Genomic DNA, 114779 nt, shown 5'->3' with positions numbered 1-114779 from the left:
TCGACCACCCAGTCGATCTGCGCGTCGTCGAGCTCGCCCCGGTCGCGCTTGGCCATGATGATCTCGACGGCGTCGTGTGCCCCGCTCATCGGTCTCCTGTCAGGTCGTCGGGCCCGAACGCGTCGGGGAGGACGTCGCTCATCCGCTTCACGCCGGAGGGCGTGAGCAGCTCGAGGTCGTTGCCGCCGTTCTCGAAGAGCAGCTGCCGGCAGCGGCCGCACGGCATGATCACCTCGCCGCGACCGTCGACGCACACGAAGTGGGTCAGCCGGCCACCGCCGGTCGCGTGGAGCGAGGACACGACGCCACACTCGGCGCAGAGCACGACGCCGTAGGCCGCGTTCTCGACGTTGCAGCCCACGAGCTCGCGCCCGTCGTCGGCCAGGGCCGCCGCGCCCACGTGGTAGTTGCTGTAGGGCGCGTAGGCGCGTGCCGAGACCGCCACGGCGCTGGCGCGCAGCGCGTCCCAGTCGACCGCCATCAGCTCTTCACGTAGGGCTCGCCGTCCGCGGCGGGCGGACGGACCCGACCGACCAGGCCCGCGACCGCGATGATCGTGGCGAGGTAGGGCAGGGCGGTGAGGAACGAGGACGGGACCTTGCCGAGGAACTCCAGCTGGCTCGAGAGCGTGGTCATCAGCCCGAAGAACAGCGCGGCGAGGCTGGCGTAGACGGGGTGCCAGCGACCCATGATCACCGCGGCGAGGGCGATGAAGCCGTTGCCGGCCGACATGTCGTTGGTGAACGCGCCGTTGGAGCCGACGGTGAAGTAGGCGCCGCCCAGGCCGGCGAAGACACCACCGAGGAGCACCGCCTGCCACCGGAGCCGGTTGACCTTGAGGCCGACCGTGTCGGCGGCCTTGGGGTGCTCGCCGACCGACCTGACCCGCAGCCCCCACCGGGTCTGGAAGATCAGGAACGCGACGAAGATCACCGAGACGTACATCAGGTAGGCCAGCAGCGTCTGGTCGAACAGCGTCGGCCCGATCACCGGGATGCCCGAGAGCGCACCCGCCAGCGGGGAGAGCAGCGGGATGTCGGCGTCGGGCACCGGGCCCAGCGTCATCGGGTTGTTGAGGCGTGCCCGGATCTCGGGGTCGCCCGGGATCTGGCTGAGCAGGAACGCCGTCAGGCCCGTGGCCAGGGCGATGAGCACGACGCCGAGCACCACCTGGTTGACCAGGTAGCGCATCGCGAAGACGGCGAGCAGCGCGCCCATGCCGACCCCGGCGAGCATGCCGCCGAACAGGCCGAGCTCGGCGCTGCTCAGGAGGCTGGCGACCACGGCCGCCCAGAAGGCGCCCATGAGGAACTGGCCCTCGATGGCGATGTTGATGACGCCTGCGCGCTCACACAAGCAGCCGGCCAGCGCCCCGAACACCAGGGGTACGGCGAACTTCACCGTGCCGGGCAGCGGGTTGACCATCGCGAAGCCGGTGCCGGACTGGTCGGCGTAGTTCCAGACCAGGAAGCCCAGCAGGAAGGCCAGTCCGACGGCCAGCGAGGCCACCACGGTGGGCCACCCGCTGGGGATCCGGTTGACGGCAGCCAGGGCCAGCGCGATCACGGTGACGACGAGGGAGCCGACGACCACGACGTGGGCGTTGATCTCTCGCGGGTCCTCGCCGCGGGCGTTGTCGAGCAGGTAGCCGACGGTGGGGTCGTCGATGTCGATCCAGAACCACACCAGCGCCAGCGCCACGACGGCGAACAGGCCCACCAGCTTCCACTGCCGCTGCACGTCGGCGGGCGAGCGGACCTCCGGCCCCGTGCCGGTCCCCGTGTCGATCATGGTGCTCACGAACCCCACCCCTTCGCCATGACGGTCGCGCCGCCGCCCTGGGCGCGCAGCCGGATGATGCCGCGGACCAGCGCCGGTGCCGCGACGAAGAGCACGATCAGCGCCTGCAGCACGTCACCGAGCTCCTTGGGCGTGCCTGCCGAGGCCTGCATCGCTGTGCCGCCGACGCTCAGCGCCCCGAAGAGCAGGCCCGCGAGGACCGTGCCGAGCGGCGTCGCCCGGCCCAGCAGCGCGACGGTGATCGCGTCGAAGCCGATGCTGCCGGCGACACCCGGGCTCAGCGAGTCGCCCTTGCCGAGCACGTTCATCGTGGCGGCCAGGCCGGCCAGCAGGCCCGCGAGGAGCATCGCCATGGTGTAGACCCGGGCCGGGCTCATGCCGGCGGTGCGGGCGGCGTCCGCGTTGGCGCCCACGGCGCGCAGCTCGAAGCCGAAGGTGCTGCGCTCGATCAGCCACCACACGACGATCGCCGCGGCGATCGCGACCAGGACACCGAGGTGGACGTTGCCGATCTCGGGGAACCGGGCCGAGTCGGCGGGACGCGGGGACTGCGCGTTGTCGCTGCCGGGACGCTGGAACGCGTCCTTGCTGAGGAGGTAGATCAGCAGGAACCGGGTCGCGAGGTAGTTGAGCATGATCGTGGTGATCACCTCGTGGGCGCCGGTCCTCGCCTTCAGGAAGCCCGCCGTCGCGCCCCACAGCGCGCCGCCGATCATGCCGGCGAGGATGGCGGCCACCAGGTGCAGGCCCGGCGGCAGGTCCCAGGTGAAGCCGACGTAGCCGGCGAACAGCGCGCCGACGACGAGCTGGCCCTGCGCGCCGATGTTGAACAGGCCGGCGCGGAAGGCGAGCGTGACACCGAGGCCGGCGCAGATCAGCGGCGCTGCGCGCACCAGCGTGATGCCGATGGCGTCGATGCTCCCGACCGAGCCGCTGACCAGCGAGGAGTAGGAGTCCCAGATCGCCTGCCCGGCGAAGTAGAAGAAGTCCTGCGGGTAGCTGAAGACGTAGCCGAGGGACTCGACCGCGGCCTCGTCGCTGAGCGCGATGAGGACCGCTCCCACGAGCAGCGCCAGCACGATGGAGGCGAAGGTGGTGATCGCGTCAGGCAGCCACGTGGCGGCCGGTGGCTCCGGCTTCTGGTCGGGCTCGGGACGGTCGACCACCCCCTTGTCCACCGACCCGGGTGCGGCCTCGTGGACGTCGGTGGCGTGCTCGTCGCTGTCCGACCTCTTCGCGGACGTCGACTCGTCGGTCATGCCGACGCCTCCTCGGGCTCGTGGGCGCCGGCCATCATCAGGCCGATGTCCTCGCGGGCGATGTCAGGGGTCACCGTGCCGACGATCCGGCCGTCGTACATCACGGCGATGCGGTCGGAGAGCGCATAGATCTCCTCGAGCTCCGTCGACACGATGATGACGGCGGTGCCGCGGTCGCGCTCCTCGATGATCCGTTGGTGGATGAACTCGATGGAGCCCACGTCGACGCCGCGGGTCGGCTGCGAGGCGATCAGCACCTTGAGCGGTCGGGAGAACTCGCGCGCGACCACGACCTTCTGCTGGTTGCCACCGGACAGCGCGTTGACCGGCGAGTCCATGCTCTCCGTCCGGATGTCGAACTCCTCGATCCGGCGCTCGGCGTTGTCGGCGATCGCCTTGCGGTTGAGGGCCAGACCGCTGGAGTAGTCGTCGTGCCGGAACAGGTCGAGCACCAGGTTCTCGCGGACGGTGAACGCCCCGACGTAGCCGTCGTGCGAGCGGTCCTCGGGGATGTAGCCGATGCCGTCCTCGAGGCTCTGCCGCGGGCCGTGCTTGCTGATGTTCTGACCGTCGAGCCAGATCTCGCCCGCCGAGGGCTTGATCAGCCCCATCAGCGCCTTGATCAGCTCGGTCTGGCCGTTGCCCTGCACGCCGGCGATGCCGAGGACCTCGCCGGCCCGCGCCTCGAAGCTGACGTCCTTGACCACCGAGACGCCGCGGGCGTCGACGACGGTGACGTTGCGGGCCTCGAGGACGGTGTCACCCACGTCGGGCGTGGGCTTGTCGACGGTCAGCTTGACCGACCGGCCCACCATCATCTCCGCGAGCTCCCCCTCGCTCGCGCTCGGAGGTGCGGTGCCGACGACCTTCCCGCGCCGGATCACGCTGATGCGGTCCCCGATCGCCTTGACCTCGCGGAGCTTGTGGGTGATGAAGATGATCGAGGTGCCCCGCGCCTTGAGCTCCCGCATGATGTCCATCAGCTCGTCGATCTCCTGCGGCGTCAGGACCGCGGTGGGCTCGTCGAGGATGAGGATCTGGGCGTCGTTGGCGAGGGCCTTGATGATCTCGACCCGCTGCTGCACGCCGACCGGGATGTCCTCCACCATCGCCTCGGGGTCGACGGCCAGCTTGAACCGGTCGGACAGCTCGCGCACCAGCGCCGAGGCGCCGGCGCGGTCGAGGACGCCGAGGCCGCGGGTCTGCTCGCGGCCGAGCATGACGTTCTCGGCGACCGAGAAGACCGGGATCAGCATGAAGTGCTGGTGGACCATCCCGATCCCGGCGGCCATCGCGTCGCCCGGTGAGCGGAACGTCACCGGCTTGCCGTCGATGTGGATCTCGCCCTCGGTCGGGTCGAGCAGGCCGTAGAGCATGTTCATCAGCGTCGACTTGCCGGCGCCGTTCTCCCCGAGCAGGCAGTGGATCTCACCGGGCTCGATGGTGAGGTCGATGCGGTCGTTCGCGGTGAAGGATCCGAACCGCTTCGTGAGGCCCTTGATCTCGAGCTTCAAACCCTGCTTCCTCCTCGTCACGGCCGAAGGGCCGACGACTCAATATGCCAGACATGGCGCGGGCCGGAGCGGGGAGGCTCCCCCACTCCGGCCCGCGGCCTCGTCGTCCTGTGGTCAGCCGACGGTGATCTCACCGTCGATGATCATCTGGCGCAGCTCCTCGACCTTGTCGGCCACCTCGGCCGGGACCTGGTCACCGAGGTCGGCCAGGCCGACGCCGTCGTTCTCCAGCGTGCCCTGGTAGACCTCGTTGGTGAACTCGTCGTTGACGGAGTCCTCGATGGCCGAGGCCACCGCGACGTCCATGGCCTTCAGGACCGAGGTCAGCAGCACGTCGCAGTACTCCGAGGCCGACACGCAGCCGTCGGTGTCGACCCAGATGCCGAAGGCGTCGTTGTCCTGGGCGGCCTTGAGGCCACCGAGGCCCGCGGGGCCGGCGACCGGGAAGATCACGTCAGCGCCCTGCTGGATCATCTGCTCGGCGACCTGCTGGCCCTTTGCCTGGTCCTCGAAGTCCTCGGTGAAGGAACCGCTCTTGCCGTTCCAGCCGATGACCTGGACGTCCTCGCCGGTCTCCTCGTTGTAGTACTCGACGCCCTGCAGGAACCCGGTCATGAAGATGGTCACGGTCGGGATGTTGAGGCCGCCGAAGGTGCCGACCTTGCCGGACTCGGAGGTCGCGGCGGCAACGTAGCCGGCGAGGAACGACGGCTGGCCGGTGTCGAAGGTCAGGCCCTTGGCGTTGTCGGGCGCGTTCGGCTCGAAGGTCTCCGGGTCGGTGAACGCGAAGTCCACGATCGCGAAGTCGGTGTCCGGGTTGGCCTCCGCAGCGGCGCGGGTGGCGTCACCGAGCAGGAAGCCGACCGTGGTGATCTGGTCGCAGCCCTCGTCGACGAGGCTCTGGATGTTGTCCTCGTACTCGGCGTCGCTCGCGGACTCGATGGTCGCGGTCTGGACCCCCAGCTCGTCCTCGGCCTTGGAGAGGCCGGCACGCGAGGTCTGGTTGAACGACTTGTCGTCGAAGCCACCCGAGTCGGAGACCATGCAGGCCTTGAAGTCGATCTCCTCGGCAGCGCCGGGGCTCTCCTCCGACCGCTCGCCGCACGCAGCCAGGGTCAGGGTCAGCGCGGCCACCGCGGCCGTCCCAACAATTTTCTTCACGGTGCTCTCCTGCACGTTCGCTCGGTGGCCCGTGGTCGGGCTCACGTCCGCGCACACCTTAGTCCCGGAGAACCGCCGACCACGGGATCACGGGCCGACGATATGAGGTTGTTACCTCTCCGTGGTCGTCTCGTGGGACAACGCACCGTGAGCGGCCTCGGCGAGCACCTTCGCGGCCAGCGGCGTCGCCCGCTCGTCGACCACCAGGTTGCCCTGGTGGAGGTCGTAGCGGGGCCCGCCGGGCGTGCGGGTGCCGAGCCGGGCCATGGCGCCCGGGACCCGCTCGAGGTACCAGCCGAAGTCCTCCCCGCCGAGGCTCTGCGTGGTCGAGACGTGGCCGGCGGCACCGACCACGCGACGTACGGCGGCCGTGAGCACCTCGGTCGAGTCGTGGTCGTTGACCACCGGCGGGACCCCGCGTCGGTAGTCGACCTCGGCGGTGACGCCGTACGGCGCCACGATCTCGTCGATGAGCACCCGGATCAGCGCCTCCGCGTCGGCCCAGGCGACCGCGTCGAGCATCCGGACGGTGCCGGCGGCGTAGCCACCGCCGGGGACCACGTTGTGGGCCGAGCCCGCCCGGAGCATGCCCCAGACGATCGAGACCCCCGCCCGCGGGTCCATCCGGCGCGACACGATCGCCGGCAGCTCGGTGACGAGCTTGCCGAGGGCGAAGGTGAGGTCCTCGGTCAGGTGGGGCCGGGAGGTGTGCCCGCCGCGACCGCTCAGGCGCACCGACATCGCGTCGGCCGCACCGGTGAGGGCTCCGTCGCGCAGCCCGAGCTCGCCGACGTCGAGGGAGGGGTCGCAGTGGAGCATGAAGATCCGCTCGACGCCGTCGAGGACGCCGGTGCCCATCATCTGCAGCGCGCCGCCGGGCATGACCTCCTCGGCGGGCTGGAAGACCAGCCGCACCCGCCCGCGGAGCTGCCCGCGGTGGTGCAGCTCGTGGAGGGCCAGCGCCGAGCCGAGCAGGCCGGCGGTGTGGACGTCGTGGCCGCACGCGTGCGCGACGCCCGGGGTGGTGCTCGCCCACGGCACGTCGCTGGTGTCGTCGACGGGCAGGGCGTCGAGGTCGGCCCGGAGGGCGACCAGCCGGTCACCCGCCCCGACCTCGGCGACCAGGCCGGTGTCGGTCGGCCGCGTGACCGCGATCCCGGCCTCGGTCAGCCGCCGCGCGATCACCTCGGTGGTGCGGTGCTCCGCCCACGACAGCTCGGGGTGGGTGTGGAGGTCGCGTCGCAGCTCGACGAGGTCATCGGCGTACTTGTCGACGACCGCGTCGATCGTGGCCGAGGCGTCGGTGGGGGTGGGCATCGCAGTCCGAGGTTAGTTGACGGCGAGGCCCACCCCCGAATCCAGCGGTCTCAGCCGGCCCGCGGGAACCGGACGATCTGCCCCGTGGGCTTCTCGCCCGGGGAGAACCCGGTCAGGACCCGGCGGCTGCCCCAGACCCGTCCGTTGCGGAACTCGACGTCGCCGGGGAGCATCGACGGCGCCCACTTGCGGGCGACCGCCTCACCCGCGGCCACCCGCGAGAACCGGTTGCGGAAGAGCTCGGCGACGTACATGTCCCCGTTGGGCGCGACGGCCAGCCCGGTCGGGCTGAGCAGGTCGGTGACCAGCGTCTCGAGGTAGCCGGTCCGCGGGTTGATCCGGTGAATCGCACCGCGGCGACCCAGGCTCGGGTCCTCCGGGCCGCCGGGCAGCGTGGTGACGTAGAGCCACCCGTCGTGCATCTCCACGTCCGTCGGCACCGGCTCGAAGTGGTAGTCGAGTCCGACCACGCAGTCGGGCAGGCCGTTGGCCTCCGCCGCCTCGGCGGTGATCGTGGCCGGCATCGGCGGCAGCACCGCAACGGTGCTGATCACGCCGCGGCGCACGGCGTTGATGACGTTGCCGCCGGCGTCCGCGACGTAGGTGGTGCCCTGCGACTGCAGCGAGGCGTAGGGGTGTGCGTAGACCTCACCGGTGTAGCTGGGCGGGCCGTAGCGCTTCGGCCACTGACAGCCGTCGGGGAGGTTCTCGATCCCGTAGGTGTTGACCTGGTCGGGGTTCTGCCGCTTCTCGTAGCGCGACAGGTTGGCCACGTTGGACACCCGACCGGAGCGGCCGAGCTTCTTCAGCATCGCCTTGCCCGTCCTGTCGTTGGAGGTGGCGAACATGACCACGCCCTGCTTGAACGAGACGGCGCCGACCTCGTCGCCGCGCGGGTGCTGGTACTTCACGACCGGACCCTTGTTGGGGCGCGACCGCATCAGCTGGCCGGCGAAGTTGTTGGAGAACCAGACCCCTCCACTCGGGGTCACGGCGAGGCTGAGCGGGGTGAACTGGCCGCCGGCGAGCACGGTGGGCTTGCCGGCCGTCGGTGGCGGTGCAATCTCCCCCGCGACAGCCGGAGTGGCCGCGACGGACGCGGCCGCGAGCGCGAGGCTCGTGACAGTGATGGCAAGACGGCGCATCAGGGTTCCTCCAGGTGTCGACAGAATGCAATCGGACGAACTCTGTCGGTTGCGGCGTCCCGGGGACATGGTGCAGTTGTCCTATTTCCTCGCCGTCGCGGGCGCCCGTCCGGGTAGTGCGCCATGACCCGTCCGGGTGGTGGGGACCCCCGGATCGCCTAGTCCCTGTCGTAGGCCTCGAGGATCAGGTCGGCCGCCACGGGGGCGTTGATCTCGCCCTCCAGCACCCGCCGGCGTACGTCGTCACGGATCGCGGCCACACCGGGTGAGCGGCGCAGGCGGTCGGCGAGCTCGTCGCGGACCAGCGACCAGGTGAAGTCGAGCTGCTGGCCGGCCCTCTTGGCCGCCAGCCCCTCCTCGCCGAGGTGCCCGCGGTGGTCGAGCACCCGCTGCCACACCTCGTCGACGCCCTCCCCGGTGAGGCCGGAGCAGGTGACCACCGACGGCGCCCACTCGCCCTTGCCGTGCACCAGACGGAGGGCACCGGCGAGCTCCCGGGCCGCCACCCGCGCCTCACCCTCGTGCTCCTGGTCGGCCTTGTTGACCGCGATCACGTCGGCGATCTCGAGGATGCCCTTCTTGATCCCCTGCAGCTGGTCGCCCGTGCGGGCGAGGGTGAGGAACAGGAACGTGTCCACCATGCCGGCGACCGTGATCTCCGACTGGCCGACACCCACGGTCTCGACCAGCACCACGTCGTGGCCCGCGGCCTCGAGCACGGCCATCGCCTGCGTGGTGGCCCGGGCGACGCCGCCCAGCGTGCCCGCCGCGGGCGAGGGCCGGATGTAGGCCTGCGGGTCGGTGGCCAGGCGCGCCATCCGGGTCTTGTCGCCCAGCACCGAGCCGCCGGTCCGCACGCTGGAGGGGTCGACGGTGAGCACCCCCACCCGGTGGCCCGCCGCCGTGAGGCGGGTCCCGAGCTGTTCGATGAACGTGGACTTCCCGACGCCCGGCACGCCCGAGATCCCCACCCGGACGGCGTCGCCGGCGGTCAGCCGGGAGAGCAGGTCGCGAGCCGCGGCGCGGTGGGCCGGCTTGGTGGACTCCACCAGCGTGATCGCCCGCGAGACGTCCGCGCGGCGACCGTCGCGGACCCCGTCGGCGAGCCGCGCCAGCTCCTCCTCGTCCAGCGCTCGTGCCGTCACCGGTGTCCCAGCTGCTCGGCCAGCCTGGTGAGCAGGTCGAGCGCCGACTCCGCGATGACGGTGCCGGGGAGGAAGACCGCCGCCGCGCCCATCTCGAGGAGGGTGGGGACGTCGTCGGGCGGGATGACCCCCCCGATCACCACCATGACGTCCTCCCGATCGAGGTCGGAGAGCGCCCGCCGCAGCTGGGGCAACAGGGCGAGGTGGCCCGCGGCCAGCGAGGACACCCCCACGATGTGGACGTCGGCGTCGACGGCCTGCTGGGCCACCTCCTCCGGTGTGGAGAAGAGCGGGCCGACGTCGACGTCGAAGCCCATGTCGGCGAAGGCGCTGACGACGACCTTCTGGCCGCGGTCGTGACCGTCCTGGCCCATCTTGGCGACCAGGATCCGGGGTCGACGTCCCTCGTGCTCCTCGAACTCGTCGGCGGCCTCGACGACGCGCTGCACCAGGCTGCGGCCCTCGCCCTCCGACTCCTCGCGGTACACGCCCGAGATGGTACGGATCACCGCCTGGTGCCGGCCGTAGACCTTCTCGAGGGCCTCGGAGATCTCCCCCACGGTCGCCTTGGCCCGGGCGGCGTCGACGGCCAGCGCGAGCAGGTTGCCGTCCAGGCCGCCTCCGCCGCCGGACTCGGCGCTGCGGGTGAGCGCCTCCAGCGTGCGGCGTACGTCGTCCTCGTCGCGCTCCGCGCGGAGCCGCTCGAGCTTGGCGAGCTGCTGGCGGTGGACGTCGTCGTTGTCGACGCGCAGCACCTCGAGCCGGTCCTCCTCGGCCGGCCGGAACGCGTTGACCCCGATCACCTGCTGGGTCCCGGCGTCGATCCGCGCCTGCGTGCGTGCCGCGGCCTCCTCGATCCGCATCTTCGGGATCCCCTGCTCGATGGCCTGCGCCATGCCGCCGGCCTGCTCGGCCTCCTGGATGTGGCCCCACGCCCGCTCGGCGAGGTCGTGGGTCAGCCGCTCCACGTAGTAGGAGCCCGCCCACGGGTCGATGGTCGCGGTGGTGCCGCTCTCCTGCTGCAGCAGCAGCTGGGTGTTGCGCGCGATCCGTGCCGAGAAGTCGGTGGGCAGCGCGATCGCCTCGTCGAGGGCATTGGTGTGCAGCGACTGCGTGTGCCCCTGCGTGGCGGCCATCGCCTCGATGCACGTCCGGCCCACGTTGTTAAAGACGTCCTGGGCGGTCAGCGACCACCCGGAGGTCTGGCAGTGGGTGCGCAGGCTCAGCGACTTGGGGTTGGTCGGCCCGAACTCCCGGACCAGCCGTGCCCACAGCGCCCGGGCCGCGCGCATCTTGGCGACCTCCATGAAGAAGTTCATGCCGATCGCCCAGAAGAAGCTGAGCCGCGGGGCGAACCGGTCGATGTCGAGGCCGGCGTCGAGCCCGGCGCGGATGTACTCCACGCCGTCAGCGAGGGTGTAGGCCAGCTCGAGGTCGGCCGTCGCCCCGGCCTCCTGCATGTGGTAGCCGGAGATCGAGATCGAGTTGAAGCGCGGCATCCGCTCGGCGGTGAAGGCGAAGATGTCGGAGATGATCCGCATGCTCGGCGCCGGCGGGTAGATGTAGGTGTTGCGGACCATGAACTCCTTGAGGATGTCGTTCTGGATGGTCCCCGCGAGCTGCTCCGGCTTGACCCCCTGCTCCTCCGCGGCCGCGATGTAGAGCGCCATCACCGGGAGAACGGCGCCGTTCATGGTCATCGACACCGACATCTGGTCCAGCGGGATGCCGTCGAAGAGGGTGCGGGTGTCGTAGATGGAGTCGATCGCCACCCCCGCCATGCCGACGTCGCCGCGCACCCGGGGGTGGTCGGAGTCGTAGCCCCGGTGGGTGGCGAGGTCGAACGCCACCGACAGGCCCTTCTGGCCGGCCGCCAGGTTGCGCCGGTAGAAGGCGTTGGACTCCTCGGCCGTCGAGAAGCCGGCGTACTGGCGGATCGTCCAGGGCTGGGTCGTGTACATCGTGGGGTAGGGACCCCGCAGGTAGGGGGTGAGACCGGGCCAGGTGTCGAGCGCGTCGAGACCCTCGAGGTGCTCAGGGCCGTAGACCGGCAGGATCTCGATGCCCTCCGGGGACGTCCACGACTCCCCCGGGTCCGTGCTCGCGGCGCCGGCTGGCGGTGCCTCCCGGGTGAGCGGCAGACCCGCGAAGCTGTCCGGGACGCTCATGCGAGCACCTCCCTCGTCCGGTGCAGGAACTCGAGGGCGTCCATGCCCGCGAAGCAGCGGTCGTCGGCGCCGATGTCGACCTTGCCCGCGACGACGACATGACGGGCACCCGCCTCGCGCAGCGCCTCGACCAGCTCGGCGCCCCACTCGGCGTAGGCCGCGTCGGTGCCGCACAGGCACGCCACCGGCTGCCCGTCGTACGCCGCGACCACCTCCGCCACCCCGGCGGTGGGTCCCGCCTGCTCGACGGCGATCCCGCCCGCGGCAAGGAGGTTGGCGGCGAACGTCGCGCGCGCGGTGTGTGCGGCGACGGTGCCCAGCGTGGCGAGGAAGACCGGCGTCGCCGCCGGCTCGTCACGCAGCGCCTCGAATGCGGCACCGTATCGCCGCACGTCGTCTCCGTCCCCCGCCCGCTCGGGCAACGTCTCGGCGAGGTCGGGGAACTCGGTGAGACCGGTGAGGGGTCGCTGCCGGCTGGCGACCTCGGCGTCACGGCGCGTGACCACCTCGGCGATGCGCTCCTTGAACGCCTCGACCCCGTCGGCCTCGATCCGGCCCAGCTCCTCCCACGCGGCCGCGGCCAGGTCGTCGGTCAGCTTCTCCACGGCGTAGGCGCCGCCCGCGGGGTCGCTCACCGCGCCCACGTGGGCCTCGGCGAGCAGCAGCAGGGAGGTGTTGCGGGCGATGCGCCGCCCGAAGGCGTCGGGAGTGCCCAGCGGACTGTCGAACTCGATGACCGTCACTGCGTCGGCACCGCCCACGCCGGCGGCGAAGGCCGCGACGGTGCCGCGCAGCATGTTGACCCAGGGGTCGTACTTGCTCAGCATGACGCGGCTGGTGACGGCGTGGATGCGCATCGCCACCGGCTCGGCGCCAGACAGCTCCTGCATGCGCGCCCAGAGCCGACGGGCGGCGCGCAGCTTGGCGATCGTCGCGAACTGCTCGTCGGTCGCGGCCAGCCGGAACTCGACGAGACCTGCGGCCTGCTCGACCGTGAGCCCGGCGGCCGTCGCCGCGCGGAGGTACGCCGCCGCGACCGCGAGCGCGTGACCGAGCTCCTGCACGTCGGAGGCGCCCTGCTCGTGCACGGGGGTGGCGTCGACGACCACCCCGAGCACTCCGGCCTCCCGGGCCAGCTCGGCGACCTCGACCGCGTGGTCGCCCGCGGCGTCGGCCCCGAGGTTCGTGCCGGCGGCCGGGGTGGTGTCGCCGAGCAGGTCGAGGAACGCCCGCGCCCGGTCGGGGGTCGTCGCCGTGAGGACGACGGGGGCGAGGTCGAGCATCACCCCGTCCAGCAGAGCCAGGTCGGCGTCGGGTGCGAGCCAGACCGAGGTGGCCCCCGCGTCGAGGTCACCCAGGACCTGCTCGTTGTCGGCCGGCCGGGTGCGCACGTCCCAGTCCCCGCGTCGTCCGGGGCGACCCTCGGTGGCCAGTCCGTCGAGCAGGTCCGGCGTGCCCAGCGGGGTCACCCGGATGCCGTCGAGCGTCTCGTGGGCCAGCTCCGACCACACGGCGTCGTCCGGGTCGTCGTCGGAGAGCCGGCGGGCCTTGCGGAGCACCCCCGCGGCCGCGGCCTCCCAGTCGGCGCGGGTGTGGCGGTCCTCCGGGTCGGCCAGCGCGAGCGAGCCCTGCTCCGGCTCGAGCTCCGTGGGCTCCTCCAGACCGCCCTCGACCTGCTGCTCGCGTGTCATGCGGTGAACGATAGGAGGGGCCGATGCCGCCGGGCCACCGGGTGTGACCTATCCGGCCGTCCGCTCCCCGGTGAAATGACTGTCCGACGGGAAGGGAGAGGCTTCACACTCGTGCCATGCCCAGCAGCACCCAGTGGGCGGCGTTCGTCGTCGCCTCGATCCTCTTCATCCAGCTCCCGGGTCCGAGCCTGCTCTTCACGCTCGGTCGGGCGCTGACGGTGGGGCTGCGCGACGCACTGCTCTCGGTGGTGGGCAACGCGCTCGGCATCACCGTGCAGGTGCTGCTCGTCGCCGCCGGCCTCGGCGCCGTCGTCGCGACCAGCGCGTCGGCGTACACCGCCCTCAAGCTGGTGGGCGCGGTCTACGTCGCCTTCCTCGGCGTCCAGGCGATCCGCCACCGCGGCGACGCGCGCCGGGCGCTCCTGCGCGGAGTGCCGGCGCCGGAGCGGGCGCGCCGGTCGCTGCTGACGGGCTTCACCGTGGGGGTGAGCAACCCGAAGACGATCGTGTTCTTCGTGGCGTTCCTGCCGCAGTTCACCGACCGGGGCGCCCCGGCCGGTCCGCAGCTGGCGGTGCTGGGGCTGGTCTTCGGCCTGCTGTGCGTGTGCTCCGACAGCATCTGGGCCACGGCCGCCGGCCGCGCCCGTCGGTGGTTCGCGCGCGAGCCCCGCCGGCTGGACGCCATGGGCGCCGCCGGCGGGGCGATGATGATCGGCCTCGGGGCGACCATGGCCGCCACCGAGTAGCCGGTCGTCAGCGGCGTCGTGAGACCGCTGCGGCGGCGATGTCCGGGTGGTCGCTGAAGGCGCCGTCGAGCCCGGCCCGCGCGAACCTCCGCAGCTCACCCGCCATGTCACCGAGCTCGTTGGGGTCGTCCGAGGAGCGGTACTCGGCGGGGAGGTAGCGGTTCTCGGCGCGGAACGTGTAGGCGTGGACCAGCAGGCCCTCCCGGTGCGCATCCCTCACGAGCGAGGTCGGCTCCCCGAGGGTGCCGTCGGGCTCGCGCGGGATCACCAGGTCCTTGCAGGGACCGATGCCGTCGGCGTACGTCGCGACCTCCGCGAGACCCTGGGGGCTGAGGATGACCGCGTAGGGGCGCGGGTCGTCCCAGGGCTTGCCGGCGCACCCGGCGAGCTGCGCCAGGCGCACGTCGGTCATCTCGTCGAGGTCCTTCAGGTTGCCGACCTCGAAGCTCTGCACGACGACGGGGTCGCGCCGGCGGTCCAGGCCGTAGGCGTCCAGCACCTCCACGAGCGGCTCCTCCATCGAGAGGCCGAGGGAGTCGAAGTAGCTCGGGTGCTTGGTCTCCGGGTAGATCCCGACGTCCTCGCCGTCACAGGTCTCCGTGGACCGGGCGAGCCGGACGACCTGCTCCAGGGTGGGGATCCGGTAGCGGCCGTCGTACCGGGTGTTCTGCGGCCGCACGTCCGGGATGCGCTCCTCGGCGCGCAGGGTCCGCAGCTCGCGCAGGGTGAAGTCCTCGGTGAACCATCCCGTCATCGGGACCCCGTCGACGGTCTTGGTCGTGCGGCGGTCCGCGAACTCCGGGTGGTCCTCGACGTCGGTGGTGCCGCCGATCTCGTTCTCGTGACGCGCTACCAGGACCCCGTCCTTGGTGGAGACCAGGTCGGGCTCGATGTAGTCGGCGCACTGGCGGATGGCGAGCCGGTAGGCCGCCAGCGTGTGCTCGGGCCGGTAGCCGCTGGCGCCGCGGTGGCCGATGACGGTGACGGAGGGTCCGCGCCGGTCGGGGTGGTCGTCGCGACGGTCGGCGGCGGAGGCCGGCGGGGTCAGGGCGACCAGCGAGGCCAGCAAGGAGGAGGTCAGCGTCAGGGTGAGGAGTGAGGGCTTCCGAGATCTCATGGGAACCACCTGACGGTGCGCCGTCGACGCGGGAGCGTCGGGGAGGTGACGCGGGACCGAACGGCCGGCGACGCTCCGTCGGCGTGGCCGCTGTGGGCGCGTTCGGTGCGGGTGTCGACCTGCTCCGCCGGGCGCTCGCGCGTCTTCCCCGGGGGGTCCGGGTCGACCCCGCATCCTCAGGGGACGTCCAGGGCGACGTGGTCTGGCGGCGTCTGCAGCTGTGAACAACCCGTCCGAGATGTCGGCGGGTCCGCCTAGGATCGAACACATGATCGAACGCACGGCCTCCGCTCGGCCCGGCGCAGCCACGCCGCTGGCCGACGACGTGCTGGCGTTCGCGAGGTCGCTCGCGGGCGAGGTCGACGGTCTCGACGATGCCGCCCGGGTCGACCTGCTCCGCGCCCTCGAGGTCCTCAAGAGCGCCGCGGAGGGCATCCAGGCGGTCGTGGCCGCCGACCTCGACGCGTCCCGGAGGGCGTCCGCCGCGGCACGCGGGGTCCCCGGCGACCGGCAGGGTCGAGGCGTCGCTCACGAGGTCGCGCTGGCCCGACGGGTCTCCCCGCACCGGGGCCAGCGACTCCTCGCGCTCGCCACGGTCCTGACCCGCGAGATGCCGTGCACGCTCGCTGCGCTCCGCACCGGCCGGATCACCGAGTGGTCGGCGACGCTGCTGGCCCGAGAGACCGCGTGCCTCAGCCTCCACGACCGGCAACAGATCGACCGGAGCTTGTGCGGCGACCCCGTCGCGGCCGAGCAGATGGGACCACGTGAGCTCGGCGACCGGGCCCGCGCGCTGGCGTCCGAGCTCGACCCCGCGTCGGTGGTCGCCCGTCGCAGCAAGGCTGAGGGCGACCGTCACGTCACGATCCGACCCGCCCCCGACACGATGACCTGGCTCACCGGACACCTGCCGGTCAAGGCCGGCGTCGCGGTCTACGCCGCCCTCCGGGCCGAGGCCGACCGACTCGTGGCCGCAGGCGACGGCCGCGGGCGGGGACAGATCATGGCGGACACCCTCGTCGACCGGGTCCTGGGTGGCACCGTGGATGCGAGCAGCACGGTCCGGGTCAACGTGGTCATCGGCGTCGACGCACTCCTCGCCGAGACCGACGAGGCGGCCGACATCCCCGGACACGGCGCGGTCCCCGCAAGCACGGTCCGTGACTGGATCCGGCAGGCCCTGGCATCGGGCGGTGGGCTCGAGCTCCGCCGCCTGTTCGCCGACCCGGTCACCGGTCAGCTGGTGGCCATGGAGTCCCGCTCACGTACCTTCCCGCGCGCACTGTCCGAGCTCATCGCCCTGCGTGACCGACGCTGTCGCACCCCTTGGTGCGGCGCCCCGGTTCGCCACGTCGACCACGTCGTGTCTCATGCCGACGGCGGCCCCACGAGCGCCGACAACGGCCAGGGACTGTGCCAAGCGTGCAACCACGCCAAGCAGGCCCACGGGTGGTCAGCCCGACCACGACCCGGCCCCGGCCACGGCGTCACGACCACGACCCCGACCGGACACACCTACGCCTCCACCGCCGCGGCACTCATCCGAGGTCGGACCGGGGCCGGGGGGCCGCGGGTCGACTGGGCCTGGGCCGCCTGAGGCTCAGCGGTTCACCGCCACTTGATCGAGCACCCCATGGCGGGGCGGTGCGGCTCGGGCACCGTCTCGCCGTTCCCGACGGCGACGATCGCCCCCTCCAGCAGCTCCCCGGTCACCGGTCGACCGTTGCCCGGGCTGGAGTCGTCCATCGCCCCGCGGTAGGCCAACCGGCCCTCGGCGTCGAAGAGGAAGAAGTCGGGCGTGCAGGCGGCGCCGAAGGCACGGCCCACCTCCTGCGACTCGTCGACCAGGTAGGGGAACCCCCACCCCGCCCGCTCGGCCTGCTCGGCCAGGCGGTCAGGGGTGTCGTCGGGTGAGATGCCGGTGTCGTTGCTGCACACGCCGACCACGGCGAGCTCGGGGTGACGGGCGAGCAGCTCGCCGAGGCCCTGCTCGACGTGCTGGACGTAGGGGCAGTGCTGGCTGAGGAACGCCACCAGGAGCATCCGGCCGTCGTAGTCCTCGGCGGCGACCTCCTCCCCCGTCGCGGAGGGGAGCCGGAAGGCGGGCAGCGGTGTCCCGAGCGGGACCATCGTCGATTCGGCAGCCATGTGTCGAGCCTACGCAGCGGCCGATGACCCCCGGGGGCCTCACACCTCGGTGCGGCCCTCGTTGTCCTTGTTGCGGATGCCGATCTTGTTGCCCAGCCACACCAGCGGGTCGTACTTCCGGTCCACCACGCGCTCCTTCATTGGGATGATCGCGTTGTCGGTGATCCGGATCCCCTCGGGGCACACCTCGGTGCAGCACTTGGTGATGTTGCACATCCCGAGCCCGGCGGCCTCCTGCGCCAGCTGCCGACGGTCGTGGGTGTCGAGCGGGTGCATGTCGAGCTCGGCGTACCGCAGGAAGAACCGTGGGCCGGCGAAGGCCTCCTTGTTGTCCTCGTGGTCGCGGACGACGTGGCACACGTCCTGGCACAGGAAGCACTCGATGCACTTGCGGTACTCCTGGCCGCGCTCGACGTCGACCTGCATCATCCGCCGCTTGCCGTCCGGGTCGCGGGGGCCCAGCTCGGCGCCGGGGAGCTGCCGGGCCTTGCGGTAGTTGAAGGAGACGTCGGTGACCAGGTCGCGGATCACGGGGAAGGTACGCATCGGGGTGACCGTGATGACCTCGTCCTCGGCGAAGTCCGACAGCCGCGTCATGCACATCAGCCGGGGCCGGCCGTTGATCTCCGCGCTGCAGGAGCCGCACTTGCCGGCCTTGCAGTTCCACCTGATCGCGAGGTCGCCGGTCTGGGTGGCCTGCAGCCGGTGCAGGGCGTCGAGGACGACCTCGCCCTCCGAGACCTCCACGGAGTAGTCGCGCAGCTCGCCGCCGTCCACGTCGCCCCGCCAGATGCGGAGCTTCAGGTCGTATCCCATGGTCAGCTCCCCTGTCCGGCGGTGTCGAAGTAGGACTTCAGCTCGTCGGGCATGGCCGGCAGCGGCTGCTCGGTGACCGTGACGCCCGTGCCGGCGTCGTCGAGCCGCACCACCAGGTTCTTGGTGCCCCACGAGTCGTCGGTCTGCGGGTAGTCGTCGCGGGTGTGTCCGCCGCGCGACTCGGTGCGCAGCAGCGCGGCACGGGCGATGGCCTCGGAGACGACGAGCATGTTGCGCAGGTCGAGCGCGAGGTGCCAGCCCGGGTTGTACTGACGGTGCCCGTCCACGCTCATCGTCGTGGCGCGCTTCTTCAGCTCCTCGATCGCGGCGAGCGCCTCCTCCAGCTCGCCACCGGTGCGGATGATGCCGACCAGGTCGTTCATCGCCTGCTGCAGCTCGTGCTGGATCGTGTAGGGGTTGTCGCCCACCTCGGCGTTGAACGGCGTGAGCGCGCTCCACTCGCCAGCCCGGACGTCGCGGTCGCTGACGGTGGGTCGCGACGCCAGGCCCGCGACGTACGCCGCCGCGGCCTCGCCCGCCCGGCGGCCGAACACCAGCAGGTCGGACAGGCTGTTGCCGCCCAACCGGTTGGAGCCGTGCATCCCTCCGGACACCTCGCCGGCCGCGTAGAGACCGGTGACCGCGCTCTGCTGCGTGTCGGGGTCGACCTCGACACCGCCCATCACGTAGTGGCAGGTCGGCCCGATCTCCATCGGCTCGGCGGTGATGTCGACGTCGGCCAGCTCCTTGAACTGGTGGTACATCGACGGCAGCCGCTTGCGGATGTAGTCGGGGTCCCGGCGCGAGGCGATGTCGAGGTAGATGCCGCCGTGCGGTGAGCCGCGTCCGGCCTTGATCTCCGCGTTGATGGCACGCGCGACCTCGTCACGCGGCAGCAGCTCGGGTGGTCGGCGGTTGTTCTTCTTGTCGTCATACCACCGGTCCGCCTCCTCCTCGGTGTCGGCGGTCTCGGCCTTGAAGAACTCCGGGATGTAGTCGAACATGAACCGCTTGCCCTCGGAGTTCTTGAGGACGCCGCCGTCGCCGCGCACCGACTCCGTGACCAGCAGTCCCTTCACCGAGGGCGGCCAGACCATGCCGGTCGGGTGGAACTGCACGAACTCCATGTTGATGAGCGAGGCGCCGGCGCGCAGCGCCAGCGCGTGGCCGTCGCCGGTGTACTCCCACGAGTTCGAGGTCACCTTGAACGACTTGCCGATGCCACCCGTCGCGAGGATGACCGCGGGCGCCTCGATGGCGACGAAGCGACCGGTCTCGCGCCAGTAGCCGAAGACGCCGGAGATCCGTCGCTCCCCGCCGTCGTCGTCCTGGAGCAGCTCGGTGACGGTGCACTCCATGAAGACGTCGATGCCGACCTGGACGGCCCGCTGCTGCAGGGTGCGGATCATCTCCAGGCCGGTACGGTCGCCGACGTGGGCCAGCCGCGCGTAGCGGTGGCCACCGAAGTCGCGCTGGCTGATCAGCCCGTCCTCGGTGCGGTCGAACAGGGCGCCCCAGTCCTCGAGCTCCATGACCCGCTCCGGCGCCTCCTGGGCGTGGAGCTGGGCCATCCGCCAGTTGTTGAGCATCTTGCCGCCGCGCATGGTGTCGCGGAAGTGGACCTCCCAGTTGTCCTCCGGCCACCGGTTGCCCATCGCCGCGGCGATCCCGCCCTCGGCCATCACCGTGTGGGCCTTGCCGAGGAGCGACTTGCAGACGATGGCGGTGTTGGCGCCCGCCTCGTGGGCCGCGATCGCGGCCCGCAGTCCCGCCCCGCCCGCACCCACGACGACCACGTCGTAGGCGTGGCGCTCGATCCCGCCCTCGGAGTAGTAGTCCATCTCGTTGCCGGTCATCTCGTGGCGCATCAGAAAAACCTCGGGTCCTCGATCCGTCCGGTGGCGAGCAGGTAGATGTAGAGGTCGACGATCGCCACCGAGAACAGCGACACCCACGCGTAGCGGGCGTGGTGGACGTTGAGCCGCGACACCCAGGTCCACAGCCGGTAGCGCACCGGGTGCTTGCTGAAGTGGCGGAGGCGGCCGCCGACGACGTGCCGGCAGGAGTGGCACGACAGCGTGTAGAGCCAGATGTAGATCACGTTGACCAGCATCAGCAGTGTGCCGAGGCCGGCGTGACCCCATTCCTTGTCGGCGTCGCGGAACGCGAGGACGACGTCGAAGGTCAGCACACCGGCGACCAGCACCGCGGTGTACCAGAAGTAGCGGTGGACGTTGTTGACCACCAGCGGCAGGGTGCTCTCGCCGGTGTAGGCCCAGTGGGGCTCGGCCACCGCACAGGCGGGCGGGCTGAGCCAGAACGCCCGGTAGTAGGCCTTCCGGTAGTAGTAGCAGGTCATCCGGAACCCGAGCGGGAAGACCAGGATGATCAGGGCCGCCGAGAACGGCCACCACTGGAAGGGCTGCCCGAAGTCGGAGGCGCCGGACACGCAGTCGCCCAGGCACGGCGAGTAGAACGGCGAGAGGTACGGGGAGGCGTAGTAGTTGGTCCCCGAGAAGGCGCGGACGGTGGCATAGACGACGAAGGCCGAGAAGACGACGAACGTCGTGGCCGGCGCCAGCCACCAGCGATCTCTCCGGAGCGTCCCGTGGTCGATGCTGGCCCTGCTCGGGCCGGTCACCCCAGTCGTCATACGTGCCTCTCGGTCAGTCCGATCGCTGCAACGGGGTGCAGTCTTACCGCTCGTCGTGGTCGAGGGAAGGGGCCACACCGCAGGCACCGGACCAGACCGCGGGGAGAGCGACACGAATTTCCCCGGTCGTGGCTCTACCGACAACGGCGCTGTGTGACCTACGGTGACCGCATCAGGGTGCGCATCATGAAACGGAATGCGCCATGCGCAACAATTTTGGCTCGGCCGCCGGGGGCCCCCTCGCAGCGCTGCTGGAGCAGCCGCGCTTCGAGGTGCTGCCCACGCCCGGCACCGCCGACCTCGTGGCCGCCCACCTCCCGACGGGGCGGATGGTGGCCGTCACCGCCTCGCCGCGCCGCGGCCTGGAACCCACCCTCGAGCTCGCCGTCGACCTGGCACGCCTCGGGTACGACGCCGTCCCTCACCTCGCGGCCCGGCTGGTGGCGGACGCCGCCCACCTCGCGGACGTCGTGTCCCGCCTGAGGGAGGCCGGCGTGACCCGGGTCTTCGTGCCCAGCGGCGACGGGGAGCCCGTCGGCGACTTCGCGGACGCGGTCTCGCTGCTGCAGGCGCTGGCCGCGCTCGGGCCACCGTTCCCCCACATCGGGATCACGGGCTACCCGGAGTCGCACCCGACGATCCCCGACGACCTGACCGTGCAGGCGATGTGGGACAAGCGCCGGTACGCGACCGAGATGGTCAGCAACCTCGCCTTCGACCACCGCGTCGTGGAGGTGTGGCTCGGCCGGGTCCGCGGGCGGGGGGTCACGCTCCCGCTCTGGCTCGGAGTCCCGGGCCCGCTCGACCCGACCCGGCTGCTGGCCGTGGCGACCCGGATCGGCGTCGGGGAGTCGAGCCGGTTCCTGCTGCGGCACAAGCGCACCGTCGCGCGGTTGCTGGCACCCCGCGGGTTCAGCACCGAGGCGTTCCTGCGCCGGCTCGCGCCCGCCCTGGCTCGCGACGACGCGGTGGTCGCCGGCCTGCACGTCTTCACGTTCAACCAGGTGGCGGAGGCCGAGGCCTGGCGCTCGGACCTGCTGGCCCGCCTGCAGGAAGGGGGTCCACCCGCCCGTCGTCCCGCCTGAACCCATCCCCGGCAACCCGGCAACCGATCCCTGCGACCCCAAGCCACGACCTGACACCGCACCACCCGTCACGAGCTCCGGAGGAGGCCCCATGAGCCACCACAACGTCCCCTCGGTCGACCAGTCCGACCGGCTGGTCCCCATCAACCTGCGGCAGTCGGGGTGGACCCCGGTGCAGATGCTGGTGGACACCCGCGTCCGCAAGTCGCCGTACTGGCACCTCTCGGCCGAGGCCGGCTGCTGGCGCGCTTCGGTCTACAACCGCATGTACCACCCGCGGGGGTACGTCCGCCCCGAGGACGGCGGCGCCATGGTCGAGTACGACTCCCTGGTCAACCACGTCACGATGTGGAACGTCGCCGTGGAGCGGCAGATCCAGGTCAAGGGGCCGGCCGCCAGCGACTTCGTCAACTACGTCATCACCCGTGACGCGACCAAGATCCCGCCGATGCGGGCGCGCTACGTGATCCTGTGCAACGAGGCGGGCGGGATCCTCAACGACCCGGTGCTGCTGCGCATCGCCGAGGACGAGTACTGGTTCAGCCTGTCCGACTCCGACCTCATGTTCTGGCTGCAGGGCGTCAACGTCGGTCGCCGCTTCGACGTCGACATCAACGAGATCGACGTCTCGCCGCTGCAGATCCAGGGCCCGAAGTCCGTCGACCTGATGACGGACCTGTTCGGTCCGGAGGTGGCGGCCCTGCCGCCCTACGGGCTGCTGGCCGGATCGGTCGAGGGCTGTGAGGTGATCGTGTCGCAGACCGGCTTCTCCGGGGAGAAGGGCTACGAGATCTACCTCCGCGACGCGAGCCTGCACGCCGAGGTGCTCTGGAACGCGGTCCTGCGCGCCGGTGAGCGCCACCAGCTGGCCGTGATCGCCCCCGCCCACCACCGGAGGATCGCTGCCGGGATCCTCTCGTGGGGGCAGGACATGGACGCCGAGACGCTGCCGTTCCAGGTCAACCTCGGCTACCAGGTCCCGCGGACCAAGGAGGCCGACTACGTCGGCAAGGCGGCGCTGGAGGAGGTTCGTGCGGCGATCGAGGCGGGCAACCCCCCGTTCACCCACACGCTGGTCGGGATGCGGCTGGGCGGCAAGCCCATCGACGACTACGCGCCCGACTTCTGGCTGGTCAGCGACCGCGAGGGCGGTGACGCGGTGGGCTACGTGACCTCCCCGTGGTACTCGCCGGAGCTGGAGGGCAACATCGCCATGGGTCACGTCCCGGTCGACTCCAGCGCGCTGGGGACCGAGCTCTGGGTCCACCTCCCCGACGAGTACGCCGACGAGCCCGGCGTACCGGTGCGCGCGGAGGTCTGCGAGATGCCGTTCCGGCCCTCGGTCAACCCGAACCAGCGGGAGCTGCTCCGGGCTCGCGGGCTCGACGCCGCCGTCTGAGGGCTCCAGGGATGAGGATGATGCTGTCCGACGCCGAGATCGCCGGCGCCGCCGAGCTCTGGCCGATCGCACGGGTCGCGGCCGAGCAGCTCGGCGTGCCGGAGGAGGCGCTGCTCCCCCACGGCCGCCACATCGCCAAGCTCGACCGCGCGTGGCTGGCGACCCTGGCGGACCGGCCGCTGGGGAAGCTGGTGCTGGTCACCGGCATCTCGCCCACGCCACCCGGCGAGGGGAAGACCACGACGGTGGTCGGTCTCACCGACGGGTTGCGGCGGCTCGGCGTCCGGGCGACGGCGGCACTGCGCGAACCCAGCATGGGCCCGGTCTTCGGGATGAAGGGCGGCGCCGCCGGCGGCGGCTACGCCCAGGTCGTCCCGATGACCGACATCAACCTCCACTTCACCGGCGACTTCGCCGCCGTCGCCGCCGCCAACAACCTGCTGGCCGCCCTGCTCGACAACCACCTCCACCACGGCAACGCGCTCGGCATCGAGCACCGCACGATCACGTGGAAGCGCGTCATCGACCTCAACGACCGGGCCCTGCGCGACGTCGTCGTGGGCCTCGGCGGGGTCGCGCACGGGGTGCCGCGCGAGGACGGCTGGGACATCGTGGTGGCCAGCGAGCTGATGGCGATCTTCTGCCTGGCCACCTCGCTCGCGGACCTCCGTGAGCGGATCGGACGGATCGTGGTCGCCCACGACCGGGAGGGGTCACCGGTCACGGCGAGGGACCTGCAGGCCCAGGACGCGCTCACCATCCTGCTCGCAAGCGCCCTGCAGCCGAACCTCGTGCAGACGCTGGAGCACTCTCCCGTCTTCGTGCACGGCGGCCCCTTCGCCAACATCGCGCACGGGTGCAACTCGGTGCTGGCCACCCGGACCGCGCTGCAGCTCAGTGACGTGGTGGTCACCGAGGCGGGCTTCGGGGCCGACCTCGGGGCGGAGAAGTTCTTCGACCTCAAGTGCCGCCTCTCCGGCCTCCGTCCCGACGCCGCGGTCGTCGTCGTCACGGCGCGGGCGCTGAAGTGGCACGGCGGGGTCGCCCAGGCCGACCTGGAACGGGAGGACCTGGGCGCTGTCCGGGCGGGGGCGGCCAACCTGCGCCGCCACCTGAGGAACCTGCGCGACGTCTTCGGCGTCCCGGCGGTCGTCGCCGTCAACAGGTTCCCGGGAGACACCGACGCCGAGCTGTCGCTGGTGCATGAGCTGGCCGACGCCGAGGACTGCGCGGCCTTCACCGCGACGCATGCCACCGACGGCGGCGAGGGCGCCCTCGACCTGGCCCAGGGGGTGCGGACCCAGCTCGACAAGGACGAGGTCGACTTCGCGTTCTGCTACCCCGAGGAGGGTGACGTGGAGTCCAAGGCGCTGGCCGTGGCGCAGCGGGTCTACCACGCCGACGCGGTCACCTTCTCCCCGCGGGCCCGACGCCAGCTCGACCGGGTGGTCGCCGACGGCTACGGCCACCTGCCGGTGTGCTTCGCCAAGACGCAGTACTCCTTCAGCACCGACCCCGCCGCCCTCGGGGCACCGTCGGGTCACACCGTCGAGGTGCGGGAGGTGCGGCTCAGCGCCGGGGCCGGGTTCGTGGTGCTGGTCACCGGGGAGGTGCTCACCATGCCGGGGCTGCCGAAGGTGCCCGCCAGCGCGCGGATGAGCATCGACGACGACGGCCACGTCCTCGGGCTCTCATGAGGTGCGTCATGCGCAACAGGTTCCACGATGCGCAACGCTGATACGGTGACGCCATGACGCTCGCAGCGGAACGGCCCAACGGCGGCGTCCAGTCGGTCGACCGGGCGATCACGATACTCGAGATCCTGGCCCGCCTCGGTGAGGCCGGAGTGACCGAGGTGGCGGGTGAGCTCGGTGTCCACAAGAGCACCGCCTTCCGGCTCATCGGCACCATGGAAGCCCGCGGCCTCGTCGAGCAGGCCGACGACCGGGGCAAGTACCGCATCGGGCTGGGTTTGGTGAAGATGGCCGGCGCGTCCGCCGCCCGTACCGACCTCGTGCAGGTCGCGCGTCCGTCCTGCAAGGCCCTGGCCGCAGAGACGCACGAGACCGTCAACCTCGCCGTGCTCGCCGACGGGACCGCGCTCTACCTCGACCAGATCGCCGGTGCCGCCGCCCTCCAGCCCCACAACTGGATCGGGCAGCGGATCCCGCTGCACGCCACCAGCAACGGCAAGGTCCTCATCGCGGACCTCGAGCCGGACCTGGTCGACGAGCTGGTGCCTCGGCTGACCCGCCACGCGGAAGCCACGATCACCGACCGCGCGTCGCTCCACCGGGAGCTGGCGCGGGTCCGCGAGCAGGGGTATGCCGTCGCGGTCGACGAGCTCGAAGAGGGGTTGACGGCGCTCGCGGCCGCGATCCGCGACGCGCACGGCGACGTGGTCGCCTCGCTCAGCGTCAGCGGCACCACGTTCCGGCTCGACGAGGCCACCCGGACCGAGCTGGTCCCACCCCTGCTCCGTGCGGCCGAGGAGGTCTCGCTCGCGCTGGGGTGGGTCCCGCCACGCGAGCCGGCTGCCACGGACGGTTGACAGCCGTGGGACCGCAAACGAGAGTTGCCTTGTCTCGCATGACGCGTCGCGATGCGCATGACGCAACACCTGCACCGCTCCGGAGGTCCCCATGACAGTGCCCGCGTCCGCCAGGGCGGTCGTCATCGGCGCCGGCATCGTCGGCAACAGCCTGGTCCACCACCTCGCGCTGCTGGGCTGGCGGGAGATCGTCCAGATCGACAAGGGACCGCTGCCCAACCCCGGCGGCTCGACCGGGCACGCCTCCAACTTCATCTTCCCCGTCGACCACTCCCGGGAGATCACCGACCTCACGCTCGACTCGGTCCGCCAGTACAAGGAGCTGGGCGTCTTCACCGAGTCCGGCGGCTACGAGCTCGCCCGCACCGAGGAGCGGATGGAGGAGCTGCGGCGACGGATGTCCAGCGCGCGGGCGTGGGGCATCGAGGCCGCGCTGGTGGGGCCCGACCACGTCCGCGAGCGGGTGCCGTTCGTCGAGACCGACGACGTGATCGGCGCCTTCTGGACGCCGTCGGTGGGCGTGGTGGACTCCCTGCGCGCCGGCACGCTGATGCGGGAGAGCGCCATGGACGCGGGAGCGCTCACGGTGGCACCCAACACCGAGGTCACGGGCATCGACGTGGTGGACGGGGCCGTGACCCGGGTCCGCACCGACCGCGGCGACATCGACTGCGACACCGTGGTGGTCGCCTGTGGGGTGTGGAGCCCCCGGATCGCCGCCATGGCCGGCGCCTCGATCCCGCTGACGCCGGCCGTGCACCAGATGATCAGCGTGGGACCCATCCCCCAGCTCGCCGAGCGGGAGGGGGAGATCTCCTTCCCCATCGTCCGCGACATGGACTCGCTCTGCTACGAGCGGCAGCACGGCGCCGACATGGAGGTCGGCTCCTACGCCCACCGGCCGATCCTCCACGATCCCGACGAGATCCCGTCGCTGGACCGGGCGAAGCTCAGCCCGACCGAGATGCCGTTCACGGCCGACGACTTCGACCCCCAGCTCGAGACCGCGCTGGAGCTGATGCCGCAGGCGCTCGGGGCCGACGGTGCCGAGATCCGCTACGCCATCAACGGGCTGCTCTCGCTGACCCCCGACGGCGCCCCGGTCCTGGGTGAGTCGCCGGAGGTGCGCGGCCTGTGGTCGGCCGCCGCGGTCTGGATCAAGGAGGGTCCGGGCGTGGGACGGGCCGTCGCGGAGTGGATGACCCAGGGCTGGTCGGAGATCGACCTGCACCACAGCGACATCGCGCGGTTCCACCCCCACCAGCGCACCCGCGAGCACGTGCGCCGTCGCACGTCCGAGGGCTTCAACAAGACCTACGGCATCGTCCACCCGGGCGAGCAGTGGGCCTCCGACCGCGACAAGAGGCTCCCGCCCATGCACGCCGACCAGGTGCGACGCGGGGCGGAGTTCTTCGAGGCCGCCGGCTGGGAACGGCCCCACTGGTACGCCGAGAACGAGGCGCTGCTCGCCGAGTACGGCGACGCCGTGATGCCCCGCGAGCACGAGTGGGACAGCCGCTGGTGGAGCCCCGTCATCAACGCCGAGCACCTCGCGATGCGGGAGCGGGCGGGGATCGTCGACCTGTCGGCGTTCACGATCTTCGACGTGGTCGGGCCCCAGGCGCTCGACGCGGTGCAGCGCACCGTCGTCGCCCAGGCGGACGTCGCGCCGGGCAAGGTCGTCTACACCCCGGTGCTGGACGCCCGCGGCGGCTTCCGCGCCGACCTGACCGTGATGCGCCTGGGCGACACCCACTTCCGTGTCGTCACCGGCGGCGCCCACGGCATGGCGGACAAGGCCTGGTTCGCGGCGCACACGCGTGGCCTCGCCGCGGCCGTCACCGACCTCACGACGGCGTACACCACCATCGGCCTGTGGGGCCCGCGGGCCCGCGACGTGCTCGGGGCACTCACCGACGACGACATCAGCCACGAGGGCTTCGGGTTCGGCACCTGTCGCGACGTCGAGATCGAGAGCCTCGCCGTGCTGGCCTCCCGGATCTCCTACGTCGGCGAGCTCGGGTGGGAGCTCTACGTGCCGGCGGAGCAGGGTGCCCGGCTGTGGAACCTGCTCCACGAGGCCGGGCGCGGCCACGGAGCCGTGCCGGTCGGCATCGGGGTCTACGGCACGACCGGCCGCCTCGAGAAGGGCTACCGCGCCTTCGGCTTCGAGCTCGACGCGGAGCGGACCATCGTCGAGGCCGGGATGCAGCGTCCCCGGGTCAAGACCGCCGAGTTCACCGGCCGTGAGGCCTACCTCGCCCAGCGGGAGGAGGAGCCGCTCGCCGTGCTCTGCACCCTGGCCGTCGAGGACCACACCTCCGCCTCGGGCGTGCCGCGCTACATGCTCGGCGGGGAACCGGTCCTCGCCGCCGACGGCGGCCCGCTCACCGACGGGCACGGCCACCACCCCTACGTGACCACCGCCGGCTCCGCCCCCAGCCTGGGGCAGCACCTGCTGATGGCCTACCTGCCGCCGGGCCAGGCCACCGTCGGCAACCAGCTGGCCGTCTCCTACATGGAGGAGCTCTACCCGGTGCGGGTCGTCAGCGCCGACGCCACGCCCGCGTTCGACCCCGACAACCTGCGGATCCGGACGTGACACGCGTCCTCGTCGCCGTCAAGCGCGTGGCCGACTCCTCCGGGGAAGCGGTGCTGACCGACGACGGCCAGGGCCTCGACGGGCGGTACGCCGGCTGGACGATCGGCAACCACGACGCCTGTGCCGTGGAGCTGGGGGTCCGGGTCGCCGAGGCCACCGGCGGCACCGTGACGGTGCTGTCCGTCGGCCCGACGGAGGCGGAGGAGCAGATCCGCAGCGCCCTCGCGCTGGGCGCCACGGCGGGTGTGCTGGTCGAGGCGGACCCCCGCACCCTCGGCCCGGCGGACGTCGCCGCCGAGATCGCCGGGGTCGTCCGGGAGGCGACGGAGGGCTACGACCTCGTGCTGCTCGGCAACGACGCCGCCGACACCGGCGACTTCCAGGTCCCGGTCCGGCTCGCCTACGCGCTGGACCGGCCGGTGGTGACCGGCGCCGGGATGGTCACCGTCGACGACGGCGTGGTCGTCGCGACCGTCAACAGCCCCTACGGCGACGAGACCTACGAGGTGCCGCTCCCCGTGGTCGTCTCCGTGCTCGAGGGCGGCGTCGAGCCGCGCTACCCGAGCCTCAAGGGTCGGATGGCGGCCAAGAAGGTCGCGGTCGAGACCCGCCAGGCCGGCTCCGACCCCGCCGGCCCGGGGCGCGTGCGCTGGCACCTGCCGCCGCCTGCCCCCAGCAGCACCGAGGTGCTCGGCGAGGGTCCGGCGGCCGCGCCTGCCGTGGTCGACGCCCTGGGCCGGCTCGGGGTGCTGCCGTGATCCTGGTCCTGTGCGAGGTCGCTCCGGGCTCCAGCGAGCCCGACGAGGTCAGCCTCGAGGCGTTGGCGTTCGCCCGCGCGTTGTCCGAGGCCGGCGGCGGCGTCGCCGTCCGGGCCGTCGTGGTCGGACCCGTGCCCGACGGTGACCACCTGGCCGCGGTGCTCGGCGACCACGGGGCCGGGGAGGTCCGGCACGCCGACGGCGAGGGGCTGGCGGCGTACGGCGGCGCCGCGTGGGCCGCGGCCGTCCAGGCGGTGCGGGAGGAGACCGGGTCGGTCGCCGTCCTGGCCGGAGGCACGCCGCGCGGCATGGAGGTGATGGCCCACCTCGCGGCTCGCCTGCAGGTCCCGATGGCGGCGAACGTGGTCTCCTTCGACGGCCTCTCCCCTCTCACCGTGCGCCGCCAGGTGGCCGGCGGTGCCGCACTCGAGGAGATGCGGCTCCCGGAGCGGCCGGCGGTGCTCACGGTGGCCGGCCACGCGTGGTCGGCCCACGGCGTGGGTGGGCCGGCGGCGACCTGGGTGGCGTGCCACCCGGAGGTGCCTGCCGCGGACCGGCGCGCCACGGTCGTGCGCACCGCCGAGCCGGAGCCCGACGAGTCGGGGTCGCTGCGCTCGGCCTCGGTGGTCGTGGGCGCGGGTCGGGGCGCCGGCGGACCGGGCGGCTTCGGCCCGGTCACCGAGCTCGCCGAGCTGCTCGGCGGCGTCGTGGGCGTGACCCGCGTGGTCACCAGCCTGGGGTGGCGCCCCCACCACGAGCAGATCGGTCAGACCGGGAGCCGGATCGCGCCCGACCTCTACATCGCCTGCGGCATCAGCGGCGCGATCCAGCACTGGGCCGGTTGCGCGTCCTCCAAGGCGATCCTGGCGGTCAACACCGATCCCGAGGCCCCGATGATGACCCGGGCGACCTATGCCGTCGTCGGCGACATGCACGAGGTGGTCCCGGCGATCGTCGAGGAGATCCGCAACCGCGCCTGAGGCACGGCGCGGCCCTCGCCGCACCACGATGAGGGGCCCCGGTCGCCGACCGATGTCACACTCCCCGCGCGTGGTCGCCTTCCGGGTGGACGGTAAGTTGCGGGTGTGGCAACTCCGACCCTGGTCAAGGGAGCGCGCTCGACCCGCTCGACCATCGCGCTGAAGCTGCTGATGGCCGTCAGCGGCCTCATCTTCATCGGCTTCGTGCTGCTCCACATGTACGGCAACCTCAAGGCCTTCGCCGGTCATGACGCCTTCAACGAGTACGCCGAGCACCTGCGCGAGCTGGGTGAGCCGATGCTCCCCCACGCCGGGGCGCTCTGGATCATCCGCGTGGTGCTGCTGCTCTCGCTGGTGGCCCACGTCTACGCGGCGTTCACGCTCTGGTCACGGGCCAGGCAGGCGCGAACCACGCCGTACGTGATGAAGAAGCGGACCGGCGCCACGTTCGCGAGCCTGATGATGCGCTGGGGTGGGGTCACGCTGCTGCTCTTCATCGTCTGGCACCTGCTCAACTTCACCGTCGGCAAGGTCAACGTCACCGGCGGACCGACCGACGACCCCTACAACCTGCTGGTTGACAGCTTCACCACCTGGTGGCTCACGCTGATCTACCTGGCGGCGATGCTCATGCTCGGCGCCCACCTCCACCACGGCATCTGGAGTGCCGCGCAGACCCTCGGACTCACCGGCACGGCCAACGCGCGTCAGCGCGCGCGGGTGGTGGCGTTCGTGACGGCCCTGGTCATCACGATCGGGTTCTCCCTCGTCCCGCTCGCCGTGATGTTCGGCGTCATCACGAAGTAACGGAGCAGCCATGAGCAACAACGACTTCCGCGACATGCCCGACACCACCTCGGCCGCCGACGCGTCCCGCAACGCCGAGCTCGACGGCGAGTACGACGACGCCGCGGGCTACTACACCCCCGGTGAGCCGATCCGTGACACGAAGGCACCGGACGGACCGGTCGACCAGCGCTGGAGCACCCGCAAGTTCGAGGCGCGCCTGGTCAACCCCGCCAACCGGCGCAAGCTGTCGGTGATCATCGTCGGCACGGGCCTGGCCGGCGCCTCGGCCGCAGCCACGCTGGGCGAGGCCGGCTACCGGGTGAAGTCGTTCTGCTACCAGGACTCCCCGCGCCGGGCGCACTCGATCGCCGCCCAGGGTGGCATCAACGCGGCCAAGAACTACAAGGAGGACGGCGACTCCACCCACCGTCTCTTCTACGACACGGTCAAGGGCGGCGACTACCGCTCGCGCGAGTCCAACGTCTACCGGCTGGCCGAGGTCAGCGTGAACATCATCGACCAGTGCGTCGCGCAGGGCGTGCCGTTCGCCCGCGAGTACGGCGGCCTGCTCGACAACCGGTCCTTCGGCGGCGTCCAGGTCTCCCGGACCTTCTACGCCCGCGGCCAGACCGGCCAGCAGCTGCTGATCGGCGCCTACCAGGCGCTCGAGCGGCAGGTCGCAGCCGGCACCGTGGAGACCTTCACCCGCCACGAGATGCTCGAGCTGATCGTGGTCGACGGCAAGGCCCGCGGCATCGTCGCCCGCGACATGGTCACCGGCGCCATCGAGACCCACACCGCCGACGTGGTCGTGCTGGCCTCGGGTGGCTACGGCAACGTCTTCTACCTGTCGACCAACGCGATGGGCTGCAACGTCACGGCGAGCTGGCGGGCCTACCGCAAGGGCGCCTACATGGGGAACCCCTGCTACACGCAGATCCACCCCACCTGCATCCCGGTCTCGGGGGCCCACCAGTCCAAGCTCACGCTGATGAGCGAGTCGCTGCGCAACGACGGCCGGATCTGGGTCCCCAAGAACAAGGCCGACTGCGACAAGGACCCGCGGGACATCCCGGAGGAGGACCGCGACTACTACCTGGAGCGGATCTACCCCTCCTTCGGCAACCTGGTCCCCCGCGACATCGCCTCCCGCGCGGCGAAGAACGTCTGCGACGAGGGTCGCGGGGTCGGGCCGGAGGTCGACGGCGTACGCCGTGGCGTCTACCTCGACTTCTCCGCCGCGATCGAGCGGATGGGCCGCGACGGCATCCAGGAGAAGTACGACAACCTCTTCGACATGTACGAGCGGATCACCGGCGAGAACCCCTACGAGGTCCCGATGCGGATCTACCCGGCGGTCCACTACGTCATGGGTGGCCTGTGGGTCGACTACGACCTGCAGTCCACGATCCCCGGGCTCTTCGTCACCGGCGAGGCCAACTTCTCCGACCACGGCGCCAACCGGCTCGGTGCGTCGGCGCTGATGCAGGGGCTGGCCGACGGCTACTTCGTGCTCCCCCACACCATCCGCGACTACCTCGCCGACGGTCCCTTCGAGCACGTGGGCGACGACCACCCGGCCGTCGTCGAGGCCCGCGAGTCCGTGCAGTCGCGCATCGACCACTTCCTGGGCAACAACGGCACCCGCAGCGTCGACTCCTACCACCGCGAGCTCGGCAACATCATGTGGGAGTTCTGCGGGATGGAGCGGACCGAGGACGGCCTGAAGAAGGCGATCGACCTGATCCGGACGCTCAAGGACGACTTCTGGCGCAACGTGAAGGTGCTGGGCGAGGCCGAGACCATCAACCAGAGCCTCGAGAAGGCCGGCCGGGTGGCCGACTTCATGGAGCTCGGCGAGCTGATGTGCATCGACGCCCTCAACCGGCGCGAGTCCTGCGGCGGCCACTTCCGCGGCGAGTCGCAGACCGAGGACGGCGAGGCGCTGCGCCACGACGACCAGTACGCCTACGTGGCCGCCTGGGAGTTCACCGGTGACGACCAGCCGCCGGTGCTCCACAAGGAGGACCTCGTCTACACGGCCATCGAGATGAAGCAGAGGTCCTACAAGTGAAGCTGACCCTGAAGATCTGGCGCCAGGCCGGCCCCGACGCCGAGGGTGCCATGCACACCTACGACCTCGACGACGTGTCGGAGGACATGTCGTTCCTCGAGATGCTCGACGTGCTCAACGAGAAGCTGATCGAGCGCGACGAGGAGCCCATCGCCTTCGACTCCGACTGCCGCGAGGGCATCTGTGGCATGTGCGGTCTGATGATCAACGGCGATGCGCACGGCCCCGAGGTGACGACCACCTGCCAGCTCCACATGCGCTCCTTCAGCGACGGGGAGACGATCACGATCGAGCCCTGGCGGGCCGACGCGTTCCCGGTGCTCAAGGACCTGTGCGTCGACCGCTCGGCCTTCGACCGGCTGATCGCGTCCGGCGGCTACATCTCGGTCAACACCGGTTCGGCCCCCGAGGCGCACTCGGTCCTGGTGCCGCGTGACGACGCGTTGCGGGCCTTCAACGTGGCCACCTGCATCGGCTGCGGCGCCTGCGTAGCAGCCTGCCCGAACGGCTCGGCCTCGCTCTTCATGGGAGCCAAGATCACCCACCTCGGTGAGCTGCCCCAGGGTCAGCCCGAGCGCGACAACCGGGTGGTCAACATGGTCGCCCAGCACGACCACGAGGGCTTCGGTGGCTGCACCAACATCGGGCAGTGCACCGCCGCGTGCCCGAAGGAGATCCCGCTCGACGTGATCTCGCAGCTCAACAAGGACCTGCGCACCGCCATGCGCCACGGCCACTGAGCCCGGCCGCCACCACTGGGCTAACGACCAGCCCCGGCTCGCCCGGAGGCCCGCCACGCCTTCCAGCCGAGGGTGCCCAGCACGGCGGCGATGGCGAGGTTGACGACGATCAGCACGGAGTGGGCGACCCAGTAGCCCGTGGCCCGCTCCTCCCCCGCGGCGTACGCCGCGGAGAGGTTGCGGGCGAACATGCCGAAGGTGACCGCGTTCCAGACGGCGACGCCCAGCAGCAGGACGGCGTGACGACGCTCGAACCTCACGACCCGCCCCCGTTGCGACGCCGCAGCCAGGCGACCAGCCCCAGCATGGAGGCACCCCCTGCGGCGAAGGCCTTGCCGGGACCCACCCGCGGCCCGCCGCCGGACGGGACCTCACGCAGCTGCACCTCCGCGAGCTCCTTGTGCTCCATCTCGCGACGATCCGCCTCGAGCTCGGCCCGCTCGCGCCGCGCCCGGGCCGCTGGCGCCACGTGCGCCCACGAGGCCGCGAAGACGACCACCCTCGAGAAGTAGTTGATCCACACCACCAGCACCAGGGCCGACCCGAAGACCGCGAACGCGGGCTGCCCCTTGGTCGAGGAGATGAGGAAGGTGGAGAGCTGCTTGAGGACCTCGAACCCGACCGCGCCGAACGCCGCTCCCTTCCAGAGCGACTTCGCCGGGATCGGCGGACCCGCGAGCAGGCGGAACAGCGCGAAGAACAGCACCGTGTTGGCCCCGAGGCCGATGACCACACCGACGAGGACCACCAGCCAGCCGAGCTCGGCGTCGAGGCCCAGCACGTCGAGCAGCCAGCCGGAGACTGCCCGGGCCAGCCCCGCCACCGCGACGGTCAGCATCAGGGTCGTCCCGATGAGGACGAGGCTGGCCAGGTCGCGCAGCTTGCCGACCACGAAGTTCGGCTGCTCCCGGTCGGCCGTCTCGAAGGTGACCACGAGCGCCTGCCGCATCGCCGAGAGCCAGCCCAGCCCGGTGTAGAGGACACCGGCGAGACCGATCAGCCCCACCGCGCCCGCGGCGTCCTGCACGTTCTGCAGCGAGATCTCGCCGGGCTCGGGGGTGCCGTCGGTGCTCAGCAGCCCCGGCAGGACCTCGTCGAAGACCTGGATCAGCTGGTCGTTGGCCTGCGGGTAGACCCGGGAGACGTAGCCGATCGCGAAGAAGGCCAGCGCCATGATCGGGAAGACCGAGAGGAAGCCGAAGAACGTGATCGCCCCGGCCTGCAGGGTGCCCTTGATGTCCCCGTAGTGCTCAACGGTGCGGACGGCGTGGTCGATGACGGGTTGCCGGCGCCGCAGCTCCTCGACGCGCTCCTTGACCGATGGCACGTCAGTCGTCACCACCCAGCGGGTAGGCGCGGCTGGGGCGCCAGCCGGCCTGCTCCTCGTGGCGGTAGAGGTGGAACCGGTCGGCGTCGAAGACGCACTCGAAAGCCGCGAGCTCACGGAAGGCGCGGTCGAGCGCGTCCTCGGTCAGGTGGTGGGCGACCGTGACGTGCGGGTGGTAGGGGAACCCGAGGGGAACGTCGAGCGGGCCGGTGCGGATGCGGGCGGCGAGCTGCTCGCACTCGGAGATGCCCTGCGCCACCGTCACGAACACGACCGGCGACACCGGCCGGAAGGTGCCCGTCCCGCGCAGGTGGACGCGGAAGGCCGCCACGTCACCCGCCACCTTGGCCAGGTGGTCCTCGACGGCGCTCAGCTCGTCCTCGGGCACCTCGGTGGGCGGGATCAGGGTGATGTGGGTGGGGATCTTGGTGGCGGTCTCGTCACCCAGGGACGCCCGGTAGCCCTGCAGCTCGGCGGCCCAGGGCTCCGGGATGGCGAGTGCTACTCCGATCGTCGGCACGGGTTCGACCCTAGCGGGAGGGCGCGACGAAGCCGACGCGCTGATAGACGTCGCGCAGGGTGGCCCGCGCCACCTCGCCGGCCTGCTCGCGGCCACGTCGCAGCACGTCGAGGAGGTGGTCCTGGTCGTCGAGCAGCTCCAGCGTGCGGTCCCGGAAGGGGGTCACCACCTCGACCACCACGTCCGCGAGGTCACCCTTGAGCGTGCCGTAGCCCTGGCCGGCGTACTCCTCCTCGAGGTCGGAGATCGGGCGCCCCGTCAGCGCCGAGTAGATCGTCAACAGGTTGCTGACACCCGGCTTGCCCTCGGGGTCGAAGCGGATCTCGCTCCCCGAGTCGGTGACCGCCGACCGGATCTTCTTCGCGCTCACGGTCGGGTCGTCGAGCATCTCCACCAGGCCCGCCGGGGAGGACGCCGACTTCGACATCTTCGCCGTGGGTTCCTGCAGGTCACCGATCTTCGCGGTGGACTTCAGGATGTAGGGCTCCGGGAGTCGGAACGCCTTCTTGAACCGGTGGTTGAAGCGCTGCGCCAGGTCGCGCGTCAGCTCGAGGTGCTGGCGCTGGTCCTCGCCCACCGGCACGAAGTGGGGCCGGTAGAGCAGGATGTCAGCGGCCTGCAGCACGGGGTACGTGAACAGTCCCACCGACGCCGCGCCCTCGCCACCCTTGGCGGACTTGTCCTTGAACTGCGTCATCCGGCGGGCCTCGCCGAAGCCGGTCAGGCACTGCAGCACCCACGCGAGCTGGGAGTGCTCGGGGATCTGGCTCTGCACGAAGACCGCCGAGCGCGCGGGGTCGACCCCCATCGCCAGCAGCTGCGCGGCCGCACGGAGGGTCCGCTCGCGCAGCACCTTGGGGTCGTGCTCGACCGTGATCGCGTGCTGGTCGGCGATGAAGAAGAAGGGCTGGTAGTCGCGCTGCAGGTCGACCCACTGGCGCAGCGCCCCCAGGTAGTTGCCGAAGTGGAAGGAGTCGGCCGTGGGCTGGATGCCCGAGAGGACCCGGGGTCGGGCGCCGCCCGACGCGGTGCCGGGCGCGGCCGTCTCGGGCTCGGTGGTCACGGGAGACATGGGGGCGATTCTGTCAGGGGTGGTACGCCGCCACCCGGACGGGTGACGCGAGCCGGTGGCCTCAGTCGGCGGAGGTCAGGGTGAAGCAGAAGCGCGCCCCGCCGTCGGGGCCTTCCTCCACCCAGATGGTCCCGCCGTGGCGACCGACGATGCGCTCGCAGATCGCCAGCCCCACGCCGCTGCCGGCCACGTCGGCTGTGCGGCTGCCTCGCTGGAAGATCGCGAAGACCTGGTGCCGCTCCTCCGCCGGGATGCCCGGGCCGTTGTCGCTGACCCGGACCTGCACCTTCCCCCCTGCCGCGGGCAGCGCGTCCACGCACACGACGGGGTCCCGGTCCGCGGGGCAGTACTTGACCGCGTTGCCGACCAGGTTGTGGAGCAGCTGGCGCAGCTGCACCAGGTCGCCGGCCACCGTGCCCAGCTCCCCCACCTCGATGGTGGTGGGCCTGCCTGCGGTCTCCTGGACCTCACGGGCGACCTGCTCGGCGAGCGGCGCGAGCGGGGTGGGGACCAGGGTCTGCGAGTCGAGCCCCGACCGGGAGTAGGTGAGCAGGTCGTCGATGAGCTCCGTCCCGCGTCCCACGAGCCGCTCGATCCGCCGCGCCAGGTCGAGGGCGTGGGGGTCCTCCGAGACCTCGGCCCGGTCCCCGAGAAGCTCGGCGTACCCGCGGATGGTGGTCAGCGGCGCTCGCAGGTCGTGGGCGGCGATGGCCGCGAACCGCTCGAGGTCGGCGTTGGCCACCTGCAGCCGCTGCACGGCCTGCTCCCGGTCGGCCTCGGCGCGCCGGATCCGCTCCAAGGTCGACTCGGCGTCCACGAGCCGGTCGCCGGTGCGCTCCAGGATGGCGGCCTGCCGCCACACCAGCACGCCACCACCGACGCAGACCGCGCCGAGCGTGGCCGCCATCGCGAACCGGGGCCCGAACCAGCCCCGCTCCACCCCGATCTGCGAGGCCAGGCCGACCAGCGTCGGCACGACGACCATGAGCGGCAGCACCCGGCGTACGACTGCGCCGCCAGGCCCCTCGCTGACCGCGAGCGGCATGAAGCCGCGGTCCGGCCTGAGGTGCAGGATCCCGAAGCCGGCGAGCAGCACCGCCACCGACGTGTGCACCGCCATGCTGGTGAAGTCGGTGATCCGGTAGACCTCGTCGACACCGAACGCGTAGACGAGCGTCGCCAGCAGCCCCGCCACCATGCCGGCGAGCGCGAACCACTGGGCGAGGCCCACCCGGTCGACCAGCATCGCCAGGAAGGCGGAAGCGAGCAGGATCAGGCACACCGCCGTGGCCATGGGTGGCCGGCCGGGCGCGTCGGCGGTGGTGTCTCCACGGTCGAGCCCGAAGGCGGTCTCGTAGCCCCAGGACGTCCCGCTGAGCTCCTGCAGCAGGCTCGCGAAACCGGTACCGACCACCACCAGCGCCAGGGCGAACCCGAGCACCCGCCACCACCGGTCCGGGACCGCCGACGACCGACCCGCGGTCCGCGCCAGCAGCAGCAGCATGCCGATGGCCACGAGACACAGGGCGGTGATGGGCCGCATGGCGACCAGTCCCGGCACGACGGTCGTCAGCACCATGACGTCGGCGACCCAGCCGACCAGCACCGCGACTCCCAGCGCCACCACGACGGCACCGCACGCGGTCGGCACCGTCGGTCTGCCGCTCAGGGGGTGCGCGGGGCGTGCACCGAAGGCCGCCACGCGCAGGGGGGACGCGGTCATGGCCTCATTCTGCCAGCGGCGGACGCTGCAGCGGCCGAGGGCGGGGATCAGCCGTGCCGGTGGCGCAGTGCCGCCGACCAGGCCAGGACGAGCAGGCCCACCACGGCCAGTCCCGCGCCCACGACGGCCGGGGCACGGTAGCCCCACCCGGCAGCGATGACGGCGCCGCCGAGCCAGGCGCCGAGGGCGTTGGCGACGTTGAGGGCGGCGTGGTTCATCGCGGCACCCATGGTCTGTGCCTCCTGGGCGACCGCCATCAGGCGGAGCTGGAGCGCCACCACGAGCACCGAGCCCATCACGGTGATGCCGAACACCACCGGCAGCGTCCCCCAGCCGGTGGGCGCCAGCAGGCTGAAGACCAGCAGCAGCACCCCCTGGCCGGCGCCCCCGATGAACATCGATCGCATGACCGACCAGTCCGCCATCCGCCCGGCGAGCCAGGTCCCGGCGACCATGCCCAACCCGAAGGCGAGCAGGAACACCGGAGCGACGGACTCCGGCAGGCCACCCACCTCGGTGATGGTGGGCACGATGTAGGTGTAGACCGCGAACATGCCGCCGAACCCGACGGCACCCGCCACCAGGGTCAGGAGCACCTGCGGGCGCCGCAGCGCCACCAGCTCGCGCCGCCACGTGGCCTCCCGGTCACCGGCCGTGCTGGGCACGAACGCGAGGACCAGCGCGATGGTGAGCAGGGCGAGCAGCGTGACCAGCCAGTACGCCGAGCGCCACCCGAGGTTCTGGCCGAGCCAGGTCGCTGCCGGGACACCGACCACGTTGGCCACCGAGAGCCCCAGCATGACCGAGGCGACGGCCCGCCCCTTGCGATCGGCCGTGACCAACCCCGCGGCCACCAGCGACGCGACGCCGAAGTAGGCACCGTGGGGGAGGCCGGCGGCGAACCGGGCGAGCAGCAGGGCGTCGTAGGACGTGGCCAGGGCGGACGCGGCGTTGCCGAGGGCGAAGGCCGTCATCAGCCCCACCAGCAGCACCCGGCGCGGCAGCCGTGCCGCGAGGAAGGCGATCGTGGGAGCGCCGACGACGACGCCGAGGGCGTACGCCGAGATGGCATGACCCGCGGCGGGGATCGAGACCTCGACGCCTCGCGCCAGCTGGGGCAGCAGGCCCATCGACACGAACTCGGTCGTGCCGATGGCGAACCCGCCCATCGCGAGCGCCGTCAGGGCGATCGTGGTGTGGCGGGCGCGCGCCGGGGCCGGCGCCTGCTGGTCGAGGAGGGTCACGGCGGACTGCAACCCCGGGCGGGCCCGCCGCATTCCGCGCCGCCCCGCGGCCCTGGTGTCAGCTGCGTCTCACGACGAGCGGGCTGCCCTCCGGCAGGTCGACGGCCACGGTGCCGTCGACGCTGACGCGGACGTCGAACGTGGCGGTGCCCAGACGCAGGCCGTGGAGCTCGAAGGCGCCCAGGGCGGTGCTGCCGCGGACGGGCACGGTCACGGTCGCGGACCCGGCGTCCACACGGATGCCTGCGGCCGCGACGAGCGCCGCCAGCGGAGCCGCCGCGGACCACGCCTGGGGGCGGCAGGCCGCGGGGTAGGCGGCGGGGTGGTCGACGTCAGCGGAGGAGTCGCCGCCGTAGAGCTCGGGCAGTCGGTAGTCGACGGACTCGGCGGCCACGAAGAGTCCCCTCGCCAGCAGGCCGGCCACGTCGTGGCGGCCCTCGGCTGCGAGACCGCGCACCGCGATGGCGGTGTCGTGGGGCCAGACCGTGCCACCGTGGTAGGAGAGCCGCGAGAAGCGCGGCGAGGCGGCCGACAGCGTGCGCAGCCCGAACCCCGAGTGGAGCCGGGGATCGGTCAGCAGGGTGGCGACGCGTTCGGCGCCCTGCGAGGTCAGCAGGCCGGTCCCGAGCAGGTGACCGATGTTGGAGGTCAGCGAGTCGACCGGACGCCGCTCGCGGTCGAGGGCGATGGCCGGGTGCGCGCCGTCGGTGCCGGTGACCGTGAAGTCCGCGGCGAACCTCTGCACCCGGGCCTCGGCCCACTCCGCCAGCCCGGGCACCGCCGGCTCACCGAAGGCCTCGAGGAGCGCCGCACCGCGGACGGCGGCCTCGTAGGCGTAGGCCTGCACCTCGCTGAGCGCGATGGGCGGGTCCGCCAGCCGACCATCGGCGAACTGCACCGAGTCGTGGCTGTCCTTCCAGCCCTGGTTGGCCAGACCCGTCCCGGTGTGGTCGATGTAGCGGAGCCAGCCGTCGGCGGGATCGGCGTTGGCGACGATCCACTCGAGACAGCCGCGCGCAGCCGGGAGCAGGTCCTGGACCTGGTCGTGATCGGCTCCCCAGGCGTGGGCGTCGGCCAGAGTGCACACGAACAACGGCGTCGCGTCGACCGTCCCGTAGTAGAGCGGTGGGAGGTGCTGGTCCCCGAGGTCGAGGGGTGCGGCCCTCACTTCATGGAGGATCTTGCCCGGCTGCTCCTCCACAGCAGGGTCGTCGCCCGATCCCTGGCGCCGGGCGAGCACCCGCAGCGTCGACAGCGCCAGGTCGGTCCCGAAGGGCACGAGGAGCCTCGCCGACCACAGGGAGTCACGCCCGAAGAGCGTGAGGAACCAGGGACTGCCCGCGGCCAGGAACCGGTCCTCCCCGTCACGCAGCAGCAACCCGGCGAGGTCGTCGAGGCTCTGCCGGGCAGTGCGAGCGACGCGCAGGTCGTCCGCCGTCACCGACACCGACCACGGCTCCGGCCGTCCCGCCCCGAACAGCGCCGGCACGGTCGACGTCGATCGGACCACCAGCCGCTGCCGCTCGCCCTGGGCGAGCCGCAGCCGCCACACCAGCAACCCTCCGGCGGCATCGATCTCCGGGACGGGATCGGCCACCACCTCGACGTCCCCGACGGGAGCGGACCAGCGCACGCCCGCCTGCGTGGTCTCGGGCTCGACGGCCGGGACGCCGTGCCCCTGCTTCACCGAGGCCATGGCGGCGAGGTCGGACCCCACCCGCAGCCGGAGCGTCAGCTCCACGGGCTGCTGCGCGACGGACTCCACGATGATCTCGTCGACGACGGAGTCGGCCCCGAGCGTCCGGGACCGGTCCAGCCGCACCGTCGGATCGGGGATCGGGTCCCCCACCGACCGCGCGACGTAGCTGAACCCGTGGCGGTCCGCGCTGCGTACGTCGGCGCGCACCAGGTCGAGGGCGGAGCCGACCACGTCCAACTCGTAGCGGCTCAGCAGCCGCACATCGCCGCGGTACCAGCCGCTCACCCCGCCCGGTCGCACCTGTCCGTCACGGTCACCGAGCAGCACCGCTGGGGCGGCGACGCTCGAGGCCAGGTCGTGCAGCAGGGGCTGCAACGTGGGGCTTGTCGGGTCGGGGGGGCGCTGTGTAACCTCCGTCACGGCTCGGATTTTAACGCTAAACACACAGGCCGGCGCAAGGCGGGTCGTCAGGAGGTGGACGTGGCCGACGCTCCGACGCCGCGCCCCCCGCGCGGCCCCACCCCCCACGGCAGCGCCACCCTCGGCGACGTGGCCCGACGCGCCGGCGTGTCCGCGCAGTCGGTCTCCAACGCGCTCCACCACCCCGAGCGGGTCCGGGAGGACACCCGCGAGCGGATCCTCGCCGCCGTCCGCGAGCTGGGCTACCGCCCCAACCGCGCGGCGCGCACGCTGCGCAGCCGTCGGTCGCGGCTGATCGGGGTCAAGGTCGAGCCCTCGCGCGACGACCGCGCCGCGCTGCTCCTGGACCAGTTCCTGCACGCCCTCGCCGAGTCCGCAGCCGAGGCCGGCGCGCACCTCATCCTCTGTCAGGCCGCCGACGAGGCCGAGGAGATCGTGGCCTACCGCGAGCTGCTCGACACCACCTCCGTCGAGGCCTTCGTGCTGGCGAGCACCCACGCCGACGACGGGCGCGTGGCCGCGCTCCGTGACTGGGGCGTCGCCTTCGCGACCTTCGGACGGTCGTGGGACGGCGACGACCAGCTCGCCTGGGCCGACGTCGACGGACGCGGTGGTCTGCGGCTGGCCACCGAGCACGTGGCGGCCCAGGGACACACGCGGATCGCCCACATCGGCTGGCCGGCGTCCTCGGAGACGGGACGCGACCGCCGGGCCGGCTGGACGGAGGCCTGCCAGGAGCTGGGCCTCGCCAGCGACCTCGAGGAGCAGGTCGTGGACGACGTCGACGAGGGCCGCGCCGCCGCCCACCGGCTGCTCGACCGTGCCGGTCCCGCGACTGCACTCACCTGCGCCTCGGACACGCTGGCGCTGGGGGCGCTGCGAGCGCTCGCCGACCGCGGCCTGCGTGCCGGTCCGGACGTCGCGGTCACCGGCTTCGACAACTCCCCCGCCGCTGCGCTGACGACCCCGGGCCTCACCAGCCTCCGCCAGCCGTTGGACGCCGTCGCCCGGGAGCTCGTCGGCGCGATCGAGGCCCAGCTGGCCGGCGCAGCCGACCGCCGACAGGCACTGCTCCCCCCGGAGCTCGTGATCCGTGACTCCAGCCTCCGCGGCCGGAGCCCTGCCACACCACCCATCACCGAGGAGAACCCATGACCATCCCGTCCCCCCGACGTGCCCTCCTGCCCCTGGGCCTGACTGCCGCGCTGACGCTGTCGGCGTGCGGCGGCTCCGGCTTCGAGGGCGGGTCGGAGTCCTCCGGCCCCTCCGGCGAGATCAGCGTCCTCATCGGCTCCTCCGGCGACGCCGAGACCCAGGCGGTCCAGGACGCGGTCGCCGCGTGGTCGGAGGAGAGCGGCGTCGACGCGGAGGTGCAGGTCGCCTCCGACCTCCCCCAGCAGCTCAGCCAGGGCTTCGCCGCCGACAACCCGCCCGACGTCTTCTACGTCTCCACCGACACGCTGGCCGGCTATGCCAACAACGGCTCGCTGCACGCCTACGGCTCCGAGCTCTCCAACGCGGACGCGTTCTTCCCGAGCCTGGTCGAGGCGTTCACGGTCGACGACGAGTTCTACTGCGCGCCGAAAGACTTCTCGACGCTCGGACTCGTCATCAACGACAAGCTGTGGCAGCAGGCCGGCCTCACCGAGGCCGACATCCCGACCACGTGGGACGAGCTGGCCCAGGTCGCCGAAACCCTCACCGAGGGCGACCGCGTCGGCCTCGCCTTCGGGCCGGAGTACCAGCGCGTCGGCGCGTTCTTCCCGCAGGCCGGCGGCGCCATGGTGAGCGAGGACGGCACCGAGGCGACCGTCGACAGCCAGGAGAACCTCGAGGCCCTCCAGTTCGTGCAGGGCATGATGCAGGACGGCACCGCGGCGTACTCCTCCGACCTCGGCGCAGGCTGGGGCGGTGAGGCGTTCGGCAAGGAGCTGACCGCCATGACGATCGAGGGGAACTGGATCGCGGGTGCGATGGAGGCCGACTTCCCGGACGTGAAGTACACGGTCGCCGAGCTGCCCGAGGGGCCTGCCGGTCCGGGGACGTTGGCGTTCACGAACTGCTGGGGCATCGCCGAGGCGAGCGGTGACAAGGAGGACGCCGTCGACCTCGTCGAGTTCCTGACGACCGAGGAGCGCCAGCTGGCCTTCGCCGACGCCTTCGGGGTCATCCCCTCGGTCGAGTCCGCCGCTGACCAGTACGCCGAGGACCGCCCGGAGTTCGCCCCCTTCATCGCCGGCGCCGACTACGCGCAGAACCCGCCCGCCCAGGAGGGTGCCGCCGACGTCATCGCCGACTTCAACGCCCAGCTCGAGGGTCTGAAGAGTGGTGACCCCGCGGCGATCCTCGCCTCCGTGCAGCAGTCCTTGCAGGCGGTCGTCGAGCAGGGCTCGTGAGTCGACGCACCATCACCCGCGGGCGCACCCGCGACGGCTGGCTCTTCATCTCGCCGGCCGTCGCGGTGCTCGCGGTCTTCCTCGCGTTCCCGGTGCTGATGGCGCTCTGGGTCAGCGTCTCCGACTGGCGTGGCGTCGGCAGCCCGTTTGCCGGGGACGTGTCCTTCGTGGGGCTCGACAACTACCGCTCCATCCTCACGGGCGGCACGCTCGCCCAGCGGGACTTCGGCACCGCTCTGCGCAACAACTTCTACTACGTGCTGCTCGTGGTGCCGCTGCAGACCGCGCTGGCCCTGGCCCTGGCGGCGCTCGTCCACGCGAAGGCGCTCAGGGGCCGCGGCTTCTTCCGCACCGCCTTCTACTTCCCCAGCGTCACCAGCGCCGTCGCCATCACCGTGCTGTGGCTCTTCCTCTTCGACACCCGCGGCGCCGTCAACGAGGTGCTGGGCTGGATCGGGCTCGCGGGCCCCAACTGGTTCCAGGACCCGCGGGGCATCCTGCACCTCGGCCTCTCCGCCGTCGGCGTCGACGGCGCCCCGGCCGCGATGAGCGGGGGTGGCTTCCTCGGCATCACCTGGTGGGACTGGGCCGCCGGCCCGTCGGTGGCGATGTTCGCGCTCATCCTGCTGGCCGTCTTCACCACCTCGGGCACGTTCATGTTGTTGTTCATCGCCGCCCTCAACAACATCGGCGAGGAGATCGACGAAGCCGGCATGATCGACGGTGCCAATGCCTGGCAGCGGTTCTGGCACCTGACGCTCCCCATGCTCCGGCCGACCCTCTTCACGGTGCTGACGCTCGGCCTGATCGGCACCTGGCAGGTCTTCGACCAGATCTACACCGGCACCCAGGGTGGTCCCGCGAAGACGACCGTGACACCGGCCTACCTCTCCTACGAGTCGGCCTTCGCCGACCAGCAGTGGGGCCAGGGTGCCGCCATCGCGTTCATCCTGTTCGCCATCATCGTCGTGCTGACCCTGGTGCAGCGCGCGGCACTGAGGAGTCGCCCATGAGCGTCCGGACGGCGTCTCCTCGCCAACACCTGCTGCTCTACGGCCTGCTGGCCGTGCTCGCGGTCGTCTACATCGCTCCGTTCCTCATCGACATCGCCACCTCGTTCAAGACCGAGGCCGAGGCAGCCGAGAGCCCCGTGTCGCTGGTGCCCCAGACCTTCACGACGGCGGCGTACGAGCGCCTCTTCCTGCGCTCGGACTTCCCGCTGTGGTTCGCGAACTCCGCGGTGGTGACGCTCCTGGTCACGCTGGGGCGGGTGCTCTTCGACTCCATGGCCGGCTATGCGCTCGCGCGCATCCCGTTCCGGGGCCGCGCGGTGGTCTTCGCGCTCGTCGTGGCCGTGATGGCGGTCCCCAACGTGGTGCTGCTGATCCCCAAGTTCCTGGTCATCAACCAGCTCGGGATGTTCAACTCCTACAGCGGGTTGGTGATCCCGCTGCTCGCCGACGCGGCCGGCATCTTCATCATGAAGAACTTCTTCGAGTCGATCCCGGTGAGCGTGGAGGAGCAGGCCCGCATCGACGGGGCCGGCACGTTCCGGCTGTTCTGGTCCGTGGTGCTGCCGATGGCCCGGCCTGCCGTCGTCACCATCGTCATCCTGTCCTTCCAGGGCTCCTGGAACGAGCTCAACCACTTCGTCGTCGCGAGCAACGACCAGGACCTCTTCACCCTCACCAAGGGCGTCGCCCAGCTCGCCTCCGGGGCACTCAGCCAGGGCACCCAGTACCCCATCAAGCTGGCCGCGGCGGCGGTCATGACCATCCCGGTCGCCGTCGTGTTCTTCGTGTTCCAGAAGCGGATCATGAACGCGAGCGCCGGCGCCGTGAAGGAATGAGGGGCGCCGGAGAACTCAGGAGCCGGGGCCGGCAGCGGCCCTCCGGTGCTGCCGGCGGTGGAGGAGCAGGTCGACGCCCGTCTTGAGCCCCATGAGGAGGACTGCCGGCAGTGCGTGCGTGAGGCCCGCGTCGCCGCCCACCGCGAGCAGCAACCAGAAGCCGGCGATGATCCCCACGTGCAGCACCAGCATCCGCGGGTAGGGCTGGACCATCGCCGTCCCCGGTGACACCCGGGACCGCTCGTCGCCCCGGAACCAGTGCAGGACCGTGGAGAGGGTGTGACTGCCGAGCAGCACCAGGCCGGTCAGGAGCCAGCTCCCCGGATGCAGCTCGGCGTCGGTGGCGTGCGCCATGCCCAGCGCGAAGCCGCCGTGGACCAGCGTGAAGATGCCGTAGTGGACGGCGAAGAATCCCGCGAGGACCCCACCGGCGCGCGAGGGGTCCACCGCCCGTCCGTTGACGGTCAGGGAGCTCGGCCCTCCGCTGGTGCCGCGAGCCGTGGCGACCTTGACGATCGCCAGCAGCCACACCGCGACGTTCTCCAGCCAGTAGACGACGAACACGTCGCCCACCGACATCCGCCCGGTCGCGAGCCCCCACAGCGGCAGCAGGTTGGCCACGACCAGGCTGGTCGCCGCGAGCCTGGAGGCGCCGGTCACCGGCGCCTCGGGCTCGCCGGTGAGCGCCCGGGGCTCGCCCACGACCCTCAGCCGAGTGCGGCGAGAGCCTCGTTGAGCGTCTTGGAGGGACGCATCACCGCCGCGGCCTTCTCCGGGTCGGGCCGGAAGTAGCCGCCGATGTCGGCCGGGTCGCCCTGCACGCCGTTGAGCTCGCCGACGATGGCGTCCTCGTTGGCCGCCAGCGTCTCGGCCAGCCCCGAGAACGCCTCGGCGAGCTCGGCGTCCTCAGACTGCGCCGCCAGCTCCTGCGCCCAGTAGAGGGCCAGGTAGAAGTGCGAACCCCGGTTGTCGATGCCACCGATCTTGCGGGTCGGCGACTTGTCCTCCTCGAGGAACGTCGCGGTCGCCCGGTCCAGGGTGTCGGCCAGCACCTGTGCCCGGTCGTTGCCGGTCTTGCCCGCGAGGTGCTCGAAGGAGGCCGCCAGGGCGAAGAACTCGCCGAGGCTGTCCCAGCGCAGGTAGTTCTCCTCGATCAGCTGCTGCACGTGCTTGGGTGCCGAGCCGCCGGCACCGGTCTCGAAGAGGCCGCCCCCGTTCATCAGCGGCACGATCGAGAGCATCTTCGCCGACGTGCCGACCTCCAGGATCGGGAACAGGTCGGTGTTGTAGTCGCGCAGCACGTTGCCGGTCACCGAGATGGTGTCCTCGCCCCGCCGGATCCGCTCGAGCGAGTAGGTGCAGGCCTCGGCCGGCGGCATGATCTCGATGGTCAGCCCGTCGGTGTCGTGCTCGGGCAGGTACTCCTCCACCTTGGCGATCAGGTTGCGGTCGTGCGCCCGGGTCTCGTCGAGCCAGAAGACCGCGGGGACGCCGGTGGCGCGCGCCCGGGTGACGGCGAGCTTCACCCAGTCGCGGATCGGCTCGTCCTTGGTCTGGCACGCGCGCCAGATGTCGCCCGGCTCGACCTGGTGCGACATCAGCTCGTTGCCTGAGGAGTCGAGGACCTTGACGGTGCCGGCGGCGGGGACCTCGAAGGTCTTGTCGTGCGAGCCGTACTCCTCGGCCTTGCGCGCCATCAGCCCGACGTTGGGCACCGAGCCCATGGTCGCCGGGTCCAGCTTGCCGTGGGCCTTGCAGTCGTCGACGACGGCCTGGTAGACGCCGGCGTAGGACGAGTCGGGGATGACCGCGAGGCAGTCGTCCTCCTGGCCGTCGGGACCCCACATGTGACCGCCGATCCGGATCATGGCCGGCATCGAGGCGTCGATGATGACGTCGGAGGGCACGTGGAGGTTGGTGATGCCCTTGCGGTCGTCCACCATCGCCATCCGCGGCCCCTCGGCGAGCCCGGTCTCCACCGCGGCCTTGATGGCGTCACCCTCGGGCAGGTCGGCTGCGCCGGACAGCAGCGCGCCCAGCCCGTCGTTGGGTGAGATGCCGGCCGCGGCCAGCTGCTCGCCGTACTGCTCGAAGAGCGTCGGGAAGAAGGCCTGCACCACGTGGCCGAAGATGATCGGGTCCGACACCTTCATCATCGTCGCCTTGAGGTGGACCGAGAACAGCACGTCGTCGGCCTTGGCCCGGGCGATCTGCTCGCCGAGGAAGCGCCGCAGGGCAGCCACGTTCATGAAGGTGGAGTCGACGACCTCGCCGGCCTCCACGGGGACCTCGTCCTTGAGCACGGTCTCCGTGCCGTCGGCGGCGACGTGGACGATCCGGAGGGTGTCGGCGTCCTCGACGACGACCGACTGCTCGTTGGAGCGGAAGTCGTCGTGCCCCATGGTGGCGACGGCGGTCTTCGAGTCGCTGCTCCACTCACCCATCCGGTGGGGGTACTTCTTGGCGTAGCCCTTCACGGCCGCCGGCGCCCGGCGGTCGGAGTTGCCCTCCCGCAGCACCGGGTTGACCGCCGAGCCCTTGACCTTGTCGTACCTGGCCCGGGCCTCGCGCTCCTCGTCGGTCTGCGGGTTCTCCGGGTAGTCGGGAAGGTCGTAGCCCTGCTGCTGCAGCTCCTTGATCGCTGCCTTGAGCTGCGGGATCGACGCGGAGATGTTGGGCAGCTTGATGATGTTGGCCTCCGGCGTCGTGGCCAGCTCGCCGAGCTCGGCCAGCGCGTCACCGATCCGCTGCTCCTCGGTGAGCCGGTCGGGGAACTGGGCGATGATCCGGCCGGCCAGCGAGATGTCGCGGGTCTCGACGGTCACACCGGCCTGGGCGGCGTACGCCTCGACGATCGGCTTGAACGAGTACGTCGCGAGCAGCGGCGCCTCGTCGGTGAGGGTGTAGATGATCCTGGATGCAGCGGTGTCGGTCACCCTCGTGACGCTACTAGAGGACGCGCCGACCCAGAACCGCGGCCGCCTCACCCCGAGGTGAAGTCCACCAGCTCCAGCCGCTCGCCCTCCTCGTCCCCGGGCTCACGGAGCACGAGCCCCACCCCGGGGGCGTGGTGGCTGACGTCGACCCGGCCGGGCTCGAGCGCGCTGGTCTCCTCGAGGACGAGCACCCCGTCGAGGTCCCCGAACGGAACCGCGGCGTCCCCGTCGGTGTCGACCACCCGTGCCCGCTCCTCGGCGACGCCCGGCGCGAGCTGCCGCTCGAACCCGTCGCCGACCCGCGGCCGCGCCGGCATCGCCAACCCTGCCTCGGCCCCGGCGACCTCCGCCTCCCAGACACCCTCGGTCCCGAACCACCAGACGTTGCCCGCCCGGTCCTGGGCGTACCAGTCGACGGACTCCACCGCGTCGCTCGCGGGGCCCTCCCGGGTGGTGCGGACCTCGGTCATGGCGACCCCGGCCACCTCGTGGTCCCCGGCCTCCACCACGACCGTGACGGTGACGCCGCCCCCGGCCTCGTAGACCCAGGTGTTGCCGGCCGCGAGCGGCAGCCACGGGTTGTCGATCCCCTCCACGAAGTCGGCGGGGTCGGGGTCCGGTGTCGGGACCACCAGACCGTCCACCCCGGTGGGCGGCGCCGTCGGCGGGTCCCCGGCGCAGCCAGCCAGCAGCAGGACGGCAGCCACGAGCGCAGCGGGACGGGCGGACGGGGGCATGTCCACAGCATGGCGTACCGCTGCTAGCGTCGGATCCGGTCCCACCCGTCCCACTGCGTCAAGGAGCTCGACGTGACCGCACCCCTCAAGGTGGCCGTGACCGGCGCCGCCGGCCAGATCGGCTACAGCCTGCTGTTCCGTCTCGCGAGCGGGGCGCTGCTGGGGCCCGACCGTCCCGTCGAGCTGCGGCTGCTCGAGATCGAGCCCGCGCTCAAGGCGCTCGAGGGCGTGGTCATGGAGCTCGACGACTGCGCCTTCCCGACCCTGACGGGTGTCGAGATCGGTGCCGACGCCGAGCAGGTCTTCGACGGCGTCAACCTGGCCCTGCTGGTGGGAGCCAAGCCGCGCGGGCCCGGCATGGAGCGCGGCGACCTGCTGGAGGCCAACGGCGCGATCTTCACCGCGCAGGGCAAGGCCCTCAACAAGGTGGCCGCCGACGACGTCCGCATCGGCGTCACCGGCAACCCGGCCAACACCAACGCGCTGATCGCGCTGAGCAACGCCCCCGACATCCCCGCGGAGCGGTTCTCCGCGCTCACCCGGCTCGACCACAACCGCGCCATCTCCCAGCTGTCGGCCAAGACCGGCGCCGCGGTCACCGACATCACGAAGATGACGATCTGGGGCAACCACTCCGCGACCCAGTACCCCGATATCTTCCACGCCGAGGTCGGCGGCAAGAACGCAGCGGAGCTGGTGGACGACCAGGCCTGGATCGAGAACGACTTCATCCCGACCGTCGCCAAGCGCGGCGCTGCGATCATCGAGGCCCGGGGTTCCTCCTCGGCAGCCTCGGCCGCCTCGGCCACGATCGACGCCGCTCGTGACTGGCTGCTCGGCTCGCCCGAGGGCGACTGGGTCTCGATGGCCGTGCGCTCCGACGGCTCCTACGGCGTGCCCGAGGGCCTGGTCTACTCCTACCCCGTCACGACCCGCGACGGCGACTGGGAGATCGTGCAGGGCCTGGAGATCGACGACTTCTCGCGCGGCAAGATGGACGCCACCGCCGCGGAGCTCGAGGAGGAGCGTGCCGCCGTCAAGGACCTCGGCCTGATCTGAGCGCCCCCTCCGGGTAACGACGCCCGCCGGCGCTCAGGGGCCGGCTCAGGGACCGGGCGGCCCCTCCGGGATGTCCCCGGCCAGCACGACCAGCACCACGCCCACCACGGCGAGGCCCGTGCTGTCGACGAGCCGGTGGCGTACGGCGAGCATCCCGGCCTGACCGGCCGGTACCGCGAGCCGGCAGCCGGCGGCGAAGAGCAGCGAGGCCCCCATCCAGCGCACGCCGGTGCGCCAGTCGTCGACGACGGCGACCGCGAGACCGACGACGACCCCCAGCAGCGCGACGAGGTAGAGCATCCCCCCGATCGTGGAGGGGTAGCGCCGCGGCGGAGCGGGGTCCGGCGGCTGCGGATCCGGGTGGGTCACGATCAGGCCGCGGCCCGCTCGGCGGCCTCGACGATGTTGGTCAGCAGCATCGCGCGGGTCATCGGACCCACCCCTCCGGGGTTGGGCGAGACCCATCCCGCGACGTCCCACACCGAGGCGTCGAGGTCACCGGCGATCTTGCCGTCGACGCGGGAGACGCCCACGTCGAGCAGCGCGGCGCCCGGCTTGACCATGTCACCGGTGATGATGCCGGGCACCCCCGCGGCGGCGACGACGATGTCGGCCTCGCGGACGTGGGCGGCCAGGTCGCGGGTGCCGGTGTGGCACAGGGTCACCGTGGCGTTCTCCGTACGCCGGGTCAGCAGCAGCCCCAGCGGGCGGCCCACGGTCAGGCCGCGGCCGACCACCGTCACCTCGGCACCCGCGATCTCCACGCCGTGCCGACGCAGCAGCTCGATGACGCCGACGGGCGTGCAGGGCAGCGGGCCGGTCTCGCCGAGCACCAGCTTGCCGAGGTTGGTGGGGTGGAGGCCGTCGACGTCCTTGTCCGGGTCGACGCGCGACAGCAGCGCGAACTCGTCGAGACCCGTCGGCTGCTGGACGAGGAACCCGGTGCACGCGGGGTCGGCGTTCAGCTCGTCGATGACCGCCTCCACCTCGGCCTGGGTCGCGGTGGCCGGGAGGTCGCGGCGCAGCGAGGTGATGCCGATCTCTGCGCAGTCCTTGTGCTTGGCACCGACGTACCAGTGGGACCCGGGGTCGTCGCCCACGAGCACCGTCCCGAGGCCGGGGACGGTGCCGCGCTCGCGGAGCTTGGCGACGCGTTCGGTCAGCTCCGCCTTGATCGTCCGGAGCGTGCTGGTGCCGTCGAGCTTCTGGGCCGTCACGGGGGTCATCCTTCCATTGAGGGTCACGAGGTCTCGACACGCTCCCTCGCGGCTTCGTTCCTCAGCCGCGGTCGCTGCTCGACCACCGACGATCGCTCCGGCTCCGCCGTAGCGATCAGTGGGCGAAGTGGCGGGTGCCGGTGAGGTACATGGTCACGCCGGCGGCCTCGCACGCCTTGACCGTGAGCTCGTCGCGGACCGAGCCCCCCGGCTGCACGATCGCCGTGACGCCGGCATCGATGAGGATCTGCGGGCCGTCCTCGAACGGGAAGAACGCGTCGGAGGCCGCCACGGAGCCGGCGGCCCGGTCGCCGGCGCGCTCGACCGCCAGGCGACAGGAGTCGACCCGGTTGACCTGGCCCATGCCGATGCCGACGGAGGCGCCGCCGCGGGCCAGCAGGATGGCGTTCGACTTCACCGCGCGGCAGGCCCGCCATGCGAACGCGAGGTCGGCCAGCACCTCGTCCGGCGCCGCCTGGCCCGTGGCCAGGGTCCAGGTCGCCGGATCGTCACCCTCGGCGTCGATGCCGTCACGCGCCTGCATCAGCAGCCCGCCCGACACCGGCCGGATCTCGACACCACCGGGCCCCGCCGGCGCGCACTCGAGGAGCCGGATGTTCTTCTTGGCCGCCAGCACCTCGACCGCACCGTCCTCGTAGCCGGGTGCGACGACGACCTCGGTGAACACCTCGGCCACCTGGTGGGCCATCGCCACCGAGACCGGCACGTTGGTGGCGATCACCCCGCCGAACGCCGACACGCTGTCGCACTCGTGGGCCAGCCGGTGGGCCGCGGCCACGTCCTCGGCGACGGCGATGCCGCACGGGTTGGCGTGCTTGATGATGGCCACGGCCGGCCGGTCGAAGTCGTAGGCCGCGCGGCGGGCGGCGTCGGCGTCGACGTAGTTGTTGTAGGACATCTCCTTGCCGTGGAGCTGGCGCGCCTGGGCGAGCCCGGGCTCCGGCACGTGGCCGCCCTCGTAGAGAGCGGCCCGCTGGTGGGGGTTCTCCCCGTAGCGCAGCACCGACGCGCGCTGCCACGTCGCACCCGCCCAGGCAGGGAAGCCCGACCCGTCGGAGGTGTCGGTGAGGACGTTGCCCATCCAGGACGCCACCGCCACGTCGTACGTCGCGGTGTGCCGGAACGCCTCGGCGGCCAGCCCCTGCCGCTCGGCCAGGGTGAAGCCGCCCGCAGCGACCGCAGCGAGCACGTCGGCGTAGCGCTCCGGAGAGGTGACGATGGCGACGGAGGGGTGGTTCTTGGCGGCGGCGCGCACCATCGAGGGACCACCGATGTCGATCTGCTCGACGCACTCGTCCGGACCGGCGCCGGAGGCGACCGTGTCGGTGAAGGGGTAGAGGTTGGAGACGACCAGGTCGAACGGTTCGACCCCGAGGTCGGCGAGCTGGGCGACGTGGCTGTCGAGGCGCCGGTCGGCCAGGATCCCGGCGTGGACCCGGGGGTGCAGGGTCTTCACCCGCCCGTCGAGGCACTCGGGGAACCCGGTGAGGTCCTCGACCTTCGTGACGGGGATCCCGAGACCCTCGATGAGCGCGGCCGACCCGCCGGTGGAGACGATCTCGACCCCGGCCTCGTGGAGCCCCCGGGCGAGGTCCTCCAGCCCGGTCTTGTCGTAGACGGACACCAGCGCCCGACGGATCTCGATGCGGGCTGCGTCGTCGGGCTGGGACACGGGACGGCTCCTCATGCAGTTCGGAGGTGAGCACCCAGGCGGTCGATGCTCATCGCGGTCACTCCCCGGTGGTTGCCCACCTGCGCCAGTCGTGTGCGCTCACCCTATCCGCACCGAACGGCCGTCGACGGACCAGCCCTCGCGGGCCATCCGGCCGACGGTCTCCACCAGCATCGCCCGTTCCGAGACCTTGATCCGCTCGTGGAGCACCTCGACGGTGTCGTCGGCCTCGACCGGCACCGCGACCTGCGCCAGGATCGGGCCGGTGTCGACGCCACCGTCGACGACGAACAGCGTGGCGCCGGTGACCTTCACGCCGTAGGCGAGGGCGTCGCCCGGTCCATTGGTGCCGGGGAAGGCGGGGCACAGCGCCGGGTGGGTGTTGACCGTCGGGAACCGGTCGAGGAACTCCTCGCTGACCAGCTTCATGAAGCCGGCGAGCACCACCAGGTCGGGGTCGTGCTCGGCGACCGCGTCGGCCAGGGCGCGGTCCCAGTCCTCCCGCGACGGGTGGTCGGCGAGCCGGCACACGAACATCGGCAGCCCGGAGCGCTCTGCCCGCGCCAGCCCCTCGATGCCGTCACGGTCGGCGCCGACGGCGACCACGACCGCGCCGTACGCCGGGTCGGCGCACGCGTCGAGCAGCGCCTGCAGGTTGGTGCCGGAGCCGGAGACCAGGACGACGAGTCGCACGCGGCGACTCTAGGCGGCCGCGCGTGCCGCGCGTCGCTGCCACCCGGTCATGACCAGGCCGCCGACCAGGCCGCCGATGCCCAGGGACGTGATCGCGTGCACGAGCACGTCGGAGGAGAGCGGCCCCACGACCTGCAGCCGGCCCGGTCCGGCGGCGCCGCCGGCCACGGTGGCGAGCCATCCGAGCAGCAGGCCGGCAGCCACGCCGCCGGCACAGCCGCGCAGCGCCCCCTCCTCCCAGCGCAGGGTGGGACGGCGTCGCTGGGCGAGGGCCGCACCGACCGCGGCCGCGACCGGGGGGATCGCGACCAGCCCCACGGCCCAGGCGGGCACGGCGCCGCTGTCGGGCAGCGCGGCCAGCAGCGGGACGGCGGGCAACGGCCCGGTCACCACGAGGGTGGGCGAGACCAGCGTCTGGGTGCCCACGGTGAAACCGGGACCGAGCAGGTAGGCGGCGGAGAACACGGTGGCGTTGGGCACCAGCAGCACGGCCACGAGAGCCATCACGACCGCCTCGCCGGTGCCCAGCTGCAGGCTCGCGAGGACGTTGACGGCGGTCGCCACGTCCAGGAGGAGAGCGGTGAGGAAGACCACGAGCGCGGCGAGCAGCACCGAGCGCAGCACGGCGCGGCACGCCGCCGCGGTGGCGCGCAGGTTGCCGGGCAGCATCGCCGACCAGATGGCGGCGCGGCCGCTGCCGACGGCGATGGCACTGCCGCCGGCGAGGACCGCGAGGGCCACCGACCAGGCGACGGTCCGGGGGCCTGAGGGCTGGGTGGCCGGGGTGGCTGCCAGCGCCAGCGTCACGGTCGCGACGGCGACGTACCCGGCGGTGAACCAGAACGTCGACACCGGCACCGTCCAGTCGCGCTCGCCGTCGGAGATCTGGTCGGCGTCGGGCCCGTGACCGGAGACCGCCTGGCCCACGCGCTGCCCGATCCGCCACGTCGCCCACGCCGAGAGTACCGTCACCAGCAGGGGGACGACGGTGACGAGGGTGCCGCGCACGGACACCCCGGAGCCGTGGGCCATCAGCCACCCGTGCGCACCGACCCTCAGGGCGTCGCGCGGCAGGCCGTGGGCGCCGGCGTCGGTGAGGAACCAGCCGGTGACCGCGAGGCCGAGGCAGGTGAGCAGCACGCTCCCGGCTGCGGCGACTCCTCCGGCCAGCGACAGCAGCGCCAGCGGACGCCGCGACCGGGGGTCGACCCACCCCTCGGGGGCGCGTTCGGGAGCCGAGAGCAGGGAGGTCATGGCCCGGCCATCATCGCCCCGGGAGGCACCGCTCGGGGGTTCCCACGCCGGTGTGCGTCCGCCGCCGCGGCCTCGTAAGGTGGTCCGGTCATGATCCAGCCCGACGAGTTCGACGCCTTCTACAAGCGCGCGCGGACCCGGCTGCTGCTCCAGACATACGCCCTGACCGGCGACCTGCCTGCCGCCCGCTCGGCGGTCCGCGACGCCTTCGTGGTGACGTGGCACCACTGGCGGAAGGTCAGCCGGCTGCCCGACCCGGAGGGGTGGGTCCGGCCGCTCGCCTGGTCGCACGCGCACCGGCGCCACACCGCCCGGATCTGGCACCGTGACAAGCACCTCGACGCCGAGGCCAAGGCGACGCTCGCCGCCCTCGGCAAGCTCTCCTACTCCCAGCGCAAGGCACTGCTGCTCGACCAGCTGACGGACCTGCCGGCCTCGGAGCGGGCCCGGGAGCTCGGGGCGACCCGGGCGGACGCCGACCGCCAGCTCCAGGCCGCCACCGAGAAGTTCCTCGCCCAGCGCGAGGTGGGGGCGGACCAGGTCACCGCGCTCTTCGACCAGCTCCACGTCCTGGTGCTCGACACTCCGTGGCCGCGGTCCTCCATCATCCGACGGTCCGGGGCTTCCCGGCGCCGCTGGCACACGCTGGTCGGGGCCGCCGTGGCGCTCGCCGCCCTGGTGGCCTCCGGGACCGCCGTCTCGGTCACCCCTGCCGCGGACTCCCCCGACGCCCCGGCCACACCCTCGGGTGTGCAGCGGCCGATCGCCACCACCGTCTTCGACGCCGACCGGCTGCTGAGCGCCGAGGCGGTCTCCGTGGTCGTCGACGGCAACGGCTGGCGCGAGGGTCGGACCTCCGACAACGCCGACGGCGACGGCAAGGTGACGCCGTGCCAGCAGGCGCGGTACGCCGACCCCGACGGGCTGGCCGCGCTGGTGCGGCGGTTCGCCGATCCCGCCGAGGGTCGCGGATCCCGGTCCTCGGTCGTGCAGGTGGCCGAGCTCTCCGAGGACAAGGAGGCGGCCGAGAAGTCGTGGGAGCGGCTCGTGGGCTGGTACGCCGGCTGCACGGCGCCCCGGGTCCAGCTGCTCGGCTCCTACGACGTCCCCGACGTGGGCCACCAGGCGATGCTGCTCCACCTGCAGGACTGGAAGCGCGACGCCACCTACCTGGTCGGCGTCGGCCGCAGCGGCGAGGTCACGACGACGACCTTCCTCCACACCGGGACCGCGCGGCGGCCCGACCTGCGCGCAGGAGCCCGGCTCCTGGGCGAGGCCGTCGAGCACCTCTGCGGCGCGTCGGAGGGGGCGCGCTGCACCCCGACCGACGCCCGACCGCGGACGATCCCGCCGCCGAAGGTGGGCGAGGTGCCGGGCATGCTGATGGAGGTCGACCTGCCGCCGGTGCGCACCGTGGCGGAGCCGTGGGTCGGCACGGAGGCGCGCCAGGCCCGGGAGAACGCCGCCGCGACCCGGTGCGACCAGACCGACTTCTCGCAGCGGCCGATGACCAACGCCATGACCCGCACCTTCCTGATCCCCAACAGCAAGCTGCCGGCGGCGTTCGGCCTCACCGAGACGGTCGGCACCCTGCCGGTGCGCCGCGCCCGCGGTTTCATCGCCCGGGTGCGCGACCGGATGCGGACGTGCACGGACCGTGACCCGGGCTCGGAGGTCGTGCCGCTCACCTCGGCCTCCGGCCCCGAGCGCGACCTCTCGATCTGGCGGGTCACCTCGGAGGTCAGTGACGCGCAGACCGTCACCTACTGGATGGGCGTGATCCGGACGGGGACGGCGGTCGGCCAGGTCGGCTTCGTCCCGAGCAACCAGGCCACGCTCGACCCGGCGGCCTTCGACGCTCTCGTCCGCCGGGCGTGGGCGCGCCTGGAGTACCTGCCGCGACCGGGTCGCTGACTCACAACCGCTCGGCCAGGTCGACCACCGCGGTCGCGGTCTCGTGCGGGGCCACGACCACGTGCAGGTGCCCGGCGTGCGGGAGCACCGAGACCGGCCACCCCAGGTCCCCGGCGCGCTCGATCTCGGCGGCGTACGTCGTGGCGCCCAGTGCGAGGTAGGCGCACCGCCCCCCGGCCCACCCGGCCGGGAGGTCCACCGTCGCCTCGACGTAGGACAGCGGCACGCGCGGCACCAGGGGTCCCACCTGCCCGGACCAGGGCTCGGGCAGGACCTCGGTCAGCTCCTCCTGGGACCACCACCGCGTCCAGGGCGGGAGCAGTCCGTCGGCGTCGGCGATGTCGGCGAGTGCCCGGCGCAGCGGTGGCGGCGCCAGGGCCGTCCTGCCTTCGTCGGCTGGCAGGGCGGCGTCCACGAACACGGTGCGGCACCCCGCGACCGCGTGGGCGACCAGCGGCGCGAGGAGCCCCGCGTTGCTGTGCGCGACGAGCACGGCGTCACGGAGGTCGGCCGCCTGGCGCGACCACTGCTCGACCAGTCGACCTGCCTCCGGCGGACCGTCGTACGTCGCGACCCGGGTCGGGACGCCGAGCTCGGTCAGCGCCGTGGCGAACCACGCGTAGACGGCCGGTCCGAGGAAGGGGCTCGGCAGCACCAGACCGGTGGTCATCGGGGCGTGAGCACGCAGAACTCGTTGCCGTCCGGATCGGCCATCACGACCCAGCTGACGTCGCCCTGACCGATGTCGAGAGGGGTCGCCCCCAGGGAGATCAGTCGCTCGACCTCGGCACGTTGCGTGACCCCGACCGGCGGCGCGACGTCGAGGTGGAGCCGGTTCTTCCCCAGCTTCGGCGCGACCGGTGGCCCGCCCCAGGTGATCTTGGGACCCCCGTGCGGCGAGCGGATGGCCGTCTCCTGGTCCTGGTCCCAGACCAGCGGCCACCCGAGCGCGTTGCTCCAGAAGTAGCCGACCGCCTGGGTGCCGTCGCAGGCCAGGGCGCCGATGAACCCGCAGTCGGCCAGGAAGCTGTTGCCGGCCGGGATGACGCAGAACGCGTTGCCCTCCGGGTCGGCGAGCACGACGTGCCCCTCCTCGGGCCGCTGCCCGACATCGAGGTGGCTGGCACCCAGCGCCAGCGCCCGCGCCACGGTCTCCTCCTGAGCCGAGAGATTGCTCGTCAGGTCCAGGTGGATCTGGTTGGGACCGCGTCTCGGTTCCTCCGACGGCGCGAAGTCGAGCTGGAAGCCGGTGTCGTCGGCCGGCAGCAGCGACACGACCCCCTCGTCGTCGACCTCGGACTCCCAGCCGAGAAGACCGCCCCAGAACCGCGCCAGGGCCGGCGCGTCGTGGGCGTCGAACACCAGGGCGGACAGGGTGCAGGGCACGACACGGACGCTAGGTGCGGGCCGGGGCCGCGGCAACCGGTTTGACGACGACGGCCGACGACCCCGGCCAGGACAGCCCGGGTCGTCGGCCGTGGAGGCACGCAGGGTGCCTCAGAGGTTCTTGACGATCTCCCGCATCAGCTCGGCGGTCTCGGAGGGGGTCTTGCCGACCTTGACGCCCACCGCCTCGAGCGCCTCCTTCTTCGCCGCGGCTGTGCCGGACGAGCCGGAGACGATGGCGCCGGCGTGGCCCATCGTCTTGCCCTCGGGTGCGGTGAACCCGGCGACGTAGCCGACGACCGGCTTGGTGACGTGGTCCTTGATGTAGGCCGCGGCCCGCTCCTCGGCGTCGCCACCGATCTCGCCGATCATCACGATCGCCTTGGTCTCGGGGTCGTTCTCGAACGCCTCGAGCGCGTCGATGTGGGTGGTGCCGATGACCGGGTCGCCGCCGATGCCGATGGCGGTGGACATGCCGTGGTCGCGCAGCTCGAACATCATCTGGTAGGTCAGCGTGCCCGACTTCGAGACCAGGCCGATCGGGCCCTTGCCGCAGATGGTGTGGGGCGTGATGCCGGCCAGCGACTCCTCGGGCGTGATGATGCCGGGGCAGTTCGGGCCGATCATGCGGGTCGACTTGCCCTCGAGGTAGGCGAACACCTCGGCGGTGTCCTGGACCGGGACGCCCTCGGTGATGACCACCAGCAGGCCGATGCCCGCGTCGATGGCCTCGATGCAGGCGTCCTTGGTGAACGCCGGCGGGACGAAGACGACCGACACGTCGGCGCCGGTCTCGGCCATCGCCTCCTTGACGGTGCCGAAGACCGGCAGGTCCTTGCCGGCCAGCTCCACGCTGGTGCCCGCCTTGCGGGCGTTGACCCCGCCGACGATGTTGGAGCCGGCGTCGAGCATCAGGGTGGTGTGCTTGGAGCCCATGCCACCGGTCATGCCCTGGACGATGATCCTGGAGTCCTTGTTGAGGAAGATCGACATGAGGTCTTCTCGCCTTTCAGCCTGCGTTGTTCGAGTGTGCGAGCTCGGCGGCCTTGTCGGCCGCGCCGTCCATCGTGTCGACCATCGTGACCAGCGGGTGGTCCAGCTCCTCGAGGATCTGGCGGCCCTTGTCGACGTTGTTGCCGTCGAGACGGACGACGAGCGGCTTGCTCGCCTCGTCGCCGAGGATCTCCAGCGCGCCCTTGATGCCGTTGGCGACCTCGTCGCAGGCGGTGATGCCGCCGAAGACGTTGACGAAGACGCTCCTGACCTGCGCGTCGTGGATGATCACGTCGAGACCGTCGGCCATGACCTGCGCGTTGGCGCCGCCGCCGATGTCGAGGAAGTTGGCCGGCTTGACCCCGCCGTGCTTCTCCCCGGCGTAGGCCACGACGTCGAGGGTCGACATCACGAGCCCCGCGCCGTTGCCGATGATCCCGACCTCGCCGTCGAGCTTGACGTAGTTGAGGCCCTTGTCCTTGGCCTTGGACTCCAGCGGGTCCGACTCCTCGCGGATCACGAAGGCCGCGTGGTCCTCGTGCCGGAACTCGGCGTTCTCGTCGAGGGAGACCTTTCCGTCGAGCGCCTCGAGCTTGTCGCCGGAGAGCCGGGCGAGCGGGTTGACCTCGACGAGGGTGGCGTCCTCCTCGACGAAGACGGTCCAGAGGTTCTGGACCATCTCGACGGCCTGGTCGCGCAGCTCGGCCGGGAAGCCGGCCTCGTCCACGATCGCCTCCGCCTTGGCGCGGTCGACACCGCTGCCGGCGTCGACCGGGATCTTCTTGACGGCGTCGGGGTTGGTCTTGGCGACCTCCTCGATCTCGACGCCGCCCTCGACGCTGGCGATGCAGAGGTAGGTGCGGTTGGAACGGTCGAGCAGGAAGGAGAAGTAGTACTCCTCCTCGATGGAGGCTCCGGGCACGACGAGCACCCGGTTGACCGGGAGGCCCTTGATCTCCAGGTCGAGGATGGCGCGGGCGGCCTCCTCGGCCTCCTCCGGCGTCTTCACGACCTTGACGCCGCCGGCCTTGCCGCGACCCCCGGCCTTGACCTGGGCCTTCACCACGCTGACGCCGCCGATCTCCTCGGCCGCGGCGCGCGCGTCCTCCGGGGTCTCGACGGTCCGGCCGAGCGTGACGGCCACTCCGTGCTTGGCGAAGAGCTCCTTCGCCTGGTACTCCATCAGGTCCACTGGTCCCAGTCCTTACCTGTTCCACGACGCGAGGGGATTCCATCGGCACCCTAGTGCGTGGGCGGGGTGACGACGAGAGCGGGTGGCGCGGGACCCCCGGCCGTGCTCAGCCCGCCGCGCGACGCTCCGCCAGCAGGGCCAGACGTCGCAACGTCTCCTCGTTGCGCCAGTGCAGCAGCGGCTGCCTGGCCACGGACGGCACCATCCGCCCGGGACCGGACACGGCATCCTCCTCGATGACCACCTCGACGCGGTTCCGCTGCGCCCGGGTCCGGAAGGTGACCTCGGCCCTGCCGGCGGGCCAGGCCCGCGCCGAGAGCCGCAGCAGCCGCTGCGGTTCGCACTCGAGGGCCTCGGTCGTGTCGTCCAGCAGCGCGGGCCAACCACCCACCGAGTGGTGGAGGCGGGTCCCCTCCGATGGCCAACCCCCGTCCACGACCCGCATCCGGGACGCCCCCACGACGAACAGCGGGTAGAGCCACCCGTCGGAGAGGATCTCCCACACGTCGCCGACCGTGCAGTCCATCACCCGGGTGTTGCTGCTCATGCGTGCCCTCCCACCGTCGCGTCGCCAGGTCGTCGCCCGGGTACCCGGAGGCGACCCCGGCCATGCGGGACGGCGGGTCCGCCGCTCAGGCAGGGCGGAGCGGCGCGTCCCCGGTCTCGTAGGCGGTCGCCACGAGCCCGACGAAGCGGGCGACCGCGTCCTCGCGCGGCGAGAACGGCCCCGGCCGGAAGTGGGGGCTCACCAGCCCGCGCTGCACCGACTCGCAGGCCGCCCAGTCCTGCCGGTTGGTCAGGTCCCAGAAGTCGACGGCGTACGCCGGGTCGGGCAGCGTGCCGTCGGAGGCGGGTGGGAACAGCCACGTGCACTCGATCCAGGTGCGTCCCGGCTCCAGCGGCAGCAGGCGGTGGGTCATCACGTAGTCGGGATGGGCCGAGACCAGCAGGCTGGGCAGCACGTGCAGGTACTCGACCGTGCGCTGCGGCGCCCCCTCGATGGGCCGACCCCCGGACTCACCGGTGAGCGACATCGTCACCGTGCCCGGCCGCAGGTCCATCCGCCCGCCCACCCACCATCCGGGCAGGTCGTAGTTGTCGCCCGAGGTCGGCGGGCTCACGGCGCACAGCTCCGGGTGGATCTCGGGGCAGTGGTAGCACTCGTGGTAGTTCTCCGCGACCACCTTCCAGTTGGCCGCGACCTCGTAGCCGTGCCGCGCGCCCACGCGCAGCTCGGCGAGCCGGTACGGCGCGAGCAGGTCGGCGACGGCGCCGAGCTGGTCGGCCAGCGGGACGACGTCGGGCGAGCCGAGCGGGTCCAGGCCGTGCCCGAAGAGGAAGCCGCCCCACTCCTCCAGCGGCAGCTCGACCAGGCCGTGCTGCTCCCGGGACAGCTCCGGCGGGTAGCCCGGCGCCGCCAGCAGCGCACCGGACAGGTCGTAGGCCCAGCCGTGGTAGGGGCAGGTCACCGCCGGGCGAGCGGAGCTGCCGCCGTCGGGGACCAGCTCGTGACCACGGTGGCGGCAGGTGTTGGCGAACAGGCGGGGACCGTCGGCGGACGCGGTCAGCAGTGCGGGTACGTCGCCGAGCACGCACCCGCGCTGGGTGGTCCCGTCGACCAGCAGCTCGTCCCGGCGCCCCAGGCACACCCAGCCGCCGGCGTACAGGTGGCGCCGCTCCCAGGCGAGGACGGCCGCGGAGGTGTAGGCCACCGCGGGGAGCATGGAGCCGAGGTCCGGCTCAGGTGACAGCGGCGGCATCCGGGTCGGCGAAGTGCGCCTGCACCCAGTCGGTGATCTCGTAGGTGGGCGCGCCCGGGGTGAACACCTTGGCGACACCCAGCTCCTCGAGCACCGGGATGTCCTCCTCCGGGATGATCCCGCCGCCGAAGACCACGATGTCGGAGGCGTCGCGCTCGGCGAGCAGCTCGACGAGCTTGCGGAACAGCGTCATGTGGGCGCCGGAGAGGACGGAGAGCCCGATCAGGTCGGCGTCCTCCTGGATCGCCGTCTCCACGATCTGCTCGGGGGTCTGGTGGAGGCCGGTGTAGATCACCTCGTGACCGGCGTCGCGCAGGGCTCGGGCGACGATCTTGGCGCCACGGTCGTGACCGTCGAGGCCCGGCTTGCCGACCACGATCCTGATCCGGCCGCTGCTGGGGGACGTCATGTCCCGCAGGCTATCCGACACCGGCCGACGCGTGATCCCGGCCACCCACCACGGTGCGGACCCGGGGAAGATCCACAGAACGGTGACATCCGGGTAACGAGACATCCACAAAGGCCTCGGTCACGATTTTCCCCGTCGTTGCCGATCCGTTACAGTCACTCCTCGTTGTCTCTGGACCCCCGACCGGAAGCACCGCCATTCATGGGTAGTCACCGCGCGGACAGTCGCGCCCCTCGTCGCCGCACCCCGGCGGCGGCTGACCCCACCCCGGCGACCTCACCGCGGCGCCACGCCGCACCCGGTCGGCGCCGCGCCAGCAAGCACACCGGCTCCCGCGGGCCCCTCTTCCGGGGGCTCCCCTCGGTCCCCGTCCTCCTCGGCGTGGCCGCGCTGGCGATCTCGGCCGGTGGCGCCGTCACCGTCTCCAGCGACGACATCACCGGTGCCTCCTCAGGACGGGTCCTGGCTGCGAACGCCCTCGGGGGCGCGAGCTCGCAGTCCAGCAGCGACCTCCTGGCGGGCCGCCGCACCGTGTCCCGGGACTCCCGCCGCGACGCCCTCGCCGACGCCGCCGACGCCGACCTGGTCGCCGAGGCCGAGGCCCTGACCCGGCAGCGCAACGCCGCGCTGGCGCAGTTCGCCAAGCAGGCCGAGGCCCAGTCCCGCAAGATCGCGCTCAACCAGTGGGTGCTGCCGGTCTCCCCCTCGATCACTACCGCCGAGTTCGGCGACTACGGCCTGTGGGCCAACTACCACACCGGCCTCGACTTCAACGGCCACGAGGGCCAGGAGATCAAGTCGGTCGCCAACGGCGTGGTGACCTCGGTGGGTTACGACGGCTCCTACGGCAACAAGACCGTGGTCACGCTCGAGGACGGCACGGAGATCTGGTACTGCCACCAGAGCAGCTACGGCGTCTCCGAGGGCGACGAGGTCCGCGCCGGGGAGGTCATCGGCTACATCGGCTCCACCGGCAACGTCACCGGCAGCCACCTCCACCTCGAGGTGCGCCCCGGCGGCGGTGACCCGGTGGACCCCTACGAGGCCTTCCTGGTCCACGGCATCACGCCCTGAGTCCCAGGCCACGTCTTCACATCAAGACACCTACAGCTTCTCCACCGGGGCGTAACGCAGCAGCAACCGCTTGACGCCCTCGCTCCCGAAGTCGATCGACGCGACCGCGTTGTCGGCGGCGCCCTCCAGCGCGACGACGGTGCCCATGCCGAAGGAGTCGTGGAGCACCCGGTCGCCGGGCTCGAGACGCGGGATCTCCCGCGCGGGCTGCTTGGCCTTCGCGGCGGCGTCGGCGCGTGCGGCCGCCGAGGAGAAGTTGCGCCGGCCGGCAGCGGTCGGCGTCCCGAGTCCCACCCGGCCGCGGGACACGAGGTCCGGCCTGTTCCACTGCGCCTGTGCCGCCTCGGTACGTCGCCAGTCGACGAGGTCGACCGGCATCTCGTCCAGGAACCGCGAGGCCGGGTTGTGGGAGGGCGCCCCCCACGCGGACCGGACCACGGCGCGCGAGAGGTAGAGGCGTTGCTCGGCGCGGGTGATGCCGACGTAGGCCAGCCGCCGCTCCTCCTCCAGCTCCGGCTGGTCGCCCAGCGATCGTGCGTGGGGGAAGACCCCGTCCTCCAGGCCGGTCAGGAACACCACGGGGAACTCCAGTCCCTTGGCGGTGTGGAGGGTCATCAGGGTCACCACGCCCTGGTCGTCGGTGGCGTCGGGGATCTGGTCGGCGTCGGCCACCAGGGCCACCCGCTCCAGGAAGTCGCCGAGGCCCGGGGCGACCGTGCCGGCGTCCACGTCGCTGGGGTCGGCACTGGGACCGGCCACGGGGTCGTCGGCGAACTCGCGCGCCACGGCGACGAGCTCGGCGAGGTTCTCGACCCGCGTCTCGTCCTGGGGGTCGTCGGAGGCCTCGAGCTCGGCGAGGTAGCCGGACCGGTCGAGCACCGACTCGAGCACCACGTCGGGCCGCTCCCCCGCGTCGACCATCGACTGCAGCTCCTCGACCATCCCGACGAACGCCGTGATGGCCTTGAGGGACCGCGACGCCAGCCCGGGCGCCTCCTCGGCCCGGCGCAGTGCCTCCCAGAAGATGATCCGCTCGCGCTCGGCGAGGGCGGTGATGCACCCGACCGCGCGGTCGCCGATGCCCCGCTTGGGCGTGTTGAGGACGCGGCGCAGCGAGATCTCGTCCGCCGGGTTGACCAGCATCCGCAGGTAGGCCAGCGCGTCGCGCACCTCGCGCCGCTCGTAGAAGCGGACCCCGCCGACCACCTTGTAGGGCTGGCCGGTGCGGATGAAGACCTCCTCGAACACCCGCGACTGTGCGTTGGTCCGGTAGAAGACCGCCACGTCGGCCGGCCGCGCCGCCCCCTGGTCGGTGAGCTGGTCGATCTCCTCGGAGACGAACCTCGCCTCGTCGTGCTCGTCGTCGGCGACGTAGCCGACGATGCGGGCGCCGTCACCGGCGTCGGACCACAACCGCTTGGGCTTGCGCCCCTTGTTGTGCCCGATCACCGCGTTGGCCGCACCGAGGATCGTCTGGGTGGACCGGTAGTTCTGCTCCAGCAGGATCGTGGTGGCGTCGGGGAAGTCCTGCTCGAAGTCGAGGATGTTGCGGATCGTCGCCCCCCGGAAGGCGTAGATCGACTGGTCGGCGTCACCGACGACCATGAGCTCGCTGGGCTGCACCCGCTCCGCGGCAGGGTCGAGGCCCTCCGGGTCGTGACCGCAGAGCTGCTGGATCAGGGCGTACTGCGCGTGGTTGGTGTCCTGGTACTCGTCGACCAGCACGTGCCGGAAGCGGCGCCGGTAGGTCTCGCGCACGTCCGGGAACGCCCCGAACAGGTGGACCGTGGTCATGATCAGGTCGTCGAAGTCGAGGGCGTTGGCCTCGTGGAGCCGGCGCTGGTAGAGGGAGTACGCCGCGGCGACGCTCTCCTCGAAGTGGTTGCGTGCGTCTCGCGCGACCTCCTCGTGGTCGCGCAGCTCGTTCTTGTGGCTCGACATCGTGTGGAGCAGCACGTTGGGCGGGAAGCGCTTCGGGTCGAGGTCGAGGTCCTTCGCGACGAGGGTCATCAGCCGCTTGGAGTCGGCGGCGTCGTAGATGGAGAAGTTGGACTTGAAGTCGAGCCCGGCCTGGTTGAGGACCGTGATCTCCTTGCGGAGGATCCGGACGCAGGCGGAGTGGAAGGTGCTCACCCACATGAGCCGGGCGCGTCGGCCGACCAGGGCCTCGACACGTTCCTTCATCTCGGCGGCGGCCTTGTTGGTGAAGGTGATCGCGAGGACCGACCCCGGGTGGGCCCCCCGCTCGGACACCAGCCAGGCGATCCGGCGGGTCAGCACCCGGGTCTTGCCGGAGCCGGCGCCCGCCACCACGAGCAGCGGAGCACCGGCGTGGACGACCGCAGCGCGCTGCTGCTCGTTGAGCCCCGCGAGGAGCTCCTCGCGTGACGGACCGCGGCGGGCCGAGGGGGCCTCGCGGTCAGCTGTGAGGTGCTCGAATCCGGGGAGCGGTGCCGACGTACTCATCTCACCGCAACCCTACGGCCGCCCACCGACCCCGGGGACGCTCAGGTGTGGGCGGGGGCCCAGAAGACAGCCACCGCGATGTTGAGCGTGGTGAGCGCCAGCAGGGTCAGGTAGAGACCCTGCGAGATCGTCGGCTTGCGCAGGTTGGCCATCACGAGGCCGAGCACGACCAGCCCGACGACGAGCTTGACGGCGACCTTGACGTGGTCGACCTCGGCGTCACCCGCCTCCAGCACACCGACCAGCAGCAGGCCGGCGACCACGGCGGTGCCGGAACCGTCGCGCATCGCAGCGTTGACCTGCTTGGCGGACGATCCCCGCTGCACCAGCAGTCCTCCGGTGAGGGCGGCGAAGCCGAGCACGTGGACGAACAGCAGGATCAGCCGGAGGGTCTCCATGGTCGGGAAACTACGCGGCGCCGGCACGGCTGCGTCGGTCGGGTCCGCGGGTTGCGGTCGGGTGTCGGGTCTTTACAGAAGGCGCGCCATGCGGTGGGGTGTCACGCATGCATCCTGGGGACCTCCTTCCGCAGTCAGTTCGCCATCTCGCAGCGGAAGGGGGTCAGGAAGAATCAGGGTGGCTGAGCGACCTCGAGCAGGCGATCAGCGACGGCTTCGAGCCGGTGTCCAACGCGGTGAGCTCGGTGATCTTCTACACCGTCACCATCGGCCCGGCGACCTTCCCGATCATCGTCTTCTGGCTGGTGGCCGCCGCCGCGATCTTCACCGTCTACTTCAAGGGCATCCAGTTCCGCTCGATGGGCACGTCCATCGACCTGGTCAAGGGCAAGTACTCCCGCCAGAGCGACCCCGGTGAGGTCACCCACTTCCAGGCACTCGCCTCCGCGGTGTCCGGCACCGTCGGGCTCGGCAACATCGCCGGTGTCGCGGTCGCCGTCACCGTCGGTGGTCCCGGCGCGACGTTCTGGATGATCCTCGCCGGACTGCTCGGCATGTGCACCAAGTTCGTCGAGTGCACCCTCGGGGTGAAGTACCGCGAGGTCCACGAGGACGGCTCGGTCACCGGCGGCCCGTTCCGCTACATGCCCGTCGCCTTCGAGCGGTTCGGCTCGGTGGTCAGCAAGGGCGCGGTCGGCATCTTCGCCGTGGCGCTCATCCTCTTCGGCGCCCTCGGCGGCAACGCCTTCCAGGCCAACCAGACCTACTCCCAGGCCGTCGAGGTCACCGGCGGCGTCGACGGCCCGCTGGGCTCCGACGGCGCCTCGCTCATCTTCGGTCTCGTCCTCGCCGGTCTCGTGGGCATCGTGATCATCGGCGGCGTGCAGTCGATCGCCCGGGTGACCAGCCGGCTGGTCCCGCTGATGGCGATCATCTACATCATCGGCTGCCTGCTGGTGATCATCATCAACATCGGCGACGTGCCCAGCGCCTTCGGCTCCATCATCAGCGGCGCGTTCAACCCCGAGGGCATCACCGGAGGCGTGATCGGTGTGCTGATCATCGGCTTCCAGCGTGCCGCGTTCTCCAACGAGGCCGGCGTCGGCTCCGCGCCGATCGTGCACTCCGCGGTCAAGACCAAGAACCCCGTCAGCGAGGGCTTCGTGGCCCTCCTCGAGCCCTTCATCGACACCGTCATCATCTGCACCATGACGGCGCTGACCATCGTCATCGCCGCCGACAGCACCGACTACCGGAGCCTCGTCGGCGAGCCGATCACCAGCGACAACGGCGTCGTGCTGACCTCGCGGTCCTTCGACACGGTGCTGCCGGGCTTCGACAACGTGCTCGCCCTCGCGGTGGCGCTCTTCGCCTTCTCGACGCTGATCACGTGGTCCTACTACACGATGCGGGCGTGGACGACCCTTGTCGGCAAGACCCCGGGACGCGAGAACTTCTTCAAGGTGCTCTTCTGCGTGTTCACCGTCATCGGTGCCGTCGTCGAGCTGGGCACCGTGCTCGACTTCGCCGACTCGATGCTCTTCGTCTGCGCGATCTTCAACCTGCTGGCCTGCTACCTGCTGCTGCCGAAGGTCCGCGACGAGGTCCGCAAGTGGCGGCAGGGCATCAAGGACGGCACCATCAAGGAGGTCCCGGTGGAGGAGCGGGCCACCACCTGAGGCCCGTGGCCCCGGCCGGCACCTCAGAGCAGGTGCCGGTCGGAGGCCCACCGCGTCAGCTCGTGGCGCGAGGACAGCTGCAGCTTGCGGAGCACCGACGACATGTGGGTCTCCACCGTCTTGATCGAGATGAACAGCTCCCTGGCCACCTCCTTGTAGGCGTAGCCCCGCGCGATCAGCCGCATCACCTCGCGCTCCCGCTCGGTCAGCCGGTCGAGGTCCTCGTCGACCGCCGCGACCTCGATCGACCCGGCGAAGGCGTCGAGCACGAAGCCGGCCAGCCGCGGTGAGAACACCGCGTCGCCGTCGGCGACCCGCCTGATCGCGTCGACCAGCTCGGGGCCGGTGATCGTCTTCGTGACGTAGCCCCGTGCGCCGCCGCGGATGGTGCCGATGACGTCCTCGGCGGCGTCGGAGACGCTGAGCGCGAGGTAGCGCGTGTCGGCGCTGGTCGCGCGCTTCATCACACCGACGCCGCCACCTCCCGGGAGGTGGACGTCGAGCAGGACCACGTCGGGCCGGTGCTCGTCGACCACCCGTGCCGCCGCGTCGACGTCGCCGGCCTCGCCGACGACCTCGACGAGGTCGCTGCCGGCGAGCTCGCCGCGGACGCCGGAGCGGAACATCGCGTGGTCGTCGACGAGGACCACCGTGATCGGAGCGGAGCGGTCGTCACTGGTCATCGTCGGGACCTCCTGTGGTCGGTAGGTGCAGCCGCACCTCGGTCCCCTCTCCAGGGGTGGATCTGACCTCGACGCTCCCACCGTGGCGTGCCATCCGCTCGTGCACGCTGTGGCGCAGCCCGTAGCGGTCGGCCGGCACCGCGTCGGGGTCGAAGCCTGCCCCGCGGTCGCGGACGAAGACGTCCACGGAGGCACCGCTCACCTCGGCGTAGACGTCGACCCGGTCGACCCCCGCGTGCTTGGCGGCGTTGGTCAGCGCCTCTCCCGTGGCCCTGACGACCGCGCCGACCGTCTCGTCCCAGGGCCGGTCACCCACCACGACCAGCTCGACCGCGACGCCGTGGGCGTCCTCGACCGCAGCCGCCACCCGCCGCAGCGCCCCGGCGACGGTGCTCTCGTCGGTCGACTCGCCGACGTAGAGCCAGGCCCGGAGGTCGCGCTCCTGCGCCCGGGCGAGACGGGCGACCGTCGGGCCGTCGTGGGCGTTCTTCTGGATCAGCGCCAGCGTCTGGAGGACGGAGTCGTGGAGGTGGGCCGCGACGTCGGCGCGGTCCTGGGTCCGGACCCGCTCGGCGCGTTCGGCGGTCAGCTCGGCGGCCAGCCGGTAGATCCACGGACCCACCACGATCCCGATGCCGATCACCGCGAGCAGCGCGAGACCCACGACGTCGCCGGCCAGCTCGAGGGAACCCTCCCGGAGGGCGACGAGCGCGAGCGCACCGACCACGAGCAGCAGACCGGCGCCGATCCGGGCGTACGACGCCCAGCCCCCGTCGCCGAGCACCACCCGGACGGGGTCGACCCGGCCGGTGGAGTCGAGCCAGCGCTCCCGCTGCGCCTCGTCCGCCTGCCGCCAGAGCAGGGCGATGCCGCCCACACCGAGCAACGCGGCCCACAGCAGCACCCCCTGACCGACCACGGCGTTGACCAGCAGCAGCGCCCCTACCCCGAGGACGGCGAGGACCACGGCGGGGCCGACGTCGCCGAGCCGTCTCAGCCGCCCCGGCCGGCGTCCCTCGCGGCTGGCCCCCTCGATCCCGGGCGCAGCGGTCTCGAAGGCGTTGTCGCTGGGGAGCACCAGCCAGAAGGCGGCGTACAGGAACACCCCGAGGCCACCCAGGGTGGTCGCGACCAGGAACCCGACCCGGACCCACAGCACCGGCATCCCCGTGTGGCGCGCGAGACCGCCTGCGACTCCGCCCAGGATCGGGTGGCGGCTGTCGCGGGTCGCCCGGCGGGCGCTGTCGGGCGCGGTGGCGGTGGCGGTCATCTCCCGTCCATCGTCACACAGCGGTCGGGGGTCGACCATGAGGTTCGACCCCGGTCCGACCCTGAGGGCCGACGGACCTCGACCGGGCAGGATCAGGGTCGTCCCCGATGGTGGTGGCCGACCCGTGGCCACAGGCTGGTGCCATGACGACGACACCTCCTGACGCCCCGACCGACGAGGGCCCGCGCGTCTCCCGCGACGAGGTCCGCGACCTGGGCCGGCTCCGACGCACGACCACCGACCGCAAGGTCGCCGGTGTCGCGGGTGGGCTGGCCCGGCACCTCGACATCGACCCGATCATCCTGCGCGTGGCCTTCGTGGTGCTGGCCTTCTTCGGCGGCGCCGGCCTGATCCTGTACGCCGCCGCCTGGGCGCTGGTGCCCGAGGACGGCGCGTCGCGGGCACCGGTCCACCTCGACGAGCGCAGCCGCACCATCGCCCTCATCGGGATCGCCGTCGTCGCGGCCCTGGCGCTCGTCGGCGACTCGTGGGGCGCCTTCTGGTTCCCCTGGCCGCTGGTGATCCTCGGGCTGATCGTCTTCGTGTGGCTCAGCCGCAGCGGCCGCGGCGGTCCGGAGACGGTCGACGCCGCGGGCGAGCCGGGCACGGCGTACTCGAGCCCTTCGACCCGGGGCTACGTGGCCCCTCCCCGCGACCCGCGCAAGCGTGGTCCGGTCCTGTTCTGGTTCACGCTGGCGCTGATCGCCTTCTCCCTGGGCCTGCTCGGCCTGGTGGAGGCCGCGGGCGTCGCCGTCACCGACTCCGCCTACCCGGCCCTGGCGCTGGGCATCATCGGCGCGATGCTGGTGGTCGGGTCCACGATGGGCCGCGCGGGTGGTCTCATCGCGCTCGGCCTCGTCGGGTCGGTGGTGCTGGTCATCGCGACCGCCTCCGACAGCTTCGAGGGCGAGCAGGTCGTCGTGGCCCCCACCTCGAGCGCCTCGGTGCAGGACCGGTACGAGCTGGACGCCGGCGAGATGCTGGTCGACCTCAGCGGCGTCGAGGACCCCGAGGGGCTGGCGGGCCGCACCATCGAGACGACCGCCCAGGTGGGGTCGATCGAGGTGATCGTGCCGGAGGAGCTCGACGTCGAGGTGTTCGCCGACATCGGTGGGCCCGGCGGCTACGACCTGTTCGACCGCGATGGTGGCGGCATCGGCGTCAGCACGACCGGCTACCACGAAGGCACTGGCGACGCCGGAGCCGAGCTGACCATCGACGCCGACATCCAGGTCGGCGAGATCATCGTCCGCAGCGAGTGAGGAGACCGACATGAGCGACTACGACACCCCCGAGCCCTCCGGCTACCCCGCTGACGAGCCGTACGGCGACCCCGCGGCGACGGCCGCGGGCTGGCGCCACCCCCTCAACATCGGCCACCTGGTCATGGGCATCGCCTTCCTGGGGCTGGTCCTGATCTGGGGCCTGATCGCCGCCGACGCGGTCGTGGGCGACGACATCCGCTGGCTGATGCCGATCCCGTGGGTGGCCGCCGGCGGCGCGGGGCTGGTGGCGATGGTCGTGGCGGCGCGACGGCGCTCCTGAGCAGCGGCCCCTAGGGTGGCCGGATGCTGCCCACCCTCGGAACCCTGACGGTCCGGCCGGCCACCGACCGGCCGGACCTGCTCGCCGACCCGGTGCTGGCCACGCTCACCGCGTGGCCGCACTCCGACCGGGTCGGCGTCGCGGAGATCGACCCGGAGCTGGCCGACACCGAGGCGTGCTCGGCGGCCTACGACGTCCCGCTGGCGGCCGGAGCCAACTGCGTCGTGGTCGCGGGCCGGCGCGCGGGGGTGGAGCGCATCGCCGCCTGCGTGGTCCGCGCCGACACCCGCGCCGACGTCAACAACCGGGTGAAGCGGCTGCTCGACGTGCGCAAGTGCTCCTTCCTCTCCATGGAGCGCGCGGTCGAGGAGTCCGGGATGGAGTACGGCGGGATCACCCCCGTCGGGTTGCCGACCGGTTGGCGGCTGCTCGTGGACGCGCGAGCCGCCGAGCTGGAGGTCGCGCTCATCGGTTCCGGCGTACGCCGTTCCAAGCTGTTGCTGCCCGGCCGGGTCCTGGCCGCGCTGCCCGGCGCCGAGGTCGTCGCCGACCTGGCCCACTGAGCCGCGAGTCGTCCGCCAGCATTCACCGAGGCGTCACCCACGGCTCCCTACCCCGTCGCCCACGCCGGCGACCGTGGGGGCATGACGCAACGAGCGCAGGACCTGGTCATCGGGGCTGCTTTCCTGCTCGCCTTCCCGTCGGCCATCCACCTCACCCACCTGGCGTCCTCGGAGCCCGGGCAGCCCGGTCGTCCCAGCCTCGAGCAGTCCCCCGCCGCCTCCGCTCCCACCGGGGGCTGACCGCCTCCCCTCCGAACTCCGGGGTCCGGCAGGCACGCCCGGCCGGGCCCCGGGCCTGCTTGTCACTGTGACAGTCGTACTGTCACGATGACGCGGTGAAGCTCTCCTACTCGCTGATGTACGACGGCGACCCCCGCGCCGCCGCGGACCAGGTCGCGGGGCTCGAGCGAGCCGGGATCGACGTGGTGTGGGTCGCCGAGGCCTACGGCTTCGACTCCCCCACCCTCATGGGCTACCTGGCTGCCCGCACCGAGCGCGTCGAGATCGGGTCGGCGATCCTCAACATCTACTCCCGTACCCCGGGGGCCCTGCTCCAGACGGCGGCCGGCCTCGACAACGTCTCGGGCGGTCGTGCCATCCTCGGGCTGGGCGCGTCGGGGCCGCAGGTCATCGAGGGCTGGCACGGCGTCCCCTACAGCAAGCCGCTGGCGCGGACGGCGGAGATCGTCGACCTGGTGCGGCGCGGGTTGCGACGCGAGGTGCTCACCAACGACGGCCTCGTCAAGCTCCCGCTGACCAAGGCCGACGGCGCCGTCACGGGTCTCGGGAAGCCACTCAAGATGCTGACGCGGCCCGAGCGCGACACCGTGCCGATCTGGATCGCCGCGCTGGGGCCCAAGTCCGTCGAGCAGGCCGCCAGCATCGCCGACGGCTGGATCCCTCACCTCTACCACCCCGAGAAGGCCCACGTCGTCTGGGGTGAGGCGCTGGCCGCCGGTGCCGCGCAACGCTCCCCGGACCTCGGACCGCTCCAGGTCACCGCCGGCGGCATGGTCGCCATCGGCGAGGGCCCGGAGACCAAGGAGCTGCTGGAGTTCGCGCGGCCGGTGTTCGCCCTCTACGTCGGCGGCATGGGCGCCCGGGGCAAGAACTTCTACAACGACGTCGCCCGGGCCTACGGCTACGAGAAGGAGGCGGAGGAGATCCAGGACCTCTACCTCGCGGGCAAGAAGAAGGAGGCCGAGGCGCTGGTGCCGACCGAGTGGCTGGAGGCCAGCAACCTGGTCGGTCCCGCGTCCTACGTGAAGGAGCGGATCGAGGCATTCCGCGAGTCCGGCGTCACCCACCTCACGGTCATGCCCGCCAGCGACGACCCGGCGCGGACCGTCGCCCAGGTCAAGGAATGGGTGGCGTGAGCATCTACGCGGCCGAGCACGAGGACTTCCGCCGTACCGCCCGCTCCTTCTTCGAGCGCGAGGTCGTGCCCCACCACGCGCAGTGGGAGAAGGACGGGATCGTGCCGCGCGAGCTGTGGCGCAGGGCCGGGGCGGCCGGGCTGCTCTGCTTCGACGTGCCCGAGGTCTACGGCGGCCCGGGGATCGACGACTTCCGCTTCAACGTCGTGCTGTCGGAGGAGCAGGCACGGGTCGGCGCCAACGGACCGGGGTTCTCGGTCCACACCGACATCATCGTCCCCTACCTCACCGCCCTCGGGACCGAGGAGCAGAAGCGGCGCTGGCTGCCGGGGTGCGTGAGCGGCGAGACCATCACCGCCATCGCGATGACCGAGCCCGGCGCGGGATCGGATCTCGAGGGCGTGCGCACCACCGCCGTCGACGCGGGAGACCACTACGTGCTCAACGGGTCCAAGACGTTCATCAGCAACGGCATCAACGCCGATCTGGTCGTCGTCGTGGCCCGCACCGACCCGGACGCCGGCCACCAGGGCATCAGCCTGCTGGTGGTCGAGCGCGGCATGGCCGGCTTCGAGCGGGGCCGCAACCTCGACAAGATCGGGCTCCACGCCCAGGACACGGCCGAGCTCTCCTTCACCGACGTGCGCGTGCCGAAGGAGAACCTGCTCGGCGAGGAGGGGCAGGGCTTCGTCTACCTGATGACGAACCTGCCGCAGGAGCGGTTGATCATCGGCGCCCAGGCGGTCGCCGCGTGCGAGTACGTCGTGGAGCTGTGCCTCGACCACGCCAAGAACCGCGAGGCGTTCGGCCGACCGATCGGGAAGTTCCAGCACAACCGGTTCCTCCTCGCCGAGATGGCGACGGAGGCCCGCGTCGCGCGCGCCTTCCTTGACGACTGCCTGCGCAAGCACCTCGACGGCCGGCTCACCGCCATCGACGCAGCGATGATCAAGTGGTGGGCCACCGAGCTCCAGAACAAGCTGGTCAGCCAGGGCGTGCAGCTCCACGGCGGCTACGGCTACATGACGGAGTACCCCATCGCCCGGGCCTACCTGGACAGCCGGGTCTCGACCATCTACGGCGGGACCACGGAGATCCAGAAGGAGATCATCGGCCGGTCCCTCGGCATCTGACGCGCGGGTGGTCCCTCAGGTGACCGTCTGGAGCGGCACGTCGTAGCTGTGGTCGGTCGCCGTCGGTGAGACGCCGACGTGCTGCATGGTCAGCAGGTCACCCACGCTGACGTCACCGGAGCCGTTCGTGTCCACGTGCGCCGACAGCGCGTAGGTGGCGCGCGGGTCGAGGGAGGGCACGTCGAGGTCGAAGTCCACCGCCAGGGCGGTCCCCACCAGGCCGATGCTCGTCTCCGCGACGGTGACGGCCGGCGCATCGGCCCGGCTGACGTCGAGCAGGCGGACCCGGGCGACCTCGTGCCCGTGGAGGGCGTGGTCGTCCGGCATCCGCAACGTGCCGTGCAGCCTCACCTGGGTCTCCCGTCTCTGCGGCGGTGCGACCCCCACGCTCCCCCGACCCGCGGGGCGCGTCAAGCGGGGTTGACGCCACGGTGACGGTGCGGTGACGGAGGCGTTCCTAGGGTTCCCGGAACAAGAACGGGGAGGTGCACCGTGGCCAAGAAAGCGGCCAAGAAGAAGGACGACACGGCCGACCAGGTGACGGAGGACAACACCGGGCTCCTCAGCGGGGACACGGTCCGCACCGGTTACGTCGTGCTGACGTCCGGCGAGCCCCGACCGGTCCAGTACTCGGTGGTCGAGGACCACGCCGTGTTCGAGGGCGACATCGTCCTGGGCACCGTCGACGAGGTCGAGCGGACGGCAGGGGTGATCGCGGACGTCGCGCAGGCGGACGCCGGGATCGCGCACGGGATCGGCATCACCGGCCAGCAGTACCGCTGGCCCAACGCGCTGATGCCCTACGAGATCGACTCGGGCGTGACCAACGGGGTCGCCCGCGTCACCGACGCCATCAACCACTGGCAGTCCAAGACGAGCATGCGCTTCGTGGAGCGCACGTCCGCGAACGCGTCGCAGTACCCCAACTACGTGCGGGTCATCAAGGGCTCGGGGTGCTGGTCCTACGTCGGCATGCGGGGTGGCAAGCAGGAGATCAGCCTGGCCGACGGCTGCGGTTTCGGAGCGGCGGTCCACGAGTTCGGCCACGCCTGGGGACTCTGGCACGAGCAGTCCCGCGAGGACCGCGACGCCTTCGTGACGATCCACTGGGCCAACATCCAGGCTGGCATGGAGCACAACTTCAACCAGCACATCGCGGACGGCGACGACATCGGCAGCTACGACTACGGCTCGATCATGCACTACGGGCAGTACGCGTTCTCCAAGAACGGGCAGCCCACGATCACCCCGAAGCAGAGCGGGGTCACGATCGGGCAGCGTGGTGGGCTGTCCGCGCTGGACGTCGCGGCCGTCCACGCGATGTACCAGACCTGGCACAGCAACAAGACGGTCGCCCAGACCTATGCCACCCACCACTCGAAGAACGCGTGGGTCAACCTCGCCGGCATGGGCTGGCGGCGGGTGCACCCGGATGCTCCCGATGGCGTGAGCAACGTGTTCGCGCAGATGGTCTGGGCCCGCGCCTACAACCGGAACGTCACCGTCCTCGCGGACGGGACGCACGTCTACCACGCCTATGTGCTCTGAGGAAGGAACCGACCGACCATGTGGACCCAGATCAACCAGACCTACGCCACCCACCACGGCCAGAACGCCTGGGGCAACCTGGCCGCCAACAGCACCGGCTGGCGCAAGATCGGGCCGAACGCGCCCGACGGCGTCACCAACGTGTTCCTGATGCTCGTCGCCGCCAAGGCCAGCAACAAGCAGGCCTACGTCGTCCAGGACTCGAACAACCAGATCACCGCCGCCTACTTCTGATCCGTTCTCCGAGAGGCAGGACCCGTGAACAGCGACATCACGATCACCATCACCGTGGGCGGGTCGACGACGACGCTCGGCTCGTCCGGGACGGGGACCGGCTCCGCGGACGGGCCACCGGCCCCCCTGGACCTCGGCAGCCTCGGTCAGGCCGACGGCTCCTCGTCCGGTGAGGGACCGCCGCCGCGTGAGCTCGAGCAGGGCAGCGCCCAGGCCTCCGGGACCGAGGCGCCCCCGCCGTCGGACGTGGGGGGTGCCGACGGTGGGGGCGCCGGGGCGGCGGAGGAGCCGCCCGCACCGGCGGACCTCGAGGACCAGGGGAACAGCGCCGACGACGGCGCCGGGCCCCCACCTCCGGAGGACGTGGGCGAGCCCGACTGACCCGGGACCGCCCACCCCGACGTCGACCTCGACCCGGGCGCGGTGGGTTACTCCTACACTCGCTCCATGAGTGACGTCGAGGTTTCGGGACCCGAGGTCCCCCGGTCCGCAGAGGTGCTCACCCCGGACGCGCTGGCGTTCGTCGCCGACCTCCACCGCCGCTTCGGCCGACGGCGCACGGAGCTGCTGGACCGGCGCGCCCAGCGCAGGGACGAGATCGGGGTCGCCGGGACGCTCGACTTCCTGCCCGAGACGGCGCACGTGCGCGAGTCGACGTGGCAGGTCGCGCCCGCGCCGCCGGACCTGCTCGACCGGCGCGTCGAGATCACCGGTCCGACCACCCCCAAGATGGCGATCAACGCGCTCAACTCCGGGGCCCGGGTGTGGCTGGCCGACTTCGAGGACGCCAACACGCCTCACTGGGCCAACGTGGTCGGCGGCCAGCTGACGATGCGCGACGCCGTGCGCCGCACGCTCGCCTTCACCTCGCCGGAGGGCAAGGAGTACGCGCTGCGCGACCCGGACGCGATCCCGGTCCTGGTGCCACGCCCCCGCGGGTGGCACCTCGACGAGCGGCACCTGCTCGTGGACGGCGAGCCCGTTGCGGGAGGGCTGGTCGACTTCGGCCTCTACGCCTTCCACAACGCCACCGAGCTGCTCGGGCGCGGCAGCGGACCGTACTTCTACCTCCCGAAGCTCGAGTCGCACCTCGAGGCGCGACTGTGGGACGAGGTGTTCACCCACAGCGAGGAGGTGCTGGGGATCCCTCACGGCTCGATCCGGGTGACGGTCCTCATCGAGACCATCACCGCGGCGTTCGAGATGGAGGAGATCCTCTACGAGCTGCGCGACCACGCCACCGGCCTCAACGCGGGTCGCTGGGACTACCTGTTCAGCATCATCAAGAACTTCCGCGACGCCGGCCCGGGGTGGACGCTCCCGGACCGCAACGCGGTGACGATGCGCGCGCCGATGATGGCCGCCTACTCCGACCTCCTGGTGCGCACCTGTCACCGGCGCGGCGCCCACGCCATCGGAGGGATGGCGGCCTTCATCCCGAGTCGGCGCGACCCGGAGGTGAACGAGCGCGCGTTCGCGAAGGTGCGGGACGACAAGACCCGCGAGGCCGAGGCCGGGTTCGACGGGTCGTGGGTGGCCCACCCCGACCTGGTACCGGTGTGCGAGGAGGTCTTCGACGCCACGCTGGGCGAGAGCCCCAACCAGCTGGTCGTGCAGCGGGAGGACGTGTCCGTCACGCCGGCCGACCTCCTCTCCGTCGCCGAGACGCCTGGTGAGCGGACGGAGGCCGGGCTGCGCGGCAACGTCCGTGTCGGCATGCAGTACCTCCACGCCTGGCTCTCGGGCAACGGCGCGGCCGGCATCGACAACCTGATGGAGGACGCCGCCACCGCCGAGATCTCGCGGTCGCAGGTGTGGCAGTGGCTCCACAACGACGTCACGCTCGACACCGGTGAGACGGTGACCCGGGAGCTGGTGGCGCGCGTGGTCGAGGAGGAGTACGCCGGGCTGGTGGAGCTGCTCGGCACCCAGGACGACCTGCTGCCCGAGGCCCGCCGGCTCTTCGAGGAGTCGGCCGTGGCCGACGAGTACCCGGCGTTCCTCACGCTGGCGGCGTACGAGGCGGTGCTCGAGCGCGAGTGACCTCCGGCCGGCGGGAGCTGCCTGCCCTCGCACCCACCGGCGCGCAAGGATGGGTGCATGGGTAGTCACGACGAAGACACCGACCAGAAGCGGAAGCGGAGTCGCGCCCGCGACGCAGCCAAGCTCGTCTCGGTGACGTTGATGGGAGTGGCCCTCGCCCAGGAGCTGCGCAAGCCGAAGGAGGAGCGGACCTGGCAGGGAGCCCTCTTCGGCTGGGTGCCCTACGACCTGCGTCCGCCGACCCCGGCCCGGGTGAAGGCGTCGGTGTGGTCGCCGGACGACGAGCGGGTGCTGCTGCCGCGCGCGTTCGGCGTCGGCTGGTCGCCCAACGTCGGTCGAGTCGTGCGGCTGGTCAGGCAGGGTGGGGACCGGGGGCGGTGACGCTCGAGCGGCTGCCGCGGCGCCCGGCCCTCGAGGGGACCACCGGATCGTAAGGACCACGGCGACCCCGCGCGCCTAGGCTCGAGGCGAAGGGAAGTGACTGACCGTGATGGACATGTTGATGTCGGGTACGGCGGTGGTCATCCTGATCGGCCTCGTCGTCCTCATCGGAGTCGTCTTCGTCACCATCCGCGTGATGGGCGGACGCGCCGTGCGTGGTGACCACCCCGGTGAGGCCGGCTACGACCCCGGGGACCACCAGCCGACCTGAGCATCCTCGCCGGGGGCCCGGGGGCCCCGCGCTCACCGACGGGCGTCGTGAAGGGCGAGCTGCTGCAGGAGCCCGGCAGCCACCGAGAGAGCGATGGCGGCCGGTTCCTTGCCGCCGACGGCGGGGTCGCCGATCGGGGTCCGGATCCGGTCCACGACGGCCTCGTCGTGTCCCTCGACCAGCAGCCCGCGGCGGAACCGAGCCCACTTCGCCGAGGAGCCGATCAGCCCGACGCTGCCGAGGTGCTGGCAGCGCAGGGCTGCGTCGCAGAGCGCGAAGTCCTCGGCGTGGTCGTGAGTCAGCACGAGCACGTGGCAACCGGTCGGGACCTCACCCAGCACGAGCTCGGGCACCGGGGCGTGGTGCACGTGCACGCCCGCGACCGCGTCGGCGAGCACGGCGAGCCGCCCCTCGGTGAGCTGGTCGGCCCGGGAGTCGACCAGGTGCAGCTCGACGTCGTGGCGGGCCAGGATCCGGGCGAGCTCGAGGCCGACGTGACCGACGCCGAAGACGGCGACCGCGGGGACGACCGGGAGCGGCTCCAGGAGCACCGTCACCTCGCCGCCGCAGCACTGCCGTCCGTGGTCGGTGCGCGCCTTGTCGGACAGCGAGACCTCCAGCGACTCGGGGCCGGTCGCCTCCGCGGCGAGCATCGCCCGCGCTCGCGTGATGGCGGTCTCCTCGAGGTTGCCGCCGCCGACGCTTCCCCAGGTGTCCTCGGCGGAGACGACCATCTTGGCCCCGGCTGCCCTCGGCGCGTGACCGCGGACGTCGGTGAGCGTGACGAGCACGCCGGCGACCCGGTCGTTCCGCAGCCGGCGTACGGCCTCGGCCCAGTGCACGGCTAGTCCCCCACTCCGGCGTGCCGCTCGGAGCGCGGTCGGATCGGCGGCCGGTCGGCGGCCGGCTGCTCCGGTTCAACCGAGCCGATGGTGACGCGGCCGGTGCCGCCACCCCGCGCCTGCTCCACCGCCCAGTAGACGGCCTCGGGGGTCGCCGGGGCAGCCAGGTCGACGCTGACTCCCTCCTCGCCGAACGCCGCCGCGGCCCGGCGCAGCGCCTCGCGCACCGAGAGCGCGAGCATCAGCGGCGGCTCCCCCACGGCCTTCGAGCCGTAGACGGCGCCGTCCTCGTGGGCCCGGTCGAGCAGCGAGACGTGGAGCTCCTCGGGCATCTCGGAGAAGGCGGGGAGCTTGTAGGTCGACGCCGCCTGCGTCAGCAGTCGGCCCCGCGAGGGCCCGTCCGACTGGTCCCACCGCAGGTCCTCCAGGGTCAGCCAGCCCGCGCCCTGCACGAACCCGCCCTCGATCTGGCCGAGGTCGACGAGCGGGGAGAGCGAGTCGCCGACGTCGTGGACGATGTCGACCCGCCGGGTGCGGTAGGCACCGGTGAAGCCGTCGACCTCCACCTCGGTGGCGGCGACGCCGTAGGCGAAGTACTTGAACGGGTGACCGCGCATCACGGTGGAGTCCCAGTGCAGCCCCTCCGTGCGGTAGAAGCCGGCGGCCCACAGCTGGACCCGCCCGAGGTAGGCCTCCCGGACCAGCTCCTCCCAGGTCAGCTCGCGGCCGGCGCGGAGCCGCTCCAGGCGGCCGAGGATCTGCTCGCAGGCGTCCTTGACGGCCGCGCCGTTGAGGTCGGCGCCCGAGCTGGCGGCCGTGGCGGAGGTGTTGGGCACCTTGTCGGTCCGGGTCGGCGCCAGCCGCACCCGCTCGAGCGGTACCCCGAGGGCGGTCGCCGCCACCTGCAGCATCTTGGTGTGGAGCCCCTGCCCCATCTCCGTGCCGCCGTGGTTGATGAGCACCGACCCGTCCTTGTAGACGTGGACCAGCGCCCCGGCCTGGTTGAAGGCCGTGAAGTTGAAGGAGACGCCGAACTTCACCGGCGTTATCGCCAGCGCCCGCTTGGTGTGGGGGTGGCTGGAGTTCCAGGCCGCGATGTCCTGCTGGCGTCGGTCGACGTCGGCCTCGCGCACCAGCTGGTCCCACGCGGTCTCCAGCCGCTCCGGGTGGCGCACCGGCTGTCCGTACGGCGTCTCCTGCCCCGCCACGTAGACGTTGCGGCGCCGCAGCTCCTCGGGCCCGATGCCGAGCAGCGGGGCACACCGGCCGAGGATGTCCTCGATCACGAGCATCCCCTGCGGCCCGCCGAAGCCCCGGAACGCCGTCTGCGAGGTCTTGTGGGTCCGCGCGATCCGCCCGTTCACCCGGACGTGCGGGATCCAGTAGGCGTTGTCGACGTGGCAGAGCGCCCGGGCCAGCACCGGCTCGGACAGGTCGAGGCTCCACCCGCCGTCGGAGGTGAGGGTGGCGTCGAGTGCCTGCAGCCGGCCGTGGTCGTCGAAGCCCACCCGCCACTCGGCGTGGAAACCGTGCCGCTTGCCGGTCATGGTCATGTCCTGGGTGCGGTTGAGGCGCAGCCGCACCGGCCGCCCGGTCAGGGTCGCGCCGAGGGCCGCGACGGCGGCGTACCCGTGCGGCTGCATCTCCTTGCCGCCGAAGCCGCCACCCATCCGCAGGCACTGCACGGTGACCGCGTGGCTCGGGAGGTCGAGCACGTGGGCGACGATCTCCTGCGTCTCGGTGGGGTGCTGGGTGCTGGACTGCACGAAGACCTGCCCGGCCTCGTCGACCTGCGCCAGCGAGCAGTGGGTCTCGAGGTAGAAGTGCTCCTGGCCCGCCATCTCGGTCTCGCCGCTGAACACGTGAGCGGACGCGGCGAGCCCGTCCTCGACGTCGCCACGCGCGACTGTCGGCTGGCCGCCCTGGAAGGAGTGGGCGGCGATCGCCTCGCGCAGCCCGATGACCGAGGGCAGCGGCTCGTAGTCGACCTCGACGGCGGCCGCGCCCAGCCGCGCGGCCTCCAGGGAGTCGGCGAGCACCCAGCAGACCGCGTGCCCGACGTACATCACCTCGGTCGGGAAGAGCGGCTCGTCCTGCTTGACCCCGGCGTCGTTGACGCCCGGGACGTCGGCGGCGGTGAGCACCCGGACGACCCCGGCGACGTCGAGGGCCGGCTCGACGCGCAGCGCCGTGACCAGGGCGTGTGCGTGGGGCGCCTGGACGGGGTGGGCGTGGAGCAGCCCGGACGTGCGCGGCAGCAGGTCGTCGGTGTAGAGCGCGTGACCGGTGACGTGGAGGGCGGCGCTCTCGTGGGCGAGCTGCTCCCCCACGACGGCCCCCTCCGGGCGGCGGCTGAGCTCAGTCACGGCCGGCCTCCGCCCACAGTCGCGGCAGCGCGTTGCCGAGCATGGCGGACCGGTAGGCGGCGCTGGCGCGGGCGTCGTCGATGGGGGTGCCCTCACCGCGCAGCACCGCGGCCGCGGCGGTGACGGTGTCGACGTCCCAGGGCCGCCCCTCGAGCGCGGTCTCGGTGGCCGTGGCGCGGATCGGCGTCGCGGCCACGCCTCCGAGCCCGATGCGAACCCGGGTGACGGTGCCGTCCGCCACGTCGAGGGCGACGGCGACCGCGATCCCGGAGATGTCGTCGAAGCGGCGCTTGGCGATCTTCTGGAACTGGGCCACCGGGCTCAGCGGGAGCGGCACCCGCACGGAGCCGATCAGCTCATCAGGCTCCCGCACCGTCTCGCGGTAGCCGGTGAAGAAGTCGCTCAGGGCCACGACCCGCTCGCCGCGCACCGACACCAGCACCAGCTCCGCCTCGAGGGCGAGCAGCGCCGGTGCCAGGTCACCGATCGGCGAGGCAGTGGCCAGGTTGCCGCCGACGGTGGCGCCGTTGCGGATCAGCCGCGAGGCGAACTGCGGCCACACCTGGTCGAGCATCGGCACCCGGCCCGCGAGTTCGCGCTCGAGCTCGGTGAGCGTGAGCGCCGCCCCGAACCGGATCGCGTCGTCGGCGACCTCCAGCTCGCGCAGCTCCGGCAGCCGGTCCACCGCCACGACGTACGCCGCCCGCTCGCCGCGCAGGTTGACCTCGACTCCCCAGTCGGTGCTGCCCGCGACCACCGTGGCCTCCCGGTGCTCGGACACCAGCTGGAGCGCCTCCTCCAGGCTGGCCGGCCGCGCGAAGCGACCGGTCGGCGTCTCGATCCGCGTCGGTGCCGGGGCAGGCGCGGGCCGGGAGAGCCGGTCGACCAGCGGGTCGTCGGGCGCCGGGTCGGCCAGGGCCCAGGCGGCGTCGCGGATGGGCCGGTAGCCGGTGCACCGGCAGAGGTTGCCGCCGAGCGCGTGGATGTCGAAGCCGTTGGAGCCGTGCTCGACGTCGGGCTCGCGCGGTCGGCGGTCGCGGCGGTAGTACTCGGCCGCCATGCTGCAGACGAACCCCGGCGTGCAGTAGCCGCACTGCGAGCCGCCCCGTCCGGCGAGCTCGCGCTGCACGGGGTGGAGCGCCTCGGGTGAGCCCAGCCCCTCGGCGGTGACGACCTCCTGGCCGTCGAGGGCAGCCGCCGGGACCAGGCAGGCGTTGAGGGCGGTCCACTGCGAGCCGTCGCCGTCGGGCCGGACCACCAGCACCGAGCAGGCGCCGCACTCACCCTCAGCGCAGCCCTCCTTGGCGCCCGTGAACCCGAGGTCGCGCAGCGCGTCGAGCGCGGACGCGTGCACCCGCGTGCCGGCCAGCGAGCGGGGCCGACCGTTGACGGTGATCGACGCCTCCATCCACCCACTCTATGCCGCCGCGTGTGCCGGAGGGTGCGCTCCGGCGCACTCCGGGGCACACGCCGCGATCAGGGGAGCAGCCGTGCGTGGCGGTGGACGTCCTTGTAGAGCAGGTAGCGGAACCGACCGGGGCCACCGGCGTAGCAGGCCTGCGGGCAGAACGCCCGCAGCCACATGAAGTCGCCGGCCTGCACCTCGACCCAGTCACGGTTGAGGAGGTAGACCGCCTTGCCCTCCAGGACGTAGAGGCCGTGCTCCATCACGTGGGTCTCCGGGAACGGGATCGACCCGCCCGGCTCGAAGCTGACGATGTTGACGTGCAGGTCGTGGCGGACGTCGTCGGGGTCGACGAACCGCTGGGTCGCCCAGGCGTCGGTGCCGGGCATGGGTTCGGGCGCGACGTCGTCCTCGTGCGTCACGAAGGCCTCGGGCGTGTCGTAGCCGTCGACGGGCTCGTAGGCCTTCCGGATCCAGTGGAACGTCGCCGTCGCGTCACTGTCGTTGTGGAGCGACCAGGCCGTTCCGGCCGGGAGCAACGCGTAGCTGCCGGGCCGCAGCTCGTGGTCGGTGCCCGCCACGGTGAGGCGAGGCGCGCCGTCGACGACGAAGAGCACCGCCTCGGCGCGGGGGTCGTCGTCGGGCCGGTCGCTACCACCGCCGGGACCGACCTCGACGACGTACTGGCTGAAGGTCTCCGCGAACCCCGACAACGGCCGCGCCAGCACCCAGGCCCGGGTGTCCCGCCAGTGCGGGAGCCGGCTGGTGACGATGTCGCGCATCGTGCCGCGCGGGAGGACGGCGTAGGCCTCGGTGAAGACCGCCCGGTCGGTGGTGAGCTCGTCCTGCGCGGGCAGCCCGCCGCGCGGCACGTAGTAGGTCATGCGTCTCCCCTCTCGAGCAGCCGGCCCCGGGGTGCACCGTCCGGGTCCAGCCGTACGCCGCGCAGCCAGGTCTGCCGCACCGTGCCGGTGAGCGTACGCCCGGCCCAGGCCGAGACCGGGTTGCGGTGGCGCAGCCGCGCCGGGTCGACGGTGAAGGTCTCCTCGGGGGCCAGCACGCAGAGGTCCGCGTCGGCGCCGACCGCGATGCGACCCTTGTGGGCGAGCCCGACGAGGTCGGCGGGTCGCTCGCACATCCACCGCACCACGTCGCCGAGCCCGAGGCCCCGCTTCCGCGCCTCGGTCCACACCGCCGGCAGCCCGAGCTGCAGCGACGCGATGCCGCCCCAGGCGTCGCCGAAGTCGCCGGTGTCGAACCGCTTGAGGTCGGCGGTGCACGGCGAGTGGTCGGTCACGACGAGGTCGATGTCGCCCGCGACGAGTCCCGCCCAGAGCCGGTCGCGGTTGCCCGCGTCGCGGATCGGGGGGCAGCACTTCAGCTGGGTCGCGCCGTCGGGGATCTCCTCCGCACAGAAGCCGAGGTAGTGGGGGCAGGTCTCGACCGTGACGCGGACGCCGTCGCCGCGGGCCGCGCGGAGCACCGGCAGCGCGTCGGCGCTGGAGAGGTGGACGACGTGGGCGCGGGCGCCCGTCGCACGGGCGGCCTCCACCACGCGCTCGATCGCGGCGTTCTCCGCCGCCGGCGGCCGCGACCGGAGGAAGTCGGCGTAGGCCCGCGAGTGCGGCGCCTCGGGCGCGATCTCGGCACCGTCCTCCGCGTGCACGAGCAGCAGCGCGTCGAGACGGGCCAGCTCGGTCATCGTCTCCCGCAGTCCGGGTCCGTCGAGCTCGGGGAACTCCTCGACCCCCGAGGGCAGCAGGAAGCACTTGAAACCGAGGACGCCGGCGGCGTGGAGCTCGGCGAGGTCGGCCACGTTGCCGGGCACGGCGCCGCCCCAGAAGCCCACGTCGACGCGGACCCGGTCGCGGGCGACGGCCTGCTTGGCCCGCAGCCCGTCGAGCGTGGTGGTCGGCGGGATCGAGTTGAGCGGCATGTCGACGATGGTGGTGACACCGCCCGAGGCCGCCGCGCTGGTGGCGGACTCGAAGCCCTCCCACGCCGTACGCCCCGGCTCGTTGACGTGGACGTGGGTGTCGACAAGCCCCGGGAGCAGCACCTCGTCCGCGGCGAGCTCGAGGTCCGCCGGCAGGTCGGCGTCCGCGTCGAGGGTCGCGATCCGGCCGGACCGGATGCCGAGGGAGACCGCGCGCTCGGCACCGGCCACGATCGCGCGGGCGGCGCGGACGACCGTGTCGTACTCCTCAGCTGCCACGGTAGGTGGTGTAGCCGTGAGGGCTCAGCAGCAGCGGGACGTGGTGGTGCTCGTCGGCGGCGATCCGGAATACCACGTCAACCTCCGGGTAGAACGCGTGCTCGCCGAGGTGTGCGGCGGTCACGAACCGCAGCCGGTAGGTGCCGGGGGCCAGGTCGGGCCCGACGCTGGCCACCCGACCGTCGGCGTCGGTCACCCCCTCCCCCAGGACCGTGCCGTCAGGCGCGAGCAGGGTGACGGGGACGCCCGCCGCGGGCCGACCTGCGGCGGTGTCGAGGACGTGCGTGCTCAGCGTGGCCATGGGCCCACCACCTCTTCCAGTCGCAGCAGCGCGATCTCGGCGAGCTGCCCGATCGTCTCCCGGCGCTCGGTGTCGTCGTCGTTGTCGAGCCGGCGGTCGAGCTCGGCCAGGATCTCGTCGGCGTCGCGGCCGGCGGCACGGATCAGGAAGACCCGGTCGAACCGCTGCTCGTAGGCACGGTTGCCGGCGGTCAGCCGCTCGGCCACGGCCCGGTCGCCGGCGTCGACGCCGGACTGCTCCCGCGCCGAGGCGGCCGCGTCGTGCCCGGCACCCGCGCGCTCCCCGATCCGGGGGTGGCGAGCCAGCGCCTGCTCGAGCTCGGCCTCGGACATCGACGAGGCCGCGACCTCGGCCACGCTCCGCAGGGCGCCGAGGTCGGGGAAGGGCCGAGCGGCCACCACGGTGTCGACCCAGCGGGGTACGTCGAGGCAGGCCGCCAGCCGGGACCGGGCCTCGGCCTCGGGGAGCGCGTTGAACTCCTCGAGCGTCATGCGTCGTCCCGGGTCACGGTGGCCTCGATCAGGCCGTAGGGCCGGTCGGCGGCGATGAAGACCTCGCCGTCGTTGGTGAGGCCGAACGGCGCGAGGTCGACCAGGTGGTGGTGCCGGTTGGGCGCCACGAAGGAGATCTCCGCGAGGTCCGGTCGGTGCTCCAGCGCCGCCCGGCCCATCAGCCACAACGTCTCCTGGAGCGCCCGGCTGTGGGTGTTGGCGAAGGTCTCCAGCAGCACGGCCCGCACCTCGGCGTACGCCGTGTTCCATGCCGCCGGGCGGTCGGGACGGTCGGGTCCGAAGGTCCAGGTCGCGGTGAGGGAGGTGGCCAGCACCCGGTCGTCGGCGTCGGCCAGCGTCGTGTAGTCGTCGCGCAGGAACCCCTTGAACTCCGACCCCGTCGACTTGAGCAGCACCAGGTCGGTCAGCCCCGACCGCACCGTCACGCCGCTGTCCGTCACGTCGACGGTGGTGGTGCGGACCTCGGTGCCGCGGCGCACGAAGGCGTGGTCGTGGCCGCCAGTGCCGCCAGGGCCGCCAGGGACCCGCTCCCAGGCGTGCTCCTCGACGCGGACCTCGCAGCCCGTGGCGACCGGCGTGGCCCTGAGCAGCCGGCGTCCGAGGGCCTGTGCGTAGTCCTCGATCGCCTCCACGCCGTGCTCCTTGGCGTAGGCGAAGGCGGTGTTCTTCTGGGTGTCGGTGGGCAGCACGTCGGACTGGTCGCCGTCGAGGTGGGCGGCCGCGAAGTCACCCCGGAGGGCCGTCGAGACGTTGAGGTCGCGGATCTCGTGGCGGGGCGTGTCACGCACGATGCGGACGACGCGGTTCTCCGCCTTGCCGTAGCGGTTGTGCCCGAGCCTGATCCGCACGCTCACCCGCCTCCGACGGGACGCTTGGCCAGGTCGGCGAGCCGGCTCGTCGACAGCCCGGTCCGGTTGCGGACCTCGGACTCCTCCACCGCCCCGCAGTCCAGGCCCCGGAGCACGAAGTCGGCCAGCGCACGGGCCGTCGCCGGCTCGTCGAGGACGGTGGAGCCGGTGCCGCCGGCGTAGGCGCGCAGCCGCTGGGCGGCGCGGTCGAAGCCCTCGCGGAAGAACCCGTGGGTGGCGGCGAACCGGGTCGGCAGCTGGGCGGGGTGGAGGTCCCAGCCCTGGTAGAAGCCCCGCTCCAGGGAGCGCCGCACCAGCCGCAGGTGCTCCTCCCAGCCCGGCAGCAGCTGGTCGTCGACGGGCAGCCGGTTGGTGGAGCCGTCGGAGAGGCGTACGCCGGTGCCGGCAGCCGCGGCCTGCATGACGGCCTTGGCGTGGTCGGCCGCCGGGTGCTCGAGGCTCTGCTGCCCGGCGGCGATCCCGCAGGCGGCGCTGTAGTCGTAGGTGCCGAAGTGGAAGGCGGTGAGCCGGCCCGCGCCCGCCTGGATCATCTGGGGGAGCAGCGTGTGCCCCTGGGGACCCAGCACCGACTGGGGCGTCTCGACCTGGACCTCGAGCTCCAGCCGGCCCTCCACCTCCTCCTCGAGGCGCTCGAAGGCCAGCACCAGGGCGGCGACCTGGTCGACCGAGGTGACCTTGGGCAGGGTCACCACGAAGCCGTCCGGCACCGTGCCGAGGGCCCGGACGAACCCGACGAGCGTGCGCAGCCCGCGGTGGCGGGTCGCGGGCTCGAGACTCTTGATCCGGATGCCCGAGAACGGCGAGGACTCCCCCGCCTCGATCGACTCGGTGAGCGCGGCGGCGGCGGCCGCCGCGTCGTCGTCCTCGGTCTCGTCACCGCGGTCGCCGTAGCCGTCCTCGAAGTCGATGCGCAGGTCCTCCACGGCCTCGGTGTCGAGCTTGGAGAGCACCCGCGCCATCAGATCGTCGTCGTCGCCGATGAGCTCGAGGAACTCCTCGGCGTGGTCGAGCACGACCTGCTCGGCCTGACGGGACAGGTCGTGGACGCTGCGGGCGTGGTACCGGTCGGCGGGGAGGTAGTAGGTGTGGACCGGCTGCCGACCGGGTCGCTCGCCGGGGTAGTCGCGGGCCAGGGCCTGGTCGGCCTCCCCGAGAAGGTCGTCCACCTCGGCCGTCAGGGCATCGAGGTCCATGACGAGAGCCTAGTGTGCGCGGCGTCCCACACCCGGGAACCGCCACGCCGGGGCGTGGGACCGGTTCACTCCCACTCGATGGTGCCGGGCGGCTTGGACGTGATGTCGAGGGTGACCCGGTTGACCTCGGCGACCTCGTTGGTGATGCGGGTCGAGATCGTCTCCAGCACGTCGTAGGGCAACCGGGACCAGTCGGCGGTCATCGCGTCCTCGGAGCTGACCGGCCGCAGCACGATGGGGTGGCCGTAGGTGCGCCCGTCGCCCTGGACCCCGACCGACCGCACGTCGGCGAGCAGCACCACCGGCAGCTGCCAGATGTCGCGGTCCAGGCCCGCCTTGGTGATCTCCTCGCGCGCGATCGCGTCGGCCTCCCGCAGGATGTCGAGCCGCTCGCGGGTCACCTCGCCGACGATCCGGATGCCGAGGCCCGGCCCCGGGAAGGGGTGGCGCCACACGATCTCGGCGGGCAGCCCGAGCTGTTCGCCCACCAGCCGCACCTCGTCCTTGAAGAGGGTGCGCAGCGGCTCGACCAGCTCGAACTCGAGGTCGTCGGGCAGCCCGCCCACGTTGTGGTGGGACTTGATGTTGGAGGTGCCGGCACCGCCGCCGGACTCGACGACGTCGGGGTAGAGCGTGCCCTGGACCAGGAAGGCGACCGACGCGCCCTCGTCGACGGCGTACTTGTGCAGCACCTCGGCCTCGGCCGCCTCGAAGACGCGGATGAACTCGCGGCCGATGACCTTGCGCTTCTCCTCGGGGTCGGAGACGCCGGCCAGGGCGTCGAGGAAGCGCTTCTCGGCATCCACGACGTGGAGGTCGACCCCGGTGGCGGCGACGAAGTCACGCTCCACCTGCTCGGCCTCGCCCTTGCGGAGCAGCCCGTGGTCGACGAAGACGCAGGTGAGCCGGTCGCCGATGGCCCGCTGCACCAGCGCGGCGGCGACCGCGGAGTCGACGCCCCCGGAGAGCCCGCAGATCGCGCGGCCCTCCTCGCCGACCTGTTCGCGGACCCGCTCGACCTGCTCCTCGACGATGTTGACCATCGTCCAGGTGGGCCGGCAGCCCGCGATCTGGTGCAGGAAGTGCTCGAGGACCTGCTGGCCGTGCTCGGTGTGCAGCACCTCGGGGTGCCACTGGACGCCGGCGAGGCCGCGGTCGAGGTCCTCGAAGGCGGCGACCGGGGTCACCGCGGTGGCGGCGAGCACGTCGAAGCCCCGGGGCGCGGCCGTCACCGAGTCGCCGTGGGACATCCAGACCGTGTGCTCGGCGGGTACGTCGGCCAGCAGCGTGCCGGGGGCCGTGACCGCGACCCGGGTGCGGCCGTACTCGCGGGCCCCGGTGTGGGCGACCTCCCCGCCCAGCCCGCGGGCCATCAGCTGGAAGCCGTAGCACATGCCGAAGACCGGCACCCCGGCGCGGAACAGGTCGTCGTCGATGCCGGGCGCGCCCGCGGCGTACACGCTCGAGGGGCCACCGGAGAGAATGATCGCCGCCGGCTTGCGCGCCAGCATCTCGGCGACGGGCATCGAGTGGGGGACGATCTCGGAGTAGACCCGTGCCTCCCGCACCCGGCGGGCGATCAGCTGGGCGTACTGGGCGCCGAAGTCGACCACCAGCACCAGGTCGTGCTCGGGAACCTCCGTCATGGCCGCAGCCTACCGAGCAGCCACGCCCCCACCGCCCCCGGAGGTTGAGGTGCGACGGCGTCCCGCGCTCGCCGGAGGTTGAGGTGCGAAGGCGTCCCGCGCCCGAGCCACGAAACCCCCGGCCCGGCACGCCGACCCCACCCCACGTCGGCGGAGCCTGTCGAGACCAGTGCGCGTGAAAATGAGTCAGGGCCCGGCCGGGGAGGGAGGGTGGCCGGGCCCTGAGCGTCCACCCGCGTGGCGGGTGAACATCCTGACCCGGCATCGGGAGGGAGCATGACGGCCGGGTCTCACCCGTCCCAACGACGGCCGCGCGGGGTGGTTACGCGGGGTCACCGAGAACTTTTTGCGAGTTCTGCAGCGCTCAGGAGACGCCGACCACGGGCAGCCGGAGCGCCCCGGGCGCGGCGTCCGGGACCACCGGCCGCGCGGGTCGCACCGGCGCGACCTGCTCGTAGGCCTCGCCCAGGTCGGGGCGCGGGTCTGCCTGCCCCTTGTTGGGCCAGTACGCCATGGCCCGCTCGGCCTGCGCGGTGATCGTCAGCGACGGGTTCACCCCCAGGTTGGCGGAGATGGCGGACCCGTCGACGACGTGGAGCCCGGGGTAGCCGTAGACGCGCTGGTAGGGGTCGACGACCCCGGACTCCGGCGAGTCGCCGATCGTGCAGCCGCCGATGAAGTGGGCGGTCAGCGGCCGGTTGAAGGGCTCGCCGATGGACCCGCCCGGGGTCCCGCCCATGACCCGCGCCATCCGGCGTACCGCCTCGTTGGCGGCCGGGATCCAGGTGGGGTTGGGGCGACCGTGTCCCTGCCGCGAGGAGAGCCGCCACCCGAGGGGTGTCCGCTGCGGGAACGTCGTGATCGAGTTGTCCAGCGACTGCATCACCAGGGCGATGACGGTGCGCTCCGACCAGTGCCGGAGGTCGTAGAGGTCCCGGACGCTGCGGCGTTCGACCCACAGCTCCCGCAGCCAGGTGCGCCAGCGCGGCAGCGGGCCCTCCCCGTCGGTGAGCACGGTCTGGAGGAGCGCCATGAAGTTGGAGCCCTTGCCGTAGCGGACCGGCTCCACGTGGGTGTCGGCGTCGGGGTGGAAGGAGGAGGTGATCGCCACCCCCTCGGTGTAGTCCACGCTCAGGTCGGGTGCGATCGCGCCGAGGATCGACTCGCTGTTGGTGCGCGTGAGGTGGCCCAGCCGGTCCGACAGCAGCGGCAGGTCGCCCTCGGCCTTCAGCCGGTGGAGCAGGCGCTGGGTGCCCAGGGCGGCCGCGGAGAAGACCACCTGGTCGGCGGTGAACGTCCTGGTCGCCGTACGCCGCGACAGCTTCGCCTTGGTCCAGCGGGCCTCCACGGTGTAGCCGCCGGCCGGGCGTGGCCTGACCCGGGTGACCGTGGTCAGCGGGTGCACGACCGCCCCGGCCTGCTCGGCCAGGTAGAGGTAGTTCTTCACCAGGGTGTTCTTCGCGTTGTGGCGGCACCCGGTCATGCACTCGCCGCAGTTGCGGCACGGGTTGCGGTCGGGGCCGACACCCCCGAAGTAGGGGTCGGCGACCGGCTCCCCGGGCTGCTGCCCGGGACCGCCGAAGAACACGCCGACCGGGGTCGGGTGGAACGTGTGCCCCACCCCCATCTCGCCGGCCACCTTCTCCATCACGTCGTCGGACGGGGTGCGGTGGGGGTAGTCGACCACGCCGAGCATCCGCTTCGCCTGGTCGTAGTAGGGCGCCAGCTCGCGCTTCCAGTCGGTGATGTGGGCCCACGAGGGATCGCGGTAGAAGGCCTCGAGGGGTTCGTAGAGCGTGTTGGCGTAGACGAGCGAGCCGCCGCCCACACCGGCGCCGGCCAGGATCAGGCAGTCCCTGACCATGTCGATGCGCTGGATGCCGTAGCAGCCGACCGCGGGGGCGAAGAGGAACCGCCTGGTGTCGAACGACGTCGCGGCGAAGTCGCTGTCCTCGAAGCGGGCGCCGGCCTCCAGGACGCCCACCCGGTAGCCCTTCTCGGTGAGCCGCAGGGCCGTGACGGAGCCGCCGAAGCCGGACCCGATCACCAGGACGTCGTAGTGGGTCATCGCTCAGGCACGCCCCAGCTTCTTGAGCACGCGCAGCGAGGCGGTCATCACCGCGGCGTACTGCTCCTGGTCCAGCCCGAACGACGGTCCGATGCGTAGGCCGCGCTGGGTGCCGACCGACTGCGTCTCGGTGTAGCGGAGGATGCCCTCGCTCCCCTGCCGGCGCCCCATCCCGGACTGCCGCATGCCGCCCATGGGGGCGGCCAGCGTCCCGAAGGTCGCTCCGAAGCCCTCGTTGATGTTGACCGTCCCGCACCTGATCTCGCGGGCGATCTGCCGGGCGCGACGGCCGTCCTGGCTGTAGATCGAGGCGTTGAGGCCGTAGTCGCCCTGGTTGGCCCGCGCCACCGCGTCGGCCTCGTCGTGGAAGCGGTAGAGCGCCACCACCGGCCCGAAGGTCTCGTGGCCGAAGCAGGTCATCTCGGGGGTGACGCCCTCGAGGATCGTCGGCTCGTAGAAGTACGGGCCGAGGTCGGGGCGGGGGCGGCCGCCGGTGAGCAGCCTCGCGCCCTTGCTCACCGCGTCCTCGACGTGGGTGGTGACCGTGTCGAGCTGCTGCTGGGAGATCAGGGGACCCATGTCGACCGACCAGTCGAGCGTGGAGCCGAGCGTCATCGCCTCGGTCCGGGCCACGAACCGCTCGACGAAGCGGTCGTAGACCTGGTCGGCGACGTAGAACCGCTCGGTGGAGACGCAGAGCTGTCCGGCGTTGGAGAACGCCGCGCGGGTGGCACCCTCGGCGGCCTTCTCCAGGTCGGCGTCCCGGAGCACCAGCAACGGGTTCTTGCCGCCGAGCTCCAGCGAGCACCCGATCAACCGGTCGGCACACTGGGAGGCGATGAGCCGGCCCGTGGCCGTCGAGCCGGTGAAGCAGATGTAGTCGGAGCCCTCGATGAGCGGCGGACCGATGTCCTTGCCCGGGCCGGCCACGACCTGCCAGAGGTCGCGCGGGAGGCCGGCCTGCTCGAGCAGCTCGGCCCCCAGCAGCGCGGTGAGCATGGTCTGGGCGTCGGGCTTGATGACCACGGCGTTCCCGGCAGCCAGCGCCGGCAGCCCGTCGCAGAGCGCCATCGTGAAGGGGTAGTTCCAGGGCGAGATGATGCCCACGACACCCTTCGGCACCCGGTTGAGCTCCACGTGGGTGAGACCCGGGAACATGCCCGGGACCCGCCGGGTCGCGAGGTGGTCCTCGGCGGTGCGGGCGTAGTAGCGCGCGGTGAGCGCGACGTGGGCCACCTCGAGGAACGCGTCCTTGCGCGCCTTGCCGGACTCCAGACCGACCAGGTCACAGATCTCGGCCTGCCGGTCGAGGACCAGGTCGTGGAGGCGCAGCAGCACGGCGGCCCGCTCGGCCACCGGGGTGCGGGCCCAGGTCTCCTGGGCGCGGCGGGCCCGCGCGACGGCGTCCCGCACGTCGGCGGTCGACGACTGGGGCACGTGGGCCAGCGGCTGGCCGTTGAGCGGCGACGAGACGGGCGTGGTCTCCCCGCCGCTGGCGAGGACGCGGCCGGTCAGCCGGCGTACGTCGTCGGGCTCGAGTGCGTAGGAAGCGCGGGGGTCGTGCTCGGGGTCGGCCGGACCGTCGACCAGCGGTCCGCCGGAGGGGTTGGTGGCGCTCATGCCTACCGAGAGTATGTGACCCCGGTCTCGTGATCCAGAGTATGCGGACCGACTGAGACGCTTGACACACTGCGGCGCGCTGTCAAGCGGGGCCGGCGATCTCCGGCGCGCTCACGCGGGCCTCGTCGGCCTCCTGGTCGGTGAGCTTCCGCTGCGACTGCCGCTCGGCCTCCACCCGGCGCAGGTAGTGGTCGACCTCCTCGGCGACGCGGGACTCGTCCCACCCCAGCGCCTCCGCCATCAGCTCCGCCGTCGGGCGGGCGGCGACGGTGCCGCGGTCGAAGGTCTCGATCGAGATGCGGGTACGTCGGGTGAGCACGTCGTCGAGGTGCCGGGCACCCTCGTGGGTGACCGCGTGCACCACCTCGGCGCGCAGGTAGATCCCCTCGCTGCCCTCCAACGGCTCGGCCAGCCCGGGGCTCTCCTCCATCAGGTCGAGCAGCTCGTCGATCAGGCCGCCGTAGCGGCCCAGCAGATGGTCGACGTGGGCCAGGCTCAGCCCGGCGCGGCGCGCCAGCATGACCCGCTGGTTGGTGCGGGCCTCGAAGCCGGACGCGCCCGCGAGCGGGACCCGGTCGGTGATGCAGGTGCGCACCGGCGCCTGGGTGTCCTCGAGCAGGTCGACCACGGCGTCGATGGCGTCCTTGGCCATGACCCGCCACGTCGTCAGCTTGCCGCCGGCGATCAGCACGAGTCCCGGGGCCGGGACGGTGACGGTGTGCTCGCGGGAGATCCGCGAGGTCGGCTCGGTCTCGCCCGACAGGAGCGGTCGCAGCCCGGCGTACACCCCCTCGACGTCGGTGTGGTCGAGCGGCTCCCGCAGCACCCGGTTGGCGTGGCCGAGCAGGTAGTCGATGTCGGCACGACTGGCGGCCGGATGGGCCTTGTCGAGGTCCCACGGGGTGTCGGTGGTGCCGATGATCCAGTGGGTGCCCCACGGGATGACGAAGAGCACGGACTTCTCGGTGCGGGTGATGATCCCGCACTCCGAACGGATCCGGTCGCGCGGCACCACGAGGTGGATCCCCTTGGAGGCGCGGACGTGGAGCCGGCCCGCACCCGCGAGCTGCTGGATCTCGTCGGTCCAGACGCCGGCCGCGTTGATGACGACCCGGGCCCGCACCTCGAGCTCGCGACCCGTCTCGAGGTCCGTGGCCCGGACCCCCACGACCTGGTCACCGTCGCGGAGGAACCCCGACACCCGGGTGCGGGTGGCGACGTGGGCGCCGTAGGAGGCGGCCGTCCGCGCGATCGACACGACCAGGCGGGCGTCGTCGACCTGGCAGTCGTAGTACTTGATCGCCCCGGACAGCTCGTCGGTGCGCAGGTCGGGGGCGATCCGCGCGACCTGCTTGCGGAACAGGTGGCGGTGGCGTGGCACGCCCATGTCGTACTTGCCCAGCATCGCCATCGCGTCGTAGAGCGCCAGCCCGGCGCCGACGTAGGGCCGCTCGAGCGTGCGGTGGAGCGGGTAGAGGAAGGGCACCGGCCGCACCAGGTGGGGCGCCAGCCGCGTCAGCTGCAGCCCGCGCTCGGAGAGCGCCTCGCGCACCAGCCCGAAGTCGAGCATCTCGAGGTAGCGAAGCCCACCGTGGACCAGCTTCGAGCTGCGGCTGCTGGTGCCGGAGGCCAGGTCGCGCTGCTCGAGCAGCCCTACCGAGAGGCCGCGGGTCGCGGCGTCGTTGGCGATGCCGACGCCGGTGATCCCCCCACCGACGACGAGGACGTCGATCGGCCGCTCCGGGGTCGCGGCGCTCATCGCCGCGAGGGACTCCTCGCGGCTCGCCGGCCCCAGCCCACCCGTCACTCGACGACGACCTCGATCCGCTGGAACTCCTTGAGCTCGGTGTAGCCCGTGGTGGCCATCGCCCGGCGCAGCGCGCCCACGAGGTTCATCGTCCCGTCGGCGACCCGCGAGGGGCCGAACAGGATCTCCTCGAGCGTGCCCACCGTCTCGAACTGGACCCGCTGGCCGCGGGGCAGCTCGGGGTGGTGGGCCTCGGTCCCCCAGTGGAAGCCGTGGCCCGGGGCGTCGCTGGCGCGGGCGAACGGCGAGCCGACCATGACCGCGTCGGCACCGCAGGCGACGGCCTTGGCGATGTCACCCGAGCGGCCGATGGAGCCGTCGGCGATCACGTGGACGTAGCGGCCGCCGGACTCGTCGAGGTAGTCGCGGCGCGCAGCGGCCACGTCGGCGACGGCGCTGGCCATGGGGACCGCCAGGCCGAGGACGGTGCGCGTGGTGTGGGCCGCTCCCCCGCCGAACCCGACGAGGACGCCGGCCGCGCCGGTGCGCATGAGGTGGAGGGCGGCCTGGTAGGTCGCACACCCGCCGACGATGACCGGTACGTCGAGCTCGTAGATGAACTCCTTGAGGTTGAGCGGCTCGGCCTGGCTCGAGACGTGCTCGGCACTGACGGTGGTGCCCCGGATCACGAACATGTCGACGCCGGCGTCCACGACGGTCTTGGCGAACTCCTTGGTCCGCTGCGGGCTCAGGCTGCCCGCCACGGTCACGCCCGCGTCGCGCATCTGGTGGAGGCGGGCCGTGATCAGCTCGGGCTTGATCGGCTCGGCGTACATGTCCTGCATCCGGGTGGTCGCCTCGGCGCCGTCGAGGTCGGCCACCTCCGCGAGCAGCGCGGTCGGGTCGTCGTAGCGGGTCCAGAGCCCCTCGAGGTTGAGGACGCCGAGCCCGCCGTGGCGGCCCAGGGCGATGGCGGTCGTCGGCGACATGACCGAGTCCATCGGCGCGGCGACGATCGGGAGCTCGAACCGGTAGGCGTCGATCTGCCAGGCGGTGCTGACCTCCTCGGGGTCGCGGGTACGCCGGGAGGGGACGATGGCGATGTCGTCGAAGGAAAAGGCGCGGCGACCCCGCTTGGCCCGGCCGATCTCGATCTCCGTCACGCCGTCAGGCTACCGAGTCGGTCGACCCCGGACCGGTGGCCGGTGCAGGATGACCCCCGTGGACGGCATCGGCGGACTCTCGGGATGGCTCGGCACGGTGATCGGCACACCCGATCCCCCCGGGCTCGGTCGGTTCTACCAGGCGCTGCTCGGCGGCGACCTCGACCAGGGCGATCCGGCGTTCGTCACCCTCCACCGGAGCGGGACGCGGACCTATCTTGCCTTCCAGCTCGAGGAGGAGCACGTGCCGCCCGCGTGGCCGACGACGCCGGGTGACCAGCAGATGCAGCTCCACCTCGACGTCGGCGTCCGCTCGGTGCCCGACGCCGTCCGCGCGGCGGAGGGCCTCGGCGCCACCCAGGCGTCGTACCAGCCCCAGGACGACGTCCGCGTCATGCTCGACCCCGCCGGCCACCCGTTCTGCCTCTACCGCGACGCCGGCTGACCCGTCACTCCGGCTGGTCCACACCCTGCCGAGCCGTCACTTGTGCTGGTTCAGACCGTGCCGAGCCGTCACTGCAGCTGGTTCAGACCGTGCCGAGCCGTCACTGCAGCTGGTTTACCCGGTCCGACGAGCCGCCAGGCGTGGCGCGAGCCCACCGTGGCGCTCATGGCAGGAGGCGTCAGAGGGCTGTGTTCACGCTGCAGAACTGACGGCTCGGCGGCTCGTGAACCAGCAGAACTGACGGCTCGGCCCCATCTGAACCAGCACAAGTGACGGCTCGGCGCCATCTGAACCAGCACAAGTGACGGCTCGGCGGGGTCAGGGTGGTCAGCGGCCGGTGTAGTTGGGGGCCTCGCTGGTCATCTGGACCCCGTGGGGGTGGCTCTCGGTGAGCGAGGCCGAGGTGATGCGCACGAACCGACCCTTCTCCTGCAGCTCGGGGACGGTCCGCGCGCCGACGTAGAACATCGACTGGTTGAGGCCGCCGATCAGCTGGTGGGCGACGGCGGCCAGCGGTCCCCGGTAGGCCACCTGGCCCTCGATGCCCTCGGGGACGATCTCGTCGTCGGAGGCCACCTCGGCCTGGAAGTAGCGGTCCTTCGAGTACGACTTCTTGCCCCGGCTGCTCATCGCGCCGAGCGAGCCCATCCCGCGGTAGGACTTGTACTGCTTGCCGTTGACGAACACCAGCTCACCGGGTGACTCCTCGCAGCCGGCGAGCAGCGACCCCACCATGACCGTGTCGGCGCCCGCGACGATCGCCTTCGCGATCTCGCCGGAGTACTTCATGCCCCCGTCGGCGATGACGGGTACGCCGGCGGGCCGGCACGCCAGCGAGGCGTCGTGGACCGCGGTGATCTGGGGGACCCCCACGCCGGTGACGACCCGGGTGGTGCAGATCGAACCCGGCCCGACGCCGACCTTGACCGCGTCGGCCCCCGCGTCGACGAAGGCCTGCGCGCCCTCACGGGTCGCGACGTTGCCGCCGATCACCTGAACGTGGGCGGTCGCGGGGTCGGACTTCAGCCGGGCGACCATGTCGAGCAGCAGCCGCACGTTGCCGTGGGCGGTGTCGGCCACCAGCACGTCGACGCCCGCCTCGACCAGCGTGGTCGCGCGGTCCCAGGCGTCGCCGAAGTAGCCGATCGCGGCACCGACCATGAGCCGACCGTCGGCGTCCTTGGACGCCTTCGGGAACTGCTCGGACTTCACGAAGTCCTTGACGGTGATCAGGCCCGCGAGACGGCCCTGCTCGTCGACGAGCGGGAGCCGCTCCCTCTTGTGCTTGCGCAGCAGTGCCGTGGCCTCGTCGCGGGAGATGCCGACGTGGCCGGTGACCAGCGGCATCCGCGTCATGACCTCGTCCACCTTGGTGGTGGCCCACTCCGCGACCGGGGTGAAACGCAGGTCGCGGTTGGTGCAGATGCCGAGCAGCCGCTCCTCCACGTCGACGACCGGCAGGCCCGAGACGCGGTACTCCCCACAGATCCGGTCGAGGTCCTCCAGCGTCGCATCGGGCCCGATCGTGACGGGGTTGGAGATGATGCCGGTCTGGGTCCGCTTCACGAGGTCGACCTGGTAGGCCTGGTCGGCGACCGACAGGTTGCGGTGCAGCACCCCGAGACCGCCTTGGCGCGCCATCGCGATCGCCATCCGCGACTCGGTCACGGTGTCCATGGCCGCGCTGACGAGCGGCACGCGCAGCGAGATCTCGCGGGTCAACCGCGAGGTGGTGTCGATGTCGCTGGGTGCCAGGTCGGAGTGGCCGGGCAGCAGCAGCACGTCGTCGTAGGTGAGACCGAGCGCGGCGAACTTCTCAGGGACCTCCACGCGCCTCAGTCTAGGTGCCGCGCCCGCGCAGCCGGGCAGCCGCTTCGACCACTTGCCACCATGGGGGCATGCGCGACCTTCCGCCCCACGTCCTGGTCCTCTTCGGCGCCACCGGCGACCTGGCTGCCCGCAAGCTCTTCCCGGGCCTCTACACGCTGGCCGCCCGCGGGCTCCTCCCCGAGGAATACGCCGTCGTCGGCAGCGGCCGCAGCGAGCGGTCCGACGACGAGGTCCGCGACCTGGTCCGGCAGGCGGTCGACGACGCCGTCGACGACGTCGACGAGGGGGTGCTGGAGGACCTGCTGGGGCGGCTGAGCTACTGCGCGGCCACCGATGAGGACGGCTCCGACCTCGCCGAGGTGGTCCGGGCCGTCGAGGACGACCTCGACACCGAGGTGGGCAACGTGCGCCGGCTGCTCTACCTCTCCGTGCCGCCGGACGTGCTGGAGTCGATGGCGGCCATGCTCGGGCGCGAGGGCCTGACCGAGCGGGCACGGCTGGTCGTCGAGAAGCCCTTCGGCCTCGACCTGGCCAGCTCTCGCAGCCTGGACGCCGCGCTCCGGGAGGTCGCCGAGGAGGACCAGGTTTTCCGCATCGACCACTTCCTCGGCAAGGAGGCGGTGCAGAACATCCTGGCGCTGCGGTTCGCCAACGGGGTGCTGGAACCGGCCTGGAACCGGCACAGCATCGAGTCGGTGCAGATCGACGTCCCCGAGACCCTCGGGATGGAGGGGCGGGGCAGCTTCTACGAGTCGACCGGCTGCCTGCGTGACATGGTCTCGACCCACCTGTGCCAGCTGCTGGGCTTCGTGGCGCTGGAGGAGCCGGAGGACCTCGACGAGCGGTCGGTCCGCGACGCCAAGGCGGCCGTGTTCGAGAGCCTGCGGCCCCTCGACCCCAGCCGGGTCGTGCTCGGTCAGTACGACGGCTACCGGGACGAGGACGACGTCGACGACGACTCCGACGTCGAGACCCTCGTCGCGCTGGAGGCGTACGTCGACAACGACCGCTGGCGCGACGTGCCCTTCCTGCTGCGCACCGGCAAGCGGATGGCCGAGACACGGAGGACCATCACCCTGCGCTTCCGCACCCCGGCCACGACCGTGCTGCCCGGTGCCGAGTGCGCCGCCAACGAGCTGGTGCTGGAGCTCACCGACGACGTGCAGATCCAGCTCGACGTGCGAGCCAAGCGACCCGGGCCCACGATGCACCTGACCGAGGGCACCTTCCGCCTCGACCTGGCCGAGGACGTGGACGAGGAGGAGGCCGAGCCGCTGGCGGCGTACGAGCGGCTGCTGCTCGACACGCTGGAGGGCGACCGGACGTTCTTCACCCGCTCCGACGAGGTGGACCGGCTCTGGCAGGTGGTGCAACCGGTCCTCGACGACCGGCCGCAGGTGCACCCGTACGAGCCGGGCAGCTGGGGGCCCGAGGCGGCGGTGGCCCTGGCGCCCGGCGGATGGCGGCTCGGCCGATGAGCGGGCAGGCCGCGATCTCCGACCACGGGATCATCGGCGACCTGCGCAGCTGCGCCCTGGTCGCGACCGACGGGACCATCGACTGGTTCTGTCCGCAGCGCTTCGACGGCCCGAGCGTCTTCGGCCGCCTGCTCGACGAGGACGCCGGCCACTGGGGCATCGAGATCGTCGGCGGCCACAGCAGGACCCACCAGTTCTACCTGCCCGACTCCGCGGTGCTGGTGACGCGGTTCATGTGCCCGGCGGGGGTCGCCGAGGTGCACGACTTCTTCCCCCTGCTGCAGGCGCACGACCCCGACCACCGGCAACGGCTGGTACGCCGGATCCGCTCGGTGCGCGGCGAGGTCACGATCCGGACGGTCCTGCAGGCGCGGCCCGACTACGGCCGCGAGCGGCCCAGCCCGCAGCGCACCGACGCCGGGGTGCTCCTGGTCGACGGCGACGTACGCCTCGGCATCACGGCCACCCACGACCTCGAGGTGGTCGACGGCGGCGTGGCGGCGGAGGTGACCCTCGACCACGGGCAGGAGGCGCGCTTCACCCTGCACGTGCTGGAAGCCGGGGACGACCTCCCGGAGGAGTCGGACCTCGAGCACGCCTTCGAGGAGACGACCCGGTTCTGGAGGTCGTGGCTGGACCGTTCCCTCTACCGGGGCCGGTGGCGCGAGATGGTGCAGCGGTCCGCGATCACCCTCAAGCTGCTGACCCACGAGCCGACCGGTGCCGTGGTGGCCGCACCGACCACGAGCCTGCCCGAGGAGGTCGGGGGCGAGCGCAACTGGGACTACCGCTACGTGTGGGTCCGGGACGCCGCCTTCACGATCTACGCGCTGCTGCGGCTCGGCTTCACCGACGAGGCGGCGTCCTTCATGCGGTGGCTGTCCGAGCGCATGGGGGACGACACGACGTCGGAGGGCGGCTCCGACGGATCCGGCCTGGGGCCGCTGCGCAACCTCTACGACCTCGACGGCAACGTGCCCGGCACCGAGCACGAGCTCGACCACCTCCGCGGCCACGCCGACTCACGCCCGGTCCGGGTCGGCAACGCCGCCGCCGAGCAGCTGCAGCTCGACATCTACGGCGAGGTCATCGACTCGGTCTACCTCTACAACAAGTACGGACCCGGCATCAGCGTCGACGCGTGGCGGGACATGACCCGCATCGTCGACTGGGTGGCGGAGCACTGGGAACGTGAGGACGCCGGGATGTGGGAGATCCGGGACGACCCCCGGCCCCACACCACCTCCCGCCTGATGTGCTGGGTCGCCATCGAGCGGATGATCCGGATGGCCCGGCAGCGCGGCCTCCCCGGCGACCTCTCCGCCTGGGGCAGGGTGCGCGACGCGATCCAGCGCCACGTCGTGGAGGACTGCTGGAACGACGAGCTCGGTTCTTTCGTCCAGCACGCCGGCGGCGACACGGTCGACGCCGGGCTGCTGCTGATGCCGCTGGTGAAGTTCCTCGCCCCCAACGACCCACGGTTCCTCTCCACGCTCGAGGCGCTGGAGGACCGGCTGGTCGCCGACAGCCTGGTCTTCCGCTACGACCTCGGCCGCGCCCCCGACGGGCTCGACGGCGTCGAGGGCACGTTCTCGATCTGCTCGTTCTGGTACGTCGAGGCGCTGACCCGGGCGGGCCGGCTCGAGGACGCGCGGCTGGCGCTCGAGAAGATGTTCACCTACGCCAACCACCTCGGTCTGTACGCCGAGCAGGTGGGCCTGACCGGTGACCAGCTGGGCAACTTCCCGCAGGCCTTCACCCACCTCAGCCTGATCTCGGCGGCCATCAACCTCGACCGCGCGCTGGGCTGAGAGCCGAGGGCGTCAGCCGGTGGCGCGTCCGGCGGGAGGACGGGAGACCCCTCGGCTCACGGATTCCGCACGGTCGGGCGCGGCCGCGGGTCCGGCCCGGTGACGGCCAGGTGCCAGACCCAGAAGCCCAGGCCTGCCGCGACCATCACGGTCGACGCCAGGGCCAGGGTCAGCACGGAGCCGGTCACCAACGGCGCGAGCGCGCTGGCCGCGACCCCGTTGAGCAGCAGGGTGAAGAACGTGAACATCGAGACCGCCGCGCCCCGGCTGGCCGGGAACATGTCGAGCAGCGCCAGCTGGAGGCTGGGGTACGCCGCCGCCGTACCGACCGCGATCAGCGCCGGACCCACGACGGCCCAGGGCAGGTCGGCCGCGGTCGGCAGCGTCGCCAGCCCCACGTTGACCAGCGCCCCGAGGACCGAGAACACAATGGCCGCCGTGATCAGGGTGCTGGGAGCCACGCGGCCGGCTGCACGACCGGAGACGAGCGCGCCCAGCGTGACGCCGCCGATCATCGGCACGAAGAAGACCCAGAAGTCGAGCTCGCCCAGACCGAGCAGCTCCACGACGAAGATCGGCGCGGCCCCGATGTAGAGGAACTGCCCCGCGAAGCCGAGCGCCGCGGCCCACGCGACCCGGTGGAAGGGCAGGTGGCGGGTCACCGCCAGCATCGACCCGACCAGCGCCCCCACCCTCAGCGGCGTGCGCTGGTCGGGCGGGTGGGTCTCGGGGAGGGCGACGGCCACCACCGTCACGAGGAGCAGCCCGATCCCCGCCATGAACCAGAAGACGACCGGCCACGGACCCACCTGCAGCAGGAGGCCGCCGATGATCGGCGCGACCGCCGGGGCGAGGCCGAAGATGAGCATGATCCGGCTCATCATCCGCTGCGCCTGCGCGCCGTCGTACATGTCGCGCACCACCGTGCGGCTGACGATCACCCCACCGCCCGCGCTGAGACCCTGCAGCACCCGGAACACCAGCAGGCTGCCGAGGCCGGGGGCGAAGGCGCAGCCGATCGACGACGCGACGTAGACCGCGACCCCACCGACGATGACCGGCTTGCGGCCCAGCGCGTCGGAGAGCGGCCCGTGGAAGGGGCTCATCAGCCCGAACGCGAGCAGGTACGTCGAGACGACGAGCTGCATCTCGGCGCTGTCGACCGCGAAGTCGCGGCCCATCTCCTGGAACGCCGGGAAGGGGGTGTCGATGCTGAAGGGACCGAGCATCGACAGGCCGGCGAGGATGACCGGCACCAACCACAGCAGGCGCCGCTCCGCGGCACGGGAGAGCACGGGGGAGGTCACGCCGCAGCCTTCCACACGCCGGCCGCCCGGCGACGGGTGGTCGCGCTCAGCCCACGGCCGCCGGCGCGGTCGCCGGCTCCCGACGCGCCCACACCTGCCAACCGACGGCCGTGAGCACCGCGATCACCCACAGCTGCAGCTCCTCCCACACCCAGTGCGGGTCCTGCTCGGGCGCGAGGGCGGCGATCGCGGTGTCGATGACCATCCAGGCCACGAAGAGGCCGGTCACGGCCCCGAGCACCCCGAGCAGGCGCACCGCCAGCCCCCGCCCGGCCGTGACGGCCAGCCCGATCGCCACCACGCCGACCAGGAAGGTGAGCATGCCCGCCAGGAACAGCGGGCTCTCTGCCGGGCTGCGGTCGAGCCCACCCGCGGTCCCGATCGCCACGGCCTTGACCGCCCAGATCACCACTGCCCCGGTCGTCGCCCAGGTGGCCACCCTCGCTGCCGTCATGGGGGAAGTGAAGCACCCGCGAGCCCACCGCACGGGCAACCCGCCGGGGACGACGACGGCCCACCCGGTGAGACCGGGTGGGCCGTCGCGTTGAGCAGGTGGCTCAGTGGCCGTGGCCGTGGCCATGGCCGGCGGCAGCCGGCTCCTCCTCCTCGGGCTTGTCGACGACCAGCGTCTCGGTCGTCAGCAGCATGGCGGCGATCGAGGTGGCGTTGACCAGCGCGGAACGGGTCACCTTCACCGGGTCGAGGACGCCCTGGCCGACCAGGTCGCCGTACTCGCCGGTCGCGGCGTTGAAGCCGGTGCCGGTGCCGCCCTCGCGGACCTTGGCGACCACGACGTAGCCGTTGTCGCCGCCGTTCTCGGCGATCCAGCGCAGCGGCTCGTCGGCGGCCTTGCGCACGACACGGACGCCGACGGCCTCGTCACCCTCGAGCCCGAGGTCGTTGTCGAGCACCGAGACCGCGTGGATCAGCGAGGAACCACCGCCAGGGACGATGCCCTCCTCGATCGCGGCGCGCGTCGCGGAGACGGCGTCCTCGATGCGGTGCTTCTTCTCCTTCAGCTCCACCTCGGTGGCGGCGCCGACCTTGATCACGCAGACGCCGCCGGCCAGCTTGGCCAGCCGCTCCTGCAGCTTCTCGCGGTCCCAGTCGGAGTCGGTGTTCTCGATCTCCGCCTTGATCTGGTTGACCCGCGCCTCGACCTCGGCGGCGTCGCCGGCCCCGTCGACGATCGTCGTGTTGTCCTTGGTGACCACGACGCGCCGGGCCTGGCCCAGCACCTCCAGACCGACCTGGTCGAGCTTGAGCCCGACCTCGGGGGCCACGACCTGGCCGCCGGTGAGGGTCGCGATGTCCTGCATCATCGCCTTGCGACGGTCGCCGAACGCCGGGCTCTTGACGGCCACCGCGGTGAAGGTGCCGCGGATCTTGTTGACCACCAGCGTCGAGAGGGCCTCGCCCTCCACGTCCTCGGCGAGGATGAAGAGCGGCTTGCTCGCGCCCATGACCTTCTCCAGCAGCGGCAGCAGCTCCTGCACCGAGGAGATCTTGCCCTGGTGGAGCAGGATGTAGGGCTCGTCGAGGACGGCCTCCATGCGCTCCGGGTCGGAGACGAAGTACGCCGAGATGTAGCCCTTGTCGAACTGCATGCCCTCGGTGAACTCGAGCTCGGTGCCCATGGTGTTGGCTTCCTCGACGGTGATCACACCGTCCTTGCCGACTTTGTCGAAGGCCTGCGCGAGGAGCTCGCCGATGTGGCTGTCGCGGGAGCTGATGGTGGCGACGGAGGCCATGTCCTCCTTGGTCTCCACCTCGCGCGCGGTCTCGAGCAGCGCGTCGCTGACGGCCTCGGCCGCGGCGTCCATGCCGCGCTTGAGGCCCATCGGGTTGACGCCGGCCGCGACGGCCCGCAGGCCCTCGTGGACCATGGCCTGCGCGAGCACCGTCGCGGTGGTCGTGCCGTCACCGGCGATGTCGTTGGTCTTGGTGGCGACCTCCTTGGTGAGCTGGGCACCGAGGTTCTCGAAGGGGTCGTCGAGCTCGACCTCACGGGCGACGGTTACTCCGTCGTTGGTGATGGTCGGGGCGCCCCACTTCTTGTCGAGCACGACGTAGCGGCCCTTGGGGCCGAGGGTCACCTTGACGGTGTCGGCGAGGGCGTCGACACCGCGCTCGAGCGCGCGGCGGGCGTCCTCGTCGAACTCCAGGATCTTGGGCATGGGGTTCCTCGTTCTCCTCGTGGGTGGGGAAACGGATAGTCCCTAACGAACGGGCTGACGATTCCGGGGAATCGCGACCGTTTCGTTAGGGACTATCGCGAAAAGGGGTGGAACGTCAGCCGACCACGGCGAGGACGTCGCGGGCGCTGAGGATCAGGTACTCCTCACCGGCGTACTTGACCTCGGTGCCGCCGTACTTGCTGTAGATGACCTTGTCGCCCACGGCCACGTCCAGCGGGACGCGGTTGCCGTTGTCGTCGATGCGACCGGGACCGATCGCCAGGACCTCGCCCTCCTGGGGCTTCTCCTTGGCGGTGTCGGGGATGACCAGGCCGGAGGCGGTGGTCTGCTCGGCGTCGAGGGGCTTCACGACGATGCGGTCCTCGAGGGGCTTGATGTTGACCGACACTTCTGATCAACCTCTACTTTCTCTTCATCCTGCGGAGGAGCCCGGCGGCTCCGGGACGTTTGTGCCTGCGGGGGACGTACGTCGTCGCGGGTGCCGTGCGTCGTCGCAAGCGCTGGCACCCTCAGGGCGAGAGTGCCAGATCAGACGCTAGCACTCACCCCACGTGAGTGCCAGAGTGGGCTGCCCAGGCCCGACCGTGTCGACCGGCTCCACCTGCCGGGAGCCCCACCCGCTCCTCTGACAGGATCGGCGGATGCACCTCGACGCCTTCCGGTGGCTGCTCACCGACGACGGTCAGCAGCTGCTCGCCGCCGCCGAGTCCGAGACCGGCGAGGAGCTGGCGGTGCAGTCCCGGCTGCGCAGGTTGGGCACCTCCGACCAGGTGGCGGCCGCCCTCACCCAGGTCGAGCTGCGACGCCGCGCCGTCGACAAGTTCGGCGACCTGGCCCGCCGGATGTACTTCACCCCCGAGGGCCTCGAGCAGGCGACCCGGCTCCCGGTCGCGCGCCACCGCGCGGCCCGGCTCGAGGCGGCCTCGACCACCACCGTCATCGACCTGGGCTGCGGCATCGGCGGCGACCTCGTCGCGGCCGCGGCGGCGGGCATGACCGTGGCGGGAGTCGACCTCGACCCGGTGCGCGTCGCGGTGGCCGAGGCCAACCTGGCGGCGCTGGGGCTGCCCGGCGCGGTCACGGTCGCCGACGCGACCCGGCTCGACACCTCCCCCTTCGACGTGGCGTTCGCCGACCCCGCACGGCGCTCCGCGCGCGGTCGGCAGTTCTCCGTCGACGACTGGACGCCGCCGTGGTCGTTCGTCTCGGAGCTGTTCCGGCGCGCCGCGTGCGTCAAGGTGGCCCCGGGCATCCCCCACGACCTGGTTCCCGCCGAGGTGGAGGCCGAGTGGGTCAGCGACCACGGCGAGGTGAAGGAGGCCGCGCTCTGGTCGGAGAGGCTGGCGACCGTCTCGCGCCGGGCCACGGTGATCGGCCACGGTGGCCTGGCGACGATCACCGACGAGGACGACGACGCGGCGGAGGTCCGGGCCGTGGCCGACTACCTCTACGAGCCGGACGGCGCGGTGATCCGGGCGGGGCTGGTCACCGCCGTCGCCGCGGGGGTCGGTGGCGGACTCGTCGACGAGCACATCGCCTACGTCACCTCCGACCACGCCTTCCGGACCCCGTTCGCCCGCGGCTACCGGGTGACCGAGGAGCTCCCCTACCGGGAGAAGCCGCTCCGCGCCGCCCTGCGCGAGCGTGGGATCGGATCACTGACGATCAAGAAGCGCGGGGTCAGCGTCGTGCCCGACCAGCTGCGACAGCGGCTGTCGCTGCAGGGTGACCGGGCCGCGACGCTGGTACTGACGCGGGTCGCCGGCCACGGGACCGCGCTGCTCGTCGAGCCGCTCTAGGCGGCGTCAGACCCCGCAGCCGGCACGGGGTACGCCGGGCATGTGGACCGGCAGCCGGCCCGGTGCGGTCGCCTGGCCGGTGAGCACGTCGACCAGTGCGGACATCGCTCCCGGGGTGGCCCCGTAGGTCGCCACGCGCACCCGCGCGCGGGACGAGGCGAGCACGTAGGGGGTGTCCGTGGCCACGGCGACGTCGCCGGTGACCGGCCCGTCGCCGTACCCGGCGAAGGCCACGCGGGCCGCGTCGCCGAGCCGTTCCTCCTCGTCGGCCTGCCACGCGGCGAGCGCCTCGCGGCGCCGGCGCTCCTGCCGCTGCCACCGACGCACCCGGTCACGGTGGTCTGCGCGGGACTCCCCCGCCCGCCGCTCGGGACGCGGGCGCGCGTCCGCGAGCCGGTCCGGCGGCCTCCGGGGCACCCGGACCTCCAGCCCGGCGGCACGGGCAGCCGGGATGAAGGCCCTCGCCGTGCCCGGGTCACCCAGCGGGACCACCGCGTCGCCGACGAGACGGCCCTCGCACGGCCCGGCGACCACGGTGACCGCGGCGGCCGACAGCTCGCGCGACGCCGCGCGCGAGGAACCCGCCGGCACCCCGCGACCGTCGCGGACGGTGTGCAGGAGCAGCGCGATCTGGCGGGCCGCGGACTGCACCAGGCGGGTGCGGGTCAGAGTCCCCCGGCGCACCGCCCGGACCAGGGCCAGCCGGGCCGCTGCCGGATCCGGCGGCATCAGCAGCACGTCGTTGCCGGCCCGGATCGCCTGCACGGCCACCGCCGCCGGGTCGCGCCGCCGCGTCACGGCTGCCATCTGGAGCGAGTCGGTGACCACGAGGCCCTCGAACCCGAGCTCCTCGCGCAGCAGGCCGGTCACGACCTTGCGGGAGAGGCTCGACGGCACACGGGGGGCGACGGCACGGACGTCGAGGTGTCCGGTCATCACCGCCGGCAGGCCTGCCTCGACCGCGGCCGCGAACGGCGCCAGGTCGGCCCGACGCAGCTGGCGCAGCGACCGCTCCTGCACGGGCAGGGTGAGATGGCTGTCGGCGGGGACCGAGCCGTGGCCGGGGAAGTGCTTGAGGACCGGGACCACCCCACCGGCGGTCAGCCCACTCGCGGCCGCCTCCGCGTGCTCGGCGACCAGGCGCGGGTCCGAGCCCGGCGAGCGGGACCCGATCGTGGGGTCGGCCGGCCCGGTGGTGACGTCGGCGACCGGGGCGAGGTCGACGGTGAAGCCGAGGCCGGCCAGCTCGGCGCCGTACCGCCGGAAGACGCGGGTCGTGAGGTCGCCGTCCCTGGCGGCGCCGGTGCTCATGAAGGCCGGGAACGGCGTGGTGGCGACCCGCTCCACGATGCCGCCCTCCTGGTCCACCCCGACGAACAAGGGCCAGGGTCGCGGGACCCGGCGTCGCAGGGACCGGTTCACCATGGCGATCTGCTGGGCCGAGGTGGCGTTCTCGCTGAACGCGATCACCCCACCGAGGTGCAGGTCACGCACCATCCGCACCGGGGCGCGCGTCCCGGACCACGAGGCGACGATCAGCTGGCCGGCGAGCTCCGGCACCGTGAGCCGACGCGCCTGGCGTACGGCGCGGTCCAGCTGGGCCTGGGAGGGACCCCATCCCTCGACCAGCCCGATCTCCTCCGCCGGTCCCGGCTCCGCCGGGACGTCGGTCGCCGACGGCGAGGCTGCCGCCTCGGACTCCTCGGAGGCGGGCTCGGTCCCGTCGCCGGTGCAGGCGCTCAGCAGCAGGGCGACCACCAGTGCCGCGACGCGGGGACGGAGGATCGGCGAGGACATCCGGGCCATGGTCGCAAACGCCGTCCGGCCCGATGCCTGATTCACCAGAACCCGACCACGTCCCCACCGATCCGGACGATGAAGGCGGACACGACGACGACGAAGAACACCCGCACGAACCGGCTGCCCCGGGAGATGGCGGTGCGGGCGCCGAGCCAGCCGCCGAGCAGGTTGCACACCCCCATCACCAGCCCCGTCTTCCAGAGCACCGCGCCCGCCGGCACGAACACGACGAGCGCCGCGAGGTTGGTGGTCCAGTTGGCGAGGCGCGCCTTCGCGCTGGCCTCCAGGAACGAGTACCCCATCAGCCCCACGAGCGTGAACACGAAGAAGCTCCCCGTGCCCGGGCCGAGCGCGCCGTCGTAGAAGCCGATCGCCAGACCCGTCACCATGGCCGCGGCCAGGTGGCGGTGACCGGCGAAGCGGAGCACGGTCTGCTCACCCAGCTTGGGCTTCAGGAGCACGTAGGCCCCCACCACGACCAGGGCGACGAGGACGATGGGGTCGAACGCCGACTTCGGGATCTGGGTCGCCACCAGCGCGCCGAGCGCGGATCCCACGAAGGCCAGCAGCATCAGCGGGAGGAACGTGCGCGGATCGGGCCGGACCCGTCGGTAGTAGGTCGCGCTGCTCACCGTCGTGCCGCAGATCGAGGCGAGCTTGTTGGTGGCGAGCACCTGCACCGGGCTCGCCCCGGGCAGCCCGAGGAGCAGCGCCGGCAGCTGGATCAGGCCGCCGCCGCCGACCACGGCGTCGACAAAGCCGGCGGCGAACCCGGCGAGCGCCAGCCACAGCAGGACCTCGTCCACTCAGGTGCCCTCGGTCAGCAGCCGCTCGCGCTCCGCGGCCAGGGCCACCAGCCGGGCGGAGCCCTCCGCGCGCCGGCTGGCGAGGTCGTGCCCGATCCGGTCGACGGCGTCCCGCAGGTGGTGGACGCGCTCCGACGCCCGGGCGATCCGGTCGCGGACCGCCCAGTCGCTGAAGAGGTTGTCGAACCACACGTCGAGCGCCCTGGTGAGGTCGGAGATGCCGATCTCGCCCACGGCGCCCACCCCGACGTCGGCGAGCTCGTGGGCCAGCCGGGCCAGGGCCGCGTCGGCCTCCCGCATCAGGCGGGCCGCCCGGTCGAGCTTGTCGTGCTTGACGAGGTCGGCGACCATGCCGCCCCCGAAGAAGGTGTCGTACGTCGCCCACGACCCGGCCCCGCCCAGGTGGCGCAGCGCCGCGTCGAGCGCCGCGTGGGCCTGGGCGCCCGCGGCGTGGGCCTCGGCGATCTGGGTCTGCTCGGCCTCGAGCACCCCCGTCCGCTCGGCGAGCTCCGCCAGCGTGGCGGCGGTCGCAGCGGCCGCCGGGTCGGCCGCGAGCTCCTGCTCGCGGGCGACCAGCAGCTCGGCGTGCCGTGCCTCGAGGTCGCCGTAGCCGTTGACCCGCGAGGTCAGGGTCTGCACCTCGCGCTCCTCGACCGCGGCGCGCGCCTCGGCCTCCGCGAGGGCGTAGCGCGCCGCCTGCTCCTCGGCCCGTTCGCGGTCGAGGTCGGCGTCGCGGCTGCCGCGGAGCCCGGCCAGGACCCGGGTCAGCGACATCGACTCCAGGGCCTCGACGTCGGCGTGCTCGGCGTGCAGCCGGGTGCGCGCCTCCTCGACGCGTTGCTGCGCCGCGTCGCGGCGAGAACGCGCCACCTGCAGCTGGGCGACCAGGCCGTCGCGCTCGGTGCGGTCGCGCGCGAGTGCCTGCAGGCCGGCGAGGGGGCCGGCAAGGGGGTCCGTCATGCGGTCGATCGTAGAGTCGGGCCCGTGCGGATCGTGTCCCTGCTGCCCTCGACCACCGAGATCCTCTTCGCGATCGGCGCCGGCGACGACGTGGTGGGGGTGACCTTCGAGTGCGACCACCCCGCCGAGGCACGCTCGCGGACCATCGTCTCGACCTCGGCGATGCCGGAGGGGCTCGCCCCGGCGGAGATCGACGCCTTCGTCGCCACGGCGATGGCCCGCGGCGAGGACCTCTACCACCTCGACGAGGGCGCTCTCGCCGGCCTCGACGCGGACCTGGTGGTCACCCAGGACCTCTGCGCCGTGTGCGCGGTCGACGTCTCCGTGGTCGACGATGCGCTGGCCCACCTGGGGTGCACGGCCGAGGTGCTGACGATCGACCCGCACACCCTGGAGGAGGTGCTGGTCTCGATCGAGACGCTCGGGAAGGCGACCGGCCACGAGAGCGAGGCAACTGCGCTGGTCGCGGACCAGCGGAACCGGCTCGCCGCCGTACGCCGGCGCGTGGCCGGCCGGCCGCGACTGCGCGTCATGCTGCTCGAGTGGACCGACCCGCCCTTCGCCCCCGGCCACTGGGTGCCCGAGATGGTCGAGGCAGCCGGCGGCGAGCCGCTGCTCGGGCGGGCCGGCGCGAAGTCCGAGCGGGTGACGTGGGAGGCCGTCCAGGCGGCCGACCCCGAGGTGGTCGTGGTGGCCCCGTGCGGCTACGACCGGGCCGGTTCACAGCAGCTGGCCGGCGAGCTGGCGGCGTCGGGCCGGTTGCCCGCCGGCGTACCGGTGCACGCCGTGGACGCCAACGCCTCGTGGGCCCGCCCGGGGACCCGGCTCGTCGACGGGGTCGAGGAGCTGGCGGCCGTCCTCCACGGCTGACCCCCACCCGCCGCGGTCAGGATCAGCCGCCCGAGACCCAGAAGCCACGCCCGCCCATCCAGTCACCGAAGTGGTCGCGGTAGGACGAGGCGGGGATCCGCCCGTCGAGGTAGGAGCCGACGACAGCCGCGCCGAGGTCGTCGAGCTCCGGCGCGACGACCCGGCCCTCGACGCGCCGGGCCATGGAGTCCACGAACCGCGCGAGGCCGGGGTCCTCCCCCAGCCGGAAGAACGTCGTCTGCGCCCCCATCCGGCGCACGTGGTCGAGCTCCCGCACCGCGTAGGCGATGGTGAGCGGGTGCGGCGGGTAGGAGAAGTGCACCTCGCCGTCCGGCTCCAGGTGGGACGTCGGCTCGCCGTCCGTGACGACCAGCAGCACGGGCTGGGCCTCCGGGTGCTTGCGGAAGTGCCGGTTGGCCAGCAGCAGGGCGTGGTGGAGGTTGGTGCCCTTGTCCCAGCGCGCGTCGAGCGCGGTCAGCTCCTCGATGTCCATCACCCGGGCCGAGCGCCCGAAGGTGATCAGCTGCAGCCGGTCGCCGCGGAACCTGGTCCGGATCAGGGTGTGCAGCGCCAGCGCCGTCCGCTTCATCGGCACCCAGCGGCCGTCCATGGCCATCGAGAACGAGGTGTCCACCAGCAGCGCCACGGCCGCCTGGGTGCGGGCCTCGGTCTCCTGGACCTCGATGTCCTCCATCCGCAGCGCCAGCGCCGAGACGTCGGCGGCGCCCAGTTCGGCGGCCTGCTCGGCGACCCGCCGGCGTACGCCGTTGAGCACCGTGCGCGGCAGGTCCCAGGGCTCGGTGTCGCCGAACTCCCACGCGCGGGAGGCCCCCGAGAGCTCGCCCGCGGCCCCGGCGGCGCGCAGGTCGCGCTGACCCTGTCGGCCGGACATCCGCTGCGCCACGTCGCGCAGCAGCGCCTGGCCGAGCTGGCGCATCGCACGGGGGCTGAGGCGGTACTGCCCGTCGGTGCCGCGTCGCAGGTAGCCGCTGTCGCGGAGCGCCTGCTCGAGGCGCTGCAGGGTGCGGGCGTCCACGGCGGCCCGCTCACCGAGCTGGCGGGCGAGCGCGTCGAGGTCGACGTCGTCGAGCCGCGCGCCGTCGTAGGACTGCGCGAGCTGGTCGGCGAGCCGGTCGAGCTCGGCAAGGTCCTGGAGGACACCCGTGCCGTCGCCGAGGCCGAGACCCTCGCTGCCCTCGAAGGACTCCGACCCCGTCCAGTCCTCGCCCGGCCGCAGCGCCTGCAGGTTGGCGTCCATCCGTGCGAGCTGCTCGGTGAGCGCGGGCGATCCGAAGGCCTGCTGCGAGAGCTCCATCAGCTCCTGGCGCTGGTCGGGGCTCATCGAGTTCAGCATCCGCTGGGCGGCTGCCGCCCGGGCGGCCAGGGCGTCGAGCAGCTCGTCGATGTCACGGGGACCCTCCGGGAAGAACTGGCCGTGCTTGGCCATGAACTCCTCGAAGTCGGCCTGGGTGTCCGTGCCCTGCCGGTGCTTCTCCAGCAGGTCGTTGAGGTCGGTCAGCATCTCGTTGACGGCCGCGCGGTCCTCGTCGGTGGCGCCCTCCAGCGCCTGCTTCATGCCGGCGAACCGCTGGTCGAGCAGCTCCCGACCCAGCAGGTCCTTGATCTCCTCGTAGGCCTCGGCCGCCTCCCGGCTCTGCCAGTCGTACGCCGCCAGCTCGGTCACGGCCGCCGCGGTGTTCGGCGACAGGGAGT

The 114779-nt window shown here is 72.2% G+C and carries 103 protein-coding genes and 1 riboswitch (2 of these 104 only partly in view); of the genes, 37 read left to right on the top strand and 66 right to left on the bottom strand.

Annotated elements, in window-relative coordinates:
• The 11 genes from K6T13_RS04375 to K6T13_RS04325 all read right to left on the bottom strand — a co-directional run.
• Positions 1–89, bottom strand: the beginning of a protein-coding gene (locus K6T13_RS04375) for a thymidine phosphorylase (protein ID WP_222897311.1). The gene continues 1201 nt to the left of window position 1, outside the view; only the first 89 of its 1290 coding nucleotides appear in the window; its start codon is at positions 87–89; the stop codon falls past the left edge of the window.
• Entirely contained in the window at positions 86–481 is a 396-nt protein-coding gene (locus K6T13_RS04370) for a cytidine deaminase (protein ID WP_222897310.1), read from the bottom strand. The genes K6T13_RS04375 and K6T13_RS04370 overlap by 4 nt, the downstream gene beginning before the upstream one ends.
• Positions 481–1791, bottom strand: coding sequence for an ABC transporter permease (locus K6T13_RS04365; protein WP_222898142.1), 1311 nt, complete (start codon positions 1789–1791; stop codon positions 481–483). Before K6T13_RS04365 ends, K6T13_RS04370 begins: the two co-directional genes overlap by 1 nt.
• A 5-nt stretch (positions 1792–1796) precedes the next feature.
• Entirely contained in the window at positions 1797–3059 is a 1263-nt protein-coding gene (locus K6T13_RS04360) for an ABC transporter permease (RefSeq protein ID WP_222897309.1), read from the bottom strand.
• Complete coding sequence (locus K6T13_RS04355; RefSeq protein WP_222897308.1) at positions 3056–4573, bottom strand: ABC transporter ATP-binding protein; 1518 nt, start codon at positions 4571–4573, stop codon at positions 3056–3058. Before K6T13_RS04355 ends, K6T13_RS04360 begins: the two co-directional genes overlap by 4 nt.
• Before the next feature lie 114 nt (positions 4574–4687).
• Positions 4688–5749, bottom strand: a complete 1062-nt coding sequence (locus K6T13_RS04350) for a BMP family lipoprotein (RefSeq protein WP_249423929.1) — start codon at positions 5747–5749, stop codon at positions 4688–4690.
• 96 nt (positions 5750–5845) lie between these two features.
• Positions 5846–7051 (bottom strand): amidohydrolase, encoded by a 1206-nt coding sequence (locus tag K6T13_RS04345; RefSeq protein ID WP_222897307.1) that lies wholly within the window; start codon positions 7049–7051, stop codon positions 5846–5848.
• 50 nt (positions 7052–7101) lie between these two features.
• Positions 7102–8196: a ScyD/ScyE family protein gene (locus K6T13_RS04340; protein ID WP_222897306.1), complete on the bottom strand. Its 1095-nt coding sequence runs from the start codon at positions 8194–8196 to the stop codon at positions 7102–7104.
• Positions 8197–8354: 158 nt separating this feature from the next.
• Complete coding sequence (meaB, locus tag K6T13_RS04335; protein WP_249423928.1) at positions 8355–9341, bottom strand: methylmalonyl Co-A mutase-associated GTPase MeaB; 987 nt, start codon at positions 9339–9341, stop codon at positions 8355–8357.
• Positions 9338–11509, bottom strand: coding sequence for a methylmalonyl-CoA mutase (scpA, locus tag K6T13_RS04330; RefSeq protein ID WP_222897305.1), 2172 nt, complete (start codon positions 11507–11509; stop codon positions 9338–9340). Before scpA ends, meaB begins: the two co-directional genes overlap by 4 nt.
• On the bottom strand, positions 11506–13200 hold the full coding sequence (locus K6T13_RS04325; RefSeq protein ID WP_222897304.1) for a methylmalonyl-CoA mutase family protein: 1695 nt from the start codon (positions 13198–13200) through the stop codon (positions 11506–11508). Before K6T13_RS04325 ends, scpA begins: the two co-directional genes overlap by 4 nt.
• A gap of 116 nt (positions 13201–13316) precedes the next feature.
• On the opposite strand from K6T13_RS04325, the gene K6T13_RS04320 reads away from it, so the two are divergent.
• Positions 13317–13946 carry a LysE family translocator gene (locus K6T13_RS04320; RefSeq protein WP_222897303.1) on the top strand — a complete coding sequence of 210 codons (630 nt, stop codon included), beginning with the start codon at positions 13317–13319 and terminating at the stop codon, positions 13944–13946.
• 7 nt (positions 13947–13953) lie between these two features.
• Here K6T13_RS04320 and K6T13_RS04315 read toward each other — a convergent pair whose 3' ends face one another.
• Entirely contained in the window at positions 13954–15063 is a 1110-nt protein-coding gene (locus tag K6T13_RS04315; protein ID WP_222897302.1) for a glycerophosphodiester phosphodiesterase, read from the bottom strand.
• A 268-nt stretch (positions 15064–15331) separates the two neighbouring features.
• On the opposite strand from K6T13_RS04315, the gene K6T13_RS04310 reads away from it, so the two are divergent.
• Entirely contained in the window at positions 15332–16660 is a 1329-nt protein-coding gene (locus K6T13_RS04310) for an HNH endonuclease (RefSeq protein ID WP_222897301.1), read from the top strand.
• Positions 16661–16671: 11 nt separating this feature from the next.
• On the opposite strand, the gene K6T13_RS04305 is transcribed toward K6T13_RS04310, so the two are convergent.
• From K6T13_RS04305 to K6T13_RS04290, 4 genes are read right to left on the bottom strand one after another with little or no spacing between them, the layout of a single operon-like run.
• Positions 16672–17211 (bottom strand): thioredoxin family protein, encoded by a 540-nt coding sequence (locus tag K6T13_RS04305; RefSeq protein ID WP_222897300.1) that lies wholly within the window; start codon positions 17209–17211, stop codon positions 16672–16674.
• A gap of 39 nt (positions 17212–17250) precedes the next feature.
• Positions 17251–18027, bottom strand: a complete 777-nt coding sequence (locus tag K6T13_RS04300; protein ID WP_222897299.1) for a succinate dehydrogenase/fumarate reductase iron-sulfur subunit — start codon at positions 18025–18027, stop codon at positions 17251–17253.
• Positions 18028–18029: 2 nt separating this feature from the next.
• Positions 18030–19895, bottom strand: a complete 1866-nt coding sequence (locus K6T13_RS04295) for a fumarate reductase/succinate dehydrogenase flavoprotein subunit (RefSeq protein WP_249423927.1) — start codon at positions 19893–19895, stop codon at positions 18030–18032.
• Positions 19895–20680: a hypothetical protein gene (locus tag K6T13_RS04290; RefSeq protein ID WP_222897298.1), complete on the bottom strand. Its 786-nt coding sequence runs from the start codon at positions 20678–20680 to the stop codon at positions 19895–19897. Before K6T13_RS04290 ends, K6T13_RS04295 begins: the two co-directional genes overlap by 1 nt.
• 203 nt (positions 20681–20883) lie before the next feature.
• Here K6T13_RS04290 and K6T13_RS04285 point away from each other — a divergent pair, with 203 nt between their 5' ends.
• From K6T13_RS04285 to K6T13_RS04240, 10 genes are all read left to right on the top strand, one after another.
• Complete coding sequence (locus tag K6T13_RS04285) at positions 20884–21765, top strand: methylenetetrahydrofolate reductase (protein ID WP_222897297.1); 882 nt, start codon at positions 20884–20886, stop codon at positions 21763–21765.
• Positions 21766–21856: 91 nt separating this feature from the next.
• The gene (locus tag K6T13_RS04280; RefSeq protein ID WP_222897296.1) at positions 21857–23164 is read left to right on the top strand and encodes a glycine cleavage T C-terminal barrel domain-containing protein; all 1308 of its coding nucleotides are present in this window, start codon (positions 21857–21859) and stop codon (positions 23162–23164) included.
• 20 nt (positions 23165–23184) lie between these two features.
• The gene (locus K6T13_RS04275; protein ID WP_222898138.1) at positions 23185–24861 is read left to right on the top strand and encodes a formate--tetrahydrofolate ligase; all 1677 of its coding nucleotides are present in this window, start codon (positions 23185–23187) and stop codon (positions 24859–24861) included.
• Positions 24862–24914: 53 nt separating this feature from the next.
• Positions 24915–25715: an IclR family transcriptional regulator gene (locus tag K6T13_RS04270; protein ID WP_222897295.1), complete on the top strand. Its 801-nt coding sequence runs from the start codon at positions 24915–24917 to the stop codon at positions 25713–25715.
• A gap of 91 nt (positions 25716–25806) precedes the next feature.
• Positions 25807–28317, top strand: coding sequence for a GcvT family protein (locus tag K6T13_RS04265; RefSeq protein WP_222897294.1), 2511 nt, complete (start codon positions 25807–25809; stop codon positions 28315–28317).
• Positions 28314–29075, top strand: coding sequence for an electron transfer flavoprotein subunit beta/FixA family protein (locus tag K6T13_RS04260; protein ID WP_222897293.1), 762 nt, complete (start codon positions 28314–28316; stop codon positions 29073–29075). The genes K6T13_RS04265 and K6T13_RS04260 overlap by 4 nt, the downstream gene beginning before the upstream one ends.
• Positions 29072–30055, top strand: coding sequence for an electron transfer flavoprotein subunit alpha/FixB family protein (locus tag K6T13_RS04255; RefSeq protein ID WP_222897292.1), 984 nt, complete (start codon positions 29072–29074; stop codon positions 30053–30055). The genes K6T13_RS04260 and K6T13_RS04255 overlap by 4 nt, the downstream gene beginning before the upstream one ends.
• A 105-nt stretch (positions 30056–30160) precedes the next feature.
• Entirely contained in the window at positions 30161–30862 is a 702-nt protein-coding gene (locus K6T13_RS04250; protein ID WP_222897291.1) for a succinate dehydrogenase cytochrome b subunit, read from the top strand.
• Between the two features lie 34 nt (positions 30863–30896).
• Positions 30897–32918: a fumarate reductase/succinate dehydrogenase flavoprotein subunit gene (locus K6T13_RS04245; RefSeq protein WP_222898137.1), complete on the top strand. Its 2022-nt coding sequence runs from the start codon at positions 30897–30899 to the stop codon at positions 32916–32918.
• Complete coding sequence (locus K6T13_RS04240; protein WP_222897290.1) at positions 32915–33658, top strand: succinate dehydrogenase/fumarate reductase iron-sulfur subunit; 744 nt, start codon at positions 32915–32917, stop codon at positions 33656–33658. The genes K6T13_RS04245 and K6T13_RS04240 overlap by 4 nt, the downstream gene beginning before the upstream one ends.
• 20 nt (positions 33659–33678) lie before the next feature.
• Here the strand turns inward: K6T13_RS04240 and K6T13_RS04235 are convergent, their stop codons facing one another.
• The 7 genes from K6T13_RS04235 to K6T13_RS04205 form a co-directional block, all read right to left on the bottom strand.
• Positions 33679–33918: an SCO4848 family membrane protein gene (locus tag K6T13_RS04235; RefSeq protein ID WP_222897289.1), complete on the bottom strand. Its 240-nt coding sequence runs from the start codon at positions 33916–33918 to the stop codon at positions 33679–33681.
• Complete coding sequence (locus K6T13_RS04230; RefSeq protein ID WP_222897288.1) at positions 33915–34997, bottom strand: YihY/virulence factor BrkB family protein; 1083 nt, start codon at positions 34995–34997, stop codon at positions 33915–33917. The genes K6T13_RS04235 and K6T13_RS04230 overlap by 4 nt, the downstream gene beginning before the upstream one ends.
• On the bottom strand, positions 34987–35505 hold the full coding sequence (locus K6T13_RS04225; RefSeq protein ID WP_222897287.1) for a 2'-5' RNA ligase family protein: 519 nt from the start codon (positions 35503–35505) through the stop codon (positions 34987–34989). The genes K6T13_RS04230 and K6T13_RS04225 overlap by 11 nt, the downstream gene beginning before the upstream one ends.
• A 10-nt stretch (positions 35506–35515) precedes the next feature.
• Complete coding sequence (gene trpS, locus K6T13_RS04220) at positions 35516–36577, bottom strand: tryptophan--tRNA ligase (protein WP_222897286.1); 1062 nt, start codon at positions 36575–36577, stop codon at positions 35516–35518.
• Positions 36578–36638: 61 nt separating this feature from the next.
• Positions 36639–38300: a sensor histidine kinase gene (locus K6T13_RS04215; protein ID WP_222897285.1), complete on the bottom strand. Its 1662-nt coding sequence runs from the start codon at positions 38298–38300 to the stop codon at positions 36639–36641.
• A 47-nt stretch (positions 38301–38347) separates the two neighbouring features.
• Positions 38348–39544 (bottom strand): MFS transporter, encoded by a 1197-nt coding sequence (locus K6T13_RS04210; protein WP_249423926.1) that lies wholly within the window; start codon positions 39542–39544, stop codon positions 38348–38350.
• A 58-nt stretch (positions 39545–39602) separates the two neighbouring features.
• Entirely contained in the window at positions 39603–41618 is a 2016-nt protein-coding gene (locus K6T13_RS04205; RefSeq protein ID WP_222897283.1) for a glycogen debranching N-terminal domain-containing protein, read from the bottom strand.
• Between the two features lie 105 nt (positions 41619–41723).
• On the opposite strand from K6T13_RS04205, the gene K6T13_RS04200 reads away from it, so the two are divergent.
• The 4 genes from K6T13_RS04200 to K6T13_RS04185 are packed head-to-tail and all read left to right on the top strand — an operon-like array spanning position 41724 to position 45908.
• A complete protein-coding gene (locus K6T13_RS04200; protein WP_222897282.1) occupies positions 41724–42818 on the top strand; it encodes a LacI family DNA-binding transcriptional regulator in 1095 nt (364 codons plus the stop codon).
• Positions 42815–44059, top strand: a complete 1245-nt coding sequence (locus K6T13_RS04195; RefSeq protein WP_222897281.1) for a sugar ABC transporter substrate-binding protein — start codon at positions 42815–42817, stop codon at positions 44057–44059. The genes K6T13_RS04200 and K6T13_RS04195 overlap by 4 nt, the downstream gene beginning before the upstream one ends.
• A complete protein-coding gene (locus tag K6T13_RS04190; protein WP_222897280.1) occupies positions 44056–45072 on the top strand; it encodes a carbohydrate ABC transporter permease in 1017 nt (338 codons plus the stop codon). Before K6T13_RS04195 ends, K6T13_RS04190 begins: the two co-directional genes overlap by 4 nt.
• Positions 45069–45908, top strand: coding sequence for a carbohydrate ABC transporter permease (locus tag K6T13_RS04185; protein ID WP_222897279.1), 840 nt, complete (start codon positions 45069–45071; stop codon positions 45906–45908). Before K6T13_RS04190 ends, K6T13_RS04185 begins: the two co-directional genes overlap by 4 nt.
• Positions 45909–45923: 15 nt before the next feature.
• Here the strand turns inward: K6T13_RS04185 and K6T13_RS04180 are convergent, their stop codons facing one another.
• The 3 genes from K6T13_RS04180 to K6T13_RS04170 are packed head-to-tail and all read right to left on the bottom strand — an operon-like array spanning position 45924 to position 49581.
• Positions 45924–46610: a DUF6498-containing protein gene (locus K6T13_RS04180; RefSeq protein WP_222897278.1), complete on the bottom strand. Its 687-nt coding sequence runs from the start codon at positions 46608–46610 to the stop codon at positions 45924–45926.
• Between the two features lie 5 nt (positions 46611–46615).
• Positions 46616–48844, bottom strand: coding sequence for an NADP-dependent isocitrate dehydrogenase (locus K6T13_RS04175; protein ID WP_222897277.1), 2229 nt, complete (start codon positions 48842–48844; stop codon positions 46616–46618).
• A gap of 47 nt (positions 48845–48891) precedes the next feature.
• A complete protein-coding gene (locus K6T13_RS04170; protein WP_222897276.1) occupies positions 48892–49581 on the bottom strand; it encodes a hypothetical protein in 690 nt (229 codons plus the stop codon).
• A gap of 72 nt (positions 49582–49653) precedes the next feature.
• Between K6T13_RS04170 and K6T13_RS04165 the strand changes: the two genes are divergently transcribed.
• The gene (locus K6T13_RS04165) at positions 49654–50640 is read left to right on the top strand and encodes a malate dehydrogenase (protein WP_222897275.1); all 987 of its coding nucleotides are present in this window, start codon (positions 49654–49656) and stop codon (positions 50638–50640) included.
• A gap of 45 nt (positions 50641–50685) precedes the next feature.
• On the opposite strand, the gene K6T13_RS04160 is transcribed toward K6T13_RS04165, so the two are convergent.
• The 5 genes from K6T13_RS04160 to K6T13_RS04140 form a co-directional block, all read right to left on the bottom strand.
• The gene (locus K6T13_RS04160; protein ID WP_222897274.1) at positions 50686–50940 is read right to left on the bottom strand and encodes a DUF3017 domain-containing protein; all 255 of its coding nucleotides are present in this window, start codon (positions 50938–50940) and stop codon (positions 50686–50688) included.
• Positions 50941–51011: 71 nt separating this feature from the next.
• Positions 51012–51857 (bottom strand): bifunctional methylenetetrahydrofolate dehydrogenase/methenyltetrahydrofolate cyclohydrolase, encoded by an 846-nt coding sequence (locus K6T13_RS04155; protein ID WP_222897273.1) that lies wholly within the window; start codon positions 51855–51857, stop codon positions 51012–51014.
• A 115-nt stretch (positions 51858–51972) separates the two neighbouring features.
• On the bottom strand, positions 51973–53565 hold the full coding sequence (purH, locus tag K6T13_RS04150) for a bifunctional phosphoribosylaminoimidazolecarboxamide formyltransferase/IMP cyclohydrolase (RefSeq protein WP_222897272.1): 1593 nt from the start codon (positions 53563–53565) through the stop codon (positions 51973–51975).
• Positions 53566–53575: 10 nt separating this feature from the next.
• A riboswitch (ZMP/ZTP riboswitch) is annotated at positions 53576–53653 on the bottom strand.
• Complete coding sequence (purN, locus tag K6T13_RS04145) at positions 53650–54243, bottom strand: phosphoribosylglycinamide formyltransferase (protein WP_222897271.1); 594 nt, start codon at positions 54241–54243, stop codon at positions 53650–53652. Its footprint overlaps the riboswitch before it by 4 nt.
• Positions 54244–54252: 9 nt before the next feature.
• On the bottom strand, positions 54253–55497 hold the full coding sequence (locus K6T13_RS04140; protein WP_222897270.1) for a cell division protein PerM: 1245 nt from the start codon (positions 55495–55497) through the stop codon (positions 54253–54255).
• A gap of 90 nt (positions 55498–55587) precedes the next feature.
• Between K6T13_RS04140 and K6T13_RS04135 the strand changes: the two genes are divergently transcribed.
• Complete coding sequence (locus K6T13_RS04135; protein WP_222897269.1) at positions 55588–57411, top strand: SigE family RNA polymerase sigma factor; 1824 nt, start codon at positions 55588–55590, stop codon at positions 57409–57411.
• 1 nt (position 57412) lies between these two features.
• Here K6T13_RS04135 and K6T13_RS04130 read toward each other — a convergent pair whose 3' ends face one another.
• The 7 genes from K6T13_RS04130 to icmB all read right to left on the bottom strand — a co-directional run bounded on the left by K6T13_RS04130 (position 57413) and on the right by icmB (position 63151).
• On the bottom strand, positions 57413–58081 hold the full coding sequence (locus K6T13_RS04130; protein ID WP_222897268.1) for an alpha/beta fold hydrolase: 669 nt from the start codon (positions 58079–58081) through the stop codon (positions 57413–57415).
• Positions 58078–58797 carry a VOC family protein gene (locus tag K6T13_RS04125; protein ID WP_222897267.1) on the bottom strand — a complete coding sequence of 240 codons (720 nt, stop codon included), beginning with the start codon at positions 58795–58797 and terminating at the stop codon, positions 58078–58080. The genes K6T13_RS04130 and K6T13_RS04125 overlap by 4 nt, the downstream gene beginning before the upstream one ends.
• Before the next feature lie 111 nt (positions 58798–58908).
• Complete coding sequence (sucD, locus tag K6T13_RS04120) at positions 58909–59790, bottom strand: succinate--CoA ligase subunit alpha (RefSeq protein WP_222897266.1); 882 nt, start codon at positions 59788–59790, stop codon at positions 58909–58911.
• Between the two features lie 16 nt (positions 59791–59806).
• Positions 59807–60982, bottom strand: coding sequence for an ADP-forming succinate--CoA ligase subunit beta (gene sucC, locus K6T13_RS04115; protein ID WP_222897265.1), 1176 nt, complete (start codon positions 60980–60982; stop codon positions 59807–59809).
• A 106-nt stretch (positions 60983–61088) separates the two neighbouring features.
• On the bottom strand, positions 61089–61529 hold the full coding sequence (locus K6T13_RS04110) for an SRPBCC family protein (RefSeq protein ID WP_222897264.1): 441 nt from the start codon (positions 61527–61529) through the stop codon (positions 61089–61091).
• 85 nt (positions 61530–61614) lie between these two features.
• Positions 61615–62694 carry an aromatic ring-hydroxylating oxygenase subunit alpha gene (locus K6T13_RS04105; RefSeq protein WP_222897263.1) on the bottom strand — a complete coding sequence of 360 codons (1080 nt, stop codon included), beginning with the start codon at positions 62692–62694 and terminating at the stop codon, positions 61615–61617.
• Positions 62695–62722: 28 nt separating this feature from the next.
• The gene (gene icmB / locus K6T13_RS04100; protein WP_222897262.1) at positions 62723–63151 is read right to left on the bottom strand and encodes a coenzyme B12-dependent isobutyryl CoA mutase small subunit; all 429 of its coding nucleotides are present in this window, start codon (positions 63149–63151) and stop codon (positions 62723–62725) included.
• 201 nt (positions 63152–63352) lie between these two features.
• On the opposite strand from icmB, the gene K6T13_RS04095 reads away from it, so the two are divergent.
• Positions 63353–64225, top strand: a complete 873-nt coding sequence (locus tag K6T13_RS04095) for a M23 family metallopeptidase (protein ID WP_222897261.1) — start codon at positions 63353–63355, stop codon at positions 64223–64225.
• Between the two features lie 30 nt (positions 64226–64255).
• Here the strand turns inward: K6T13_RS04095 and pcrA are convergent, their stop codons facing one another.
• Both pcrA and K6T13_RS04085 read right to left on the bottom strand, forming a co-directional pair.
• The gene (pcrA, locus tag K6T13_RS04090) at positions 64256–66691 is read right to left on the bottom strand and encodes a DNA helicase PcrA (RefSeq protein WP_222897260.1); all 2436 of its coding nucleotides are present in this window, start codon (positions 66689–66691) and stop codon (positions 64256–64258) included.
• A 41-nt stretch (positions 66692–66732) separates the two neighbouring features.
• Entirely contained in the window at positions 66733–67089 is a 357-nt protein-coding gene (locus K6T13_RS04085; protein ID WP_222897259.1) for a hypothetical protein, read from the bottom strand.
• Between the two features lie 107 nt (positions 67090–67196).
• On the opposite strand from K6T13_RS04085, the gene K6T13_RS04080 reads away from it, so the two are divergent.
• Positions 67197–68768 (top strand): alanine/glycine:cation symporter family protein, encoded by a 1572-nt coding sequence (locus K6T13_RS04080; RefSeq protein ID WP_222897258.1) that lies wholly within the window; start codon positions 67197–67199, stop codon positions 68766–68768.
• Between the two features lie 23 nt (positions 68769–68791).
• Here the strand turns inward: K6T13_RS04080 and K6T13_RS04075 are convergent, their stop codons facing one another.
• On the bottom strand, positions 68792–69451 hold the full coding sequence (locus K6T13_RS04075; RefSeq protein WP_222897257.1) for a LuxR C-terminal-related transcriptional regulator: 660 nt from the start codon (positions 69449–69451) through the stop codon (positions 68792–68794).
• Positions 69441–70721, bottom strand: a complete 1281-nt coding sequence (locus tag K6T13_RS04070; protein WP_249423925.1) for an ATP-binding protein — start codon at positions 70719–70721, stop codon at positions 69441–69443. Before K6T13_RS04070 ends, K6T13_RS04075 begins: the two co-directional genes overlap by 11 nt.
• A gap of 143 nt (positions 70722–70864) precedes the next feature.
• On the opposite strand from K6T13_RS04070, the gene K6T13_RS04065 reads away from it, so the two are divergent.
• The 6 genes from K6T13_RS04065 (at position 70865) to K6T13_RS04040 (ending at position 75338) form a co-directional block, all read left to right on the top strand.
• A complete protein-coding gene (locus K6T13_RS04065) occupies positions 70865–71983 on the top strand; it encodes a PspC domain-containing protein (protein WP_222897255.1) in 1119 nt (372 codons plus the stop codon).
• A gap of 10 nt (positions 71984–71993) precedes the next feature.
• On the top strand, positions 71994–72266 hold the full coding sequence (locus K6T13_RS04060) for a hypothetical protein (RefSeq protein ID WP_222897254.1): 273 nt from the start codon (positions 71994–71996) through the stop codon (positions 72264–72266).
• Between the two features lie 23 nt (positions 72267–72289).
• Entirely contained in the window at positions 72290–72829 is a 540-nt protein-coding gene (locus tag K6T13_RS04055) for a YbaK/EbsC family protein (protein WP_222897253.1), read from the top strand.
• Positions 72830–72910: 81 nt separating this feature from the next.
• Positions 72911–73069 carry a hypothetical protein gene (locus K6T13_RS04050; protein WP_222897252.1) on the top strand — a complete coding sequence of 53 codons (159 nt, stop codon included), beginning with the start codon at positions 72911–72913 and terminating at the stop codon, positions 73067–73069.
• A 95-nt stretch (positions 73070–73164) separates the two neighbouring features.
• Positions 73165–74205, top strand: a complete 1041-nt coding sequence (locus tag K6T13_RS04045; RefSeq protein WP_222897251.1) for an LLM class F420-dependent oxidoreductase — start codon at positions 73165–73167, stop codon at positions 74203–74205.
• Complete coding sequence (locus tag K6T13_RS04040; protein ID WP_249423924.1) at positions 74202–75338, top strand: acyl-CoA dehydrogenase family protein; 1137 nt, start codon at positions 74202–74204, stop codon at positions 75336–75338. Before K6T13_RS04045 ends, K6T13_RS04040 begins: the two co-directional genes overlap by 4 nt.
• Positions 75339–75353: 15 nt before the next feature.
• On the opposite strand, the gene K6T13_RS04035 is transcribed toward K6T13_RS04040, so the two are convergent.
• Positions 75354–75689, bottom strand: a complete 336-nt coding sequence (locus K6T13_RS04035) for a YbaY family lipoprotein (protein WP_222897249.1) — start codon at positions 75687–75689, stop codon at positions 75354–75356.
• Between the two features lie 141 nt (positions 75690–75830).
• On the opposite strand from K6T13_RS04035, the gene legP reads away from it, so the two are divergent.
• The 6 genes from legP to K6T13_RS04005 all read left to right on the top strand — a co-directional run bounded on the left by legP (position 75831) and on the right by K6T13_RS04005 (position 79815).
• Positions 75831–76886: a Dot/Icm T4SS effector Zinc-dependent metalloprotease LegP gene (gene legP, locus K6T13_RS04030; RefSeq protein WP_222897248.1), complete on the top strand. Its 1056-nt coding sequence runs from the start codon at positions 75831–75833 to the stop codon at positions 76884–76886.
• Between the two features lie 18 nt (positions 76887–76904).
• On the top strand, positions 76905–77120 hold the full coding sequence (locus K6T13_RS04025) for a hypothetical protein (RefSeq protein ID WP_222897247.1): 216 nt from the start codon (positions 76905–76907) through the stop codon (positions 77118–77120).
• Positions 77121–77144: 24 nt separating this feature from the next.
• The gene (locus K6T13_RS04020; protein ID WP_222897246.1) at positions 77145–77501 is read left to right on the top strand and encodes a hypothetical protein; all 357 of its coding nucleotides are present in this window, start codon (positions 77145–77147) and stop codon (positions 77499–77501) included.
• Positions 77502–77567: 66 nt separating this feature from the next.
• A complete protein-coding gene (gene aceB, locus K6T13_RS04015) occupies positions 77568–79163 on the top strand; it encodes a malate synthase A (protein WP_222897245.1) in 1596 nt (531 codons plus the stop codon).
• Positions 79164–79220: 57 nt separating this feature from the next.
• The gene (locus K6T13_RS04010; RefSeq protein WP_222897244.1) at positions 79221–79544 is read left to right on the top strand and encodes a hypothetical protein; all 324 of its coding nucleotides are present in this window, start codon (positions 79221–79223) and stop codon (positions 79542–79544) included.
• 115 nt (positions 79545–79659) lie between these two features.
• Complete coding sequence (locus K6T13_RS04005) at positions 79660–79815, top strand: hypothetical protein (RefSeq protein ID WP_222897243.1); 156 nt, start codon at positions 79660–79662, stop codon at positions 79813–79815.
• A 32-nt stretch (positions 79816–79847) separates the two neighbouring features.
• On the opposite strand, the gene xdhC is transcribed toward K6T13_RS04005, so the two are convergent.
• From xdhC to K6T13_RS03935, 14 genes are all read right to left on the bottom strand, one after another.
• Entirely contained in the window at positions 79848–80657 is an 810-nt protein-coding gene (gene xdhC / locus K6T13_RS04000) for a xanthine dehydrogenase accessory protein XdhC (protein WP_222897242.1), read from the bottom strand.
• Between the two features lie 2 nt (positions 80658–80659).
• Positions 80660–83023, bottom strand: coding sequence for a xanthine dehydrogenase molybdopterin binding subunit (locus K6T13_RS03995; protein WP_222897241.1), 2364 nt, complete (start codon positions 83021–83023; stop codon positions 80660–80662).
• On the bottom strand, positions 83016–84431 hold the full coding sequence (locus K6T13_RS03990; RefSeq protein WP_222897240.1) for a xanthine dehydrogenase small subunit: 1416 nt from the start codon (positions 84429–84431) through the stop codon (positions 83016–83018). The genes K6T13_RS03995 and K6T13_RS03990 overlap by 8 nt, the downstream gene beginning before the upstream one ends.
• A gap of 68 nt (positions 84432–84499) precedes the next feature.
• Entirely contained in the window at positions 84500–85312 is an 813-nt protein-coding gene (locus tag K6T13_RS03985) for a bifunctional allantoicase/(S)-ureidoglycine aminohydrolase (RefSeq protein WP_222897239.1), read from the bottom strand.
• Positions 85309–86643, bottom strand: coding sequence for an allantoinase AllB (gene allB, locus K6T13_RS03980; protein ID WP_222897238.1), 1335 nt, complete (start codon positions 86641–86643; stop codon positions 85309–85311). Before allB ends, K6T13_RS03985 begins: the two co-directional genes overlap by 4 nt.
• Positions 86633–86944, bottom strand: coding sequence for a hydroxyisourate hydrolase (gene uraH, locus K6T13_RS03975; protein WP_222897237.1), 312 nt, complete (start codon positions 86942–86944; stop codon positions 86633–86635). Before uraH ends, allB begins: the two co-directional genes overlap by 11 nt.
• Positions 86932–87435, bottom strand: a complete 504-nt coding sequence (gene uraD, locus K6T13_RS03970; protein WP_222897236.1) for a 2-oxo-4-hydroxy-4-carboxy-5-ureidoimidazoline decarboxylase — start codon at positions 87433–87435, stop codon at positions 86932–86934. The genes uraH and uraD overlap by 13 nt, the downstream gene beginning before the upstream one ends.
• A complete protein-coding gene (gene pucL / locus K6T13_RS03965) occupies positions 87432–88304 on the bottom strand; it encodes a factor-independent urate hydroxylase (RefSeq protein WP_222897235.1) in 873 nt (290 codons plus the stop codon). Before pucL ends, uraD begins: the two co-directional genes overlap by 4 nt.
• A 2-nt stretch (positions 88305–88306) precedes the next feature.
• The gene (locus K6T13_RS03960) at positions 88307–89518 is read right to left on the bottom strand and encodes a DUF6986 family protein (protein ID WP_222897234.1); all 1212 of its coding nucleotides are present in this window, start codon (positions 89516–89518) and stop codon (positions 88307–88309) included.
• 65 nt (positions 89519–89583) lie between these two features.
• Positions 89584–91164: a glutamine-hydrolyzing GMP synthase gene (gene guaA / locus K6T13_RS03955; RefSeq protein WP_222897233.1), complete on the bottom strand. Its 1581-nt coding sequence runs from the start codon at positions 91162–91164 to the stop codon at positions 89584–89586.
• A 364-nt stretch (positions 91165–91528) separates the two neighbouring features.
• A complete protein-coding gene (locus K6T13_RS03950) occupies positions 91529–93232 on the bottom strand; it encodes a GMC oxidoreductase (RefSeq protein WP_222897232.1) in 1704 nt (567 codons plus the stop codon).
• 3 nt (positions 93233–93235) lie between these two features.
• Complete coding sequence (locus K6T13_RS03945) at positions 93236–94852, bottom strand: succinic semialdehyde dehydrogenase (RefSeq protein ID WP_222897231.1); 1617 nt, start codon at positions 94850–94852, stop codon at positions 93236–93238.
• A gap of 82 nt (positions 94853–94934) precedes the next feature.
• The gene (gene glpD, locus K6T13_RS03940) at positions 94935–96611 is read right to left on the bottom strand and encodes a glycerol-3-phosphate dehydrogenase (RefSeq protein WP_222897230.1); all 1677 of its coding nucleotides are present in this window, start codon (positions 96609–96611) and stop codon (positions 94935–94937) included.
• A 44-nt stretch (positions 96612–96655) separates the two neighbouring features.
• On the bottom strand, positions 96656–97762 hold the full coding sequence (locus tag K6T13_RS03935) for a GuaB3 family IMP dehydrogenase-related protein (protein ID WP_222897229.1): 1107 nt from the start codon (positions 97760–97762) through the stop codon (positions 96656–96658).
• A 58-nt stretch (positions 97763–97820) separates the two neighbouring features.
• Between K6T13_RS03935 and K6T13_RS03930 the strand changes: the two genes are divergently transcribed.
• Positions 97821–98207, top strand: coding sequence for a VOC family protein (locus tag K6T13_RS03930; protein WP_249423923.1), 387 nt, complete (start codon positions 97821–97823; stop codon positions 98205–98207).
• 327 nt (positions 98208–98534) lie between these two features.
• Here the strand turns inward: K6T13_RS03930 and guaB are convergent, their stop codons facing one another.
• A complete protein-coding gene (guaB, locus tag K6T13_RS03925) occupies positions 98535–100037 on the bottom strand; it encodes an IMP dehydrogenase (RefSeq protein WP_222897227.1) in 1503 nt (500 codons plus the stop codon).
• A 68-nt stretch (positions 100038–100105) separates the two neighbouring features.
• Between guaB and zwf the strand changes: the two genes are divergently transcribed.
• Positions 100106–101515 carry a glucose-6-phosphate dehydrogenase gene (zwf, locus tag K6T13_RS03920; RefSeq protein WP_222897226.1) on the top strand — a complete coding sequence of 470 codons (1410 nt, stop codon included), beginning with the start codon at positions 100106–100108 and terminating at the stop codon, positions 101513–101515.
• Positions 101512–103326 (top strand): glycoside hydrolase family 15 protein, encoded by a 1815-nt coding sequence (locus K6T13_RS03915; protein ID WP_222897225.1) that lies wholly within the window; start codon positions 101512–101514, stop codon positions 103324–103326. The genes zwf and K6T13_RS03915 overlap by 4 nt, the downstream gene beginning before the upstream one ends.
• 56 nt (positions 103327–103382) lie before the next feature.
• Here K6T13_RS03915 and K6T13_RS03910 read toward each other — a convergent pair whose 3' ends face one another.
• The 4 genes from K6T13_RS03910 to groES form a co-directional block, all read right to left on the bottom strand.
• Positions 103383–104633, bottom strand: a complete 1251-nt coding sequence (locus tag K6T13_RS03910) for a multidrug effflux MFS transporter (protein WP_222897224.1) — start codon at positions 104631–104633, stop codon at positions 103383–103385.
• Positions 104634–104679: 46 nt separating this feature from the next.
• Entirely contained in the window at positions 104680–105087 is a 408-nt protein-coding gene (locus K6T13_RS03905; protein ID WP_222897223.1) for a hypothetical protein, read from the bottom strand.
• Between the two features lie 103 nt (positions 105088–105190).
• Complete coding sequence (groL, locus tag K6T13_RS03900) at positions 105191–106810, bottom strand: chaperonin GroEL (RefSeq protein WP_222897222.1); 1620 nt, start codon at positions 106808–106810, stop codon at positions 105191–105193.
• A 115-nt stretch (positions 106811–106925) separates the two neighbouring features.
• Positions 106926–107219: a co-chaperone GroES gene (gene groES / locus K6T13_RS03895; RefSeq protein ID WP_222897221.1), complete on the bottom strand. Its 294-nt coding sequence runs from the start codon at positions 107217–107219 to the stop codon at positions 106926–106928.
• A gap of 253 nt (positions 107220–107472) precedes the next feature.
• Here groES and K6T13_RS03890 point away from each other — a divergent pair, with 253 nt between their 5' ends.
• Complete coding sequence (locus K6T13_RS03890; protein ID WP_222897220.1) at positions 107473–108630, top strand: class I SAM-dependent methyltransferase; 1158 nt, start codon at positions 107473–107475, stop codon at positions 108628–108630.
• 6 nt (positions 108631–108636) lie between these two features.
• Here K6T13_RS03890 and K6T13_RS03885 read toward each other — a convergent pair whose 3' ends face one another.
• From K6T13_RS03885 to K6T13_RS03875, 3 genes are read right to left on the bottom strand one after another with little or no spacing between them, the layout of a single operon-like run.
• Positions 108637–110427, bottom strand: coding sequence for a glycoside hydrolase family 3 protein (locus K6T13_RS03885; RefSeq protein ID WP_222897219.1), 1791 nt, complete (start codon positions 110425–110427; stop codon positions 108637–108639).
• A gap of 41 nt (positions 110428–110468) precedes the next feature.
• Positions 110469–111236 (bottom strand): TSUP family transporter, encoded by a 768-nt coding sequence (locus K6T13_RS03880; protein WP_249423922.1) that lies wholly within the window; start codon positions 111234–111236, stop codon positions 110469–110471.
• Positions 111237–112196 (bottom strand): hypothetical protein, encoded by a 960-nt coding sequence (locus tag K6T13_RS03875; protein ID WP_222897218.1) that lies wholly within the window; start codon positions 112194–112196, stop codon positions 111237–111239.
• A 24-nt stretch (positions 112197–112220) separates the two neighbouring features.
• On the opposite strand from K6T13_RS03875, the gene K6T13_RS03870 reads away from it, so the two are divergent.
• On the top strand, positions 112221–113066 hold the full coding sequence (locus tag K6T13_RS03870; protein WP_222897217.1) for a cobalamin-binding protein: 846 nt from the start codon (positions 112221–112223) through the stop codon (positions 113064–113066).
• Positions 113067–113088: 22 nt separating this feature from the next.
• Here K6T13_RS03870 and K6T13_RS03865 read toward each other — a convergent pair whose 3' ends face one another.
• Positions 113089–114779, bottom strand: partial view of a vWA domain-containing protein gene (locus K6T13_RS03865; protein ID WP_222897216.1) — the 3' portion only. 343 nt of this gene lie beyond the right edge of the window; the window shows 1691 of its 2034 coding nt (coding positions 344–2034); its start codon lies off the right edge, out of view; the stop codon is at positions 113089–113091.

The sequence above is a fragment of the Nocardioides coralli genome, from assembly GCF_019880385.1.
Taxonomy (GTDB): domain Bacteria; phylum Actinomycetota; class Actinomycetes; order Propionibacteriales; family Nocardioidaceae; genus Nocardioides; species Nocardioides coralli.
Note: the sequence above shows the minus strand (reverse complement) of the source record. Positions and strands in the feature narration are given on the sequence as shown.

Excerpts from the sequence above, each read along its gene's own strand:
- K6T13_RS03990 (WP_222897240.1), bottom strand. The coding sequence starts at position 84,431 with ATGGAGGCGTCGATCACCGTCAACGGTCGGCCCCGCTCGCTGGCCGGC.
- K6T13_RS04195 (WP_222897281.1), top strand. The coding sequence starts at position 42,815 with ATGACCATCCCGTCCCCCCGACGTGCCCTCCTGCCCCTGGGCCTGACT.
- K6T13_RS03875 (WP_222897218.1), bottom strand. The coding sequence starts at position 112,196 with ATGACGGACCCCCTTGCCGGCCCCCTCGCCGGCCTGCAGGCACTCGCG.
- K6T13_RS03960 (WP_222897234.1), bottom strand. The coding sequence starts at position 89,518 with ATGGACCTCGATGCCCTGACGGCCGAGGTGGACGACCTTCTCGGGGAG.
- icmB (WP_222897262.1), bottom strand. The coding sequence starts at position 63,151 with ATGACGTCCCCCAGCAGCGGCCGGATCAGGATCGTGGTCGGCAAGCCG.
- trpS (WP_222897286.1), bottom strand. The coding sequence starts at position 36,577 with ATGTCTCCCGTGACCACCGAGCCCGAGACGGCCGCGCCCGGCACCGCG.
- K6T13_RS04110 (WP_222897264.1), bottom strand. The coding sequence starts at position 61,529 with ATGAGCAGCAACACCCGGGTGATGGACTGCACGGTCGGCGACGTGTGG.
- pcrA (WP_222897260.1), bottom strand. The coding sequence starts at position 66,691 with ATGAGTACGTCGGCACCGCTCCCCGGATTCGAGCACCTCACAGCTGAC.
- K6T13_RS04285 (WP_222897297.1), top strand. The coding sequence starts at position 20,884 with ATGCGCAACAATTTTGGCTCGGCCGCCGGGGGCCCCCTCGCAGCGCTG.
- K6T13_RS04140 (WP_222897270.1), bottom strand. The coding sequence starts at position 55,497 with ATGACCTCCCTGCTCTCGGCTCCCGAACGCGCCCCCGAGGGGTGGGTC.
- K6T13_RS04095 (WP_222897261.1), top strand. The coding sequence starts at position 63,353 with ATGGGTAGTCACCGCGCGGACAGTCGCGCCCCTCGTCGCCGCACCCCG.
- sucD (WP_222897266.1), bottom strand. The coding sequence starts at position 59,790 with ATGTCGATCTTCCTCAACAAGGACTCCAGGATCATCGTCCAGGGCATG.
- K6T13_RS03885 (WP_222897219.1), bottom strand. The coding sequence starts at position 110,427 with ATGTCCTCGCCGATCCTCCGTCCCCGCGTCGCGGCACTGGTGGTCGCC.
- K6T13_RS04290 (WP_222897298.1), bottom strand. The coding sequence starts at position 20,680 with ATGACGACTGGGGTGACCGGCCCGAGCAGGGCCAGCATCGACCACGGG.
- K6T13_RS04215 (WP_222897285.1), bottom strand. The coding sequence starts at position 38,300 with ATGACCGCGTCCCCCCTGCGCGTGGCGGCCTTCGGTGCACGCCCCGCG.
- purH (WP_222897272.1), bottom strand. The coding sequence starts at position 53,565 with ATGAGGAGCCGTCCCGTGTCCCAGCCCGACGACGCAGCCCGCATCGAG.
- K6T13_RS03915 (WP_222897225.1), top strand. The coding sequence starts at position 101,512 with ATGAGCGGGCAGGCCGCGATCTCCGACCACGGGATCATCGGCGACCTG.
- K6T13_RS04340 (WP_222897306.1), bottom strand. The coding sequence starts at position 8,196 with ATGCGCCGTCTTGCCATCACTGTCACGAGCCTCGCGCTCGCGGCCGCG.
- K6T13_RS03945 (WP_222897231.1), bottom strand. The coding sequence starts at position 94,852 with ATGAGCGCCACCAACCCCTCCGGCGGACCGCTGGTCGACGGTCCGGCC.
- K6T13_RS04295 (WP_249423927.1), bottom strand. The coding sequence starts at position 19,895 with ATGCGCCACGAGATGACCGGCAACGAGATGGACTACTACTCCGAGGGC.
- K6T13_RS04185 (WP_222897279.1), top strand. The coding sequence starts at position 45,069 with ATGAGCGTCCGGACGGCGTCTCCTCGCCAACACCTGCTGCTCTACGGC.
- K6T13_RS04300 (WP_222897299.1), bottom strand. The coding sequence starts at position 18,027 with ATGGGATACGACCTGAAGCTCCGCATCTGGCGGGGCGACGTGGACGGC.
- K6T13_RS03890 (WP_222897220.1), top strand. The coding sequence starts at position 107,473 with ATGCACCTCGACGCCTTCCGGTGGCTGCTCACCGACGACGGTCAGCAG.
- aceB (WP_222897245.1), top strand. The coding sequence starts at position 77,568 with ATGAGTGACGTCGAGGTTTCGGGACCCGAGGTCCCCCGGTCCGCAGAG.
- K6T13_RS04310 (WP_222897301.1), top strand. The coding sequence starts at position 15,332 with ATGATCGAACGCACGGCCTCCGCTCGGCCCGGCGCAGCCACGCCGCTG.
- K6T13_RS04075 (WP_222897257.1), bottom strand. The coding sequence starts at position 69,451 with ATGACCAGTGACGACCGCTCCGCTCCGATCACGGTGGTCCTCGTCGAC.
- K6T13_RS04055 (WP_222897253.1), top strand. The coding sequence starts at position 72,290 with ATGCTGCCCACCCTCGGAACCCTGACGGTCCGGCCGGCCACCGACCGG.
- uraD (WP_222897236.1), bottom strand. The coding sequence starts at position 87,435 with ATGACGCTCGAGGAGTTCAACGCGCTCCCCGAGGCCGAGGCCCGGTCC.
- glpD (WP_222897230.1), bottom strand. The coding sequence starts at position 96,611 with ATGAGCGCCGCGACCCCGGAGCGGCCGATCGACGTCCTCGTCGTCGGT.
- K6T13_RS04270 (WP_222897295.1), top strand. The coding sequence starts at position 24,915 with ATGACGCTCGCAGCGGAACGGCCCAACGGCGGCGTCCAGTCGGTCGAC.
- K6T13_RS04245 (WP_222898137.1), top strand. The coding sequence starts at position 30,897 with ATGCCCGACACCACCTCGGCCGCCGACGCGTCCCGCAACGCCGAGCTC.
- K6T13_RS04320 (WP_222897303.1), top strand. The coding sequence starts at position 13,317 with ATGCCCAGCAGCACCCAGTGGGCGGCGTTCGTCGTCGCCTCGATCCTC.
- K6T13_RS04085 (WP_222897259.1), bottom strand. The coding sequence starts at position 67,089 with ATGGAGACCCTCCGGCTGATCCTGCTGTTCGTCCACGTGCTCGGCTTC.
- K6T13_RS04080 (WP_222897258.1), top strand. The coding sequence starts at position 67,197 with ATGCATCCTGGGGACCTCCTTCCGCAGTCAGTTCGCCATCTCGCAGCG.
- K6T13_RS04070 (WP_249423925.1), bottom strand. The coding sequence starts at position 70,721 with ATGACCGCCACCGCCACCGCGCCCGACAGCGCCCGCCGGGCGACCCGC.
- K6T13_RS04275 (WP_222898138.1), top strand. The coding sequence starts at position 23,185 with ATGCTGTCCGACGCCGAGATCGCCGGCGCCGCCGAGCTCTGGCCGATC.
- zwf (WP_222897226.1), top strand. The coding sequence starts at position 100,106 with ATGCGCGACCTTCCGCCCCACGTCCTGGTCCTCTTCGGCGCCACCGGC.
- K6T13_RS04060 (WP_222897254.1), top strand. The coding sequence starts at position 71,994 with ATGAGCGACTACGACACCCCCGAGCCCTCCGGCTACCCCGCTGACGAG.
- K6T13_RS04365 (WP_222898142.1), bottom strand. The coding sequence starts at position 1,791 with ATGATCGACACGGGGACCGGCACGGGGCCGGAGGTCCGCTCGCCCGCC.
- K6T13_RS04065 (WP_222897255.1), top strand. The coding sequence starts at position 70,865 with ATGACGACGACACCTCCTGACGCCCCGACCGACGAGGGCCCGCGCGTC.
- K6T13_RS03950 (WP_222897232.1), bottom strand. The coding sequence starts at position 93,232 with ATGACCCACTACGACGTCCTGGTGATCGGGTCCGGCTTCGGCGGCTCC.
- K6T13_RS04265 (WP_222897294.1), top strand. The coding sequence starts at position 25,807 with ATGACAGTGCCCGCGTCCGCCAGGGCGGTCGTCATCGGCGCCGGCATC.
- K6T13_RS04025 (WP_222897247.1), top strand. The coding sequence starts at position 76,905 with ATGTGGACCCAGATCAACCAGACCTACGCCACCCACCACGGCCAGAAC.
- guaA (WP_222897233.1), bottom strand. The coding sequence starts at position 91,164 with ATGACGGAGGTTCCCGAGCACGACCTGGTGCTGGTGGTCGACTTCGGC.
- groL (WP_222897222.1), bottom strand. The coding sequence starts at position 106,810 with ATGCCCAAGATCCTGGAGTTCGACGAGGACGCCCGCCGCGCGCTCGAG.
- K6T13_RS04005 (WP_222897243.1), top strand. The coding sequence starts at position 79,660 with ATGTTGATGTCGGGTACGGCGGTGGTCATCCTGATCGGCCTCGTCGTC.
- K6T13_RS04050 (WP_222897252.1), top strand. The coding sequence starts at position 72,911 with ATGACGCAACGAGCGCAGGACCTGGTCATCGGGGCTGCTTTCCTGCTC.
- scpA (WP_222897305.1), bottom strand. The coding sequence starts at position 11,509 with ATGAGCGTCCCGGACAGCTTCGCGGGTCTGCCGCTCACCCGGGAGGCA.
- K6T13_RS03905 (WP_222897223.1), bottom strand. The coding sequence starts at position 105,087 with ATGACGGCAGCGAGGGTGGCCACCTGGGCGACGACCGGGGCAGTGGTG.
- K6T13_RS04135 (WP_222897269.1), top strand. The coding sequence starts at position 55,588 with ATGATCCAGCCCGACGAGTTCGACGCCTTCTACAAGCGCGCGCGGACC.
- K6T13_RS04160 (WP_222897274.1), bottom strand. The coding sequence starts at position 50,940 with ATGCTCTACCTCGTCGCGCTGCTGGGGGTCGTCGTCGGTCTCGCGGTC.
- K6T13_RS04280 (WP_222897296.1), top strand. The coding sequence starts at position 21,857 with ATGAGCCACCACAACGTCCCCTCGGTCGACCAGTCCGACCGGCTGGTC.
- K6T13_RS04360 (WP_222897309.1), bottom strand. The coding sequence starts at position 3,059 with ATGACCGACGAGTCGACGTCCGCGAAGAGGTCGGACAGCGACGAGCAC.
- uraH (WP_222897237.1), bottom strand. The coding sequence starts at position 86,944 with ATGGCCACGCTGAGCACGCACGTCCTCGACACCGCCGCAGGTCGGCCC.
- K6T13_RS04315 (WP_222897302.1), bottom strand. The coding sequence starts at position 15,063 with ATGAGATCTCGGAAGCCCTCACTCCTCACCCTGACGCTGACCTCCTCC.
- K6T13_RS04370 (WP_222897310.1), bottom strand. The coding sequence starts at position 481 with ATGGCGGTCGACTGGGACGCGCTGCGCGCCAGCGCCGTGGCGGTCTCG.
- K6T13_RS04130 (WP_222897268.1), bottom strand. The coding sequence starts at position 58,081 with ATGACCACCGGTCTGGTGCTGCCGAGCCCCTTCCTCGGACCGGCCGTC.
- K6T13_RS04305 (WP_222897300.1), bottom strand. The coding sequence starts at position 17,211 with ATGGCTGCCGAATCGACGATGGTCCCGCTCGGGACACCGCTGCCCGCC.
- K6T13_RS04345 (WP_222897307.1), bottom strand. The coding sequence starts at position 7,051 with ATGCCCACCCCCACCGACGCCTCGGCCACGATCGACGCGGTCGTCGAC.
- K6T13_RS04170 (WP_222897276.1), bottom strand. The coding sequence starts at position 49,581 with ATGCCCCCGTCCGCCCGTCCCGCTGCGCTCGTGGCTGCCGTCCTGCTG.
- K6T13_RS03985 (WP_222897239.1), bottom strand. The coding sequence starts at position 85,312 with ATGACCTACTACGTGCCGCGCGGCGGGCTGCCCGCGCAGGACGAGCTC.
- K6T13_RS04010 (WP_222897244.1), top strand. The coding sequence starts at position 79,221 with ATGGGTAGTCACGACGAAGACACCGACCAGAAGCGGAAGCGGAGTCGC.
- K6T13_RS04325 (WP_222897304.1), bottom strand. The coding sequence starts at position 13,200 with ATGACACGCGAGCAGCAGGTCGAGGGCGGTCTGGAGGAGCCCACGGAG.